We start from the raw sequence: 115,343 nt of genomic DNA on the forward strand, positions 1-115,343 counted from the left end.
ACCTGACTCTAAGTTTTGGACAAGAGTTGGCGAAGATGATCAGGGATTCTCTACCTGACATTAAAGTAGTAATGACAAGAAACGACCGAAATGACGCTGGTGGATTTGCAAGTGCGAAGGAAGCTAATCGTTATCGTGCAAGATTTGCTAATGAAAACCATGGTGATCTTTTTATCAGTATCCACTGTAACTGGGCGCCTGGTAGAAAAAACTCCGAGATTGTTGATTACAAAACCACAACCTATTATACAGGCAAAGGCAGCAAAAGAAAAAAACATACCAAGAAGGTTCCTGTTTATAAAACCTGGACCAGCCCTAGTGCTACCAATGGTGTAGAAACGTTTATTTGGGCTGTGAATAAAAACGATTCTAAAGTACAGTTTGTTCAAAGCAACAATACTGATTCAACAGAATTGCATGGAGAGCAGGGCGATAATGGTTCAGCTGACGATATGTTCGACTCTCCGGAGGCAAAAATTATGGCGTCATTGGTAACCCGCAAATTTTTTGACCAAAGTTTAATGCTTGCCGATATGGTACAAACAGAGTTTGTTAAACAAGGCCGTGTTAATCGTGGTGTAAAACAACGTAACAACGAAGGAATTTGGGTGCTTCAGGCTACCGCAATGCCAAGCATCTTGGTTGAAGCCGGGTTTGTTTCTAATCCGGAAGAAGAAGATTATATGAACAGTGAAAAAGGCCGCCAGGAGATAGCATCTGCTATTTTGAGGGCTATTATAGGGTACCGGAAGAACATTGAGCTTAGTTCATCATACGTTCCTACAAATACAGCCGAGTAAATTCAGATACACAGAGATAATAAAAAGGGGAGGGCTAAATTAGCCCTCCCCTTTTTTATGGCTGAAAGTTGTTTACTTCCATTTATTCTTTAATGCAGCCAACATCGAGTTCATGTCCTGAGGCTCTTCAGCTTTTGGTTTACTTTGCTGCTGTTGCGATGGACGATTTGCTCTATCATTGCGCATTTTTTCTTTCTCGACCTTGGTACGTTGAGCTGGAGCACTCTCATCCTTCATCGTTAATGCAATACGTTTGCGATCGACATCAACTTCGGTAACAGTAACCCAAACCTGTTGTGCAACCTTAACCACTTCATTCGCGTCGGTAATAAACTTGTTCGAAAGCTGGCTCAGGTGAACCAATCCATCCTGGTGAACACCAATATCTACGAAAGCACCAAAGTTAGTGACGTTAGTTACTATACCTGGCAGACGCATACCTATTTTCAAATCAGCAATTTCATTCACATCATCAGCAAACTTGAAAGCCTCAAACTCTTTACGAGGGTCACGACCTGGCTTATCCAACTCCTGCATAATATCATTCAGGGTAGGCAAACCCACAGTTTCCGAAACATATTTCTTCAAGTCAATTTTTTTACGCAGTTCTTTGTTAGCTAATAGGTCTTCCATCTTACAGTTAAGATCTTTGGTCATTTGCTCAACAATATGATAAGATTCTGGGTGAACAGCGCTAGAGTCTAATGGATTAACCCCATTTACAATTCTTAAGAAACCCGCGGCTTGCTCAAAAACTTTTTCACCCATACGAGGAACCGCCATTAAATCTTTACGCGATTTAAATGCACCATTCTCATTACGGTAATTGATAATATTTTGTGCCAAAGCAGGGCCTAATCCCGAAACATAGGTAAGCAACTGCTTGCTTGCGGTATTCACCTCTACTCCAACGGCATTTACACATGACCCAACTACTTCATCCAATTTATTTTTTAAAGCTGTTTGATCAACATCGTGCTGATATTGTCCAACGCCAATAGATTTAGGATCAATTTTTACCAATTCAGCCAAAGGATCGGCCAATCGACGGCCAATAGAAACAGCACCACGAACGGTTACATCATAATCCGGGAACTCTTCACGCGCTACTTCAGATGCTGAATAAACAGAAGCTCCCGCTTCGTTCACCATCACTACTGCGATATCTTTAGGCAGGTCTTTTATTCCACGTACAAAGGTTTCTGTTTCGCGGCTGGCAGTACCATTACCAATTGCAATTGCTTCAATTGGAAAACGCTGACATAAAGCCAAGACAACTGCTTCAGCCTCTATCATTTTACCCTGAGATGATGCTGTTGGATAAATTACCGTATTCTCTAAAAGTTTCCCTTGCGGATTTAAAACAACCACTTTACAACCGGTACGGAAACCTGGGTCAATTGCTAAAATGCATTTTTGTCCCATTGGTGCGGCTAATAACAACTCACGTAAGTTATCGGCAAAAACAACAATAGCTTTCTCGTCAGCACCTTTTTTAGTTAATAAACGCATCTCCGTTTCAATTGACGGAGCCAACAAACGCTTATAACAATCGTCAATAGCTATTTTAATCTGGTCAGCAGCTTCTCCCCTGCTTTTTACAAATACCCCTTCAATAATATCAATGGCATCTTCTTTTACAGGCGCAATATCAAGACTCAGGATCATTTCCTTTTCACCACGGCGCATAGCCAATAAGCGATGCGAAGGAGTATTTTTCAGTAATTCCGACCATTCGAAATAATCACGGTATTTAGCGCCTTCTTCTTCCTTGCCTTTCATTACTGTTGAAGTGATCATCGCCTTATCGGTAAATAGCGTGCGCATTTTATCACGACAAACTGCATCTTCATTGATCATTTCAGCAATAATATCCCGAGCACCTTGTAAGGCTTCACTTTCATTGTTCACTTCTTTTTCTACATCAATGAACTTAGCTGCTTCACCTTCAATATCTTTAACCTCCTGCGAGAATATAGCTAAAGCCAATGGCTCCAAACCACGCTCACGGGCAATTGTCGCCTTAGTACGGCGCTTAGGTTTATAAGGAAGATAAAGGTCTTCCAGGCGGCTCATGGTGGCTGCAGCAAGAATATCTTTCTCCAACTCATCAGTCAGTTTGCCCTGTTCTTTGATTGAATTAAGAATAGTTTCGCGACGTTTATCCAACTCGCGCAAGCGTTCTATTTCATCGCGAATAGCAGCAATGGCTACCTCGTCAAGACTGCCCGTTAACTCTTTACGGTAACGAGAAATAAAAGGAATCGTAGCTCCTTCGTTCAACAACCCTACTGTTGCTTCTACCTGGCGGCTGCCGATGCCCAAATCCTGGGCAATCTTCAGAAAGTACTTTTGTTCTGACATGATTTTTAAATGAGGCTGCAAATATAATCGCGTGTTTTTAGCAAACAGAGAGTTTTTTCAAAAAATGTTTAAGTGGTTTAAAGTGAATAATTTGGAGTTTAATCAATGAATCAATCTCCGTGAAATCCGATCTCAATTATTAAGCTAACGTTAAATTATTACAATCATATCCATCTGATTTTCAGCAAATATCATCTTTGCGAATAGATCAAAAGTTCATAATTTTAAAATACAACTTTTCACTAAGCGCTCTCGATATGAAAAAAATAATCTCACTTGTACTTCTTTTTATCCTTATCCCAACTATTGAGCAAGTTTTAGCTTGTACAAGAGTGGTTTACAAAGGACAAAATAACCTTATTCTTACTGCCCGCTCAATGGATTGGCAAGAAGATACCCAAACCAATCTTTGGATATTTCCCAGAAGTATGGAACGCAATGGTGAAGTTGGAAAGAATTCGCTTAAATGGAAATCCAAATATGGAAGTGTTATCGCTTCGGCCTACGACATTTGCAGTACTGATGGCATGAATGAAAAAGGTCTTGTGGCCAATATCCTTTGGCTGGTTGAATCCCAATATCCTGTTTGGGATCAGAAGACGCCGGGGTTATCAATTGCGGCATGGGTACAATATGTATTAGACAATTTTAGCACGGTGGCTGAAACTGTTCAGGCTCTTCAAAAAGAAGACTTTACTCTTATAACAGCAAATGTTCCTGGTCAAAACCGGTTAACTACCTTGCATTTGTCAATTTCAGATGCTGCCGGCGATAATGCCATTTTTGAATACATTAATGGCAAACTGATCATTCACCATGACCCGCAATATGTGGTGATGACCAACTCCCCTATTTTTGACAAGCAACTTGCCCTCAACGAATATTGGAAAAGTATAGGGGGAACCGTTATGTTACCAGGAACCAATAGGGCATCTGACCGTTTTGTAAGAGCCTCTTTTTATGTTGATGCGATTCCGAAAACCGACAATGTTCGGTTAGCAGTTGCCAGTGTATTCAGTGTTATCAGAAACTGTTCTGTTCCTTTAGGTATTTCTACTCCTGATCAACCTAACATATCTTCAACCCGTTGGAGAACAGTAGCCGACCATAAAAACCTGGTTTATTATTTCGAGACAACATTAACCCCAAATACTTTCTGGGTCGACTTTAAAGATGTGGATTTTTCAGAAAAAGGAGCTGTTAAAAAGCTGAACTTAACTAATGGAGAAACCTATGCGGGAAATGCCGTCAAACAATTTGTAGCCTCCAAAGCATTTCAGTTCCAAGGGCTATAAGTTAGGGAGGAATCAAAGGCACTTTAAAACAAAAATCACTCATTCTTCTGAACAAAAAAGCTATTTATTAAGAAGAATGAGTGAAAAGGGGAAATTAGTTTTTACTGGTTTTAATCATCAACAAATAGTCCCCATAAACATTTTTACGGGTTTCATTGGTTTCACCTATAATTTTCATCACCATCTTATACTTTCCTTTCACTTTGTAATAAGCATAATTAGCATCAGCGTGATCAAGTTGAATTGAAACGATTTCATTATAACTATTATCATCAAACTGATTAATCCCTATTAATCGGGTTGAACTACCACTTGTAATAGGTAATTTCAGATTAAAGTTGAAAAGAACATCAGTACCAATTGGATATCGTTTTATATTTGCAGGGTCAGCCATTTCATCACTTTTACTTGGTACTGTTAGGTAAAAAGTTGAGTTGGTTGACTCTGAAGTGGCGTTTAGACTACCGTAAGCTGCAGCATCCAATACCAAACGCTCACAATCAATATTCGCATGCCAATCGGGGGAATTAAAACTGAAATGAAGCTTATCTGATGATGAATCAGAATCTGACGGTGTTCCATCATCTTCAGGTTTAGCACAACCGGCAAATAACAAAGCTGTAAAAGCCAATGCAATAATGTAGATTTTTCTCATGTTTTTGGTTCTATTAATCAATATTGTCTTGCCTTTATTAGGCAAATGCTAACGCAATTTATCTTCGCTAAAGATATTCTATAATCATTCAGTTCTCATATACCTAAAGTCAGGTATTTTTTTTGGGAGGGGGATTTTCTTCTTGGCTTCTAAATCGCGGTTATTATAAGCTTCTATTTGTAATGTAACAAGATCTGCTGCTGTCATCTATTTCTACTTATTAAAATGGCTTACCCAAGTGGCATTATTAAAAAGTGTTGAGTGATAAATTCGACCTTTAAAATTCGAATTTATGCTCACCAGCGATTCTTTGAGGCTTTTAAATACAACAGGTGGCACTTTATTGCTGATGGTTATTTTGCGCACAACCGACAAATCAATATCAATATCAAAGGTTGGTTGCTGAGGTTTATCTGAAACAGCTATTAACCTGTATTCATTTTCGGGCTTAAACGGATATCGTTTTAAATAAGGCAAATCATTGATGCTTGCATTTAAGGACGGCAAATCCTGAATACGCTTGTATTGCACTTTGCCATGATGAACATCCTCCAAACTATCTAATATTTTGAAAAGCCGCTCGGGACTAAACTCAATACAACAACCCGCAGTACCATTTGCAAAGGCATTCCAATGGTGTATAGTTTCATTTTGATGAGTTAAGCAAAGTGCATATATACTTTGAGCTCTGCTTTTATTTCGATAGACCTCCATCGTTGCCCGATCGTTATAATCTTCCCAAATACTTGGGTTGATCAATGCCAGCTTTTCACGTTTCAATAAATCAATTAAGAAAGGTATAGTAGTAAAGCGATTAAGCTTTCTTAACTCAGGTTTCATGGGTATCATTATTGGGATTTTACAAACTCTGAATCACCTGCATCATATCGTTGATTCCCCAGTGATCAATGTATTTTCCGTTTTTTAAGCGAACCATATCCATTACTTTTATAGTTACCTTTTTACCGGTTGGCTGACGGCCCATAATTTCCCCCAAATGAGTAGCCGTAATTGTTTTGCGGGTAGCAACCATATCGTTCTCTGCTATTTGTTCCTCAATTTGAATGCTTAGATCGGGAAAACCTTTATGTAAAATGCCTACAAACTGAATAAGACCGCTCACATTATTTGGCATATTTGACGGAATAGTATGGTTCACAAAATGTTCATCCACAAGCTCTGTTAATACTTCCGTATTTCCGTTTTGCAGAAATTCTTTATTAAATCGAATGACAATTTCTTTGTTGCTTTCAATACTCATTTTATACTTTTCAATAGCTAATTCGCTGACAAATAGTAAAACCTAGGCCAAATTAAAGAGGCAAAAAATGGGATTTAAAACTGGTTTCATGCATAGATACATAGGAATAATGCCGTGGAAGAAACCAACCGATGGACCTCATAATGCTTTCATAGTGATCTTCTGATTGAAATTTATCTGGAGTTAAATTAAATACCAGTTCCTGCAAATTTCCTTCGGGCCTCGAACGATTCATCAACAGTAATTTTACTTTATGAATTTCTAACGATTGAAGAAAATCACGGATAACCATTCGAGATTCATGTGGCAACAGCATTTCCGAAGGTTGACCGATCAACACATCTTCCTTCTCCTGAATCACCTCATGCTTGGGTAAATTCCATGAAACCTCCTCACTGTAAAATTCGCTGCGAAGATGAAAATTAAGAATATCGCCGTAAGAGAACACCCAATCTGGATTACCCGTACCGGCATTAATAACAACACCAACGCCTTTTTGAAGTATGAAATCAGTTACCATGTGTTTGATCACATAACACTGAAATGGTTGATTTGGCTTTGGTATTTCAAGTTGAAAGTAAGGGAAACCGTCTGGGCCTTCAACTACCTGTGGGTTGCCGCAAGCGAAACTTGCCTCAACAACATTTCCTAAAAATGCATCTTTCCAAAAATCATCCCTTTTTTCATGGGGAGTTTCAATTAGTCCGGCTAAAATTTTCGTCTTGTTCAGATCACCGTAATAAGGCTCACTCTCAGGCTCAGGTAAAGGAGCGATGCTTTTCTGCCCTTTACTTTTAAAAAAATTAAATAATCCCATAGATCAATGTAGGTGTTGTAGATAATAAGACAATATTACGAACTATTGCAACATCTATTTTTTTGATACCACTAAACCTTGTTCGGGTACCCATTTATCATATTCCATATATTCAGCTACTCTTTTTGCAAAGTCGCGTCCTCCAAATTTTTCAACAAGGTATAAGGCCCCATCAATGCCCGCTGAAATGCCTGCAGTGGTAATAACAGTCCCATTATCAACAAAGCGCGTATTAGGCAGCACGGTTGCACTAGGCACAGCTTTTTTCAAATCGTCGATGCTATCATGGAAAGTGGTTACTGTAAGGCTATCCAATAAACCAGCTTTTCCCAAAATAAAGGCGCCAGTACAAATCGAAAAATAATATTGTGTTGTAGGTTGTCTCGCTTTAATCCATGCAATTACTTCCGGATCATCGGCAGCCCTTCCGGCATTTCCACCGAAAACTGCCAAAACATCAAATGGAGGGGCACTCTTAAGATCATAATCAGGAGTTATCTGTAGAACGCCTTGTGCTTTAATAGGTTGTTTTGTTTTAGAAACAGTAAAAATAGTAGCTCCGGCATATGAAAACACTTCCATCGGACCGGCAAAATCCAATACTTCTACCCCATCCTGTAAATAAAAACAAATGGTGTGGTTCTTTTTGATGGTTTCTGATTTTTTGATCAGTTGCATTTTACAATGCGGACAATTACTAGCTTTATTAAAGATTAATTTATCACATTGATTTCCGCAAGGAGGGCAAACATAACTATCTGATTCATAGGTTTGAGCATAACAAGAGATCGTTACCAATAACAAAAAGATTGAAAAAAGTGTTTTCATGGTGATTTATTTTCTATAAAGTTGTAGTATAAAAGTAAAAAAATCACTAGAAACAGGTATTTAAAAAACAGACAAAAGAAAGTTCTTTATAGTTAAATTATTCTCTATACAGCAGTAGCTCTTCATTACTGGTAGGAGAACTTATCTTTTTAATAAAATGCATCCCACTTTTTTCTAACAAGCGTATGGATTTTACGTTATCGGGTAAAGTAATTGCCGATAGGACCGGAAGGTTAAGCTTTTCTTTGGCGTATCTTAAAATAGCAGCTGTAATTTCCATCCCAAAGCCTTTCCCTTCAAATGCAGGCAAAAAGGCAAAACCAATATCCGGATTTTCGAGATGTTCACGTTTTAGAATACCGCTCATACCAATACGAATGCCACTGCTTTTTTCTTCTACCAGCCATAGTCCAAAACCATTTTCGGCATAGCTTTTCATCGGACCGCTTCGTAAATATTCAATGGCCTGATCCTGGATTTTCACGTTTCTATCGCCTATAAACCTGATCCAACCATCGCTGTTAAGCAACTCGATAATAAAATCGGTATCGTTAAGCGTAAATTCTTTTAAAATTAATCGCTCAGTTTCAAGTATATTCTTCATTCCAATAGTTTAATGTGTTGGCAATTTAACACGAAATATCGCAAATAAAATAGAGTGCACACACAACACGATTACAACTATAGGTCTTGGGGTTAGCTTGTCTGTTATTGATACCCTCATTGATCAGAGGAATCTATGGCCAGATTACAAACATTATACGTTTTAGGAATATAAGAAACAGGGATCAATAATTTTCTCCTTACTACAACCAGTGGTAAGGAGAAAACTTTTAACCGGATTAAATTACTTTTAAAAGGAAAGTAATAATACTCTTTAAGCTTACCAGCATAACAATTATACCGACTAAAAACATGATTGTTTTTGCCGGAATTCTGTAAGAAACTTTTGCAGCTATTGGAGCGGCAAGAGCGCTTCCGATCACCAAGCCCCCCACAACATCCCAATGTATTGTTTTTGCCATGGTAAAAAAGGTAAGAGAGCTTAAAATTGCAACAAAGAACCGTGTGGCTTTAACGGTGCCTAATGAAGTTCTTGGGTTGCGACCTCCTGCTATTAAAGAAGATAAAACAATGGAACCCCAGCCGCCTCCGCCTACTGCATCAATAAACCCTCCCCCAAAACCCAATAAAGAGATTTTTTTAATTTTCTCTCCGCGAAACGTTTTGGATCTATTTTTAATGGATTTTCTCAAAATCATAGCACCTAAACAAAGTGTATATATTGAGACGATGGGTTTTGTATAACCACTATAATGCTCTAATGAAGATAAAAGAAAAGCCCCCAATACTGCTCCGCTTATCCCGGGAATAATTAACAACCAAAACAACCTTTTATTAATATTCCTCATCCTTTTATGCACCCAAGCACCTAAACCACAACTCAATATTTCAGAGAAATGAACTGCTGCACTCGATGAGACCGGAGGAATACCCATGGATAAGGAAAACGTGGTTGAAGTAACTCCGTACGACATACCTATAGCTCCATCTATCATCGCAAAAATAAATCCGGCAATGAGGAAATAATAAAATACGGGACTGACACTTTCAACGTACATTCTGAACTTCAGATCGATAGCAAAGGTTGCTATCAAAGCGATCACAAGAAATGCAAAAACTATAATCCAAATAACACCTTTATTACCTTTTTTAGAAATACCAGCAGGTGTGCTACCAGCAGGATTGATTGGAAGCTGAATTGCAGCTGCAGGGAGGGTATTCTCTCTTGAAGTTAAATTAGTTTCACTCATAAATCAGGACACATTTAACAAAGGTGCATTACAAATATATATAATCTACTGATTAAATAGATTATTGTTGTAAAATATTTTATTTGTGAATCAGGAGCCAAACAAATCAATCATTATAACCAATCTATTATCCTTTAAAGAGATTATTTATCTTACACAAAAATCAATCAATTGGAATCATCGCAAACAGGTTCAATAACCAAAAGCTTCATCATTAGCTTTTACATTGTTGTTGTTTTATGGATCATAAAATGGGTAGAGTTTAAGTTTGAATTAAGCTTTGCTCCTTACGGAATCATTCCCCGTAAGGTGGAAGGTTTAATCGGAATTTTTGCGGCACCCTTTATTCATTCAGATATTCCGCATTTAGTTTCAAATACCTTTCCAATACTAATCACAGGCACCATGATGTGGTACTTTTTCAAAGACCTGGCAACCAAGGTAGTTCTTGGCGTTTACCTTTTATCAGGCATAGGTGTTTGGCTCTTTGCAAGACCGGCCATTCACATTGGTGCTTCTGGCGTTGTTTACGGCTTAACGAGCTTTTTATTTTTCAGCGGGCTTTTTCGCCGTGACCCACGATTATTAGGATTGTCCTTTTTGGTAGTTTTTCTCTACGGAAGTTTATTCTGGGGTCTCTTCCCTTTCGTGCCCGAAGTTTCATGGGAATCACATGTAGCCGGAGGTTTAGCGGGTGTCTTGTTCGCCTTTTTGTATAAAAATAAAGGCCCACAACGAAAAATATATGCGGTTGAAATTGAAGATGAAGACGAATTGGAAAATGAAGAAGATCGGTACTGGGAAATAAAGGATAAGCCGGATGAGGAGCAAGCACAATAATGGCTTACACTAAATGTTTTCAATTAAAAAATCTATACGCTTACGATGATCAACTAATAGTTATGAATGAAGATTTAAGGAACAACAAACTGATATTTCAAAAATAAAAAAGTCCGCATTTGTGTTTAATGCGGACTTTTTTATGAAGTGTTATCAATTACATTCGTTTACGGCCGTGGTAGCTTTGCATACCTACTTTTTGCATACCCACCATACCCATTTGCTGTTGCATCATTTTAATTTGTTCAGCCAGCATTTTGTTCTTATCTAATTTCTTAGCTTCTGCCAATAAGTTTTGTGCTTCGCGTTTATTGCCTTTACTCATGGCAATTCCAGCCAAGCTAAGTTTAGCCATAGCCACGTCATGATCCATGCGTAATCCAATAGCCAATGCTTTCTTAAAATATTTTTCTGATTGAAAGATGCTGCCTTTGGCTTCGCAGGTACCTACCAAAAAGTAATAGTAAGCCTGCTGACCTTGTAACAAAACAGCTTCAGGATTCTTAATACGTTTTAAAAAATAATATGCTTTTTCCATGTTATTCTTTCTCATATAGAAAAAAGCGGCAAGCATATTTTCGTTGCGGAAAAAGAAAACCACAAACAAAATAGAGAACAAAATAGCTAACAAACCCAAAGCAATTTGCCCCATAGTAAACAGGTAAATTGCCAACACAAGTGCAACAACACCTAACGCTAAACGTGAATACTTTAACATGTATCTGATCAATTATAAATTAAATGTTTTAAGCGTTATATGCCTTAAAACGAGGTGCAAAATTAGCTATTGATTTTAGAAGTACGAAGTACAATTTCAGATTATTTTAGAAATACGAAGTACGATCTTAGATTTAAATACCTATCTCCAGATCGTACTTCGTAAATCGTAAATCTCTTTATTTAAAACAACTTTGGATAAAGCTGAGGATCTGCCTCATTCATCATCTCATATATTGCTTCTACAACATCTTCAATGTTCGGTTTAGAGAAATAATCGCCATCCGAACCATAAGCCGGACGATGTTCTCTTGCCGTTAATGTACGAGGTTCGGCATCCAGGTACCTGAAGCCTTTTTGCTCCTCAATCACCTTTTGAACCATGAAAGCAGTAGCGCCTCCAGGCATATCCTCATCAAGGAACAATACCCGGTTGGTTTTCTTCAACGACTCAACGATGGTATGATTGATATCAAATGGCAACAAGGTTTGAACATCAATCAATTCAACCGAAATATCCATTTCCGCCAATTGATGCACAGCCTCATCTGCTACCCGAACACATGAACCGTAAGTTACCAAAGTAACGTCAGTACCTCCTCTTAAAACTTCAGGCTGACCTAACTTAACGGTAAACTCGCCCACATTGGCAGGCAATTTTTCCTTCAAGCGATAACCGTTCAAACATTCAATCACCAAAGCAGGTTCATCTGAGCGCAGTAAGGTATTGTACATACCGGCAGCCTGTGTCATATTACGTGGCACACACAAATGCATACCTCTTAAAGCATTAATCAAAACACCAATTGGTGAACCAGCGTGCCAAATTCCCTCCAAACGATGCCCACGAGTACGAATGATCAGTGGCGCTTTTTGTCCCCGTTTAGTACGGTAAGTTAAAGAAGTTAGGTCGTCGGCTAGTGGCTGCAAACCATAATAAATATAGTCGAGATACTGAATTTCAGTGATTGGACGTAGTCCGCGCATAGCCAAACCTATACCCTGCCCTACAATAGTTGCTTCACGAATACCGGTATCAAAAATACGGTGCTCACCAAACTTCTCCTGCAAACCGGCAAAGCCCTGGTTTACATCTCCAATTTTACCTACGTCTTCACCAAAGGCTAACAAACGAGGATCGCGGGAAAAGTTAGCTTCAAAACAAGCCTGTAAAACTTCACGTCCATCAACTGTTTTAGGAGTGTCAGGAAATTCAGGTTTAATTTCCACCACCTTCAATGGAGAATCTGCTGTGTCGCTAAATAAGTACGTATTGTAACGATCAACATTAGCTTCACGAGCTGCTTTAAACCACTTTATTAGTTTTGCTTTGCCTTCAATATTTTCATTACGTACAATGCGAAGAACACGACGTAAAGCCGCCATTACATCCTTACGTGTTGGATCGATACTTGAACGCAGTACATTTTTATAATACTTTATATCATTTGGAAATTGGCTTTGAAGCTCAATTTCTTCGAAAATAGAAACCACCTCGGTGATCTCCTGCTTGATAGGCGCATTGAAATCCGCCCAAGCCTTTTTCTGAATATCGCGCACATAACGTTTCGCTTCTTCGTCGATCTGGTCAAGCTCTTCATTACTTGCCATACCCGACTCGAGTATCCACTCACGCATTTTTTTAATACAATCGTGATCGGCTTCCCATTCCAAGCGTTCTTTCGACTTATACCGTTCGTGTGAACCCGAAGTTGAGTGGCCTTGAGGTTGAGTAACCTCCTGCACGTGTACCATTACCGGAACATGTTGGTTACGACAGATAGAAGCTGCTGTTTCATAAGCTTCCACCAAACCTGCATAATCCCAGCCTTTAACCCTGATTATTTCAAAGCCTTCACCGTTTTCGTCACGTTGAAAACCTTTTAACAGCTCCGATATATTTTGTTTAGTAGTTTGATATTTCTGACTTACTGAAATTCCATAGCCGTCATCCCAAATTGAGATCAGCATTGGAACCTGTAAAACACCTGCCGCATTTAATGCCTCAAAAAAGTGACCTTCTGATGTACTCGCATCTCCAATGGTGCCAAAAGCGATCTCGTTACCATTATTGGAAAAATGAGTCATATAAGAAAGCTCCTTATTTTCGCGATAAAGCTTTGATGCCTGTGCCAAACCCACCAAACGAATCATTTGTCCGGCAGTACAAGAAATATCTGCTGAAGAATTTTTCATTTGTGTAAGGTTATTCCAGTTACCGTTGTCATCAAGACTACGTGTACCAAAGTGACAGGTCATTCCCCTTCCAGCGGTAGAACTTTCGGCATTTACATCGGCGTGAGCATACAACTGAGCGAAAAACTCGCTAATGTTATACATTCCTGAGGCAAAATGAAAGGTCTGATCGCGGTAATAGCCCGACCTGAAATCGCCTTCCTTAAATACCTTAGCCATCGCAATCTGAGCAAGTTCTTTTCCATCACCAAAAATTCCGAACTTGGCCTTTCCAGTTAGCACTTCTTTGCGGCCAACCAAACTCGCCTGTCGGCTTTCTTGTGCTAAACGGTAGTCAGTAATAACTTCCTGTTTAAACTCTTCAAAGCTCAGCTCCTTGTTCTCTAATAAAGATGTAACCATGTGTTCTTTATCGCTAATCATCATAAGGGTTAAATTGGTCGGCAAAAATAACAAAATTAGCTTGCAATAAGCATTTACAAAGAAAGCTTTAATTAGTTGTCGATGAATCGGTTATTTACAATGTAATTTACCAGTTCATAAACAATACGATAGCAGGTGCTGTTTATTTATCAAACGAGGCTCTTTGATCAAAAACTTATATCATCAAACTGTTACAATTATATATAACTGTAATGCAACTAATTAGGCAAGGCGCACGTTTAAACAAGTAAATATATTTGGTATTATATTTGAACATTTTTGTATCATTGAAATATTAAATACAACTAAAGAAACAACTAAAAATCAAACAGTATGAAAAAGTTATTATTGTTAGGGTTCATAATTTTTGCGGGGTTTAACCTTGCAAAGGCACAGTCAGCCGAATTTAAATTTGAAAAAGAAGTGCATGATTTCGGTAAAATCAAAGAAGGTGTTGTAGCTACTTACGATTTCAAATTTACTAACGTTGGAGATGAGCCTTTAATTATTACAAACGTTACAGCTCCTTGTGGCTGTACCATTCCAAAATGGACCAAAGAGCCTGTTAAAAAAGGTGAAACCGGTATCGTAACTGTTTCTTATAACAGTGCTGGCCGTCCAATGCCATTTAACAAAAACGTAACGATCACTTCTAACTCAAAAACACCTAGTAAAGTACTTTACATTAAAGGTGAAGTTGAGCCAGCTGCTAAACCTGCCGGAAAGTAATTTCCAGTTTGGGTTTCGTATAAAAAATAAAAAAGTCCTCTGCTTAGCGGGGGACTTTTTTATTTTTGTACAAATGCCCAAAATATCGACCAAAGGGCTCCAAATGCCCGCTTCGCCCATCCGTAAATTGACTCCTTTTGCCGACAAAGCTAAAAGTGAGGGAAAAACCGTTTACCATTTGAATATCGGCCAGCCTGATATTGAAACGCCTGAAGGCATGATCAATGCCATCAAAAACATTGATTTTAAAGTTTGGGCTTATACCCAGTCTGAAGGTACCGTTCAATACAGGAATAAATTAGCCGAATACTATCAAAACCATGGTTACAATATCACTCCTACTGATATTTTGGTAACTGATGGAGGTTCTGAGGCTTTGACCATTGCCATCAGTGCCTGCATTGATCATGGTGAAGAAGTAATTGTGCCGGAACCATTTTACGCCAATTACAATGCTTTCACCTGTTTATCAGATGTGGTGATCAAGCCAATTCAATCGTATATCGAAACTGGTTTCGCACTCCCTCCTATCAGTGAGTTTGAACGGATGATCACACCCAAGACCAAAGCTATTTTGATATGCTCTCCAAATAATCCAACCGGCTATTTGTATTCAAGGGAGGAGTTAGAAGAACTTAAAGAATTAGTGATCAAGCACGACCTGTTCCTGATTTGTGATGAGGCCTACCGCGAATTCTGTTATGATGGAAAAGAGTTTATTTCACCGGGTCATTTAGATGGCTTGGAAAATCATTACATCATGATTGACACTGTTTCTAAAAGATACAGTGCTTGTGGTGCTCGTTTAGGGGCAATGGTTACCCGTAATAAAGAGGTGTTTGCTGCCTCACTAAAATATGCACAGGCTCGCTTAGCGCCTCCGGCAGTAGCTCAAATTGCCGCTACCGCAGCCATTGACACCCCTCAGTCTTATTTTGATAAGGTTATTAACGAATATGCTGAACGCCGTAATTTGCTGGTAAGCACACTTAATAAAATTGAAGGTGTTTATTGCCCAAATCCGGGTGGTGCTTTTTATGCCATAGTTCGCTTGCCGATTGATGACAGTGACCGGTTTTGTGAATGGATGCTCGACAAGTTCTCTTATGAAAATCAAACGGTGATGATGGCTCCGGCTACAGGTTTTTACTCAACACCTGGGGCAGGACGAAATGAAGTGCGTATGGCTTATGTGATCAACCAGCAAGATTTAAAGAAGGCTTTAATATGCTTGGAGAAGGCATTATTAGAATACCCGGGGCGAATTGTTACCGGGAAAGCCGAATCAGCTAAAGCCTCTTATTAAGAGTATAAGATAATCTTTATCGAAAGCGTCATTATTTAATTAATGGCGCTTTCTTTTTATAGACTTTTGTAAAACCATACCGGATAAATTTCTCCGGCTTTAAACTCGTCCTTCTTTTCATCCAACTCCATAAACGCGTTAGCAGAAGTTAAAATGGCAAAATCGCCTGAACCATTCGTTAAGTGAGGATTTGCATGCAATGAACCCTGACTTGTAACTTGAACATTAACCGGAATAAAATAGGTCAAGGGTTTATCAAACTTTACATCTTTAGTCAATACTGCTTGCATTTGAACTGGCACAGGATTCATCTGAAGTGATTGATAAAGCCATGGCAGCACATACCGATGCAAGCACATAAATCCAGAGACAGGGTTGCCGGGTAAGCCAAAGAATGGAACATTTTTATCGGAAACAGCAAACAACAGGGGTTTCCCCGGGCGTTGCTTTACTTTATGAAACCTGGTGGCAACATTTAGTTCCTTTAAAACTTCTGGAATGTAATCGAACTTACCGGCTGAAACGCCTCCTGAACAAATGATCAGATCATACTGGGCAAAAAGGTTGGAGAACTCTTTATGTAAAGTTTCCTTATCATCTTTGATATGATGAATATAAGCCTCCACTCCTATTTCATTTAACACGGACTGAAAGGCATACACATTTGAAATGCGTAACTGATGGAGCTTGGGCTCTTCATTTATCGCTATCAACTCATCGCCTGTGGCAACCAATGCTATTTTAGGTTGTCGACTTACTCGAATATTTGTTTTTCCGACCGTGGCTAATACGGCTATTTCAGCACCGGTAATCTTTATGCCGGGATAGAGCAAGGCTTCACCTTTTTTAACATCGCTACCTTGCTGATGAATATTTTGTCCCTTTTGAATTCCCTTGATAATGCTAAAAGTGTTCTGATTACGAAAAATATCTTCGTAAGGAACAACCGTATCGGTGTTATCAGGTAAAATTGCACCGGTCATGATTTCTATGCAACCATTGTGCTGAAGTTTCTGCTGCTGAAATCCAGCGGCCTGCAAGCCTTGAATTTCAAAATCAGTTCGACCGTTTTCATAATCTTGAAAGTTCAAAGCTATACCGTCCATCGTAACACGATCAAATGGCGGAAACGGACGATCGGCATAAATCGTTTCTCTTAAGATGCGGCCATGTGCTTGAGTGATTGAAACCTCTTCTATTCCAAAATCGACAGCAGTATTCATTACGCAAGCAAAAGCTTCTTGAACTGTTAGCATATCCAGTGATTAAATTAGGGATGGGCCGCTACCCATACACTTCCATCTTCAAAATATTCCTTCTTCCAAATTGGCACCGTTTCTTTTAAGGTATCAATTACAAATTCACAGGCTGCAAATGCCGCTTTACGATGAAAAGCAGCAACAGCAATAACCACCACCACTTCTCCGGGCTGTTTTTCTCCCACAACATGGTGAATGGCCACTTCTTTAATATCGAACTCTTCCTTTGCCCTTTCGGCAATTTTCTCCATCTCAAGAAGCGCCATTGGTGCGTAGCATTCAAAGAAAAGCTTTTCAACTTTCTTGCCTTTAGTGTGATTTCTTACCGTTCCAACGAAAACATTAATGCCTCCATATTCAGGTTTATTCACCAACGACGCGACATTGGCAACTTCAATGGACTCCACTAGTTGAATTAATGTATTCATAAGCTTATTATCCCCCACTTACAGGTGGAATTAATGCAATTTCATCTGTTGAGCTAAGCATAATATGATCTTCTGCATAATTCATATTTACAGCGATCATTAAGGAGTTTAATTTTTGTAAAAGAGGAAATGACTGATACAAATGTTCACGCAAGTGTCCCACTGTATAAAACTCATCATTTGGACAATAAACCGAAGAACCAATAATGTCCTTGGTCACTCCGAATAACAAAACCGTATAGCTCATTATCTATTAAGCATTAGCGTTCATTAACAATCGTATTCCGGCATAGCACACCAATAAAGCAGTGGCAATGGTCACCCACTTTTCGCTGAACTTTTTGGCACTTAAACGAGTTCCTATCTGTCCTCCGACAATGACACAGATCATCAACGGAACTGTAAACAGCACATCAAAATGAACCTGCTTCCGTGAAAGCTGACCTAATATTCCGGCTATTGAATTTACCAGGATAAAAAAACTGCTCAAGCCTGCAATATTTTTGGCCGTATCGAAATGAGCCAGTTTAAGTAAAGGAGACAGAAAAATGCCACCTCCGATGCCAGTCATTCCGCTTAAACCACCGATAAAGCCACCGGCAGCGCTAAACTTATAAACTGATGGGGTTTCTGTCTGCACTTTTTGTTCATTATAAAGAGGAAGCAAACGGTAAAACATCAACAATGCCGAAATGATCAGCGATGTTCCTAAGATCCAAAAGAAGGTATGCTCTTTCAAAGGAATGTAGCTTCCCAGAAATGCTAAAGGCACGCTAGCAACACTTATCCAAAGCGCTTTCTTCAGGGGCAAAAAGCCTTGTTTATAAAAAGTTATTACGCCACCTGTCACCACTACAATATTGCACAGCAAGGCGGTTGATTTCATCAGGTACATATTAATACCGAACAAAGCCATAATGGCCATGTAGCTCGAACCGCCACCAAATCCGGCGGTTGAATAAACTAATGCTATAATGAAAAAGAGTAGGCAAAGCTGATAATCCATTTTAATAATTATGAATTTTAAATTGCGAATTAAGAATTGTGATAACCCTAATTTTAATAACAAGTTTTCAATTCCTTTAAAATCAATAAAGTTGTAAAGAATTATCTACCTCTCGGGCCCAACGATCAATACCACCTTCCAGATTGTAAACAGTAGTAAAACCTTTGCTAAGCAATTCTTCACAAGCTATTCGGCTTCTGATTCCGTGGTGACAAATTAAAACCACCGGGTTCATGGGATCAAGTTCACCTACTCGCATCCTAATTTCTCTTAAAGGAATATGAACAGCGCTCTCTATTTCACAGTAAACGAGCTCATACTGCTCACGAACATCAATCAATTGCAATGCTTCATTAAGCGCTAATTTTTGAGCTAGCTCTAATGGAGTAATGCTCATTAATGTTGATGAGCAAAGCGTTTTATAATCATCAGACCTTAACTGCGTAATGTTTTGATTTTCTTGTTTAGGTTGAAATTTGAAAACGGATTGTTTGTTGTTGAGTGTATCGATGGTTAACAGCTTGTTCGTTAATACTTCTCCAATACCGGCAATTACTTTCACCACCTCATTGGCCTGATAACAACCGATGATACCAGGCAAAACTCCCAAAACCCCGTTTGCATTACAATCAGCAACAACTCCATTTTCAGGAGCGGCAGGAAACAAACAACGGTAGGTTGCACCACCCTGATAATTAAACACACTTACTTGCCCTTCATATTGATGGATAGCCCCGTAAACAAAGGGTTTATTTAGTATTACGCAAGCATCATTAATTAAATAGCGGGTTTGAAAATTATCGGTACAATCAACAATAACATCAAACAAACTAATGATCAACAGAGCATTATTAACAGTCAATTGTTCATTAAAGCACAAAAATTCAACGTCGGGATTGAGCCGTTTCAATCGCTCAACAGCTACTCTCGCTTTTGAACTTCCAATTTCATCTGTAGCATACAACACCTGGCGATGAAGGTTATTTTCACTGATAGTATCATGATCCATCACCCCGATTTTGCCGACTCCCATCCCTGTAAGATATTGCAAGACCGGAACACCCAAGCCTCCTGCTCCTATTACCAATACTGATGAGTTAAGCAGCTTCAATTGCGCCTGCTCACCGAAATCTTTTAGTAGCACTTGCCTGTTATATCGTTCACGGTTAAAATCCATACCAAACCTTATTTATTCAATTTTTATTAAAATCACCCACATAACGGCCGAACACTATCTAATATTTCACAAATTCCAACAATAAACCCATCATTTGAACAGAAATTATATACAAACTTTCAATTATTTCGTTAAAAATATGATTTTAATCAACAAAAAACATATTTAATAAAGCAAAATGTTAAAATTTAAATGATAAAAATCTAAAATTTTAACATAAATACATTTAATATTTCAAAATAATCTATATTAGCCCTATTACAATTCATTAATAATGAAAATTCGAATTAAAGCCAACACAATCAGATTTCGTTTAGATAAAGATGACATCAATTCGATCAATAATAGTGGTTTTGTAAAAGAAGAAACACAGATCGCCGGAGGAAAGCTTCATTTTTGTATAAAATCAAAACCTATTGAAAATGCTCTTATAAAATTGGACCCATATTCGGTTCATCTTTTAATTCCTGCAGCACAATTAATGGAGTGGGCCGGCAATAATATCAACGGCTTATATATAACCTTGATCAACGATGACGGCTCGGAGCTAAAGATTTCAATTGAAAAAGACTATAAATGCTTAACCGAACGAGAGGAAGATGAATCAGCCGCGTTCGACAATCCTTTATCTGCCCATAACTGCTAAAACATGCTGATTGACAAATTCGGACGTAAGATAAACTACCTGCGATTGGCCATTACCGATCGCTGTAACCTGCGTTGCAGTTATTGTATGCCCAAAGACCAGCATTTTTTAAACCGCGAAGAACTGCTTACCTACGAAGAAATACTGTTTTTGGTAGACTCATTAAGTAAAAATGGAGTTAACAAAGTAAGAATTACAGGCGGAGAACCATTTGTACGTAAAGATGTTCCGGCTTTATTAAAAGAACTCTCTAAACTTGAAACGATTGACCAATTTTCGATCACCACCAACGGTGTTTTAACCAATACTTACCTCGACGAACTTCAGCAATCGAGATTTAGCAGTGTTAATTTAAGTTTAGACACCTTAAATCGAAAAAAATTCTTTGCCATTACTCGTCGCGACGAATTTGAGACTGTAAAACAATCTTTTGAATCATTATTTGCCCATAATTTCAAACTAAAAATAAACATGGTGGTAATTGACGATTTTAACATCAACGAGATATATGATTTTGTTGAACTAACCAGAAACCATCCTATTGACGTTCGGTTTATTGAAGAAATGCCTTTTAATGGCCTTGAAAACTCTTATTCGGGCATTAAATGGAACTATGCCACCATACGTGATCATATTGAAAAACGTTATTGCCTAACCAAATTACCTGATACCCCTAATGCTATTGCCCGTAACTACCAGGTTGAAGATTTCAAAGGAACGATAGGTATTATTCCAGCTTACTCGCGTACACTTTGTGGCAGTTGCAACCGCTTACGAATTACGGCTACCGGTGGACTGAAATTGTGTTTGTACGGTGAAGATGTTCTAAATGTAAGGGATCTTATTCGTGAAGGTATTGGCGAAAAAGAACTTATCAATACAATCCAGGCTGCTATTTTAACTAAACCTCTAAATGGCATTGAAGCCGAACAACAAAACAACCACATCCACCAAAGCATGTCGATGATTGGCGGGTAAAACCTTTAAGAGCTTTCCCAAAATCCAGTTTTCAATTATTTATAATAAGCAATAAGAGCAAGAGTAACCCATAATTTCACTTGCTTGAGAGCAGCTAATGCCCTATATTTGCAACCTTACACAAATGGGCTCGACCGGAATTGACAGGGTGGAAGATTTGTGTGTAAGCATGCCAGGCGTTGTTGGGAGTGCCTGTAAAAGAAAACCTTCAACCTATAAATGGCGAAAATAACTACGCTCTTGCTGCGTAATCTTCACAGGATGTGAATTTACTTTTATCTAGCATAGTGCTAGAGGCAAGATGTTCCCCAAAAGCGCAATCCTTCCGCGTTTGACCCGGGGGCACTAAAAAGAAGGAATAAGGTTAGTAACGCTTCGCAGCTGACCCGACAATTAAAGAAGCTAAGCTGTAATTAGCCTGTAGGCGGGCAGGTTACGGTCGACAATTAAACACCAACTAAGCATGTAGAAAGCGCAACAGGTCCCATGTTTGGACGAGGGTTCGAATCCCTCCGGGTCCACAGACGGAAAAACAAAATCCTCATTCAGCACTGAATGAGGATTTTTGTTTTTATATCATTTACTTAAGCATTCTCCTGCAATGGAGTGGCGAACCATTCTAATCACAGCCTTGTTCCGATCACGGACTTTTGATCGATCAACTTCAATGGTACTTGATATTAAGTAGGCGTTCTGCAACTTTTCGCCTCCGTCCCGATAGCAATCGGGAGCGGACCGAATATTCCCGATCCCGGTTGAACCGGGACGTCCAATTCGCCTTCAAACCTTACCGCACCGGCCTGAATTGGCCAAGGTTCCTTACGGAAATATTGAATGATGTTACATCTGAAGTGCATAATGTACTTTGTAAAATCATTGTATTCGCGCGCTGGGAAGACAAAACGGCGGGCCATGCGTTGGGCTGTGTGAGGTAGCTTCGTTTTGTCTTGATTCTTTGGATACTTTCTCATCAAGGAGAAAGTATCTAGGCGTTCGGCCGGCTATGAGGCCGACCATCAGAAGTTTAATACGCTTATAGTCATTCAACAATGAATTTCATATTGAACTAGGTATTCGCCTGTCCAAGCGATCAATTTCAACAGTATTTTTTATTTCACCTGCCTTCCTGCAATTTTTCGCCTCCGTCCTGCTAGCAATCGGGAGAGGACCGAATATTTCCGATCCCGGTTGAACCGGGACTTCCAATTCGCCTTCAAACCTTACCGCACCGGCCTGAATTGGCCAAGGTTCCTTACGGGAATATTGAATGATTTAGGGCTATTCCTCCCATGTTGTTCGTCTAATATCAATACCAGGACTTCCTCTCAACAGCGAATGAGAAGGGTTAGTCATAGGAACTATCTACCCCTAAGTCGGATCATACTAGACGTATACTCGACGCATACTTGACGTATACTAGACGTATACTAGGCGTATACTCGACGCATATACCATATAATACGACCTTATATAAACCCTTGACATGCTAAATGAACCATTTTGGTGCAATGCGAACGAACTGATTGATAATTGATTATTGGTGAGCCATATTTGAATTAGCTCTGGCGAAGTGCTGAGGGCTGAAAGTAACTAAAACTAAAAAAAATCTACACATGACAAAACAACATGGACTGATTAAACTAGAAGGAACTATCGAGGATATTTCTTTCTATAAGCGCAATGGAACTTATTGCGCGCGCCGTAAGGGTGGGGTTTCTGGTAATCGAATAGCACGTGATCCATCTTATGCACGTACCCGTGAGAATAATAGTGAATTCGGGCGAGCAGGAAAGGCTTCAAAATTGATCCGCCAAAGCTTAGGTTCATTATTGCAACCTTACAATACCAGAAACCTGCATACCCGGTTGGTGACACTGTTGCTGCGCATCATTAAATCCGACAACATTAATGCCCGCGGACAACGTACAATACAAAACGGGGAGTTGGGTTTTCTGCAAGGTTTTGAATTTAACGAAGATTGCCAATTGGGTACCACTATCTATATGGCTTATGGCACTTCGATTGATCGCACGACTGGCATACTAACCGTACAATTCCCTGAATTTAACCCGATCTCGGATCTGGTTTCTCCCGTTGGTGCCACCCATTTCCAACTAGTGATGGCTGGTTTGGCACCGAATTTCGACAACCTGAGTTCTGAAGTACAAAGCACCCGCAGTGCCTTTTTATCCTTGACCAGCTCTATTGCAGCTGCTCAATCCCTTACAGTTACCTTAACAGCTATTAATGATTTTCCTTTGGTGCAAATTCTGGGCATTGAGTTTTTTCAGGAAGTAAATGGGAAATATTACCCGTTGAACAGTTTTTCGTTTAATGCATTGAAATTGATCGGAGTTTCGTCAGAATAGATAGGTTACTTACCACGGAAAAGGTCTCGATTGAAACGCTGTCTTTTGTAAGATGGCGTTTTTTTGTGCTTAGAATTGTCTTGTCCTGAAATAACTATATAGATTAGTGAATAAATCCTGAACTATACATCGGATGTTGTTAATCCTAATAAACTATACAGACTATTTTTCGAAGATTCTTTTATATAGTTTAAAGTAAAATACCCCTAGTCTTCACTTCTTAAATCATCATGATTTGTTATTCAGGACTAGACATAGAATAAATCCTCTAAGAGTCATTTTATCCACCATGTAAATAACAATACCCGCTACAATTAGTAGTTCGATTTCTACAACGATTACCTTTTTTAGTTGTTCCCCAACATTGAGATGAAGGACAACCAGTACTAGAATAAGAAGTAATAGATGTTGGTGATGCTTGGTAAGTTGGAGATGTATTTATTGAGGGAGATGAACCACTCCTCACGAATTTATTTTTAAACTCAACTACATAAGGCAAAGAATTAGGAGTATACAATTCACTTAAATACCCTAGTGTTTTGTTGTATTCGGCAACATAGTACCCATTTGAGAACTTATAGAGTTTAACAAATGAACCATTAGGTATCATCAATTTAACATTCCCATTTACAGGATCAGGGTTATCCCGAAGTTTTCCTTCTTTCTCAATCTCAACAATAATAAACTCCAAATTACTCTTTGAATAGACAGATTGGTTAAGCAGAATATTTAGTTTCTGTTCAATTACTATTAGAGAATCCTCAATTGATTTTTTTTCTTTTAATAATTGAATCTTTCGTTCTTGAAGTCTTTGTACAGACTCGTTGGTTTGTCCTAATAAATTATTTGACAAAACAAAAAAGAACAGAAGCAATACTGGTTTTTTAATATTCATGGCTTTTATGAAACGTGCTTTTTCATCTTAATAAAAGTCATAACAATTCCTTGAGGTATCAAAACGCCGTCTTGAATTATCATGATTTGGCAAATCTGTTTCCATTAAAAAGCTGGCTTCTGTAGTTCCTGCTGTCCTGGAATAGCTTACTCTGGACAAAGTGGCATCATGGCTAATTCCTAAGCGCATTTTGCTTCGCCCCGGAAAGAGGTCAAAAATTGCGGAGACTACTACAGCATCACTGTTTTCAATGCTTTTACCTCTATACCATAAACCAACGTTTACATTTTTTCGTTTGTATTGAAAACCGGCAGTAATTGATTGAAACTTAGTTTGTTTATAAAATACCACAGATGGGATAATTTCAGGACTATCATCGAAATATGGATTCAGTGGCAAAATAAAACTTGCATGAACTATTGAACGGATAGGTAAATTAGAAGAAGAAACACCAGTCAAGGACTCATCAGGCTTATTAAGATGTTGCATATTGGCTCCTATCATAAAATTTTTATATAAAAAATTTGTACCCGCCCCTATATCAAGATAAAATTTATTCTCGTTTACTGGGGTTGTGGCACCCGATGCAACACCTGGCAATATGCCAGTAATTGCATCCAATTGATCAGCAAAAACCAGTTTACTCCAGTTGATTGCCCTATTGGCTACACCGGTTTGGAGCCCAAATGAAACCACTAGATCATCAGAACCTACGCTATACGAAAAGGTTGCAGCTAAATTATTCTTAGTTAATAATCCATAGCCTTCCACCGAACGGGTAGCCATTAGTCCTATTCCTCCGCCAAAGTCAGGCACCTTATAATCGGCAGAAAAAGTAAATGACGACAGGCTTCCCGCTAAGGCACTCCACTGATTCCGGCATGTCAACCCAAACCGCAAATCACCGTCAAACTGTCCGGTTAATGAGGGATTAAGATAAATAGGCGAATTAAAAAACTGTGAATAGTTATGATCCTGAGCTTGTAACCATTGGGGTATGATTAAAAGTACGGCAACTAATATTTTATATCCTAATTTCATACACTATCGAATTAAATGAACTGTACCTGTCCTTTTCTTGGCTCCCTTCTCATACTGCATACCTTCCCACTCGGTTCCATTAATAAACTTGGCCGAAATATCCCATATATAAACATCCTGAGGCAATTGTTTACCATTAAACGATCCATCCCAGCCATCAGCCGGGCACCCATCTTCAATCCTTGTAGTTTCAAAAATAAGTTCACCCCAGGTATTAAATATTCTTAACCTGTATTCTTTTAAACCAACGCCTTTAGGCATAAAAGATCGCAATTCATTTCTGATACTGCCCGGTTGGAAAGCATTAGGCACATACAGTGTTCCAGGTACTCCTTCAATGGTCACATTGCGAACCATAGTATCTAAACACCCCACTGAAGATTTCACAATTAGTCGTACGCTGTACGTTCCTACTTCGGTGTAGGTATGCTTCGGATCTTTCTCTATTGAGGATTTGCCATCACCAAACGACCATTGATAGGTTAGACCTTCCCCTTCACTCTTATCTGCGAAATCAAAAGTATAATCAGGAATCTTAATCACTTCATCAGGCTTCACCTCAAAGTCGGCTTTGGGAGCCGGATAAACATTTATATAGGCAATTTCCGTAAACTCATCCTGACAGCCAAATTCGCCAATAGCTGTTAGTTTTACATTATAGGCCGATTTATTAGAAGTATACGTATGTTTCGGATTTTTCTCACCCGAAAAACTACCATCCCCAAAATCCCAAATAAACTTAGTCGCATTAATCGACTGATTTGCAAAGGTTACCGTAGCCGAAACACATGATGCGCGATTATCGGCAATAAAGGCGGCCTTTGGTTTATCGGCAACTTTTACATATTGCACTGATGTTGCTGTACAAAATCCATTATCGGCTGTTAGCTTAACTTCATAAATTCCGGCTTTTACAAATACGTGAACAGGGTCATTTACCGTCGAAAAGGCACTTCCATCACCAAAATCCCAGCTATATCCTGATGCCCCACTCGATTGGTTACTGAAATTAACCTTTAACATCCCATTACAGCTTACGCTTTCATCCATAATAAAGCCAACCGTAGGCATGGGCCGGGTTTTAAACTTCCTGGTAATTTCAGATGGCTGACAGTCCCACTGATTCTTAGCAATCATTTTTACGGTTATCTCTGACTCAGGATCCTGTACAACAATATTTGTAGGATTCCTGTCGGTACTTACCAATACATCATTTACATACCATTCAAAGCTATCAGCAAATAATGAGGTATTTTCGATAACCGGATTGAACGGAGCGCAGCCCAGTAATGCATTTTCCTTAAAAGAAGCCTGAGGCAATGGATTAAACTGGATATCATGTGTAACCTTACCGGTACAGCCCAATGGAGATGAAGCCTCCAATCTAACCTTGAAGATATAGGGTTTTACACCACCAGATGGGGTATTAAACGTATTAGTTAAATTTTTACCGGTGCTAATTAAAACATCGTTAATGAACCATTTATAAGATACTGAACCGCTACCATTATATTTAGTGGTGTTTGTAAAGGTTAAACGTGCTGATGAACCACAAACAAAGGATGCTTCCGGAGTAAAATCGGCTTCTGGAGTTTCAGACACCGTTACAATTTGAGTAGAAGTTTCTTTACACCCCGCAAACGTATAAGCCGTCAGCATAACCGTATAAACTCCCCGCTTGGTAAAAGTATGTTGCGCCGCAGCTCCATTGGCCACATTATCGGGAGAATCAGGATCGCCAAAATCCCAAGTAAAACTATCGGCATTGGCAGGCGTTGTATTCACCAGCATATTAAAAGGTGCACAATTTAGCGCTTCTCCATTGTGATTAAAGTTAGCTTTAGGTAAAGGGAAAATTTCCAATTCCTGTGTCATCACGCCTTCACAAACATCCCCAGAAGGATGCCCCATATAGGCCGTCAACGTAACCATATACTTACCCGGTTGAGCATATTTATGCTTTGGCGCTGCTTCATTTGAGGTTTTACCATCGCCAAAATCCCATTTGTAAGACGTTGCTCCGATTGAGTTATTCACCATTTCTGCAAAATCGCTTACACAGTAATTGGATTTAACAAAGCCAAACAAGGCCTCTGGTTTTGAATATACCACAATACGTTCAACTGTGGTACGATCAGAACAACCATTGGTGGCATATAGCGTCACATCATATGTACCCGGACGGGTAAATTCATGACTTATCAATTCCGGACTAGATGTAGTCTCTATTTTAGTTCCATCACCAAAATCCCATAAAAACTTATTAGCACCTTTTGAATTGTTAGAGAATTTGACGGTATGCGGAGTACATCCATCCTTCTCTGGCCCGTTTACGACTAATTCAGCCGTAACCGTATTTGGGTAAACGGTGATCTCGTGAGCGGTTTCTTCTTCTCCACATTCGTTAACCGCACGCATTTTCATTGTAAAAACCGTTGTTTTAGTTACATCATAAGTATGTTTAACTGAATTTAAATCAGTAGTCACCTCAGTAGTTCCGTCACCAAAATTCCAATAATAGGTGCTTAAGGTCCCTTTAGAGGTGTTAGTGCTATTAACCTCAAATGGGGCACAACCAACCGTTTTATCAGGAGAGAATACTGAACGCGGTACCGCCCTTACTTTTACATAATCTGTATATTCAATAACCTCACAATCAGTGACTGCTTTTAATTTAATGGTATAAACCGTATCTGCATGTGTTGGATTAGGCTGAAATACAACCGGGATAGGTTGTTCATTGGTGGAAGTTTCACCGTTCCCGAAATCCCATATGTATTTTACGCCCGTCAATGGGTCCGTTTCGTTTACAAATGAAACCGTTAATGGACCACATCCCCCATCAGTTGATTTGCTGAACTTAGCTACCGGTGTTTTTACCGTTTTAAATTCGACTGATTTCTCACTGCTCTTACATCCAAATTTACTTCCAACCACTAATTTTATAACAACCGTTACACCATTAGAATTAATGGTATAACCTGGAAAAACAGGCCCCCTTCCAATACTCATCCCATCGGCAAACCACTCATAAGTGCTGTTCCGATCTGGATATTCAATAACTTTTAAATTATTTGCGTCGATAACAAAAGGAATACAATTCAAGGCTTTTGCAACTGTAAAATCGGCCTTAGCATCAGGATTAACGGCAACAGTAACTTCATTACTCATATTAGACTGAGGTCCGGCACAAAATCCGCTTGAAACAGAGCGCCTGTAACTCGTTGTTTGGGTTAGAGCAGGAGCCTGGTAATCACGACTCTTTGCCCCTATAATATCAACCCAACCTGAACCTTTATTTTCTGACCACTGATAATCAATGCTGCCATCACCACCGGTTGCATCTTGTCCAACAAACTTAGAAGGGACGATATCCGTACAAATTATCTGGCTTCCGGAAATTGAATTATTAGCGATTCCTGACTGTACATTAATTTTTACTTCGTTACTAATAGATGAGCAGGCTCCCGAATTAACAATTCTGCGGAAATAAGTTGTGGCAGTAATTACTTTGGACAAATTAACTCCGGTTTCGGCAGTTATATCAGTCCAGAGCGTTCCATCTAAACTTGCCTGCCATTTATAAACATAGACACTGGTTCCACCCATAGGCAAATCTCCCTGCAATTCAGCCACCTGTCCTTCACAAATTGTGGAAGAAGTCGTATTAATAGTATTGATCAATGGAGCCAGGTTTTCTATCATAACAACATCCTCTTTTGGAGGACACGTTCCATTACTTATTGTCCATTTAAACTGATACGTTACACCGGGCAGCAATCCGGTAACTTTTGAAGAAGGGTTAGCATCATTTTCAAATACTGCGCTTGTTGCTCCTAACTGTGTCCATTTCCCAACCCCAACCGTTGATATATTGGCGGATAAAGTAGTTTCCGTAGCATTACATAATTGCTGATCAGTGCCGGCATTAGGATCAGTAGCAGCCTGATCAACCGTAATTTTAACGGTATTGGTTTCAAGTATTGCACAAGTGCCGCTTTGAACTTGTGCTCTGAAATAGGTTGTTGCAGTTAAATTATTATATGTATAAGTAGCCGAATTCAGGCCCGATACAGTTGCCCATTGATCAGTTCCATTCAGCGATGCTTCCCATTTAATTATATTGCCAGTATGCCCCGTTAACCTTACCTGGCCGGAATTAGTTCCGGAGCAAATGGTTGTTGCTCCAGATGCGGTACCGGCAACCGTAGCCGGATCAACCGTAATTTTTATGCTTTGAGTTTCTACCGTTGAATTACAGCCCTCAATGGTTCCGTCACTTTCAACTTCTACTTTATAATAAGTAGTAGCATTCAGATTTGTATAAGAATAGATATCAGCTGTTTCTCCGGGAATCACGGACCATGTTATATCATTAGGAGATTGCTTCCAGGCTTTAATCCTGCCCACTCTTCCTGACAAAGTAATATTCCCTCCATTTCCACTTATACAAACATTGCTGGCCGAACTGCTTAAGGTACCTGCCACAGGTTGTGCAAACACATGTAATGTAACTTCATCAGATGTAGTGGGACATTTATTTTCCGTGGCATCGTTGCTTATGGTCCATAGGAAAGTATAATTTCCCGGAATCAAACTACTAACGCTTGTGTTATTTTTTAAATCATCAGCAATAACAGCATTAGAACCCGATGGCTGGTCAGAAATGGTCCACTTACCGGTTTCAAAAGATCGAATTGCATTCCCCTGTAAGGTGTATTTATTGTTGGATACCGTTTGATCACATAATTTATCATCATTACCGGCATTAGCTACCGTAATTGCAGGACGATTAGTCAATATCATTTCATCAAACGAAGTAGGGCAAGAAGAACCGCCGGTGATTGTCCAAACAAATGTATAAGCTTCATTCAGTAACAGGCCACTCACTTTTGCATCCGGCATTGTTGCATCATCAAAAGTTACAGACTTTCCATTCTTTTCTGTCCATTTTCCGGAACCGTTTGTTGGCGTATTGCCTTTTAAGATATACTCAGTAGCATTACAAAGGATTACATCTGCCCCCGCATTCGCGACGGTGATTCCAGGTTGGACGGTGATGATTGCTACACTCGACTTTTCCTCAGAACATGTCCCGTTCTGAACAACAGCTCTATAATGAGTAGTTTGCGCCAAATTGGCATAATTTAAACTAGTGCTGGTATTTGAAGGACTTACTATATTCCAAGTAGTTCCATTTGTAGAAAATTCCCAACGAGTCACTACACCAGTATGGCCTGACAGGTTAATCGATCCTGATCCCAGATTAGCACAAACGGTATTACTTCCGGTGAGTGATCCGCCTACAGTTAGTTCATCAACTGTAACGGTAAAAGGCGAGGATGTAACTTCTGTACCACAACCATCCACATCACCCAATGATGCCACCACTGAACGATATTTGGTAGTTTGCGTTAATGCAGAAACAGATAGACTTGTCGTCGTATTATTTATATCCGTTTTTGTACTAAAGTCATCTGTCGAACTTTCCCATCTGATTATTTTCCCAACCACACCCAACAATGTCAAAGTAACATCACTGCCTTTACAAATTCGATTAGTGCCTGAAACTGTTCCTGCTACAGGTTTTCCAAAAACTTTAATTAACACTTCGGCAGTAGTTGACGTACAGCCTGAAACATCATTTTTTATGGTCCATTTGAGTTTATATTGACCGGGAATTAATCCACTAATGGTAGTGTTATATTTTGAAGCATCAATAAATGCAGCATTTGAAGATGCCGGCTGGCTAACAATTGTCCATAAGCCGGTTTCAAATGGTTGGGTTGAATTACCGTTTAGCGTATAGGTATTATTTTGAGTAGCGTTGTTATCACATACCGTAGCGTTAACTCCAGCATTGGCAACAGTAACGCTAGGGCGAACGGTAACCTGCGCCTCATCAAAAGTAGCAGTACAAGATGGGTTTGAAATGGTCCATCTGAAGGTATATGAACCTGGACTTAAATTATTGATTGAGGTATTATAAGTATTAGCTGATGCAATAGTGGCTCCTGTACCTGCAATCATTGTCCATGTCCCTGAACCAACACTTGGATTATTAGCGGACAATGTAGTTGAGGTGACATCACTACACAGTACCTGATCGGGACCTGCATTAGCAATGCTTGGCTTTGGATTTACAGTTATAACAACTGTTTGAAAACTACCTGCACAGTCAGTAGGGCTCACACCCAAAGGCGTTATAACATAGGTCACCGTTCCCGGCAATGTTCCTGTGTTGTTAAGTGTTTGGTTAATGATTGATGTTACTATTCCTGAACTTTGAGCTGAAAACCCGGTAATCGCTGTTGATGATGGCGTAACAGTCCAGGTAGACCTTGTATTGGGCAGATTACTACTCAAATTAATTACAGCATTTTCACCACTGCAAATTGTGACATTTGCGGCAGTTGCAGTTAATTGCGGCTTGGGCATAACAGTTATCCGAACATCAGTAGGAATACCGGTACAGCTAGCAGTTTTAGGAGTGATCGTATATTTAACGACCGCATTAGCCGTTGCACTGGAATTTGTTAACAGATCATTTATCGGACCACTGCCCGATGGTGAAAAACCAGTAACAGTGCCTGATTCCACAACTGCTGTCCAGTCAAAGGAGCTACCCGAAACACTTGCCGTTGGATTATATCCTATGTTTGTTTCTGTACAAATTGTTTTCGACAACACACTTGTAATCGTATTCTGCGGAGAAACCGTTATCGACACCTGATCAAGCGCGATTGCACAAGGACTTGGATTAATATTCTCAGCGCTCAGTGTTAAGATTACTGTTTTACCTATCTCGGATAGATCAGGGGTATAAGTTGGATTGGCTACGCTTCTGCCGGGAGTGAATATGCCTGATCCACCTATCCAGTTAATATTCTTTGTTGGACCTCCTACAAAACCATTTAACTGAACAACTGTGCCTACACAAACTCCCTGGTCGGGGCCGGCATTTACAGTTACCGGTTCATAAATTCTAATTACTTGTGTTGCATCACGTGAACCACAATCGTTTGTATAAGTGACCTTAACCAAATAATTCTTATTCTCAAGGAATTTAATAATCGGATATTGACTTTGATCGTTAGTTGAATTTTCAAAGCTGAAATTCCCTCCGGTAACTACCCATTTATAAGATTGAGTAGCAGAAAACCCCGATTGGTAAATTGGTTTGTGATTAGCATCTGTGCCAAAATCAATTGTTTTAGGTACATTCTCACAATAGCTTTTAGTGGTTGGTAAAGTGACGTTTACAATGTCAAGAACTATAAAAGGAACCTGTTTAATAAAATCTCCGCATGAATTTGTCACCTTTAGTTCTAACTGATATTCACCTGGTATACTAACACTAATTGAAGGCTTTTTGGCTTTAGCGTCATTAATCGTTACTCCAGATGTTATCTGAAATGTACCTGTCTTATCCAAAACTCTCCATGCATAAGTATTCTCTCGACAAGGGCTTGGGTTGGTCTTATTTTCAACATTTAACCCTAAAGGAGCACAACCGGAAGTTTTGATAGTAAAGTCGGGAACGGGAGCTGGTTCAATACAAATGGTTTGTTCCTTCTCTGATGGAGCGCAACTGTTATTTACAGCAATCAACTTTACCTTATAGGTTCCTATTGCGGTAAATGTATAGAGTAAATCCTTAGCAGTTGAAACGAGCTTGCCATCAACATACCATTTAAAATTAGCATCGGCGGTGCAGTTATTCCCGTTTGCGGACAAACCAACTTTTGACGTATTTATAAAACTGATGGGATTATTTATACATCCTGGATTAGTATACGTAAAGTCTGCTTCCGGTCGTTCGAATATTTTAACATAAGCCGTAATCAGCGGTTGATCACAATTCTTTGGATTAGAAGCATCGAATACGAATGGATTTACTAATTGAATATTTGTTTTAAAAGAGGTATAAATAATTGTACCGCCACCCAAATCTATTGGAGATTCATAACAAGATGTTTTGGAATAAAAATGACTTACTAAACCATTAGATTTAATTAATTCAGATTGTGTATAAAGGGTGTCTTTCCCATCGCCCCAAGTGAATTTATATATTGAACCAGGATAATTTGTTTGAACTCCGTCATTTCCAACTGTATTTACACTAAAAGCTAAAGCTGAAGGTAAACATGCTCTCAATTCACCACTAGTTTGAAGACTAATATTGTTGGTTGAGTTTATTATCAAAAATGATTTAGTGCTTATTACTCCATCTTTAGAAGTCTTAAGATTCAAACTGTAATACGATTTATTCACAGGAATCTCAAAAAGAGCATTCTCTTCACCCATTGATGTTACTAGTCCAGAGTACTCGTCTTTAAGGGTAAGATAAGATTGTGATCCAGCAGTTGATTCATTTGTGAAAATTATTGTATTTGGGGCTTGTATGTTTCCACAAAATCCAAATATTAAATCCTTTTTTAAAGTGGTTGACGTCGGTGAGGTAAGATTGACTTGGGGTCCAGTGGTGAGTGATATTTCAAATGAATTACTTTCATTTGAAACAATTCCGGATGGTTTAGTCGATTTAACCCGCAATTTATAATTTATACTGGCTACTTTCCCAGTTAAGTCACCATTAATAAAATTGGTATAAAACCCGTCCCATTCACCAATCTTAGTTTCACCACCAAAATTACCGGATGCATCAGAAAGGTACAATTCAAACTTATTCCCAATAGGAAAAACTCCATCAACCTTTATGGGTACAGAAATACTCGATCCATTCCCGTAGGGTCCTGGATCGACAGTTCCAATCGTAATTGTTTGAGCTAATGAACTGGCGGAAAAGAAAAGAAAAAAGGCAAAAAAAAGGAACCTGGAGATATTGTTCATTAATAATGGTTTTTCAATAGTTGGGAGGTTATTATTCATTGGTAATGGCAAAATCTATTTAAAAAATGAATCCTTTGATCGCTCGAAAGCCGAGTTTCTTAATTGCTGCTATGGAATAAATTGTTCCCATTCTTGTTTACAAATGGTCTGCAATTCTAAGAAAAGCAACTGCTTATAAAATTGATTTAAATCATTTCTTGCATCAATTCCATCATGAGTAGAAAATTGTTTCATATGAGTTGTAATTTATGAATTGTGCCTAACTACCCTTTTTCAAGGATCGAATGTAATAAAGTTAACCAAATGGCAGCAAATTTCAACTGTTATTAATAAAATAAAATCATTAGTAATTAACACAGTCCTATGTCGCAACAACAGTTGTTAAACTAAAATCTTGGCTTAGTCATATAATTGGTCTAGAGTCAATTTTAAAGGCTTTTTTTAAATGAATTAAGCAAAACATCTCCAACCACAAAAAAGCCTCATTCAGCACTGAAAGAGGCTTTTCTATTTTCACATCACTTACTTAAGCATTCCAAATGACTATAGATATTATACATACGCTTTAGATACCTAGTTGCCCATCTTGTGCCCTGTCCTGAAATAACTATGGAGGTGAATAAATTTATCCCTCCAAATGTGTTAACATTCTAATGGCTACAGCAGCTGTTTGATAGCATTCGTGACACGATAGTGTCCTATTTTTATTATTGGCTTGCCTTAGTAATTCCCCTGCTTCCTCGGTTACAAGGGCAGCCTGATGAATTAGGTCATTAGGAAATTGAGGATGCTTTTGTTTTGCCCACTTATAATGATTGAGTACATTATTGAGCACAGTAGCAATTTCTTGGGGTACTTCAATTGTTATGGTATCCATTCTATTTAAGTAGATTAATTAGTTTTGCATTTACTTTTAATACCCCGTTAAGTGTTTGCGCATTTCAACGAGCTGTTCTTAATTACATCTCTTAACAAATTCTTGATTGGTGCTTGCTGTTCTATGCAAATACACAGTAACTGTAGGCTATTCTGTTCGGAACAATCTGTTATGAATGTTAAATCATGCGGCTTTTGCATTTTTCACCCTATTTACTATCACCAAAGCATGAGCGCGCATTTATGCACCAAAGGACGTACCGAATTTTGAATAAACGTTTACAATTAATCTGATTACCAAATAATTAATAACCATTTCCAAACTCAATTGACCCTGTTATTCACCTCAATTATTCAGTTAAGTAATGGCTGATAAAATATCTCGAAATAGTATAGTACTAAAACAAGTAAAAAAGGGCCTAAACAATCTGTTTAGGCCCTTTTTTAATAATTTAAATGCAAAATTAATTAATTTAAGCCGCCCTGACCGCGATATAGCTTTAAAGGCTTATCTAGTTTCAGTTTTACAACCGTCATATATGGATCTCTTAGTTTTACAGGCACATCTATAAATACCAATCCCGGCACCGGACTCTATGATATTTTACCAACCACTTTGTGTTGCAGATGCGCTGATGTTCCAACAACCTGAATATCTTTAATAGAATTATCAAGTCCTTTCAACATAATATTACCGGTAGTTTGCCCCGGTAAAAAAAGATAAACGGTAGTTGAATCTTTTGACAAGGTGCTGGGTCCATAAAAATGCCCCTGCGGTAATCCTGCTATTGTACCAAAAATTGATTCTTCGTGCTTTTTATTCCACTTACCTAACTCTTTCAGTATATGAACTTGTTCATCCGGAATTGTTCCATCTGCTTTCGGACCAATGTCTAACAAAAGATTGCCTCCATTGCTAACGGCATCAACAAAAATTGTGATTATCTCAAATGGTGTTTTATAATTAATATCATCGGGATGATAACCCCAGTTATTATTAGTGGTCATACACAACTCCCACCAATTGAACTTTGGTCGGCTAACCGGAAAATTTTGTTCAGGTGTTTCATAGTCACCATAGCCCTGCAATCGTCCGTTAATAATCGCATTAGGCTGCAAACTCAAAATACTTGACCTTACTTTTTCACTCTGCCATTCATCTGCTTTATGCTCCCAGTCGCCATCAAACCACCATAAATCGGGTTTATAGGCTGTATTTATTTCATTGATCTGTGCTTGAAAGAAATGCTGAAAGCGTTGCCATCTTTGAGGGTCATTCGCCACTTTGTAGCGACTGCTATCTTTTAAAAATCCCGGATAATCCGGATAACTCCAATCAATCAGAGAAAAATAGGCTCCCCGCTTTATTCCGTTTTTATCTAATGCCTCATAAAATGGGTTTAATACATCCTTTTTAGCAGGAGTATTATTTACCACACTATAATGATGCTCTTTAGTAGGCCATAAAGCTACCCCATCATGATGTTTTGTAGTAATAACCGCATATCTAGCTCCGGTTTCCTTAATTAAATCGGCCCATTGTTTCGGATTATAATTACTGGCAGTAAATCCTTCCAGTTGTTTCATATAATCGGCATAACTGATCTTATTATTATAAAAGCTCCAGCTTTCATCCACACCATTTACAGAATAAATACCCCAATGAATAAAAATACCCAGTTTTGCATCTGCAAACCATTGCATTTTATGTTTTATGGTATCGGGGTTTATTTTTTGCTGAGCCATGCCAGGCATATTCACACAGCCTATAAATCCTAATAGTAGAATTATCTTTTTCATTGATTATAATGGTAGTCTATATTAAAACCTAATTGATTGAAACGTTGACCGCATCAGTAATACTAGCAATTTTATTTGAGGATGAAGTAATTGAGATGATAAGTATCCCTTACTTGTTTAAATGTTGTCATAAAAGCTTATTTTCGGATAGATAATTCATCTTACATAGCTGAAAACAACAGCATTCCAATCATAAGCATTATGACAAACCCAAACGAGAGAACTCATTTTGCCCCTGAACTGCACATTCCAAATGGCACGTACAATATTGATTTTTATCTAAATTTCGGTGCAACGGAACACTTTTGTTTACGAAATGACGACGGGAGCATTCACGTTGCAGAACTGGAAATAAATGGTGCCATTTTTCACCTGCATGAAACAATGCGTTGGTTTAATGCGCTTGAGCCAATAACTGCCAAAGGCGTAACCGCTGTTATCGGCTTGTTTGTCCCTAATGTTGACGAAGTAATGCAACAAGCTATTAAAGCGGGAGCAACCGAGATCAGCCCGGCAACAGATCATGAATATGGCTATCGTCAGGGAATGTTCAAAGATCCATTTGGGCATTTTTGGCAAATACAGAAAAAAATCTAGCCAATTCGCGTTTGGTAAAAATCCTTTAATCCGGATAAAGTTCAGCATCAATCGTTTGGTTAACGTAAGTAATGAATTTTCAACGATACAACTTATAACTCCATCAATCAGCGCCACCATCAACGTCGTCAAATGTTTCCCTTTCTTTCGGACGAATATTGTATTTAAATGCCACCAATGGACCATAATAAATATCGAACTGGGTACCATTAATTCGTAGTTGTATTTGACCTATTATTCCGGTTAAAAAATGTAGGTTTTGGGAAATACCGGCACTAAAAGCAGCTTACTTAACTGAATGAGTTATGCGATATGATTTTTAAAGCACTAATTACTAACGATAGTCACACTTCGACCTTCCTCAGCGTGACGAGATGATCTTCAAATCGCACAACAACTTTCAATTATTACTTACTGATGATTAGCTTAATAGAGAAATGGTTAAGAGGCTTAAACTTGCTCAAGCAAAAAAAAGCCGCCTGAGAGAGGCGGCTTATCGCACTTTGAGATAGGGCAAACTCAAAGCTTGATCCAACAACAATTAAAACGACGTTAACGTAGCTGTGACTGTTTGAGTTTGGGTTTCCCCCTCTTCAACTTCGAATGTTTCAGTGTAGCTAACTTTAAATGTGTTGTTATTGAGAGAAATAATATCCCATAAATAGGTTCCATCTTCATCAACTATCTTCATTTTAGTCTTATTTGATTCAAAAGACCAAGTGCCATTTTCAACCGTACCGTCCTCACCATCACATAAGTTTGTACCAGAGAAAGCTTCCGTTTTACCATTATCTTTAAAAACCACATAGTCATCTTTTGCACAAGCAGGAGTAAATTGAAAAACATCGGTTTCTAGATCACCATCCCCATCAATATCAAGTCCTGGGGCAATGGTCATCCCGGTAATTTTCCATTTTTTGCCAACCAACTCTCCTTTAGAGCCGCCTCCTGATGGAGAGCCGTTATCATCTTTGTCTTTGTTACAAGCAGTAAAACCGCTGATTAATAAAACGCCTGTCAATAGCAGGGTAATTGTTTTGTTCGTTTTCATGTTCGTGTTATTTTATTTTTAAATAATTAATTGATTTCGTGTTAACCTCCCAGTACCTGAGAGCAAAGATTTTTTGGATAAGTAACAGCCAGGTAGATTCCTGTCAACCATTAAAATTTAAAAGCTACGCCTAATTGCAAGGGTGAAATACCATAGCCCACTTCAGCATGTGCTCCAATATTGTCGGTAAACATGTAGCGCATACCAGCATGCAGATCAATATCTACTTCCCCATCGGATGAGGAGGCTCCGTTGAACTCATCGTTGCCATTGTATTTCAGGTTGTAGTGTCGGTAGAGCAATCCGGCGCCTCCGTAGATATCGATACTAGGATTCGCAATCTTAAAGAGTTCATTAAAATGATAAGAACCACGGGCGCCTACTACGATGTATGTGTATTTAATATCCAAATCGTATTTGGTTTGTACGTAGCTAAGATTTAAACCTGCACTAATGTTTGGAGAAAAACTGCGCTCAACCGATGCTGTAATTGGAACGCCACCGTTACCTGCAAAACCATAAGTCCCAACCCCAAAGCCTGCATTGATGGCATATTTATTTTGGGCAGTTTGTGCCTGCGTTTTAATGCTTATTAATATTAAAAACGCTGCTGATAGTAGAATTTTAATTGTTTTCATGATATTTACTGTATTATTATTATTTCATTCATTATTGTAAATCAATTACTTATTAAGTTTACATAGGCAAATCTAGCAGCTAACAAAGGGGTATTTTTCTGTGGAAATACTGATTTATCCGTATCGGTAGAACTACTTAGAATAGGGGCATATTGCAGTTTAATGCAATAAATCGTACATTATTTACCTATAAACGCATTATTGAGAGAAAATGCAGTTAAAACATTTACACCATTTTTACATGGCTTGTTTTTTATTGGTTGTGGGCATAACAACCGCTAACGGACAAGCCAGGCAAGACAGCAATGCTGTTAAGAAACTATTGGATTCGGCCTTCGTGCTCGAAAACACCAGCAAGCAAGCCGCTTTAAATTGCTATCAGTCGGCTTTAGCACTAAGTAAAAAGATAAATTATAAGCTGGGCGAAGCTAAATCATTACACAATTCGGGGATTGTATACTATGGTATGGCGGAGTATGAAAAGGCGCGTAGCTTTTTCAAAAATGCCATTGACCAATACAAGATTATAAAGCACGGCAAAGGCATGAGCTCCTGCTTTAGCAATATTGGCAATACTTATCAGCTTCAGGACAAGTTGGACAGTTCGCTTGTCTATTATCAAAAGGCCATTGAAATATCTCAACAATACGGACTTACCGAATCGGCCGGGAGAGGATACAGTAATATGGGAATGGTATTCCGCAAACTCAACCAAACCAATAAGGCCTATGATTACTATACAAAAGCTTTTGAATTTGCTCAAAAAAGCAAAGATTCGTTAACCATGGCTATTGCCTTAATAAACCAGGGAACTATTCTGGACGACTTGGGCAAGAAAGAAGAGTTTTATCAAAAACAAGTACAGGCGCTTAAAATAGGTGAGCTTTCTAACAATGATTATGTAATGAAGCTGGCCTGTCTAAATATTGGTGAATATTTTGCGATCAAAAAAGATTATCCATCAGCAATTGCATACGGACAAAAAAGCTTGGCTTACTCCTTGAAACTAGATATTCCGTATGAAACAGAACGCATTAAGCCCGTTATTGCCCGGTATTATTTTTTAAGCGGAAATTATAAGAAAGCAGAGGCCATTTTACTTGAATCAATACAAGCATCGAAAAAACTGGAAGCTTCTGACATTACGCTCGACACCTACTCTATTCTGCAGGAACTCTACGAAACAAAAGGTGATTTCAAACAAGCTTATAAATACCAAACGCTACATAAGCATTTAAGTGATACGATATTTAACGAAACCCAAGTTAAAACTATTCATGAGCTAGAGGTTAAATATCAAACTTCTCAAAAAGACAAACAGCTGGCGACCAATAAACTTCAAATCACTGAAAAAGATCTCCAGATACAGCGTAAAAACTCATGGATAATTATTACCGTTTCGGTTATCGGTTTATTGCTGACAATTGTTTTAATTACTTACCTGACCTATCAGAACAGGCAAAAACTACATAAACAAAAGCTGATTGCTCTCGAAAAAGAAAAAGAAGTACAATTGCTGGAAGCCATGATCAACGGCGAAGAAAAAGAACGTACCCGTATTGCCAAAGATTTGCATGATGGTGTTGGAGGAATGCTTTCGGCTGCCAAAATGCATTTCAGTGCAATTAAAAGTAACATTCAACATTCCACTAACATCGAAGGCTTTGACCTGGCTTTAAGCCTACTTGATGAATCGGCTAGTGAAGTTCGTAAAACGGCACATAACCTGATGCCTGAACTGCTTACAACCAATGGTTTGAAAGACGCTTTGGCCTTATTCTGCAAACGGATCAGCAATCCTTTAACTTCAGTTCAGTTTATTGCAATTGGTGATATTCCGCGCTTCAAGCAAAGTTTCGAGCTTTCTGTTTACCGTATTGTTCAGGAGCTGATGAATAATGTTATTAAGCACTCACAAGCTAAAGACGCTATTGTACAGATGAGCTGCCACGATGAGTTACTTTTAATAACCGTTGAAGATGACGGAAAAGGTTTCAACCAAAACAGTGAAGGGAAAAACGGCATTGGATTATCAAGCCTTCATTCAAGGGTTGAATCATTTAATGGCAGCATGAAAATAGATTCGGAAGAAAGACGGGGAACTACCATTTATCTCGAATTTGATATAACAAGATTGAAAGTACTGGCCGAAGAAGAGCTAGCATAAGGAGGAACTAATACATGCCAATAAAATTGACCATAGCCGATGATCATGTAATGGTGATAAACGGCTTGAAGATGATGCTGGAGAAACAGGAAAACATTTCCATTATCTCGACTAATATCAATGGAAATGAACTCCTTAAGGCTCTTGAAACCGAGCAACCTGACGTATTACTGTTGGATATTCAAATGCCGGGAATGACAGGATTGGAGTTATCCCCAATTATTACCAAGACCTATCCAGCAATTAAAATTATTACTCTTACCAATTTTGAAGAGTCGCATTATATAAAGCAAATGATCAGAAATGGAGTCTCTGGATATCTTTTAAAGAACACGAACCAGGAAACATTGATCCAGGCTATCGAAACCGTTTATAATGGCGGTCAGTTTATCGACCCACAAATGCAAAAAGTATTACTGGAAGAAAGCCTATTAGGCAAGAAAGTTTCGGCTTATGAAATTCCATTAACCAATCGCGAGAAAGAAATATTGAAATTGATAGCAGAAGAGAAAAGCAATCAGCAAATTGCCGATGAACTTTTCATTAGTTTACGCACTGTTGAAACGCATCGTTTAAACCTTTCACAAAAACTGAATATCAAAAACACAGCTGGCTTAGTAAAAGAAGCCATTAAAAGAGGTTTGATTCAGTAATCTCTTTAAAATAGCTGCTTTTAATTCGCAGGTGAGAATAACTTTTACTACTTCCCCTCTTTAACTTAATCATACATTTTATTTGTAAGCAATCTAAATAAAAGTATTTTTGTGGTCATGAAATTAGTGTGTAAGAACGAGTTAGGCGGAATTTACATTGATGCAGCAAAGGCCGGTTTATTTTTAGAAGTAAATGGTAAGAAGTCATCATTACGTATCTGCGAATTTTTATTACTGCGTCAACGAGTTAACAGCATTGATTGGGAAGGCATTTTGTTAGATACCAATATCGATGACGATTTTCATCAATTTAACTTCTCTATTAGAAGCAAAACTGTTATTTATACATTAACTGAAGCCATCCGTTTACGTGATTTAGTAAACACTGCTCATTTTTACTTCTTATTAAAAGATATTCTTACACGTGCGGAAGTAAGTATGGAGTATAACCTGAATATTCCATCGGAAGAAGAAATCGCTGTACTATAAGTCCACTTTCCTTTATTTATAAAACTTCCAAATTATTGTTTTTTAAGGCATTTTCTTTTTAATGGCGTAAATTGCTATATAAACTTTATTGCCATGAAAACTGCACTTAGACTTAAAACATCCCTCCAAGAAAATATTGAAGAACTATTGAACGAGCAGATTGCAATGGAAAGCCATTCATCTGCGGCCTATTTAGCTATGTCGGCTTGGTGCAATGTTCAGGGCTTGCAAGGTGCTGCCAAATTCTATCGTCATCAATCCAACGAGGAGCGCACGCATATGATGAAGATCTTCGACTTCATTAACGATGCCGGTGGCCATCCTACTTCTCCAGAGGTTAAAAATGTTCCTAAAAACTTTAACAACCTGCACGACCTGTTAATCATGGCTTTGGAAATGGAGATCAAAATCACTGAAAATTTCAATAAAATTGTGGACCAGTGTCATAAATCAAAAGATTTTCAAACTGCGAAATTCTTACATTGGTTTTTGGATGAACAATTGGAAGAGGAACAAACTGCCCGTAGAGCTATTGAGTTATTTGAATTAATCGGCACTGAAGGCACTGGTTTGTTCCGTATCGATCATGAGATCGAAAAATTAATGGAAGGTTAACCCATCTCCTCTGATATTTTGAAGAGGTTTCTTGATAAAAGGAACCTCTTTTTTTTCTAAAAAAATAATCGTTTTTAGGATAAAAGATAGAAGCAAACAAGATAATCCATCTTATTTGAATCTGATGGTCGGCCTCATAGCCGGCCGAGGCCTAGAAACTTTCTTCTTGATAAGAAAGTTTCCAAAGAATCAAGGCTACGCAGCTTTAGCTAAAAGATTCTAAAAAGACTATCTGCAATTCGAGCTCCCGATAGCTATCGGGACTTCGCTTCACTTCTCCGAATTGCTTTGCCTCATTACTCATCCGCCTTACTACCTGTCTTTTTATAACCTTTTTTTACGCTAAAGCTGCTAAGGCCGAACCTTCCTACTTATAGGTAAGAAATAAAAAATGAGATTATAAGTAATTGAACGCATAAAGTTTCAAGAGTTTATATCCTCCTTGATGAATTTCATTCATGTGGGTTTTATCTTAAAATTACCATTGAAACCCCGTAAAGTACCATAAGCTATACCACATCTTCAATAACTTTGAGTAGTAAAAATTTAATCTATGGCTATCTCAAAAACACAGGCGATCATCCAGCAAAAATGCCCTCGCTGCCGCGAAGGACATGTATTCAAATATTCCACCTATAATCTATCAGCTTATCAGCAAATGCATACTAACTGTCCGGTTTGTGGATTACGTTATGAAATTGAACCGGGATTTTTTTGGGGAGGAATGTACTTCAGTTACGCCCTTAATGTAATGCAAAGTGTAATTCTTGGAATTACGACTTATTATCTACTAGACAATCCATCAGCCTGGGTCTATTTAAGCATCATTATCGGAGGGATATTTCTATTTATGCCCCTTAATTTCAGGCTGGGAAGAGTGCTGATGCTCCACTGGTTTTCCTTTGTTCACTATGATCCTGCCTGTTCTAAAAAAGTGTTAGCACCTAGTAATCATTAACCGATTTCTTAAATTCCTCGGGTGTCATACCGGTGTATTTCTTAAAGAATTTGGTAAAGTAGGAATTGTCGGAAAAGCCTAAACTATAAGCAATGGTTGATATAGATTCATCCAGGTTTACCAGTTTGCGTTTGGCTTCCAATAAAATACGCTCTCTTATCACCTCTCCTGCCGATTTGCCCAGAAGTTCGGTACAAACTGCGTTTAAATGATTGGCACTGACATGTAATTGTTCGGCGTAATCTTTTGGCAGTTTCAGCGATTTGAACTTTTCATTTACCAGATCCCTGAATTTATAAAGCAATTGTAAATTAGGCTTCACCGATTCATTAGCTTCAGTAGGATAATTTTCAGAGCGGGCCACCAGAATAAACAATGACAAAAGCAACAATCGCACCTTATCCTTGCTAAAAGGCTTTACTGCGCTAGTTTCTGTAACTAATGCTGAAAGCATCTCCCCTGCTTCCTTTAACTCTGTAGCGGTTAATGTTAAAATATTCTCCCCCGTTATGCCTCGCCAAAAATTAAAACGGCCCAGGTAACGTTCATCACGAAGAAAAGAATGAAACAATTCTTCCGAGAAATTAACTACAAACCCATCCATTTCGCCTTCGAACTGCCAGCCATGCACCTGTCCCGGTACCATAAAATAAATTTGTCCCACCTCAACTTTAAACCGTTCAAAATCTATGGTATGAAACCCGCTGCCCTTAGTGAATAAAACCAGATGGTAAAACGTATGCCCATGAGCACGATGCAAATTGGGGTGTTTTTTCAGGTAGTCAGCAAAGCATTCAGCTACAATTTCGTTGTGTGCATGATCGCTATCACGAAAGGTGCAAATATCATAAACCGGAAGTTCGTCTTTTACTTTAAGCATTGGTACAAATATACCGCACAGTTTATCAAATGAAATTTTGAGCAAGAAAACTGTTTTTTATCTTTAGCCATGGAATCACAAACCTTACCTCTATTAGATGCTGTTGAGCAGCGTGTTTTAGGTGCATTGATTGAAAAAAGCAGAACCACACCTGAATATTATCCATTAACGCTTAACAGCTTGGCTGCTGCCTGCAACCAAAAATCAGCGCGAAAACCGGTTGTTAACTTTGATGATGACACCATTGTTGAAGCGTTAAATACTCTGAAAAAGAAAGGCTTGGTTTCTACCGCTACCGGAGGAAGCAGCCGCACCATTAAATATAAGCACAACCTGGGAATTGTATTTCCTATTGTTCCGGCAGAAGTAAGTATCATCTGTCTTCTTCTTCTTCGTGGGCCACAAACTCCTGGTGAGTTAAATACCAACTCAGGAAGAATGTATGAGTATGAGTCATTAGAAGAGATTCAGGAAATTTTAGAAAAGCTTTCGAATCCGGAGCTTCAATTTGTTGTGCAGCTACCTAAGCGGATCGGACAAAAAGAAGCCCGTTACATGCATTTATTGGGCGGAACGCCGTCTATTGAAGAGGAGGATGAACCCGATATGCCAATTGCCAGCAAACCCGTAGCTGAACTCGAAGCTCGTTTAGAAAAGGTAGAAACGGAACTGGCTGAACTTAAAGAAGCTTTTGATAAACTGATGAAGGAGTTGATGGGATAAGGGTTTGGTTTATAGATTTAAGGTGTATATAAATACCTATTAGGCGTAAATATTATGAACAAACTATATCTGATATTTATTTTAATTGCATTTATTTTAGTTTCCTGTAATCAGACAGCGGAGCGACAGAACTCGAAACCCGTTGATACTGTTTCGGTAAAAGTTGACTCTACTTCAGTAAAAAGGGCAGACAGTTACGCTTATACTCCAACCTACTACGATTATAAAAATACTCGTTTGAGTGATAATTATAGAGACACTGCCTTTACCAAATTTTCAAATGACACTACTGAAGACTGTTTTACCCTTAATATCCCCAAAGGACTTGTCACAGAAACTAAAACGACTATTCGAGTTGTGACAAAACAAGGAGAAGTTATTTATGAGCATACATTTGCCACAAGTGACCTCATCAACGGATATGATACAGAGGAAATTAAAACGGATGTCGAAATGGAGAAATACATTCTATCACTAGCAAAATCTCTTTTAAAAGAAGGGCTTTACGACCCAAGTGAACTCTCAGAGGAATCCTATCTAAATCAAGCCACTAAAGAAGATTTCAATGATTACGAAGTATTTGAAAATATTAAAAAGACAGACAGAATTATGTTTCACTATTGCTTGAACGAGGAATCAAATTATTATTTAGGTTACTCCGACAAGAAGAAAAAAGTTGTAAAAATAATCGACTGTTGCTGAAATAAATTGCAGAATATTATATCACACTAAAAATGTAAGAGCCTTTGGCTAACACACATTTACCTTACGCAGAAAATACGCTGCTACAAACTTTAAAATACGGCAAAGCGTGGAAACCTTATAGACAATTTAAAGACGCCGCTGACCATTTTAAAACAGACACTAGAGATAGTTAGAATATGCCAAGTGAAGAAAAATTAAAACTGCTATTTGTATGCACTATTAATAGAATGAGAAGTGCAACTGCACATAAAATTTACGAGAATGACAATCGTTTTGAAGTAAAGTCAGCTGGAACAGACAAAACTGCAAACACTGTATTAACATCAGAACTATTAAATTGGGCAGACAGTGTTGTGGTAATGGAAAAACACCATCGGAATCATATAAGAGAACATTTTCCTGACATCTATAAAAACAAGAAAATTGTATGCCTATACATTCCCGACGACTATGACTATATGCAGACTGAATTAATTGTACTGTTAAAAGACCGAGTTGAAGATGTTTATAACCGAAAGCTTATTTGACGAAAATATAAAGGTGTTTACATCGCGCTTTCGACAATTTTTAACGTTACCAGCAAGTTCAAACACCAGCCATCGACCATTAGACAATGAAATTTTTAAAATATTTCCATATCCTTCCCCTTTTCTTACTTCTAAGTTGTTCGACAAATTCGGGGAAAGACTCAAATGAAAAGACAATTAGCGCCATAAATCAAACAAACTTTAGACAATTCATAAGGAAGTTTAAAGTGCTATCATTACCTCTGATAATAAATACAGACGAAATCCAGGCAACTTCGTCACTAAAAAGACTAAACGAGAAAGACAATACTTTCATTAATTCTGAATATCCAAACGAGATATGGAGCTATGGACTACTTCCTGATACAAGCAAAACGTATAAAATTATTTGGCTTGCACCAGCTGAAATGTTAGTTCCTGTCCTAACAACATTTTCTAAGAAAGGACAAAGAATAAATGAGCAATATTTAGGAGTAGGTGGTTGTGGCTCCGATTGCTGTTTTTGGTGTAAGGAGAGCATTAAAATAAATCAAGACATGACAATATATTCGGTTGACTCAATAAGGAGTTGCGAATGTGACAGTATCGGTCCAAAGGAAAATACAATGAAAAAGTATATTCGTTTTATGACTGGTAAAGTTTCAGGCAACGGAAAAATTAAAATGACGGAAATAATTGAACAAAGGGTTAATTAAAAACCAATGCAAGAGATAAACCTTGATACCAGACAACCATTGGCCAGCTTTAACACTAACGGCAATTCAACATATATTGAAAAAATCACCTCTCCCGCTAAGGTTTAGCATAGGAATAAAAACTAAACGGAGAGAGAAAAAAGCTCAGTTGACGACACAATTAACTATCAAAAAATAATCGATAATATATACAAGGATAATAAAAACAAGCTTTACCTATTGACCGCCTGTTTCAGACCGATAAGTGAGGATACTTTACTCACCACCCAATACTTTAAAGACATAACGGACTTTGATTTGGAAACATTTCGAACAGTAAAAGATGGATATTTTATAACCAAAGGGAAAGTCTATTTATGGTGGGGTAATTCAGATGGAAATTATCCGGTTGAGGTTATTGGAGCAGATCCTAAAACATTTATTCCTTTTGATAGTATTGCTGGTGGAACAGACAAAAAATCTGTTTTTTATGGTGGACCACCTGAGGATTTTTCTAAAATAGACGGAGCCGATCCTAAGACGATTAAAGTCTTGAATCCAAAACGAGGTTGTTGGAATTGTGGTGATTGCTATTTTACAGATGATAAAAATGTTTATTACGGATTGCAAAAAATTAAAGGTGCTGATCCTAAAACATTCACACTCCTAAACCTAGATACCATTGATGCGAAGGATAAGAATAGAAAATATTTCAATGGAGAACCAATTGAATAAATAAAACACCCTAGTAACCCTCCTGACTCAAATGGTTTCTATTTTGATTGCTCGTATTGCAAGCCCATTATTTACTTATTTGACGAAAAAACAAAAGCCTTTGGTGAACTACGGGCGCGAAAATAACAACTAACAACATCGTATTCTTGAAACCTAGCGCTTTTAAGTGTTCGCCCAACGATCAAAAGAACTGATAAACGAAAGACTACATCTGACCGAAAACTATTACTCCCTAATTGTTGCTTCGGAGTAAATTGCTTACACTAGGCGCAACAACTTCCAAACAATACGTACAGATTTTTTACGTACATTTATTAAAACTTTTGAAGTTATGAGTGCAACCATCAAAGAACAAGCAAGATTTGACGCAAGACTTTCCAAAGAACAAAAACAATTCTTTGAGAAAGCAGCTTATTTAGGCGGTTTTAGAAATCTAACAGACTTTATTATTCTCTCTGCTCAAGAAAAAGCGATGGAAATAATCAAAGAAAAAGAACAAATAATTGCTTCTGAAAGAGATAGTGAACTTTTTTTCGATGCAATTACAAATCCTAAGAAACCTTCAGAAGCTTTGAAAAAGGCTTTGGAAGATTATAACGCTTTCATCTCAAATTCAAAATAGCATAATGATTGAGCTATTAAACAATAAGCACAATCGAGAGGATTTTGACTGCGGTAACGAGCTACTAAATAACTACCTGAAAAATCAAGCAGGACAAGACATAAAACGAAAATTGTCTGTTTGCTTTGTATTGACCGAAAGTCAAACAATGAATATTCAAGGATATTACACGCTTTCAAATAACAGCATTCCACTAAACAGTTTTCCCGAACCTATTCAAAAGAAACTTCCAAAATCTTATTTATCAATTCCAACTACGCTACTTGGAAGATTAGCAATTGATAAAAAATATCAAGGAAAAGGAATTGGAAAAATATTACTGATTGATGCACTTAAAAGAAGTTACGAGGTTTCACAAGAGATCGGCTCATTTGCAGTAGTTGTTGACCCTATAGACAAAGAAGCAGAATCATTTTACGAAAAATATGATTTCATAAAACTTCCGGACAGTGAAAAAATGTTCATCGTTATACAAACGCTAAAAGAGCTATTCGGTTAACACGAGCATTCTTGTTCTAAATTACCGGCCAACTTTTCCTTAAATTCGATCTGATTAAGAAACTAAGATTTTCATCGAATTGCACTCCCAGTAAAAATGACTACCGACATTTTAGAGTTTAACAATTTCATTGTGCTGATTGAGCAATCAAATGCTTCAAAAACATTTGTTCAAAATTAACCACAGAGTTGCACAGTGTTTCTCAGAGTTTAACTTTCGTGTTACTCAGTGGTTAATTATTCTTTTAATAGGTTTGAATTAAAACATCAGTTGGGATATTCAATTTTTCGTGAAGTTGCCTTATCATTTCTAAGGATAATTTTCTTTTCTTATTCAGAATTTCGCTGGCGCGGCTCTTTAACCCAATGATTTTTGCCAAATCCGTCTGGCTGTAATTCAATTGCTCCATTCTGAATTTAATGGCTTCAACCGGATCGGGTAACCCGACAGGAAAATGCTCCCTTTCAAATTGATCAATCAGAATTCCAAGAATTTCCAATTCATCTCCTTCCGGAGAACCTTTTTTTGCATCAAAAAGAAATTCAAGCCTTTTCATTGCATCATTATAATCCTTTTCAGATTTAATTGGTTTAATATTCATTGTCTTCAGATTTCAGTCGCATTTATTTTGTCATATTCGGCGTGAGTTCCAACAAACCGAATCCATACCATCTTATAATCATAGTTGATTTTTACAATCAAACGATAATTATTTCCTTTTATATTAAAAACCACCCGATTGTCTCCGATAATGCTGGCACTCGGATAATCCTTTTTGATTTCATTTGGATTTTGCCACGATGCCCCTTCCGCTTCCAGATACCAAGCTTTCAATTGTTGCTCACTGTCCGCGTGTTTCTCCCAAAAGTCTCTGAGCGATTTCTTAGCAATTACTCTCAATTATTTTCAGTTTTAATTCAAAGATAGAAAAAGTTCCCAAAAAGGGAATGTTTATTTTCTTTTATCCAATACCTTTCTACTCTTTGCAACTATTATAGCTATTCCTTTTTCATTTGCAGATACACGCCATTTGTCCAACCGAAACCATCCTGAGTTGGATATTCTCCGCCTCCGCCGGGAATTTCAGGATATAGCACATTATACTTTTCCAGCAACTTACCAGATTGGTAATATTGACGTTCAACCGTCCGGATCCATCTCACTTTTATAGAATCAGCCAATGCGTTCTGATCGTAATTTTTTAATCCTTTATAACCGATCCATTGCAAAGGAGCCCAGCCATTGGGCGCATCCCATTGCTGAGAGCTAAGCGTGACGGTGGTTACAAGCCCTCCATGAAGCAAAAAGTAGCGCTTTACTTTATTGGCAACTTGAGTCGCCTGTTGAGGGTTAGCTATTTTAAAAAACAGGGGAAACAAGCCGGCGAGTGTAAATGTTGAAGTCGGTCTTTGTTCTATAAAATCATAATCCATGAAGAACCCTAACTTCTCACTCCAACAATATTTCAGAATCGCTTTCCTTCGCTTTTCAGCCTTTTGGGTAAACAACGAGGCTTTCGTAGTTTCTCCTTTTTGTTGATAAGCTTTTGAGATCGTCGTTTCCAACTGAACTAAAAGGCAATTCAGATCAACAGGGACTATTTCGGTGGTATGGATGGAGCCTAAACTTATTCCATCTTTAAACCAACGGCTGCTAAAATCCCAGCCCGATTCACAAGCTGCGCGGATATTCCGATAGAGAACTTCAGGTTTTTTGCTTTCTTTGGCCAACTCTACATCTTCGCGATAAGATTCGGCCCTTGGAGTTGCCACTTCATCCCAATAACGGTTTAAGGTGTTTCCGTCTGGTAATTTCACTACCCTGTTAATTGTTTTTGATTGCTCTGATCCCTTCATCCAAAAGGTATACTCCGCTAATAACTGCGGAAGGTATTTTTCATATATCGAGGCGCCTTTCATTTCTGCTAACAGTTCAACCATCAGTGAAAAATAAGGCTGTTGTGACCGGCTTAAATAATAAGTGCGGTTTCCGTTTGGAATATGGCCGTATTGATCGATCAGAAAAGCAAAATTATCCACCATGTTTTCAATTAGATCTACTCTTCCCGATGCCCTTAAACCCAGCATGGTAAAGTAGCTATCCCAATAGTAAATCTCATTGAACCGCCCACCAGGAACAATGTAGGGTTTAGGCAATCCGATGAGAGTTCCTATAGAGCTCGATTGATGACGTTCAAGTACTTTCCATAATTCCTGTAAATGATCGTCAATAGGTGGAAATGAGCTCTTGGTTTGAAAATCAGTTTTGTTTGGAGGTAGTGTAAAGCATTTTTCAACAAACAATTTAAGATCGAATCCCGGTTGTTGTTTGGCTACTCTATAGGCTTTTAGAATTGAATCGGAGGAGTTAATGGGAGAAGAATCGGCAAAGGTTTTAGAATCGGCAAATACTTTCTGAAGTTGAACATCTCTAAAAAGTTCCTTTAAATCACGGTCGGGAATATACTGTGCAAAGCACTGCCCGATAAGAAGAAACAGCAAGTGAATGAATAGCAGTATACTTCTTTTCCGAAAGTTGACCATGCTGACTATAATTAGAATGCTAAATGCTTGGAAACGCTTCGACTGCGCTCAGCGTGACTATTCATTAATTAAATCACACGATTATATAGAGATCCCATTAAAGTTAGGTTATTCAGCCGATAATCAGATATAATCAGTTTAGACGAATTGAAGCGTCAGCCTGAACGAAGTCGAAGGCTTATAACCCAAAACGCTTCTACTTCCCTTAGCGTGACAATTCTGTAATTAATCGTACTTTTCGAAAAGATTCTATTAAAGATAGCCCATTTCAACCGATTTTACTTTCGGTATTTCTTACGGGTTTCTATTTTTTGAAGCTGACGCTGGATGTAAGCATCAGCTATTACTTCGGCAGGATTATCAGGATTTTCGGCCAATGCTTTTTTGAGTTTGAACTCATCTACATCGGCCCGATACAATAAATTTATTAATGTAGAAAAGTTACTGTCCATTAACACTGTAATTCGTTCAATTATCAGTTTTCGCAACTGTTGAAACTGTTCTTCCGGTGAATTAAAGACAGGCAAATTGGGCTCTGTCACACTTAAATCGCGGGTGCTGAACTGCAGTAATTGATGGTAGTCTTCGCTATCTGGCATACCCTATTACCTGTACTTATATTTCATTTTAGCCTTTTCTTTCGAACTGAAATTGTAATCCTTCGCATTCTTTGCTTTTTTTTCATGGAATGCAGTTCCAATAAATTCTTCTTCCTCTTTTTTCCGTTGTTCCTTCTTCTGAGCCGCCTTTTCTTTATTTGGATTATTCTCAATGATCAAACCGGCAGGCAAGTCTACCAGTTCCATTTTCTTACCAACAGTTTGCTCAATCTTATTGATCAGGGTTAATTCAATATCTGTAGAAAAAGTTAGAGCGATAACTTCCTCATCAGTAGCAGGCTTCACAACTCGATCAATGAATACTTTCTTTTCTTCCGGCAAGTCAAAATGTAAAATGAATGGAATTCCGCTTAAATCCTCTTCCACCTCATCTTCATTTGAAACAATAAACACCCGAAACACCTCAGCGGCCTTAAAATCATTGATATTTTTAAACCCTGGAAGATCAAAAAACATGGGCTTCAGCAAAGCTACTGCCCCTGGAATTCTTTTATCTAAGCTTTTAAACAACTTTTGAGCTGTAAAGCGGGTATTTACAAAAACGATAACCTTGGTAAAATACTCATCATCACTCATCAGCAAATTGAGCAGGTTAAGTTTAGTCTTATAATTAGGAACGTGATATAAGATCTGCTCAATGGTTTCAACAGAAGGTTTTGGAAGCTCGGTAACCTCTATTGTTGCCGGTAATTTCATAAACGGTTCCAGCAGATTATTCAACTTATCGTGCATCACTTCGGTAAACACCAAATGCTGGCATTTTAAAAAGCCTCTGCCTAATTCATAAATAGGTAATTGCATGCCATTTTTAATCATCTGATCGGCATTATCAATCACCATTACCTGAACCTTATTTGCATTAATTCCAGCCTTCATATACAAAGCCTTGGCCCTATCGGGGGTGGTTACCACCACATCGCAACCATCGGCTATGTTATTTATCTGTGACTGAATACCTCCGGTTGGTAAGCATCCATGAATAACCAGCTTGTTTTTATTCAACAGCTGAAATTGCTCAACAACCTCAGTTATTTGTTCGGCGTTTGGAACTAAAACAAGTGCCCGAGGAGGTTCGTCAATAGGATATCTCAGTTTTAGCAAGATACCAATAATGTAGGCGGTGGTTTTACCGCTACCCTCTGGAGCCAATGCAATTATATCCTGTCCGCCAATGATGCGCGAAACAACTTTTTCCTGAATTGGACGGGCAACTGTAAATCCGGCATCAATCATTGCTGACGCCAGTGGTTTACTTAGTTTTAATTTATCTAACGACACGTGATTCTCTATTTAATCTTAAGGCTGTAAAAATACTGAACTTATTAAGGTAAATACGGATTTAATTAATTAATAATGAATGCTGTTGAATTCTAGCTCGAAAATCGCATTTTATATGTTCAGTTTACATAAAACCTGTGGTAATTAGAACAGATACAGCTATTTAACGTGGACTGACTAAACTATTTGAATATTTATATTAAGCAATAGTAAAAGAAATGTTAATTTTCAATTCTCTAATGAGTTTAAAGGTCTATTAGAGCAATTAAAAGAGGTACTCATAAAAATGCAGCGCGACAAACTTCCAACCATTAAAGAAATTGCCAAACGATTGAAGGTTTCCACTTCCACCGTTTCAAGAGCTTTACATAATCATCCGAGCATTGGCTATATTACCACTTACCGTGTTCATAAATTAGCCGATGAGATGGGTTACGAACCCAACCATACAGCCATTTCTTTTAAACAGCGTAAAACCTATACCATTGGCGTATTGTTGCCCAACTTATCAGAGGCTTTCTTTTCGGCGGCAATTAGTGGCATTGAAAACTTTGCAGGCACCAAAAATTACAACGTGTTATTGGGCCAATCACTTGATGACCCTGAACGGGAAAAACGCATCATCGAAACCATGAAGACTCACCGGGTTGACGGAATGATCGTTTCAATTACCAAGAACACTGAAAATTATGATCATTTTGACCAGCTAGCTAAATATAGGATCCCAATTGTTTTTTTTGACCGTATTCCCGAAAAAGAAAACATCAACTATGTAGCATGTAATCTGGAAAGCGGTTTATTACAGGCCTTGAACTTACTAATAGAGCAAGGGCACCGAAAAATAGGATTGATTAATGGACCAGACCAATTAATTGCCAGCAACCAGCGTAAAGAAACCTATCTGAAAGGCTTGGTGGGAAACAATATACAACCGGATGATAAACTAATGGTTTCATCGACACTTTCAAAAGAAAGTAACCAGCAGGCGACCAACTCTCTGCTTGAATTAAAAGACCGTCCTACAGCAATTATTACCTTTAACGATTATGTAGCCTTAGATGCCATTGCAATAGCAAAAAAACAAGGGCTTGTAATAAATAAAGATGTTTGTATTGTAAGCTTCGCCAATTTGCCAATTTGGGAATATATGGATAACCGTCCTTTAGCCTCTATTGAGCAGTTCCCATACAGGCAGGGAGAAAAGGCATCTGAAATTTTATTCTCGTTCATCGAGTCTCAGCCCTCAACAGATGATGAATCAAAAGAACCTTTGAGTAATCAGCAGATAATTTTTGACTCAGAATTGATAAAGCATTTATAAAAAAGAGCCGGCTACTAGCTGGCTCTGACCAATCAAATTCAAACTTATGTAGATTTGGGAACCTACATTTTATTCAATTCAACCTAACTATTTGCAATTATCACTAGTTGTCAGTGGTCGAATACTTTTAACAAAACCTATGGTAAGGCATTAAAATCAATATTGGGTGTTTTGTTCATCGGCTTTCTGGTAAACTTTTGATCTAAAGCAACCGACTCATTGAAAAAACCGCCATTTCGCATATAAAAAGAAGCATTGCTTTTGCTCAATCCTCCCGCAAAATCTCTTCTATATCCATTTCTAGCCGTTGCATCACCTGACAATCGAGCCTCAGTAATTTCATACCACTTTCCATTTACATCTCTCACCCATTGATTACCGTAATTTGCCAATCGATCAACATTACCTTTATTGGGATCGAAATTTTCGAGAAAAGAATGAGGACTCTTTAAGTATGTATGCGTTTGAGGACGTTTAAAACTCGCTAGCAACAACCATTTATTATGTTCTACATCGAAGAAGTAAGAAGTGTACTCTGTATGCGACTGATCCACCGGTTTAACATGTGTAAGAAATTTATACGTTTTACCAGCTTCCCAGTTATAACGCATATAACTTTGACCACCAGAGCCTTCGTTTCCAAATTCCCCACTCCTCACATTCATGCCTTTTTTAAGTAAAACAATTTTCATACTGTCTGGAATGCTCTTTGGATCATCGGTATGAAAAGGGCTCCAAACTGAAAACAACACTCTTCGTTCTGTTGGGGAGTTTACCTGTATTCCAAAATAACCTTCTTTAAATCCATTAGCCATATAATATGAACCAATGGGATCTTTTCCTTTCGGAACAGTAATTTCAGAGTAAAACCATTCGATTTGATCTTTTGCCGTTTCAGGTACATTGTAATTTAAATGAACCGAAGGCCCTCTCCTTCCCCAATGAAAATAATTACCGTCATTGTTCTTGGTAAAAGCCAGTCCGTCATTGGCGGAGGTTCCACTTAAAATAATGTCAGAAACTTCAGCAAATGTTTCACCCGTTTTAGTAATACCCTGAAGTTTAATGGTATAATAGCCGGCCTTTTTAAATCCAATTGTACTTACTTTCCGCAAATCGTATGAATGATTAGTTGCTTCGAGTATCGTAGAGGAGCTGGCAGCCTCCAATTTTATTTTTGAAACTCCGTCTTTAACCCTAATTTTCAACGAGATATCAAATACTCCAGGTTTTTCGACATAAACATAGGATGTAATAATACTTTTTGCTGATTTCCAGTTTACAATACCTTCATCAGTAATCACCGCCTCCTCTCCTTTAATCACATGATTATTTGTAACCCAGGCATTTCCTCCCAATGGAATAGAAACTGTAGGATCATTTGTTGCAGCCTTAATTTTAAGGTTGCTAGTGCACGTTAAAGCGAGCGCTACAAGTGCAGCTAGCCTTATACTTGTTAAAATTTTCATGTTTTTTGATGGAAGAGAAAGGGAAAAAGAGAAAAACATCCGGAAGGTTTCCCCCCTTCCGGATGCCAATTCAATTCAATTCAACTCAATTTAACTATTAAAAACCACTATCATCTAGTGCAAAAACATTCTTTTTAGTCTGCCATTTACCACGAGTAAAGTCAGGGAATTCTTGTGGAGTATTACCTTCATTAATTGATTTTTCAGAAAGTGGCATAATCACACTCATCGTTACAGAATCATACACATCAATTGGGGTTTGTTTCTTCTGTTTTACAGATTCAACAAAGGCGTTGAATACGAACCAATCCATACCTCCGTGACCAGCACCTTCAGCTTCTTTCTCATATTTTTTCCAAAGTGGGTGATCGTATTTAGTAAACCAATCTTTAGCGGCATCCCACTGGTCATAATTTTGAGACTGACCTTCGATATAAACCGATTTGTTCACATCCATCCAAATTCCTTTGGTTCCCTGAACTCTGAAACCTAATGAATAAGGGCGAGGTAAGTGCGTATCATGGCTTAATAATAATGTTTCACCGTTAGCACAATTAAGTACTGTGGTAATAATATCTCCGTTCTTGTAGTTAAGTTTAGCCGCAGGGTTTCCAGGAGCCAATTCCTCAACATATGCACCTAGTCCTCTTGCTTTCGATGCAAACGAAACCAGGTTAGTAAAACGATTACCTCTGTTAATGTCTACCATCTGCATCATCGGACCTGCACCATGCGTTGGATAAATATCTCCCTGACGGTCGATATTAAACTGGGTACGCCATTGTGCTTCACTAATAGCATCAGCGCCGTATTTTACCCCTTTTCCATACCATGATTTACCGTCGTTAAACAATACGTGGCGTAGGTCATGTTGGTAACCACCTTCTAAGTGCACAATCTCACCAAATAATCCCTGGCGAACCATGTTTAAGGCTGCCATCACATCCCTGCGATAACAAACATTTTCCAAGGTCATGTAAGGCATTCCGGTTTTCTCAGAAGTGTCTACAATATCCCAGTGATCTTGCACGGTTAAACCAGCAATTACTTCACATCCTACATATTTCCCAGCCTTCATGGCATCAATTGCCTGATCTTTATGAAATTGCCATGGGGTGGAAATAATAACTGCATCTATATCCTTACGTCCAATAAGTTTTTTATAAGCATCTAAACCGCCTGTATACTCAACCGGTAATTTTTTACCTGCCTTTTTAAACAATTCGCGGGTACCACTCAGCGCCCATTCCTGTAAATCGCAAATAGCTACTATTTCAACATCATTACGTAAAAGGCCTTCCTGAATGTGATTTTGCCCTCTGGCACCTACTCCAATATAGCCTAATCGAACTTTGTCAGTGTCTTTCCCAAAAATCACTCTCGATGGAAGAATACTAATGCCAGCTGCGGCAATTGCGGTATTCCTTATAAAATCTCTACGAAGCATATAATAATCAATTTGTTGGTTGAAGCTTTTCAGAACAGCTCGAAAGCAAACATATAAAATTGAAATCCGAAATATTTTACGCAAACGTTTGTCTAAAAAAATAAAAAATTCCGCAAACGTTTGCCTTGCTCCTCCCCCCTTGTAGATATAATTCAAATATGCATCTTGGCACCACATTCAATTTGTTTTTAAGGCCTTTAGACCTCCTGTTCAAACAAATGAATCTAAAAATGTAAAGATTTAACCGATTACGCAATTTCAAAGGCCCGGGTACCTGTACCCGGATTTGAGTTAAGAATACTTAAATTTATCAAGCTGTGTTTTTCAGAGTACGCTTGCTCATTACAAAACGTGTAGTACATGAACTTAAACCAACAAGCACCGAGGAATATTGAAGCGATCATTGATCGTTTTAATTTAGAAGGAAGGATTATCGGAATTAAACCATATGGGTCAGGCCATATTAATGATACTTATTTCCTGAAAAACGAAGACGATTTATCACCGAATTATCTGTTACAACGGATAAATCATAGCATTTTCACCAATGTTCCTGATTTGATGAAAAACATCCAGTTGGTAATTGATCATCTAAAATCGAAACTTTCAACAGCAGCAGCAGCAACAGAAGTTCTTACAATTGTCCCATTACATGACGGTGAGTTATTCTATAAAGATGAAGACGGCAATTATTGGCGGGTTTTTCATTTTATAAATGACACCAACAGCTACGATCTGGTTGAAAAAGAGGTTCAGGCTAATGAAGGAGGAAAAGCATTTGGACGTTTTCAGGCAATGCTTGCCGATATGGATGCCAGTTTGCTAACTGAAACCATACCAAACTTCCATAACATTGAGATGCGCTTAAATCGATTTTATCAGGCTTTAGAGAATGATAGTGCAGCTAGGAAGCATACTGTTTCAGAAGAAATTGAATATATCAACGCGCGGACAGAGCAGATGAAAACCATCTTAAAGTTAGGAAGACTGGGTAAACTTCCACTGCGTATAACTCATAATGACACCAAGTTCAATAACGTATTGCTCAATAAAAATGACGAAGTCCAATGTGTTATTGATTTAGATACGGTTATGCCTGGATTTGTAGCTTACGATTTTGGCGATGCTATTCGTACAATTATTAATTCGGCTGCCGAAGACGAAAAAGAACTCGATAAAATAAAGCTGAATATTCACTTGTTTGAGGCTTACGCCAAAGGCTATTTAAAAGAAGCTCATCATTTTTTAACAGATATTGAAGTTGAATCATTGATGCATGGCGTATTGCTTATCCCATACATGCAGTCGGTTCGCTTTTTAACAGATTACCTCGAAGGTGATGTTTATTATAAGATCAGCTTCAAAGAACATAATCTGCAACGCACCAAAGCGCAAATTAAACTCCTTAAAGAAATTGAAGCGCATGCAGCAGAGCTTTCAGACATTGTTAATACAGTTTATTCTGAAATTAAATCAGAAATAGCACAAATTTCTTAATATACCTAAACCTAGTAAAAAGCGTCCTGAAAACCAGGACGCTTTTATTTTTATTGATTGTCCTATAGAAATTATCTGGCAATTCTGATCATTATAAAACGGTTTTCATGCATGGTAAACAATGCTTATTCGCATATCAAATCGATAAATTCTAAATTAAATAACTAAAAAAGGCGTCTCGATCTCTCGGGACGCCTTTACTTTTACAGGTCTTTGCCAAAATTATTTAACAGTTCTGATCATTTTTAAACAAACAGGCTTATCAACAGTTAAACTAACCTTTGTATCATCCAGTTTACCGGTTTCCTGGTTAATTTTATAAAGCACAATACTATTGCTGTCTCTATTGGCAACCAATAAAAACTTACCCGATGGATCTATAACAAAGTTGCGAGGGTGAGTTCCGGTTTTGTAGCGGGCAACTTCCGTTAGCTTTCCATCAACCTCTACCTTATAAGCTACAATCTCATTGCTGGTAACACGATTAGTGGTATATAAAAACTTACCATTAGGCGTTAAGTGAATATCAGCACAACCTTTATTGTTCTCTCCGGCAGTTTTATCCGAAGCTACCGATTGCAATTCTTTTAATTCGCCTTGAGCATAGCTATAAGCAACAAGTTTTCCGCTTAGCTCATTCAATAAATAGCAATATTTTCTATTTGGATGAAATGCAAAATGGCGAGGACCAGAACCTGCCGGCAGTGAGTAAAAAGCAGGCGCTCCAGGCGTTAATACTTCTGAAGGGCTTTCAGGATAAAAATTGTATTTGTATAAACGATCGTTACCCAAATCGGCAACAAAAACAAAGCTACCATCAGGCGAAAACTGCGCACTGTGCACATGTGGGCCTTCCTGACGATCAGCAACAGCTCCACTGCCTTCATCTTTTATGGTTTGTACCGCCGGAGTTAATGAACCGTCGCCACTGGATTTGTACATTACAAAATCGCCGCTGCTATAATTGGTGGCTACTACATTTTTTCCTGATGCATCTACATCAACGTAACAAGGGTGGCTGCCATTGGTTGGCTGCTTGCTCACTTGTTTTAAAGCACCGGTTTTATTATTGAAAGTAAATGAACTTATTGTGCCTTTATTGTCACCATTTTCATTTACTGCATAAACAATTTTTTTATTTGGTGAAATAGCCAAATACGAAGGATTTTCAGCTTTGGCAGTACTAACATAGGTAAACTTATTAGTAACGGGATTGAATCGATAAACATAAATCCCTTCGCTTTTCGTATCGGTATAAGTGCCTACCAATAAAAAGTAATCAGCTGCAGGAGCCTGCGCTTTAACCTGAACTAATGAAAAAAGGAATAATAAGAATAGGAAAAGTGATTTTTTAACTGCTAAATTCATACGAACTAAATTGATCCGCTAAATATAATATAAATGATAAATTAAGTTTAACGCATTTATCTTTTTCCTAAAATTCATATAATTAATCTATTACTAAAAAATAAAAGCAGCAGTTAATAGCCACTGCTGCCCTTCTAATTGTTTATAGAGCGAATTCCGTTAATTTCCCGCCAACATTTCTTCCAGCTTATTGCGTTCAGTTTGAAGTTCGCGAGCAAGGCGTTTTTCTTTATCGTTTGACTTGATTCGATAATGTTTAAACTCTTCTGTTAAGTCATCAAACAATTTAATCCGGTATTGCGCTTCTCTTTTGAAGCTTCCGTTCAAAAAACTTAAGTAGGCCAAGGCTGCTGTAAGACCTAAAATCAAACTCCACATCAAGGTGTTGTAACCCGATTTCGAAAAGTTCAACCCTAAAAAACCAATAGAGTTATTTAATGATTTGGAAGTTAGAAGACTTGCTTCCTGCTTGTTTAAACCTTGTGTTAACGAATCTATTGATTTCTGATTTTTGGCAATTGTTTTAAGCGAAGCTGCATTGCGTATGCGTTCTCTAACTAATGAGTCATTAGCATTTTGCCACAAATAGCGTAGCGAAGCAGTTTTAACAACTTTATAATCTTGATAATTATTAGCCTTTTCGATAATTGCATCGAACTGGCTTTGTAAACTGGGACCGTGTTGCGAGCCCACAGCATAGGCGTTTATACTAAGACAGCATAAACACGTAGCGGCAATACGAATTACTACTTTACTCATTTTATTAATTTTTGGATGGTTTAATTCTCTTTTGGGGAAAAAGAGTAATTGCTTTAAAATGAAACAACTTAACTGCCAATAATCATAAAGGGATCAACACATTATTGAAAATCGAGTTCAGGAGTTCGGAAGCTAATTTTTAACGTTTAGGTTGAGAATAAACGATTTAAGAGAAGCAAAAAATTGCGGCAATTAATCCTCAATCGATGTAATTAATTCCCAATTAATAATAAAATATCCTGAAGCAATAATATTAACTTCAGGATATATACATGATTTATAGGTCAATTTTGGTTCCTAATATTTCTAAAAACGCTGCAATCCATTTTGGATGCCCAGGCCATGCAGGAGAGGTAACAAGGTTACCATCTACCACAGCTTCGGTAGCAGGCACATCAACGAAAGTTCCTCCGGCTAATGTCACTTCGGGACCAACAGCTGGATAAGCGGTTAATTTTTTACCTTTTACCACATTAGCAGCGGTTAATATTTGAATACCATGGCAAATAGCCGCAATTGGTTTGTTGTTACTGGCAAAGTGAGTTACCAAATCAATTACTTTGGGATTCAAAACGAAGGTATTCCGGAGCCCTCCCTCCTGCTAAAACTATTGCATCGTATTTAGCGACATCAATATCATCAAACGAATAATTTAACACGAAGCGATGTCCCGGCTTTTCGCTATAGGTTTGAAAACCGTCAAAATCATGAATGGCAGTGGTGATATAATCTCCTTTTTTCTTATCAGGACAAACCGCATGCACTTCGTGCCCAATCATTGTCAGCATTTGAAAAGGAACCATTGTTTCATAATCTTCGGCAAAATCGCCGGTAAGGAATAAGATGTTTTTTTTCATGATTACTACAGAGTTAGATAGTTGCCTCAATAAAACATTTGTGGATGTTCTATATATAAATATCTTGCAAAAAAATCATTTTAAAGAATGGAAAACATTTACCCTAATTCTCAAAACATTAATTTATTAAAATCTCAAAACTTCAAAAAAACTGTATTTACTACCGTCAATGCAATTATTCTCTTTATTTTTTGTTACATCTTCCTAATTCTAACCTCAATATTATTTGCAGTAGCGTGTTGGTATTTAGGATTAGCAATAATTGGACTTGGAATACACCTTATTGTGGCGTTGATCGGAGCAGGGGTCATTGCTTTAGGTATAATGATATTTCTATTTACAATTAAATTTATACTTAAAAATCAAAAAGTGATTAATCATGGAAGAGTTGAAATTTTCGAAAAGGAACATCCGAGGCTTTTTAAACTAATAAATGAGACTGCCTTACAGGTTGGCACTACATTTCCTAAAAAGGTTTTTATTTCTCATGATGTAAATGCTTGCGTATTCTATAATTCTGGGTTTTGGTCATTATTTTTCCCTGTTAAGAAAAACCTTGAAATCGGGTTAGGTTTGGTTAATTGTTTAAATGAAGGGGAGTTAAAAGCAATTTTAGCTCATGAATTTGGCCATTTCTCTCAATCAAGTATGAGGGTAGCAAACTATGTGTATCGAGTAAATCGTATTATATTTTCTATGGTATATGAACAAGATCACTGGGATACTTTATTAGTTAAGTGGTCAAATGTTGGCAGCATATTCAGTTCATTTGCAAGTGTAACTTTCCATATAGCCAATTACATAAGAAGAATCTTAATTAAAGCTTATCAACCAATAAACATACGCTACCTAAGATTATCAAAGGAAATGGAATATCATGCCGATTTAGTGAGTGCAAGTATTACAGGTTCACAAACTTCTATTTCTGCCTTAAGGAGAGTGGAATTTGGAGCCATAATCTATAATGATGTTATCAGTAAATTAAATGAAATTGGGTCAGGTGGAAAAAAAACAGAAAATCTGTATGCTAATTTTAGCGAACAACTGATTATCAGATCCAAGAAAAACAACTTCGACGTAATTAATAATCTTCCAATATTAACCGATGATGTTATAAATAAGCTATTATTCCCTCGAGTAACTTTTCATGACAAATGGGCTACGCACCCGAGTTTAAAAGAAAGAACTTCTAATATTCAACAAACTAATTTTAAGGATAATTCATCAGATCAAAATCCTTGGTTTCTATTCGAAAATGCAGACCAATTGCAAAAGGAAATTACATCTAAGCTGTATACACTTGCTTTCCCTAATAAAGAATTCTCAATAATTACTAAAGAAGACTTTAATGCTGAAATTAATAAAGAACCAGCCAACTATTCGCTTCACAAATTCTTCAATTTATTCTACTTAGACAGGTCTTTAAATAATCTGCAACTAGATGAATTATTAACCGCCCCTGGTGAAAGATTTACATTTGAAGAAATATTTACTGAAGACTTTGAAAATAACTGGAGAATATACTTAAGAAACTCCAATGATTTGGAAACATTAAAAGCAATCCAAGAGGGTTTAATTTCTACGGATTTCTATGAGTTCGACAATGTTCGATATAATCTATCTGATATTGATGCATCAATAAATATTCTTCAAGCTGAAGTGAATCTTCAGAAAGAAGCTTTACAGGCCAAAGATGAGCAGGCATTTTTATTCTGCTACTTCAGATCAGTTGACGAGAGTATTATAAAAGGTGATTTATATAGGGCCTTATATGAAGACTTCCAGCTACTTCAATCAGAAGTTGATGAGTACAAAAAGGTACTAGTAGCTTTTTACAGTTGCATTAACTATTTATCTGCAAATGGCACTTATTATCAAGACGATGTAGATAAAGCTAATGATCTTTTAAATAAGGCACTTATGTCTTTACGAAAACGATTTGAAGAGAGTGAGAAATTATCTCTAAATCAAACGTACTCTGAAAATTTATTGAATGGCTATAGCTGTTTTTTACTTTCTAATAAAATAGAAATCCCTCTTCCTTCCACTGAATTATCAAACGCTGTTTTTGAAAAAGGGTTTGAAATTACAAACGATATTCTAAAAAAGGTATTTGAGTTAAAAAGCTCAGCAGAGATGAATCTTCTTACATTTCAAATGGACTTGATTAAAGAAAATACTCTTACCTAAAATAATTTCACAACAAAGGGCTTTGAATTTTCATTTCAAAGCCCTTTGATATCTTTTATAAAAAATACCTATTCCGCAATCAGCAGATAATAATTCTTCTTACCTTTTTGAGCAACAATAAACTTATTATTGATCAAGCTTGAGTGATTGATGACTTCTTCCACTCCACCAACTTTAGCTTTATTCAAGCTTACACCACCACCTTGGATCATCTTTTTAGCTTCACTTTTTGATGGAAATACTTTTGCCTTGTCACCTAACAAGTCAACCACATTAATCCCGTTTGAAAGCTCTTCTTTTGAAATATTGAATTGCTCAATGCCATCGAAAATACCCAACAGGTTATCATCGCTCATGCCAGTTAAAAAGTCGATAGAACCATTACCGAACAAGAACTCTGAAGATTTAATTGCAGTTTCATAATCAGCCTCCGAATGAACGCGAATGGTTATGTCTTTCGCCAATGCTTTTTGCAATACACGTAAATGAGGTGCAGTTGCATGCTCTGAATCTAAGGCTTCTAATTCTTCTTTAGACTTTAACGTGAAAATGCGAATCCAGTTTTTTGCATCATCATCGCTCGCATTTAACCAAAACTGGTAGAATTTATACGGTGAAGTTCTAGCCGGATCTAACCAAACAGCACCGCTTTCGGTTTTGCCAAATTTAGTTCCATCTGATTTCTTGATCAGCTGTGTGGTTAAAGCAAAGGCCTCTCCATGATCTTTTCGGCGGATAAACTCTGTACCGGTAACAATATTGCCCCATTGATCAGAACCACCCATTTGCAAGAAACAGCCTTTGTGTTTCCACAAATAGTAAAAATCATAGCCCTGTACCAACTGGTAGCTAAACTCAGTGAAAGACATACCGGTGTCTCCTTCCAAACGACGTCGAACTGAATCTTTGGCCATCATGTAGTTAACAGTAATGTGTTTACCTACATCACGAATAAAATCAAGGAAAGTAAACTCTTTGAACCAATCATAGTTATTCACCATTTCGGCACTGTTAGCGCCGCAATCGAAGTCAAGGAATTTTTCGAGCTGCGCTTTAATACAAGCCTGATTATGATTAAGAATATCTGCAGAAAGTAAATTACGTTCTTCCGACTTGCCAGAAGGATCACCAACCATACCGGTAGCTCCACCCACTAATGCATAAGGTTTATGTCCGGCCTTTTGAAAATGAATCAGGGTCATAATTTGGGTTAAGTGACCAACATGCAACGAATCGGCAGTTGGGTCAAAACCAATATAACCGGCAATAACGCCACTATTCAATTTCTCTTCAGTGCCAGGCATAATATCATGCAGCATGCCGCGCCAACGCAATTCTTCTACAAAGTTCATTCTAGTTTAATATGATTACACAGATTAAATAATTCACCGGTAAATTGGTGGTATCACTCTCGCAATTTTTAATTCATCGATGAAAAATGATTTTCAGATTTACGATGAGAGTGCCAAAGATAATTATTTATGCTTAATTTGAGTTAGCTTGAGATAGGACGTGGCAGCAATAAAATCGGTGAAACCTATTCTAAAATCAGTATAATCTAATCAATGAACTTCCTCTCCCACTATTATTTCGACAAAGATTCAATAAATGCTCATTTTGTATTGGGTTTGGTTCTGCCTGACCTGACCAAAAACTTCAACAAAACCTGGAATATTCATCCACAGAAATTCATTGAACAGCTTTCTGCAAATGCTCAACTAATGGAAATTTATGATGGTTGGCAAAAACATTTATTGGTTGATAAGCTCTTTCATTCATCAGCGTTTTTTAAACAAGAAACCGACAAACTCAAGCAGTTTATTACGCCATTATTAAGTGGAACTCTGGTTCGGCCATTTATACTCGCACACATTGCTCTTGAACTAATGCTGGATAGCTTATTAATTGAAAATAAGAAAGTTGACATCCAGCAATTTTACACACACCTAAGAGATATTAATCAACATACATTAGTTGAATACCTGCGAATAAATGCGATCAATCAGCCCGAAAGTTTTCTGAATTTCTACAACAAGTTTATCGAGAATGCCTATTTATATTCGTATACCGATTATAGCAAATTAGTTTATGCCTTAAATCGAATTTGCTACAGCGTTTGGGGCACAAATTTTTCAGAAGAAACTAAAACAGAGCTTGAACAAGTGTTGCTACAATACAAAACCGAACTAATTAGTAAATTCACGGACATTTTTGATGAAATAACAACCAAACTTTAAACCGCAATCCATATTTTCGCCGGCTATGCAACAACAAGAAGCTCAAAAATTAATTGCTGATTTAACAGCTGAACTCAATCAACATAACTATAACTATTACGTTCTTGCTCAACCCACTATATCTGATTACGATTTCGACCAAAAGCTTAAACAGCTTGAGGCATTAGAAAAACAATTCCCTGAACTCCAGGATCCTAATTCTCCTTCATTAAAGGTGGGTGGAGAAATTACCAAGTCATTTAAAACTGTTAAGCATAAATACCCGATGCTTTCATTGGGCAATACGTATTCGGAACAGGATTTAATTGATTTTGATAACCGAATCAGAAAGGCCATTGGAGATGACTTCGAGTATGTTTGTGAGCTTAAGTTCGATGGTCTGTCAATGAGTTTGACTTACCAAAATGGAAAACTTGTACAGGCTGTAACGCGTGGTGATGGATCAAAAGGAGATGAAGTAACAACAAATGTTAAAACCATTAAAACCATTCCTCATCAGTTAAAAGGAAATGGTTTTCCGACAGAATTTGAAATCCGTGGCGAAGTATTCATGCATTTGAAAGCTTTTGAAAAATTAAATGCCGAGCGTGAAGAAAATGGGGAGCAGCCCTTTGCCAATCCACGTAACTTTGCCTCTGGTACCATCAAAATGCAAGACTCTTCAGAGGTTGCCAAACGCCCACTCGATTGCTTCCTCTATTTCTTATACGCCGAAAACCCACCTTATAAAACACATTGGGAAAGTTTACAAGCCGTTAAACAATGGGGATTTAAAGTTTCCGAACATTCGAGGTTATGCAGTAATATTCAAGAAGTGCTTGACTTCATTCATTATTTTGAAACTGAACGATTCAAACTATCCTTTGATATTGACGGAATAGTTATAAAAGTGAACAGTTATGCTCAACAAGATGAACTGGGTTTTACAGCAAAATCACCTCGTTGGGCAATTTCCTATAAGTACAAAGCTCAAGAAGTAGAAACAGAGCTAGTGGCAATTACCTATCAGGTTGGACGTACCGGTGCGGTTACCCCCGTAGCAAACCTGAAACCCGTTCAACTAGCAGGTACAACAGTTAAAAGAGCTACACTACACAATGCAAATGAAATTGAACGTTTAGATGTTCGTGAAGGTGATACAGTGCTAGTGGAAAAAGGAGGTGAAATTATCCCTAAAATCATCAAAGTTAATCTCGATAAACGTCCGGCTAACTCGCAACCTACCAAATTTACGAAGACCTGCCCAGAATGTAATGCTGAACTAGTGAGAACCGAAGGCGAGGCCGCTTGGTATTGCCCCAATGATACAGGTTGTCCACCCCAAATCATTGGTAGAATGCAGCATTTTACAGGCCGCAAGGCTATGAATATTGATAGCCTGGGTGACGAAACCATTGTTCAGCTATTTAATGCCGAATTGCTCCATAATATTTCTGATATCTATGCTTTAAAAGATAAAAAAGCTGAACTGCTGAGTTTAGAACGAATGGGCGAAAGATCAGCTAACAATCTTATTGATGGTATTGAAGCTTCTAAACAAATGCCTTTTGAAAAGGTGTTATTCGGATTAGGAATTCGATACGTAGGAGAAACTGTTGCTAAAAAACTCGCTCAACATTTTAAAAACATTGACAAATTGATAGCCGCTACTGCTGATGAATTAATTGCTGTTAATGAAATAGGGATCCGTATTGCAGAAAGTGTGTTAGAATACTTTGCCATTCCTGAGCACCGTTTACTTATTGAACAACTAAAAGCAGATGGATTACAGTTCGAAATTGAAGAAAAAGAAGTGGTAATGGCCAGCAATAAACTGGAAGGGAAAACATTTCTCATATCCGGAGTATTCGAAAACTATAGTCGCGAAGAACTGAAAGACCTGATTGAAGCAAATGGAGGAAAAATGCTAAGCAGTATTTCTGCAAAACTTAATTTTTTGGTAGCTGGTGATAATATGGGACCTGCCAAACTTCAAAAAGCAACTGATTTAAATGTCCCTATCATTTCTGATAGTGAATTACTGGCAATGCTTAACTAAACCAAACAGATGAAATCACAATTAACCAACTATATTTTAAAACGAGAAGCGGGTAAGGTCAGAAATCAGGGTGAATTTAATAGACTAGACGAGATAAATTCCTTCCTGTTTATTTTTTGTGCCGAAAATATTGAAGAGCTAAAGACAGTGAAAGACATTGCTTTATCGTCTGATTTACAACGGAAAAAACTCACCTTTTGGGGACTAATTAACGAGAAGGACCTTCCTGAATTCAGAACTGAAGCACGTGATTTTAACTTTATTACCAATAAAGATCTTAACTATCTGAAGATTCCTAAAGAAGAAAAGGTTAAAGAGCTGCAGAAAGTTCAATTCGATGTCTTAATTAATCTTTCACAAGAAACAAATCCTACAATATCTTATTTGGCATTGAAAGCTAATTCCGCATTTAAAATTTCAAAATACGAACAGAATGAAAGTTTTATTTACGATTTGATGATAGATTGTAAAAAAGACACAAGTATTATTAATTTTACGGCCCAAGTATTACATTATCTTTCGTTAATAAAAAAATGAGTACACAATTGAGAGGAACGGGTGTTGCATTGGTTACCCCTTTTAACCCTGATGGCAGTGTTGACTTCCCGGGGCTAAAAAATCTTATAGAGCATTTGATCGCCGGAGGCGTTGAGTATTTAGTACCTATGGGTACAACCGGTGAAACCGCAACACTTTCCAAGGAAGAGAAGAAGAAGATTTTTGATTTTGTACTTGAAACTAATAATAATCGTGTTCCATTAGTAGCAGGCATTGGCGGTAACAATACCAGCGCTGTAGTGGATCAGGTAAAAAATTTTAAATCTGAGGGATTTTCAGCTATTCTTTCTGTTAGTCCTTATTACAATAAACCGGCACAGGAAGGTATTTTTCAGCATTATAAACAAGTTGCAGAAAACTCTCCGCTTCCTATTATTTTGTATAACGTACCTGGCCGCACAGGATCAAATATGACAGCCCAAACCACTTTGCGTTTGGCAGAATTGGAAAATATAATTGGAATTAAAGAGGCTTCGGGCAACTTTGAACAATTCATGGAGGTTTTAAAATATAAACCAAAAGACTTCAAATTCATTTCAGGGGATGATGCATTGGCTCTACCGATGATTGCATTAGGAGCCGAAGGGGTAATCTCTGTTGTAGGAAACGCTTTCCCTAAAGACTATTCATCTATGATCAGAAAATGTTTGGAAGGGAAATTCGACGAAGCTCGTACATTGCATTATAAGCTAACTGATATTATTAACATGCTATTTGCAGAAGGAAGCCCTGCAGGTGTTAAGGCATTCTTAAAAGAGTTAGCGATTTGCGGATCGCCTGTTCGCTTGCCATTAGTGGATGTTAGCGAGAATCTGAAAGCTAAAATTTTAAATGCTGTTAAAAACTATTAATCAGCATTGTTTCATAAGAAATAAAAAAGTCCTGCTCAAATAAATTGGGCAGGACTTTCTTTTTCTTCAGTTCGTGGTTGAAATACTAAGCCTCGGCTTTGTTTTTAGTATCTTGAATTTCCATACGAATCTCTTGTGCAAGGTTTTTCAAGTCTTGCATACCTTTACGAACACGAGTACCGGCAGCATTGTTACCTTTGTTGTAAAACTTATCTGCGTCGCCTTCTAAAGATGCCAACAAAGCTTTGAATTCATTAAATTTTTTCATTTTTAGATACTCCTTAAATGTTTGGTAAATACTGATTAGGTTATTTACTAGCTAATGTAATAGCTTTTAATCCATAAACCAAACTTTTTAAATAGAAAAAAGTGCCTTTAAGCGTGTTTTTATCCACATTTCAACGTTTTATCCTTTTAAAAATCGAGGCAGATTTATACACAATTTGGGCAATACATTAAAATTATGCCTGCATAAAAATTATATAATAAACTGATTTTCAGAAAATTAGCAACCTGCATTGATAGTAAAATTTTGTACTCTTTTTTACTCAAAAATAACCTATAGTTAAAACAACGGTGGAATCATTTTTTTCCCTTTGAAATTATTCAATTCCCTTAAATCTGACATTAATCAGCTAATGTAACCTCATTCTTTATAATTTTGTAGTTAACTAAAACAGCGATAATTAATACTGCTTAAAGATGGGGAAATCAGATATTACGAACATTAAAGACATAGAATTGTTAGTTAACAGTTTTTATAATATCATCCGTCAGGATCAGCTGTTGGGTCCAATTTTTAATGCTGTAATTAAGGATGGATGGGATACTCACCTGGAAAAGATGTATACCTTCTGGAATACTGTTCTATTCTCTGAGCCAGGTTATACAGGTAGCCCCTTTCCTCCACATGCAAAATTGCCTGTTGAAAAATATCATTTCGAACACTGGGTAGCTTTATTTATACAAACAGTAAACGATAATTTCGAAGGAGAAAAAGCTGATGAAGCTATTTGGAGAGCCGAGCGTATGGCCGAAATGTTCAATTTAAAAATAGAACACATCCGTAAAAATGGCAACCTATCAATTATTTAAATGAAGAAAATCAAACATTCATTCCCCATTGCTATTACGTTTATCTGGCTCGGATTTGTTTGCGCCATAAGTTTTATGGAAGCACCTATAAAGTTCATGGCTCCGCATTTAACACTTGAGGTAGGCGTTGAAGTAGGTCGATTGGTTTTTAAAGCATTAAATCGAGTAGAAGTAGTTCTATGCCTTATATCCATTGGTTTTACCTTTCTAAATTCCTTCCATCGCACAACCGTTATTTTACTAGTAGTCTTAAGCACCATCATTGGTATTCAAACTTTTTGGCTTTTACCTGCATTGCATGAACGGGTTCAAATGATCATTCAGGGCCAAATACCGCCAGCATCACACTTGCATCAAGTATATATTCTTTTAGATAGCCTGAAGGTGACTGGCTTAATATTACTTGGTATAACTCAATTCGGTTATTTTAGAGAGAAATGCCTTGAACGCTTCTTTATATATAAAAACCCGAATGAATAAGTTTGACAAAAGAAATTATGAAGTTAAGTATATATCATTTTTCAATTGTTCAAACGCCTAAATTTTATAAAAAGCTGACATTTCAGAAGAAATGTACATTAATAATGGTTTTATTTAATAATAAAACTTCAAGATAGACTAGAAACTTATTATTTCCATTCAAAAAGTCGCCAACATGGAAATTAATCTCTTATTTTTTTAATTTTAATTTTCCATTGATCTTCAATTTAAAATGATATCACTTCAAAATACAGATAAAACCAAAAGATAAAATTAGAATTCAACGGATTCATAAAGAAAAGCCGGAATTATAATCTACAAAGCGCTTATAGATTAATATTCCGACTTTTTGATTTCAGAGGTAGAGTGTTATTGTTTTTGCTTTCCGATTCAAAAGTAAGAAGCCTGATTGTATTTACCTAACGTATATATACGTAACGCATTAAAAATGACAAATTTGTCAGCGAATAAAAAGAGCCTCCTGATTTTGGGGGCTCTAAAATGAAAAAATTAAGCGTAAATATATATAGAAGGCCAATGAGATCGAGAGTAGATTTGAACTACTGTTGAGCGTCTTGCGGACACTTGCCTAACCACTCGGCCACCCGATCTGTTTTAAGAAGTAGAAATTTGAGATCGAGAGTAGATTTGAACTACTGTTGAGCGTCTTGCGGACACTTGCCTAACCACTCGGCCACCCGATCTGTTTTAAGAAGTAGAATTTTGAGATCGAGAGTAGATTTGAACTACTGTAAAGCGTCTTGCGGACACCTGCCTAACCGCTCGGCCACCCGATCTGTTTTAATAAATAGAAACCTGGAGATCGAGAGTAGATTTGAACTACTGTTGAGCGTCTTGCGGACACTTGCCTAACCACTCGGCCACCCGATCTGTTTTAATAAGTAGAAACCTGGAGATCGAGAGTAGATTTGAACTACTGTTGAGCGTCTTGCGGACACTTGCCTAACCACTCGGCCACCCGATCTTGTATGTTTCTGTATTCAAGTTCCAAACCAAAAACTATTTCTTGCCTACGAAAACGCTTAATAACTAAAAAATCAACTAGATATTTACTTAAAAAACAACATGTTAACTATAGGTTATTGAAATACTTCTTAAAGTTCTAGTTAATAAATTATATATAATTTCGATAGACTTTATAGAATGTCGGGCATTTAATACAATTGTAACAATATTTTGATACAGTCGATTTAAAACGAAAAAATCCCGCAAGCTAAGCTTGTGGGATCTATTTAAAATAAGATTATAACTATACTAGCGTGGTGCAGCAAACTCTTCAGCTTCCTTATAAACACCATCCTGAAGTTTTACTTTAACTTCGCTAAAAGCACCTAGTGTACGTTGAACATCCTCCAAACTGTGAGCAGCAGTAGGAATTAAACGTAACATCAATAATCCTTTAGGAATTACCGGATAAGTAACAATTGAGCAGAAAATGCTGTAGTTCTCTCTAAGGTCTACAATTAGGTTGGTAGCTTCTGTTAAAGAGCCATGCATGAAAACTGGGGTTACAGGGCTATTGGTTTTACCAATATCAAAACCTAATTCTTTTAAGCCGCCTTGTAACGCGTTTACAATTTCCCAGAGTTTAGCTTTTAACTGAGGATTTGTTTTCAATAACTCTAAACGTTTGCGCAAACCAACGATCATTGGCATTGGAATAGACTTGGCAAACGTTTGAGAACGCATATTATAACGCAAGAATTCAACAACCTGCTCATTGCTGGCTACAAAACCACCAATACCAGCCATTGATTTTGCAAAAGTTCCGAAGTAAACATCAATGCCATCAATGCAATGTTGCTCTTCGTGAGTTCCAGCTCCTGTTTTGCCCATTGTTCCAAAACCATGAGCATCGTCAACTAATAAGCGGAAATTATATTTTTTCTTTAATTCAACAATACCTTTTAAATCACCCTGAACCCCTGACATCCCAAACACACCTTCAGTAATAACCAAAATAGCACCTGGTGTACCTTCAACTAATTTTTCAGCGCGTTGTAATTGCTTTTCAAGGCTTTCCATATCGTTATGCGTATACACATAACGTTTTCCCTGATGCAGACGAACACCATCAATGATACATGCATGCGACTCGGCGTCGTATACAATTACATCATGACGATCAACCAAAGTATCAATGATAGAAACCATTCCCTGATAACCATAGTTTAACAGGAAAGCATCTTCAAAACCAACAAAATCAGCTAGTTCTTTCTCCAGAGCTTCGTGATTGTTAGAGTTACCCGACATCATACGTGCACCCATTGGAAGAGCTAGACCATATTGCGCAGCACCTTCAGCATCGGCTTTACGAACTTCGGGATGATTTGCTAAACCTAAGTAGTTATTCAAACTCCATACAAGATGTTCCTTACCACGAAACATCATATGAGGACCTATTTCTCCTTCCAATTTAGGAAACGCGAAATATCCATGAGCCCATTTCGAATGCTGCCCAATTGGACCTCTTTTCTCCTTAATCTTCTCAAAAATATCCAATGCTTTAAATTTTAGTGTTAAACCTCGTAAAGCCTGCAAAATTATAAGATAATTGCAGATTTATCAATCTGGTTATATATTAATGGTTTGATTATAATTTATTTACTTGTAGTAAATTTGAGCGCGTAAGTTATAAAAAATCCCGGTAAAACCGGGATTCCTATTATTAGAATACGTTGATTAATCTACGTTATCGTGCAAAAATGAGTTATTTGGTCGAATCTCTGTCCCATCATTATCATTTGATAGAGTGAATCTAGAGATATGCTGCTCTGAAGAATGTGGAGTTTCCTTCAATTTCATATTCTTGCGAACATATGCCGGAACGTTTTCCAATTCATTCAGCCCATTATTGCTATTCAGCTTAATACTAAAGTTTTTCAGCTTCATAATCCGGTCACGCGACTGCTGCAAACTTTTCTTCATGAGCTCTTCTTCCGAAAGATCTTCATTAAAGTTTATTGGCTCAATTACCTCCGGTTCCGGTTGCTCAATGACTTCAACTTTAGGCTCTTCTTTAATTTTATTGCTAACAGTAAACTCGAATGTATGGTTTGAAGCCTGTGTATCATTTGATTCAACTCCAAACAAATCAAACATTGAAACTTGACGTAATGAAGGAGCAGGCTGAGTTTGAACATTTATCTTCGGAGTCTGCGGCTCGGGATCACTTACCTTAATCGAAGGCTCTAATGATTTGTTTTTTAGCGTATTAACAAAACTTTCCGCTTCTCTGACAGGATCGTCATTTAAATTGATAACAATACGCTCCGGTTCTTGTGGAACAACAGGCTGTTCTACAATTACTTTCTCCGCACTAGTTTCATCTCGCTGTGATCGAGTGTTAAAACCTGTTGCAATTAGCGTTACTGAAATTGCTTCACCTAAAGATTCATCGTTACAATTCCCCCAAATAATATCGGCCGTTGCTCCTGCTTTTGATTGGATGTAATCAGTAATCTCTGATACTTCATCCATTAATACTTCTTTAACACCAGAAGTAATATTTAACAGAATATAACGTGCGCCTTCAATTTCGTTATCATTTAACAATGGCGAAGCCATGGCTCCTTCTACTGCTTTACGGGCACGATTTTCACCTTCGGCAGCACATGAACCCATAATAGCCACACCACTGTCTTTCATAACAGTTTTAACGTCTTCAAAGTCGACATTAATATAGCCGGCAACAGTTATAATTTCGGCGATACCTTTAGAAGCCGTAGTTAACACATTATCAGCCTGAGCAAATGCATTTTTCAACTCAAGATTACCACACATTTGACGAACCTTCTCATTTGAGATGACCAAAAGAGTGTCGACATTTTTCTTAAGTTCTTCCAAACCCTGATCAGCCTGTACTTTACGGCGAGGGCCTTCAAATTTAAAAGGCGTAGTAACAATACCAACGGTAAGAATACCCATATCCTTTGCAGCTTTTGCAATAATTGGGCTGGCTCCTGTACCTGTTCCACCGCCCATTCCGGCGGTAATAAACACCATTTTGGTATTGCTTCCCAGCATTTCGCGCAGTTGTTCTACGTTTTCAATGGCTGAGTTACGACCCACTTCAGGTATTGAGCCTGCGCCACGGCCTTCTGTTAAACTTGCTCCTAACTGTACTTTATTAGGAATGGGGCTTAACTCCAGCGCCTGGGCGTCGGTATTACAGATAATGAAGTCAACTCCTTTTATACCCTGGCGGTACATGTGATTGACTGCGTTTCCACCTCCACCTCCAACACCGATCACTTTGATAATCGATGATTTTTCTTTGTACATTTCGAATTCCATTATCCTGATGTTTAAGCGACGTAAATTGTTGAATTCTTATTTAACATGTAATAATAGCGATTTTAATGCCTTTTTTGGCCTTCAGAACCTCCCAATGTGGAAAACCCCGGCCATTGTTGATAATTATTGACATTTTATTCACCTATTTCTATCGTATAAGTATGTTCTTAATTCGAATGCTACTTATTTCAGATAATCTTTATCATCAATATCCTCACGAATAAATTCTTTTATAGGATCGATGAATTTCTTCAGCCATTGTTTTCTGTCGGCCTGAGGATGATGCACCTGAGGGTCAGCCGCAGGCATTTGATCATTTCTTGCTCTATCCTCTTCAAGAGCCTGTAAGCCTTTTATTACCAATCCAATACCTGTTGCGTACATTGGACTAGCCACTTCCGCATGATTTGATTTGGCTATATGTTCATTCGGATAACCAATACGTGAATCCAAACCGGTAATATATTCTACCAGTTGAGGCAAATGCTTCAGCTGTGAACCACCTCCGGTTAATACAATTCCTGCAATTAGTTTCTTTTCATACCCTGAACACTGAATCTCATAGTATACATGCTCGATAATTTCTTCCATACGAGCCTGAATAATATAAGCCAAGTTACGTACCGACACTTCTTTGGGTTGACGGCCTTTAACTGGGCTAGGAATAGAGATAATCTCGTTTTCAGCATTTTCATCGGCTAATGCCGAACCGAAACGCGTTTTCAACACCTCTGCCTGTGCTTTTAAAATAGATAAGCCTTCTACAACGTCTTCAGTAACAATATTTCCTCCTAAAGGAATCACCGCCGTATGACGAATAATGCCACGATAGAAAATAGCTACATCGGTTGTTCCACCACCGATATCCACCAAAACAACTCCGGCTTCTTTTTCTTCAGGACTCAACACTGCCTCAGCAGATGCTAATGGCTCAAGAATAATATCATCATAGCCTAAAGCAGCTTTATCAGCACACTTTATAATATTTTGTACTGATGTTACCTGCCCGGTAATAATGTGAAAATTAGCTTCCATTCGAACTCCTGACATGCCCACCGGATCAACAATCCCTGGTTCGTTATCAATCACGTATTCTTGTGGAAGCACATGAATAATTTTTTCACCGGGATTCATCGCCAATTTGTGCATATCTGAAATCAGTTTATCCACATCGGCGTGACTGATCTCTTCATTTGTATTACTACGAGTAAGCATACCACGGTGCTGATGGCTTTTAATATGCTGCCCTGCAATACCAATATTTACCACGCGAATTTCTACATTCGATTTCAACTCAGCCATTTCCACAGCCTCCCGAATACCTCGAACAGTTTTTTCGATATTGGTTACCGTTCCGCGACTCACGCCCGGAGAATCGGCTTTACCCATACCTAACACTTCTATCTTTCCATGCTCGGTTCTGCGTCCAACAATAACGCAGATTTTTGTAGTACCTATGTCTAATCCAACAATTATATCTGAGTGCTCCATAACTAATTAATTCTTGTGCTGTCTGTTTTCGTTGTATCGGTTGATGTTATATGTTCTTTAATCAGGGTATCGCGTATACCAATAACCTGATTGTTGTATTTTATATTGATGACTTTATAATGCTCCCAGCCAACACGAGGAAGCGCTTTTTTATAAAACACCATTAGATTATTCATTCTTCTTTCAAGATCTTCAGTATCTCCCACTAAAATTTTTTGCTCGCCTACGCGTGGAACAAGTACCAACTCTGCATTTTCATTGATATACGCCTGAATGATCTGTGCTTTCCAAAATTCATTTTTATCATTATCAATGAACTTTGCGATATCATAAATGGCTTTCGCTGACGCAGTTTTCAACGTATCATTATTCCCCGGTACTTCATCTATATTACCGTTGGCGACCAACACTCTCGGCGAGAAATTCAACGAAAGCGGCATTTTACGGCCGTTCTTGTCGATATAAAAGCTCTGATAATTTTTATTGATAATGCGAACTAACGGTTCTCTTTGGGTAACATTTACCCTCACCATCCCATCTAAATCAATAAATATATCAGCACGCTCAACGTATGGATTCATTTTAACGGCACGTTCAATTTGCTCAACCGGAATTTGATCTAAAGGGCGAGAAACAAACTGAGGCAACACCCTGTTCATCAACGTCAGGATATCCCCTTTTTCCACTAAAAAGTTCTTGCCTTCAATATTAATCTTTACGCCTTTGCAAACGGTTGTATCCTGACGCTTGGAAACAAAACTTAATAGTACAACCAATCCTGCCAGACTCAATGTCCAGGCAGTTAAGGCAAATACTCGTTTCCAATTGATTCTTTTCATACTTACTGTCAATAGACCATAGTCGATGGACCATGGTTTCTTATATATTTTTATACCCCATGGACTTATTGACCATGGACTATTAACTTCTAACTCAATTTCTTCCTTAATGGCTCAACCAGTGTATCTATATCGCCAGCACCCACAGTTACTAAAACTTCGATATTATCGCTATTAATTAAATCAACCAAATTGGCTTTTGAACACAATTGCTTGTTGCTAATGGTTACCATATCAAGTACCATTTGAGAATTTACCCCTTCAATTGGAAGTTCACGTGCCGGATAGATATCCAGTAAGTAAAGCTCATCGGCCTTACTCAGACTTGCGGCAAACTCTGGAGCAAAATCGCGGGTGCGAGTAAACAAATGAGGCTGGAAAACAACTGTCATTTTCTTACCCGGGTACAATTGACGAACTGAATTTAAACAGGCATTTAGCTCTTCAGGGTGATGCGCATAGTCATCAATATAAACCAGGTTTTCTGATTTAATAATATATTCGAATCTGCGTTTTACTCCTCTGAACGAAGCAAGCGCCTTACGAATTTTATCTTCTTCAATCTTTAATTCAAGCGCCACACGGACTGCAGCAACTGAGTTTTCAACGTTATGTAAACCAGGCAAACCCAGGTTCAAATCTTTGATGGTTTTATCAGCAGAAACGTAGTCGTAGTAATAGTTTCCGTTTTCAATACGTATATTCTCTGCACGTATATCGGCATTTACATTTTCAACAGCATATGAAACACCTGCATGGTTAAGCGGAAGGTCTTTTTTATGAATCAACACCCCGTCTTCACTTAATTGTGATGCAAAAAGATTAAACGATTCATGCAGATGAGAAGCATCACCATAAATATCCAAATGATCCGCATCCATTGATGTTACAACTGCAATATCAGGATGAAGCGTTAAGAATGAGCGATCGAACTCATCAGCTTCCACCACCATTACATTATTTTCACCTAATAAAAGGTTAGTATTGTAATTAGAGCTGATTCCACCTAAAAAAGCCGAACAATCATAGCCCGAATGTTTTAAAACATGCGCAATGATTGTTGAAGTAGTAGTTTTACCATGAGTACCAGCTACTGCGATGCAGAAGCTACCCTGGCTGATAATTCCTAACACCTGCGAGCGCTTTTTAAGCTCATAACCCGCACTCTTAAAGTAATTCAGAATTGGGCTGTCTTTAGGAATTGCCGGGGTATAGATGATCAGTATATCTTCAGAAACAGCGTTTTCGTTAAATGGGGCCGTAATATTATTAACCTCATCGATATAAGTAACCGGAATACCCTCACTCACTAATTCTTTAGTCAATGGGGTTTCTGTACGGTCATAGCCAGCAACTGTGCAACCACGGTGCTTAAACCAACGTGCAAGTCCACTCATGCCAATTCCGCCAATTCCAACCAAATAAACTTTACTAATCGACTCCAGTTTCATTCTTATTTGAGATTTGAGATTTGAGAGGTCAGACTTGAGAATTAATATCTCTTGATCCAACGAAAACTCATTTCTTTATTTTTCTAACCTGAGATTTAGATCCGGAATTTTGCATAATTCTCTTATCTAATCTCTCCTACCTTGTATCTACTTAACTAATTTTAATATCTCTTTTGCTATTACATCAGCTGAGTTTTTCAAGCCTAATGCCGCTATATTTTGCGATAGTTTTGCTTTCTTCTCCTCATTGCCAATTAAACGCAATGCAACAGGAACCAATTCAGTTTTTGCAACATCATCTTTAACCAGTATAGCTGCTTGTTTATTAACCAAAGCCATCGCATTTTTTGTTTGATGATCTTCCGCCACATTTGGAGAAGGCACCAATACTGCCGGCTTTTTTACCAGACATAGCTCTGAAATGGTACTTGCCCCGGCTCTTGCAACAATAACATCTGCCAAAGCATAAGCAAGGTCAACTCTAGAAACAAATTCCATCAGTTTTACATTTGGAAATTCAGCCTCATTAAATTGCTGCTTCAGCGTATTGTAATAAAACTTGCCACATTGCCAGATCAATTGAATTTCCTGATCTCTGAATGACTCCAGGTGATTCAGAATACTTTCATTCAACGTGCGGGCACCTAAGCTTCCACCCGTTAAAAAAATTGTTTTCTTATTAGCTGAAAGTCCGAAGAAAGCAGTTGCCTCTTCTTTCTTACCATCAATTTCCAATATATCCTGACGAACAGGATTCCCGGTCAACATTAATTTTTCAGCCGGAAAGAACTGCTCCATCCCATCATAGGCCACGCAAATCTTAGAGGCGTTTTTAGCCAATAACTTATTGGTAATCCCTGGGTACGAATTCTGTTCTTGCAGAACTGTCGGAACCCCCTTTTTACTTGCGGCATATAACAATGGACCTGATGCGTATCCGCCAACCCCAACTGCTACATCCGGCTTAAACTCTTTAACAATTCCGAATGACTTTGTTAATGACTTAATCAATCGAACAGGAAACATCAGATTATCCACAGTAAGCTTACGCTGCAATCCGCGGATATCAAGTCCAATAATTTTGTAACCTGCAGCCGGCACCCTATCCATTTCAATCTTGCCCAAAGCACCCACAAATAGTATCTCAATCGTAGGATCGATTCGCTTCAAGGCATCAGCAATAGCTAACGCCGGAAACAAATGACCACCGGTTCCCCCACCACTTATTACTATTTTATATTGTTTATTACTCATTCTATAATGTTTAGCTTTCAGCTGTTAAACTTTTAGCCTATGTATTTCACAAATAATCAATTCAAATCAGACAGTCGCGGCTGTTGTTGACTCTTTCTTTTCTGCTTCCTCCAAATCGCGACTGATACTCAAAATAATTCCAAAAGCGGCACTTGTGAACAAAATAGATGTTCCACCCATACTTACCAGCGGAAGTGCAACCCCAGTAACCGGGAATAAATTAGTGGCTACAGCCATATTAGCAAAGGCCTGAATAACAAGACTAAAACTTAAAGCGGCCGCCAGCAAAGCCCCAAATGCCTTGGGACTTCGAGAAACTATCTTAACACATCGGTACAAAAAGACAAGGTACAAGGCCAAAATTATCAACCCTCCCATCATACCGTATTCTTCAATAATTATTGCATAAACAAAATCGGCATAGGGAGAAGGAAGAAAGTTTCGCTGTGTACTATTACCTGGCCCCTTGCCCAATAATCCACCTGTTGCAATGGCAATTTTGGCTTGATCACTCTGATAATTCTTATCAGAATGCACCATTTCGGGATGCAGGAAAGCCTCAACACGAGCTTTATAAACTCCACGACGAGGACCAAAGAAAACCACAAAAGCCACCAAGATAGCTCCCGCTATACCAACCATTGCCATTTGAGTAAAACTCACCCGACCAATTAATAGTAACAGCATGCTGGTGCCGAAAATCATTAAAGCCGTAGAAAGATTGGCTGGAGCGATTAAACCACACACACCAATAACTGCAATAAAAATTGGAAGGAACCCTTCTTTAAAATCTTTGATCTTTTCTTGTCGTTTGGTAATTGAACGAGCCAAATACATGAACAAGGCCAGTTTGGCCAAATCGGAAGACTGAAATGTTTGGTTAATAATTGGCAAAGTCACCCAACGGCTAGCATTATTAATACTGCTACCAAAAAACAAGGTATAAAGTAGCAAAGGAATAGATAGCCAAAGAAGTAATTGAGCAATACGAGAATAGTAACGATGATCAAGCAAATGAGCGAAATACATGATGGCCAAACCGGCAACAATCATGGTTCCGTGCTTAATCAAAAAATGAAAGGGATTAACATCACTCTTGTAAGCCAATGTGCCAGTTGAACTGTACACGGCCAAGACCGATATCATCGATAAAGCAAACACCACCAGCCAAATCCACTTGTCGCCCCGCGTTTGTTGTAAAATCCAGTTCATGTAACCCTGTTCTCGTTAATTATTTTTTAAAACAGGCTCGGTTTAATGTTGAGCCTTAAAATCTTAAATTATATCGTTGTTTATGAATAAAATCTATCAACATTTCCACATTGAGAGCGGAGGTTTTAGAGTTCTTTCACCGCAGCTTTAAACTGATCACCACGATCTTCGTAGCTTTTGAACAAATCGAAACTTGCACAAGCTGGAGAAAGTAAAACTGTTTCGCCTTTAGCAGCCAAGTGATATGCTACATTTACCGCTTCTTTAGCAGAAGCTGTATTCACAATAATTTCTACTTTATCATCAAAAGCTTCGTGAATCTTTTTGTTGTCCTTTCCAAGGCATACTATAGCTTTCACTTTATCTTTTACAAGATCGAAAAGCATAGAATAATCGTTTCCTTTATCAACACCACCAGCAATCCATACTACTTTTGTGTTCATGCTTTCGAGCGCAAACCAAACCGAATTAACATTAGTGGCCTTTGAATCATTGATGAATTCAATGCTTTGGATTTTAGCAACGTGCTCTAAACGGTGCGGAACATTTTGAAAATCACCCAAACTCTCGCGCAGGCTTTCGCTTCGGATTTCGAGTAATTTCGCAGCAATTCCTGCCGCCATAGAGTTGCTCACATTGTGCCTACCCTGCAATGCTAATTCTGAGATGTTCATGCTAAATTGTTTTTTATCGGTTTGAATATTAATAGTGTCTTTTGTTGTATATGCGCCTTCATCCACTTGTTGGTTGAGTGAGAATGGAAATAATCGGGCTGTAAATGTGCGTTCAGCCATTACTTTCATTGTTTCCTCATCATCCAGACAGTAGATTAGAGCATCAGTAGTTGTTTGATTTTGAGTGATGCGGAATTTTGAATCAACATAATTCTGCATTTTATAATCGTATCGATCTAAATGGTCAGGAGTTATATTCAGAAGAATCGCTATATCTGCCCTGAACTCATACATGTTATCAAGCTGAAAACTGCTTAGTTCCAAGACATAATGATCAAAGTTTTCTTCGGCAACCTGGCGTGCAAAACTTTGTCCCACGTTACCTGCTAAACCCACATTTAAACCAGCTTTTTTCAAAATATGATACATAAGCATGGTTGTGGTTGTTTTACCATTACTTCCGGTAATACATACAGTTTTAGCATTGGTATATCTCCCTGCAAATTCAATCTCCGAGATGATCTTAATCCCCTTTTCTAGAATCTTTTTGATAATCGGAGCTTTGTCAGGTATACCCGGACTTTTAATTATTTCATCGGCCGAAAGTATTTCCTCCTCTGTATGCTGTAATTCTTCAAATCGAACACCACGAGCTGTAAGCTGATCTTTGTATTTATCAGCAATAGCGCCAAAGTCGGATACAAAGACATCAAAACCCTGTTTCAGCGCTAATACAGCACTGCCTACTCCGCTTTCGCCGGCACCAAGAATAACTATTTTCTTTTGCGAGGCCATGACTAACGGAGTTTTAGGGTTACAATAGAAATAATAGCCAGGATGATTCCGATGATCCAGAACCGGGTTACGATCTTCGATTCATGATAACCTTTTTTCTGAAAATGGTGATGTAATGGCGACATTAAAAATATACGTCGTCCTTCGCCAAATTTCTTCTTTGTGTATTTGAAATAAGAAACCTGCATGATCACAGAAAGGTTCTCAACGAGGAAAATACCGCATAAAACAGGGATCAATAACTCTTTGCGAATGATAATGGCAAATGTGGCAATGATACCTCCCAATGCAAGACTTCCAGTATCGCCCATAAATACCTGAGCTGGAAAAGCATTGTACCACAAAAATCCAATACATGAACCAATAAATGCACCAGCAAATACCATCAACTCTCCTGAATCAGGGATGTACATAATATTCAGGTAATCGGCAAAAATTAAGTTACCCGACAAATAAGCGAGAATTCCTAATGCGACTCCAATAATCGCAGAAGTTCCTGTGGCCAACCCGTCAATACCATCGGTAATATTAGCACCATTTGAAACCGCAGTAATAATGATAATAACTGCCAGAATGAAAATTATCGGCGTGTACTTTTCATAGTTTGGCAGAAACTTAAGCACCTTACCATAGTCGAATTCATTATTTTTATAAAAAGGAACATTGGTTTTAGTCGACTTCATATCAGGGCCAAAGTGACTCGAACTGATGGCCTTTGCATCATAACTTTTTACCTGTGTTGCCTGAATCTGATGAGCTGGCAATTTTTCACGAATAACCACATCCTTGTGATAATACATCACTATTCCAACAATCAACCCGATAATTACCTGCCCTAAAATTTTGAAACGACCGGCTAAGCCTTCTTTATCTTTTTTAAATACTTTGATATAGTCATCCAGAAAACCTATTCCTCCCATCCAAACAGTAGTAATGATCATCAGGATCACGTAAACATTATTCAGTTTGGCGAATAATAAAGTTGGAATAAGTATACCACCTAAGATGATCAGACCTCCCATTGTTGGGGTGCCTTGTTTTTCTTTTTGTCCGGCTAAACCCAAGTCACGAACTGTTTCACCAACCTGCAATCTTAACAACAGATTGATCAGTCGACGTCCATAAACTGTGGTAAAAATTAAAGAAACAATTACCGACATAGCCGTACGGAACGAAATGTATTGAAACACTCCTGCTCCCGGGAAATCATATTGTTTATCAAGCCAAGTGAACAAATAATATAGCATAGTTCAGTTAGTTTATCGCTTAGTTTAATTGTATTAGTTTGTCAGATTCCTAAATTGAATCAGTATTTCTTCTTTATCATCAAAATGATGTTTTACACCATTAATTTCCTGGTATTTTTCGTGACCCTTGCCGGCCAATAAAATAATATCGCCAGGTTGAGCAAGCATGCAAGCCGTTTTAATGGCTTCTCTTCTATCTGAAATTGAAACTGTAGATCCTTTTTTCGTAATTGGAACTCCTGCTTCCATTTCTTTAATGATTACCTGAGGATCTTCAGTGCGAGGATTATCAGAAGTGAGGATAACCTTATCGCTTAAGTCGCAAGCTACTTTTGCCATTTCCGGGCGCTTGGTTTTATCGCGATCTCCCCCACACCCAATTACCGTAATGATCTTTTCTGAAGGGCGACGAATTTCGCGAATGGTTTCCAGCACATTTTCAACCGCATCAGGAGTGTGTGCATAGTCAACAATGCCAACTACTTTATTCGGTGCTACTATATAATCAAAACGACCTTCCGCTCCGGTCAGATTGCTCAATACACTTAATACCTCTTGCTTGTCCTGTCCTAATAAAATAGCTGAAGCATACACTGCCAATAAATTATAGGCATTGAACTTACCCACCATTTTAAACCAGGCCTCTACCCCGTCAATGTGTAAAAGCATACCAGTAAAATGATCCTCTAATAGTTTGGCTCTGAAATCGGCCATACTTTGTAAACTGTACGTTTTTTTTGTAGCCTTTGTATTTTGAAGCATGACCATTCCACGTTTATCATCCACATTACTTAGTGCAAAAGCACCTGAAGGCAAATGATCGAAGAATGTTTTTTTAACCTTTAAGTATTCGTCAAAAGTTTTATGAAAATCGAGATGATCGTGAGTGATATTGGTGAACATTCCACCAGCAAACGCCAAACCTTCAATACGTTTTTGAGCAATAGCGTGGGAGCTAACTTCCATAAACACATACTCACAACCATAGTCAACCATCTGAGCCAATAGTCCGTTTAAAGCAATGGCATCAGGAGTCGTATGTGTTGAAGGGATTATCTTGTCTTCAATTTGGTTTTGAACCGTTGAAAGCAATCCGCATTTATAACCCAGGCCTCTGAAAAGGTTAAATAATAAGGTAGCACAAGTGGTTTTGCCATTAGTACCGGTTACTCCTACCAATTTCAACCTTGAAGATGGCTGATTATAGAATGATGTTCCTAACCAACCCAGTGCTGCATGGCTGTCATTAACTTTAATGTAGGTTACATTAGGCAGAATAACCTCCGGAAACTCTTCGCATAAAATCGAAGTTGCTCCCTTTTCTATCGACTGCTGAATAAATTTATGTCCATCAACTGCGGTACCTTTAACAGCAACAAACAAATAATCTTTACCTACAGCTCTTGAATCAAAAGTTATGGAAGCCACTGGTATTTCCAATGCTCCTTTAACGTCAAGTACTGTAATGTTTCCTAAAATATTGCTTAACTGTTTCATAAGTTACCTTAGTTCTAACCCTATTGTTCTACCCTTAACTATTGGTGAGCCTGCGGTCATCGATTGCCCTACAACCTTACCACATCCTCTTGCAACCGTCCTTAATCCTGCATTTTCTAAAATGTAAATCGCATCCTTAAGACCCATACCTACAACATTCGGAACGGCTTTATCAGCCACATTTCGTTCATTCATTTCTACCGAATTATCATGCTGGGCAGTTTGAACCCAATTCCCTTTCGTGTTCTCACTATAAGACACTTTAAGTTTATTGTAGATATATTCTGTTTCTGTTCTGTAACCGACTTTTGCCAAAGGCACTTCCTTATCATTTAAAACATATTGTTTTTCAACTCCAGGATGAATCTCTAATTGAGTAGCATAAACTTTATCGGCTACCTCCTTAAACACTGGAGCAGCAACAGCGCCTCCGTAGTACAACTGATTGGTTGGCTCGTTTATCACCACTATCATTGAGTACTTAGGATTATTCGCCGGAAAATATCCGCAGAAGGAAGCCTGATAACGCTTCACTTTATACCCTTTAGTTCCGTCAGCGATTTGAGCGGTTCCGGTTTTGCCTGCAATCGGGAACACCGAAGTATTTAATGCCTTACCTGAACCATTTTGCACAACCGCTTCCAATAATTCATGGGCCTTTTGGATAGTTGATTCTGAAGCTATTCTTTCAACCAAAACCTTGGTATCAAATTTTTCAATGGTTTTACCCAGATATTTAATTTCTTTAACAAACTTAGGTGCCACCATGGTACCATTGTTTGCAACCGCATTGTATAATGTAAGCGTTTGAAGTGGTGTAATGGTTTGTTCATAACCAATTGAAAGCCATGGAAGCGTTGTTCCAGACCAACCTTTATCGCCAGGATGTTTAAACATCGGACGGGCTTCTCCAGGTATCTGAATGCCCATTTTTCGACCTAAACCCAATCGCTCCAACCCTTCAACAAACTTCTCCGGATGATTTTTATAAGCCCTGGTAATGGCCAAAGAGGTGCCAACGTTTGATGATTGCTCAAAAACATTCTTCATGGTAACTCGCTTATCCTTAATCAAGTGCGAATCTTTCATGATCCTGTTACGGTATACACAATAGCCTTTGCTTACATCAATAGTATCATCCAAACTAAATTTGTTGTCTTCAAGCGCTACAAGGAATGATGCCAATTTGAATGTAGAACCTGGTTCAGTTGCTGATCCAACAGCCACATTATATTTTTCTTCATACTGCTCAGGAGCAACTCGCTGTAAGTTGGCAATTGCTCTAATTTCTCCTGTTGCCACCTCCATTAAAATCACCGTACCGCTTGAGGCGTTTTGTGCAATCAACTGCTTTTGAAGTGCATTTTGGGCAACGTCCTGAATGTTGACGTTTAAAGTTGAGATAATATCGCTACCATCAACCGGAGCAATTTCAACATCATCGTTCACTGGCATCCAAACTCCACCCGCAATGCGTTGCATTAATCGTTTACCTGTTTTACCGGCTATGTATTCATTATAGGCACCTTCCAATCCTACCGGTTTTTGTTTATCAACATAATAACCGATGGTTCTTGAGGCTAATAATTTGAAAGGAAGTATCCGTTTATTTTTTTGAAGAACAATTAAACCACCCTTATATCGTCCCATGTTAAAAATTGGGAACGTTTTTAACGCTTTTAATTGATTGTAATCTACCTTACGCTGTACTAAAAAATACCGTTGACCTTCTGAACGGGCCATTTTTAATGCTCTGATGTACTCATCTTTAGATTTATCCAGAAATAAATTGGAAAGGCGGGAACTTAATGAATCTATTTTCTCTTTAAATATCTCATCCGTAATCGGATCGGCGTTAACATCCATACGAACCTCGTATTCCGGCATTGAAGTAGCAATCAGGCTACCGTCTTCTGAATAAATACTACCGCGTACAGCCTCAACATTTACAAATTTAGTACTCAGGCTATCGGCCATTTTCGACCATTTTTCGCCTTGCACAAATTGTAGTTGCCAAATCCTGAAAATAATAGCAAAAGCGAAAATAAACAGGACAGCATACGCGATGTAAACACGGAGTAATATGTCAGTTTTAATTTTCATTCTCTTGAATCACTATTTTTTTAGGTGGTTCTATCGACTCTTTTAATCCAATTTTTTCGGCTCGTGCCGCAACTTCCGTCTGCTTGCTCAAAAACATTAATTCGGCTTTGGTAGTCATGTATTCCCACCTTAGCTCTTTAAGGTCTTTATTGGCTTTATCAATTTCACGGATATTCCGCTCAGCAAAATGACGATTAGTGATGTAAGCCATCGCTATTCCTCCCAAAAACACAAAATACGGCAGCCAAGAAATGGCTGTTTTCTCAGTGATGAAATCACCTTTCAGCAATAACGTAAAGAAATTGCGTGGCAAAGCTTTTGGCTCTTTCGGCACTTCCTTAAGCTTTGGCTCAAGATCGTCTCTCAGTGTATTTTGCATTCTTTCACTCATCTTACAACTTCACTCCTATTCTGAGTTTTGCACTGCGTGCTCTATTGTTCTCTTTTATTTCTTCATCCGTTGGCACAATTGCTTTACGGGTAAAAGCTTCCAATGGTTTTATTTCATTTCCATAGAAATCTTTTTCTACCTCACCCCTAAACTTGCCCTTATTAATGAAGTTCTTTACCAATCGGTCTTCTAACGAGTGATAAGACATTACCACCAAACGACCTCCTGGCTTTAATATTTCAGCAGCCTGCTCAAGCATCTCTACCAAAGCCTCCAATTCATGGTTTACTTCAATTCTGATTGCCTGAAACAACTGAGCATAATACTGATTCTCTTTCCCTCTCTTCACCAGGGGCTTAACTACTTCCTTAAGCTGAGCAATTGTTTCAATTGGCTCTCTTAATCGAGCTATTACAATTGTTTTAGCCAATGTTTTCGAATTTTGGATCTCACCATACATCCCGAAAATCCGATGCAGTTCAGCTTCTTCATACTCGTTGATTACCTTTTTTGCAGTTAGATCAGATGCCTGATCCATACGCATATCTAAATCGGCATCAAAACGAATTGAAAACCCTCTTTCAGCACTATCAAACTGATGAGAAGAAACTCCAAGATCGGCTAGGATTCCATCAACCTGCGTAAAGCCGTTCATTTTACAGAACTTCTTTAGGTACCTGAAATTTTGTGCTACAAAGATGAATCGATCGTCTTGTGGTGCATTGGCCTCAGCATCAGGGTCTTGATCAAACGAAATAAGCGTTCCGTTGTTCAATTGAGCTAAAATAGCTTTAGAGTGTCCCCCTCCTCCAAATGTCACATCAACATATACTCCATCAGGATTGATATTCAACCCTTCAAGACATTCCTTTAACATTACTGGATTATGGTAGCTCATCAAAACTCCTTTCTCCGGCTTTTCCGCCCATCACTTCCTCAGCTAACAAAGCAAAATCCTCCGGTTCTTCATTTAATAAATTATCATAAGCCTCTTTCGACCAGATTTCAATCCGATCTGAATAAGGGAACAATACTAACTCTCCATCGATACCTGCGTATTCAAGCAATGACTTGGGCAATAACAAACGGTTATTAGTATCAAGAGTCAGTTCAGTTGCTCCGCGAAAAAAATAGCGGGCAAAATTCCTATTCTTCTGATTATAAAGATTTAGCTTATTTACTTCGGCACTGATATTTTGCCAAACATTGAAAGGATAAAGTACTAAACACTTCTCAAACCCTCTGTTAATCACAAACTTGTCCGACGCTTCTTCAGGAAGCTGCTTTTTGAGCCCGGCAGGAAGCATAATCCTTCCTTTGGGATCAACTTTGCAGTCATATTCTCCGATGAATTGTGTCATGTAAGTGGTCTTTTTCCAAAATATCTATGTAAAGGTAGATATTATTTCCACTTACTCCCACATTTTACCACAAAAGTTTTCCACAGAAACGGGCTTTCATACTGATAGTCAAAAACATAGATTTTCCACATTTTTAAGCCAAAAACGCAGATTATAAAAAAGAAGAAATAGTTAGGCAGAAATAAATTCTCCAGGCGAAAGAACTATATAATTACAAAATTGCTTTCGCGTGGAGAAAAGTGGGGAGAATAGCGAGCCGTATTTTATCTCGCTACAATATGAAGAATTTTTAATAGCCAATAGAATCCGGCGGCGAACAAGCCCGAAACAGGAATAGTTAATAACCACGCCCATAAAAGACTGATTGTAACCCCCCAGCGCACAGCAGATATACGCTTGGTAAGTCCAACACCAATAATTGAACCTGTAATGGTATGTGTAGTACTTACGGGAATACCTAATTCAGCGGTGGTAAAAAGTGTAGCTGCACCAGCCATTTCAGCCGCAACTCCTTCGAAAGGAGTCATTTTGGTTATTTTGGTTCCCATTGTTTTAACGATTTTCCAACCGCCAAACAGCGTACCAAAACCAATAGCAGAATAACAACCTATAACAACCCAGGCAGGAATATGCTTAATTTTACCGGCTTCGCGCACAACTACCATCCATTGCGGAATACTATCGGGATGCTGATTGGCATATACTACTAAAGCAGCCGCTATAATACCCATTACTTTTTGGGCATCGTTACCACCATGTCCTAAGCTAAACAATGCCGATGAAAGCAACTGAAGACCTTTGAAGGTGTTATTAAGCTTATAAGGATTCCCTCGTCTGCTTAGCCATAGCATAATGACTGAGATTGTATAGGAAACCAACATACCAATAATTGGAGCTGCAACGATAAACAACAAGATGGGAAGAACCACATCCATTTTTACCACGTCAAAGCCTGCATGTGAGATAGCAGCACCGGCAAAACCACCGATAAGTGTATGTGAGGAGCTGGATGGTATCCCCGCCCACCAGGTAATTAAGTTCCAGATGATGGCAGCGGACAGACCCGCGAAAATTACTTCGAGAGTAATGGCGTCAGTTTTAACAGTTTTGGCAATGGTATCTGCAACATGAAGTTCGAATATCCAAAACGCCATTACGTTAAAGAAAGCTGCCCATATAACAGCCTGAAAAGGCGTTAATACTTTGGTGGAAACAATTGTAGCAATAGAATTTGCTGCATCGTGAAAGCCATTGATAAAATCAAACACGAAGGCTAAAACGATGATGGTGATCAACAGGGTCATTCGGAAAGCTTTTCTCTGTTAAACTATGAGTTCTTTAATACAATTGAAGAGATAACGTTAGCTGCATCTTCGCATTTATCGGTCGCTAATTCAAGCATTGAAAGAACCTCTTTCATTTTAATCAGCTCTTTTACATCGTCTTCATGCTTGAATAAATCAGCTAAAGCTTGATCCAGTACATTGTCGGCTTTATTTTCAACACTGTGGATTTTAACAATAGCTTCTCTGATTAGGGTAATGTTTTTAAGACTGTTCAATTCCCTTACAGCAATCTTCAACTCCTGTGCACCTTCGTGAATAAGATTTACCAGGTCTTTAACAGCCTGAGAATAATCCATTATATCGTAAAGCAGAAAATCCTTGGCCGAACCATTTAAATAATCAGCCACGTCATCAATTACTGATGCAAGGTCATGAATATCTTCACGATCAAACGGAGTGATAAAATTACGGCTCAGTTCAGTTAGAATATTATGAGTGATGTTATCACCCACATGCTCTAAATCATCGATCTTACGGATCAAAGCATTACGCTCATCAACCGTTTTTGTATTTACCAATTCGATCATTACGGCCGACATGGTAGTAAGATTTTCTGTTGCTTGCTCGAACAGAGGAAAGAATTTCTTGTCCTTTGGAACAAAAAATTGAAAAATTGAGTTTAACGACATAACACAGCTTGTTGATTAACAGGCAGCAAAAGGATATTGATAATTAATTTAATACAAAATTTATATACAAAAAAATGAGGAGATGGGTTAATACCTACCTCCTCATTCATAATGTTATTCTAAAACAGCTTTAATACCTGGTAATTCTTTACCTTCAAGTGATTCAAGCATTGCTCCACCACCTGTTGAAACATAGCTTACCTTATCCTGGTAACCGAATTGCTTAACTGCTGCCACTGAATCCCCACCGCCAACAAGGGAGAATGCACCGTTAGCAGTTGCAGCTCCAATAGCATCACCTAATGCTTTTGTACCGGCAGAAAAATTCTCGAACTCAAAAACTCCTAAAGGACCATTCCACAAAATGGTTTTAGAGTTTTTAATTACTTCTGCAAAACTGGCCAATGTTTTCGGTCCTGCATCAAGTCCCTGCCATCCATCAGGAATTTCATTTACATTAACCACCTTGGTATTTGCATTATTATCAAATGCATCAGCAGCAAGCACATCAACAGGAATAAATATTTTAACTCCTTTAGCTTCGGCTTGCTTTAAAATGTCCAGTGCAAGATCCATTTTATCGTCTTCACAGATCGAATCTCCCACTTTACCACCCTGAGCCTTTACAAAGGTGTAGGTCATACCGCCACCAATAATGATGTTATTAACGGTATCAAGCATTTTATTGATAATGGTAATTTTTGAAGAAACTTTTGATCCTCCTAAAACTGCAGTAACTGGCTTTTCACCATTCTTCAGTACTTTATCAATCGCTACAATTTCTTTAGCCATTAAGTAACCAAAGCATTTAGCTTGTGGGAAGAATTTAGCAATGATAGCTGTGGAAGCATGAGCACGGTGTGCGGTACCAAAAGCATCATTCACATAAATATCACCCAGTTTAGCCAATTGCTGCGCAAAGGCTTCATCACCTGCTTCTTCTTCTTTATGAAAACGAAGGTTCTCAAGTAATAAAATTTGCCCTGGCTTTAATGAAGCTGCTGCTGTTTCGGCAGGTTCGCCAATACAATCAGAAGCAAAAACAACCTCGGCGCCCATCACCTTGGCAACATGATCTTTTACATGTTTTAATGAATATTTGTCTTCTGCACCTTTTGGGCGACCAAGGTGCGACATAATGATTGGCATTCCGCCATCAGCTAAAATCTTTTTAATAGTAGGTGCCGATTCCTGGATACGGGTATCGTCGGTAATTTCAAAGTTCTCGTTAAGTGGCACATTGAAGTCTACGCGAATCAAAGCCTTCTTTCCTGAAAAATTAAAATTGTCTATGGTTTTCATATTTTATATTAACTATGAGTAACTAATACGTATTGAGTAAACTATTAATTGTTTTACTTCCAACGAATCCTCCCCGATAGATTCTAAGCGCTGCGAAAATACGATAATCCTTTAGTTTTTGTTAAAACAATAATAAAATAGAGTAAACAGTTTTGTCAATGAATATCCATTCATTAACTAGTTATAAAAGAGAACTTTACTGTAACCATTTTACCACCAATTCTGTCAATCTGCTGGAGTAACCGAACTCATTATCATACCAACCCACTACTTTCACCATCTCTCCCACCACCGAAGTAAGCTGAGAATCAAAAATACATGAGTACGGATTATCCAGAATATCAACCGAAACAATGGGATCGACTGTATACTGAACAATTCCTTTTAGTTCATTTTCTGATGCTTTTAAGAAAGCCTCATTTATTTCATTAACTGTTGGTACCGACTTTAAAATACATGTAAAGTCTGTAAGGGAACCGTTAGGAACGGGCACACGAACTCCGGCTCCCCCCAATTTCCCATCAAGATGAGGAAAAACAGAAGTTATTGCTTTTGCAGCACCAGTAGTAGTAGGAATTATCGACTGTGCCGCGGCACGCGCCCGTCTTAAATCTTTATGAGGTGCGTCGTGTAACGATTGATCACCCGTATATGAGTGTATAGTAGTAATATAACCGCTCTCTATACCCCATAATTCATCCAATACTTTTATCATCGGTGCCAAATTATTAGTGGTACAAGAAGCATTGGAGATTATTTTCTTATCTGTTTTTAATAATTCCTCATTAACACCCAACACAATGGTAGGAACTTCTTTATCAGGTGAAGGAGCAGAAATTATTACACGTTTAGCACCCGCTTTTAAATGTAAATCCGCTTTTTCCTTTTGTGTAAACTTTCCTGTCGATTCAATAACAACATCAATATCAAGCTGAGCCCACGGCAATTGCTTTGGATCTGCCTGACGATATATGTTAATTCGATGGCCATTTATAATTAAATGATCTTCGCAGAAGCTAACATCACCTTGAAAAGTGCGATGAATAGAATCATACTTAAACAAGTGAGCCATTGTTGCTGCATCTGTTAAATCATTAATGGCAACGATTTCAATAGATGTATTCAATAAGGCGCGACGAAGAAACACACGCCCAATACGGCCGAACCCGTTAATGGCTACTTTTATTTTTGACATAATTGCTTGATATATTGGCCCCCAAAAATATCAGTTTCAAGGTCCAATACCGCGAAAAAATGATTTTTAAAAAAAAATTTCAATCGTATCATTTTTCTCTTATTTTTGCAGTCCGTTAAAAAAATAAAGGCCCGTTCGTCTAGGGGTTAGGACGCCAGATTTTCATTCTGGAAACACGGGTTCGATTCCCGTACGGGCTACTAAAAATAGCTTTTTAGCAGCAAAGCTTAAGATGTAAGCTTTTTCTATTTTAACAAAACTTTGAATGATTGGCCCGTTCGTCTAGGGGTTAGGACGCCAGATTTTCATTCTGGAAACACGGGTTCGATTCCCGTACGGGCTACTAAAATTTATTTTTAGTAGCAAAGCTTAAGATGTAAGCTTTTTCTATTTTACAAAACTTTGAATGATTGGCCCGTTCGTCTAGGGGTTAGGACGCCAGATTTTCATTCTGGAAACACGGGTTCGATTCCCGTACGGGCTACTAAAATTTACTTTTAGTAGTAAAGCTTAAGATGTAAGCTTTTTCTATTTGATTAAAATTTTGAATGATTGGCCCGTTCGTCTAGGGGTTAGGACGCCAGATTTTCATTCTGGAAACACGGGTTCGATTCCCGTACGGGCTACACTTTTCATATAAAAGCCTGCAAATTTTATTTGCAGGCTTTTTGTTTTTATATGAATTTCTCCTTTCTATTTCAGAATGGAACAACTTCAGGCACATAAAAAATAAAAAGAGCACTGAGATTCAGTGCTCCTTAAAAATTCTTATCACTATATTCTATTTTGAAACTGCCATTTGTGGTATGGCAGCCACTCTTACCGTATCAGCTTTCTGTTCAATTAGGCGAATCATATCTCCATCCACCCTAAATTTACCGGTTCCGATGATTTCCCATCGATCAGATTTATTCATATCACAATCAAAATAAGAGAAGTTAACAATAATTGAGTCGCCTTCGTATTTCATATTAATTGAATCGAACTGGCGGAACCAACTCGAGCCGTAAGAAACAAAATATCCGTTATTGATCTGTTTTAGCAGTTTGGGTTCTTTTTTAAACCAACCCGTCAAAAAACGGATTTGCTTTTCAGAACCTTGAAATTCAAAATCCAGTGCATCGATCAACAGATTTTTAAAACCCGAATAGTTTGTATTAGGGTCGCCGTCGGAAGCGGAATAATCTGCTCCTGCCATTGTACTATAATATCCTAAAACAGCTCTCACTGGCTTTGGGCAGGTATAAACATATTCGGTATTTACGGTAATGGCTACCAATGAATCATTCATGTGCGGATCGAAACGATTTTGCAGCCATAAGATTTGTTTAAAGCCATTATCATTTAATCCCGGATCTTTCACCCATTGAATATCTTTATCCGGAGTACCAATAAAGGTTTCTTTTAAACTTACTGAATCAGTTCTTTCATTTTTAGGATCAATAATTCCACCGGATAACTGACCATTTTGAATATCCGCTTTTACAATCTGTTTAAATCCTGTTTCGAAAAGAGCTTTGGCTTCTAAGTGGCCTTGCTCATCAATTTCACCTTCTATCGGAATACGTTTACCACTTTTTTTAATTACGGCGAAACCTTTCACTTTTCCTTCTTTTGCCGATAAATTCACAACTACATCCTCACGTTTGTTGATTTTTCCAGTAAATGTTTTCTTGAAATTCAGTTTTTCAGAACCTAAAACAGCGGGAGCTGATTTTTTGGGCCGTTCCTCCTTTTCATGGATAACGGCATTCGATCTTTCGTTTTTTATACATGAGGAAAGCAAAAAAACAAAAATCACCAGGTTAATTAGATAGTAAACGTTCTTCATAATACGTTTGTTAAGAGCCAAGTAATGGACGAATATAACTAAATTCCAAATTTATCCGCAACGCCTTCATTTAAAATACTTTACAAAAAGGCAAAAAAGTTTTTTTTACGATAGGATAAACGCTGAAAATCATATTAATAGTATGAAAAAATGACTAAAAGTTTAATTTCCGTTTTTCAATCTAGACATTCATATTAATTTTTCCAAAACAAAAATCCCGACAATACCTTGTCGGGATGCATTTATATTAGTTATGAAAAGAAGTTACTGAGATTCTACCTTATCTCTCTTTATAAGTAACACTAACAATTTTACCGAATCCAGAATAAGATTGTTCCTGTACTAAATCACCCGAGAAAAGGTCTGGAACCTGGTAAGTTTCAAGCGTACCATTGCTTTCTGATGACTTTGCTGGATCATAACTTGCAACTAGCAACTTGCCAAAAAACTGTCTGAATACAGTAGTTCCATTTGATGTTGTTGATTCATTTTCAAAATTATTGAATTTGATCATACTGATTTTGGAAGTCCCTTTATCCAGCACCAACTTAGACTGAGAGCTAGCTAAATCAAACATATAAAGCTTGGAGCCTACGCTATAAAACAATCTTCCTGTTGCAGGGTGAACAGCAAATTTTTCGGCTTGTGCAATATTAGCATCAACAGAAAACTCTTTATTATACGCTTGGGTAATTAGCGGAGTGCCTGTATTACTCAACTCAAAACGGATAAGTGAATATTTACCATTTGCAGGATCTTTCATTACAGCGGTACAATATCTCTTGTCGATACCTACAGAAGTGGCGGTCATATAAACCAAATCTTTGCCTACATTTTGAGGATCAAATTCAACACCGGCTCCGGCATCAACACTTGGCAACCCGGTTGGAGCTGGCATAGTCACACACTGAGAAGCTAAATTAACATGCCTTAAAAACTGACGGGCTTCCGTATCATAAACAATTGCATAAGGGCCTGAAGAAACGTTGAAATTAGCAACATATGGTGAAACGTTAAATTTCACAAGCTTTCCTGTTCCATCTGCATAATAATTAACATGGGTACCATATGCCCGAAGATTAGAACCCAATAACACATTGTATTGAAGTTCTTTGTCAGTAACCAAATAACTCGTCGTATTTGATTCAGGATAAAGATAATCGCCAATACCATTGTTTACCATTTCAGAAGATATCTGATACGATAAATCATAAATCGTTTGCCAGCGAAGTGTTTGATTAAACAAGCGGGTTGATTGTTCGCTTGTAAAAATATAAATGGCATTTGTTGCATTAGATTGATAGGAGAAAAAGTAAACTCCTCTTGGCTTTCCTTTTAGCTTAAGTTCTGAACCTGTTTTTTTCAAAACATCTATGTGAACTGTAGGCTGCATATTAACAAAGTTCACCATGTCTAAGCGTGAAGCTTGATCAACATCACTTAAAACCAACCAGCCGGATGAAATATCATTCTCAACCCTCAAGTTAAACTTTTGTATAAATGCAATTCCCGTATTACGATCTGTAATTGTATAAACCACCGGGTAATTACCAGGTAAAAGATTTACCGTATAATCAAGGTTCTTACTCTTTCCAATGATATTCTTGGTGTTGCTCAGATAACAAGCCCATTCATACGAATATGAGGAAGTATCGGCTGGTTCAGCACTAATTGGATTAAGTGTTGCCAAAAGTGTTGGTTGGACCACAAACTGAGATGCCACTTTTGCGGTATACTCCTTTTCCACTCCTTCTATAGTTACTTTATTAACATCGGTGTAATTGTAATTTCCTAGATCTTTTGAACAGGCTCCAAGTAAAAAGAGGGCCAGTAGCGAAAAGAAAGTTGTATATCTTGGTTTCATAATAATATTACTAATGTGTAAAAACTGCTACAAGATGATTTCTAAAGACCTGCTCCGGAAGTCATTAAGGTAACTCCGTCTTCAATATAAACAGGTGTACCGGCATCACTTTGATTTTTTAAATATCTGCTTAATGCTACTCCCATTGAGGCACACTCTGCTACCGAATAAGATGAACTTGTATTACTATACAAACGATCAGGATCGACCTCTAACTGGTTTACAAGGATAGTATACTTATTTATACCAAATGGGCCCAAATAGCTTGCTAACCAACGAGGTGGAGCCACCAGAAAATCATTAATTACAAACTTGGTAGTTAATATTTTTTTAACCGTTTTATCTCTCATCACCTTTTTATTTGAAATTTCGGTGACAAAGTTTTCATTAGAAACCAATGAAATATAAATTTTCTGGTTTTGAGTTTTCATTTCAGGCGTTCTCTTCACCGTCAATTTTACCGTTCCTGTAGATTTACCTGCTTTGATAATTAAGGAGTCGGTAAGGATACTGAAATCGATATTCTCCTTAAGGGTGGATGAATCATCGACCTTTACAGCAAAAAATCTATCCTTATCAGCTAAACTTCCGGTAATTTTAACAGGATACGTAAGTGTTACTGAAGAAATGGATGCAGGTGTTCTACCAAATGAATACATTAGTGTATCCAACGGAGTAGAATTTATACTAAAGCCAACTGCATTTGAAAAGTAAATGCTGCTAGGACCAGAATATGTTTCAAGCTCATCGCTCTCGCATGAAGCAAGAAATAGCACTGAAAAAGAAACTATACAGAAATTAATTAACAATCTCATCTTATTATTTTTTAAGTACTTAACGATATTGGGTTTCAGACAATGGTAAAGGAAGCACATACTGCGCTTTTGTCATATTGATGACGCCGGTTGCTTGTACCCCATTTTCAATTGTTGGAAGGTTCAATCTTTTGAACATAAAGAATAACTGTCCTTCGCCAAAAAACTCTTTTTTATATTCCTTTTGAACCTCAGTCATAACAGCTGATTCGGTAATTGAATTACTTAAAGGATCCAATCCGCGTTTTGAACGAACGATATTTAAATAATCAACGGCCATTGCAGGGGAAGTTGCTGCCAAACATTCTGCAGCGATGTAATACATTTCACTCATTCTTAAGAGCGAAATCATATATCGGCTTTCTCTAAGGTTATCAGCTATGTCAGCATATTTTACAAATGTTTTGAACTCCCTGGTTTGTTTCCACTGATTGCTGAATCGAATATCATTGGTATTATTCTCAAAAACTCCTGATTGCAATCTGGTATTTTCAGGTGCTAATAGGGTTTGATCAAATACTTCAGCATTAAAAAAGCTTTTGTGTAAATCAGGAAGTTTATTGTTAGAGGTTCCAAACAATACTTCGGTGGTAAAAATCCTATTGGGATTGATAGACGCTGCAGCCTCAGCAGCAATAACCCATGGGAAATAGCTTTGCTTATCAATTACCGCCTTTGCATCAACCAATGCAGCCGCCTTATTTCCCCTGTATAAATTTGCACGAGCTTTCAGCCCCTTAACAGCGTAATAATTTAAGCGGTATTGTCTGTTATAATTGTAATTATCAGGTGTTGTACCTGCTTTAATTCCCTGACCAGTTACTATCGGATCAGCCGTTGAAAGTAAACCTTCAGCAGTTGATAGGTCGGCTAAAACATGACTCATCACTTGGTTGGCAGGCAAAAGTGGAGAAACTGAATTACCTACTTTATCAATATAAGGAATAGCTGCCGAGGTAGAGTCAACCGAATAAATTGGACCAAACAAGCGCAAAGCATCTAAATGTAACATTGCTCTTAATGCATGTGCTTCTCCTCTAAATAAAGAGTCAGTTTTTCCGTTTAAAACACCTTTATTGATAGCTATTTTATCTAAAAAATTATTAATTGATAAAATATTCGCATAAAGGTTCGTCCAAATTACGTCTACATCCTTTGATACATTATCTGGATCGGTATAGTTATATTGTACGTATTGGTATTTATTATGAACGGAAGAAATCTTATAGCGCTGCGCCAAAATTTCAACAAAGGTTGAAGTCAGGTTCGCTCCATACAATTTGTTATCACCCAATTTAATGTAAATAGAATTCAGCGCACTCGCTGTACCATTTACAGAGCTAAAAACCTGATTTTCGGTAAACTTAGTTTCAGGTTGCACTTCTAACCAATTGTTGCAGGAAGAGGTAATAAATATCCCCATTGATAGAAGAGTAAGTTTTAATATTTTTTTCATACTATACAAAATCACTAAGGTTAAAATGAGGCATTAAGAGAAAATGAAACGGTCCTTGCAAAAGGATATTCGGTTCCCCGTTCGGCCTTAATAGTGGATAATCTGAAAATATCATTAGCTGTAGCATTTAGTCTAAGATTGCTAATGCCCATTGGCTTAAGCCATTTCGAATTAGGGAACGAATAACCAAAATTGATCGACTCACCAGTTAACGTATTTTCACGCTGAACAAAACGCGAAGACATAGGTGTTGCCGCATTTCCAGTAGTATTAACTATATATATTCCGGCATATGAACTCATGTCACCAACGTTCTGCCAACGGTCATACAAGGCACGTCGGTCTTGATTTCTCTCAATTGCATCCCAAGTGATATTTTCAACCTTATTATATAAGGCAGTGTTAAAATAGTCACCTCCAACTCGGTATCTCAAATACACCCCCATCGAAAAAGCTTTATAAGCGAACGTGGTACTTATTACCCCTTCTAACTTAGGACGAGTATTTCCAACTTTCACTACATCATTAGGATCATAATCAAATGTGGTAGAACCATCTTTCTTTATAAACACTTCATGACCAGTAATAGGATCGATACCTGCTGAACGAACAGCCCAAATATCATTCGGACTATAACCATCTATATAGCGTTCTAAAGCTCTTGAAATCGACTGGCTATTCGCTTCCGCCTTATCATTTAATGCCGCAAGTTTGTTTGAGAATCCTCCGTATTTAGAGTCTACTACCGAACCATTAAGGGCAATGGTCCACACAATGCGTTTTTGCAAATCATAAATTGGTGAAAAACGTACGGTAGCTTCAATGCCACGAGTATCCAGGTGACCAACATTCATTGGATAGCTTACAATACCGGTTGAAGAAGGTAAATCAGTTACTATAATTAATGGATCGGTATATTTTTGATAAACGCTACCTAACAGGGTTAAACGTTGGTTAAAAAATGATATATCGGTATTGATACTTTTTTCTTTGGTGTTCTGCCATTCCAATTCAGAATTCCCCAAAGCCTCCAATTCATAACCACTACCAAACACGTTTGGAGTTGTAAGAACATTATAGGTTGAAACAGAAGCAAATGAACCAAAACTCTGATTACCAGTTAAACCCAGTACAGCCGTAACCCTAAATCGATCCAACCAGGTTAATGATTGCATGAACGATTCATTTTTCAAGTTCCAACCAATACCGGTTGACCAAAACGGAGAATACAAATTATCTGAACCAAAGGCTGTTGAACCGTCTAAACGATATGAAGCATCAACAAAATATCTGTTATTAAATGAATAGTTACCTGAAACCAGAATATTATTTCTGCGGTAATCACTTAAATAAGTATTATAGGTAGAATTTGGTGTAAAAGAATAGGCAAAAGCCGGATTTCCATTACTTCCATAAGGGAAACCTACCGCCGTAGATGTTAATGCGTCTCTTTCATTTTGTTCAATTTCAGTTGCCGCATCAAAATAAACCACGTGTTTATTATTGAATGTTTTGTTATATGACAATCGAAGGTTGGCAGTGGCTGAGAAAGTTTGCAGTTGAGTATTAGTATATGCACCTTTCTCAAATACACTTAATTTATCAAACCTTGAGTTATCAGCAGGTACAAAAAGAATAGCTTCCTGATTTGCTTTCACTAATTGCATCCCGGCTTTTACATCAAAACCTTGTGCCAAGGTCCAAACAAGCTGAAGCTTATTATTTAAGTCGAGGTTATCTTTTGTATCAATATTATTCTGCAATGCATTATACAAAGGGTTTACTACAGGTTTGTCTTTATTATCTGAAACAAACGATAAGTATTTCTGAATCGATCCATCGGCATTATACTTTGGATAATACGGGTTAGCATTGGCAAATGCACTAAAGCTTCCATAGGTTGACTCACTTGCATTGAAACCTGTTACAGATAGCTGATTGGAAATAAGAAACTTATTCTTTTTATAATTAAGGTTAATATTTGCACCCCAAGTATCCCTTCCTGATCCTATCATCACACCATTTTCTTTTTTATAGCTTACGCCCACCCCATACTGAAGTTCATTAGTTCCTCCTTCGGCATATAAATAGTTACGCAAACTATAACCTTGTTGTAAAGGCTCGCTCAACCAGTATGAATTTACCCCCCGCTGAACATTTATTAAGCGGGCATTGTACAAACTATCTAACCTTAACTGATTAACGTAGCTTGGATCATTTGGTAAGTTCTTGTATCGACCAGACAGGCGTTCGAACTCCAGTTTTTCACTTGCATTCATCAAGTTGTAATCAGATAAATCCGCTGTCTTGATTTCGCTGTTTACAGCATAGCTCACTCGTAACTGGCCTTCTTTTGGTTTAACTGTTTCAACAACAACAACACCATTTGACGCCTTGGCACCATATATAGCTGTTGAGGCAGCATCTTTCAATATAGTAACAGACGCAATTCGGTTCATATCCAAATCTTGAACAATGGTTAATGTAACCGGGAAGCCATCTAAAATGAATAATGGCAAGTTTGGATCCGTATTATATTCGTCTACCAGAGAAGCATTAGGAGTACTTGTTTTGCCCCTAATTTCGATTTGAGCTTGTGAGTTAGGGTTAGATCCTGAAAGATTATTGTCAATTACCTTAAATGCAGGATCCAATGTTTTTAAACTTTGGACTAAATTCTGAGAGCCCAAACTTCTCAATTCCACACCTTTAAAAGTGGCCGTTGCTCCGGTAAAGCTGTCTTTATTACGAACAATATTACCGGTAACCACAACCTCTTTCAACGCTTGTGCATCTTCAGTCATCAATACAACTAGCTTATCCATATTTGAAGCCGAAACAGTTATCTCTCGCTCCTTAAAGCCAATCATTCTGAAAACCAACACCGTAACATCATCGGTTAATTGTAATTGAAATTTCCCTTCAGCATCGGTAGAAGTTCCAATACTGCTACCCTTAATACTTACTGAAACTCCCGGCAAAGGCTGTCCCGAATTGGCTTCCAGAACTTTTCCTTTTGCTACGCGAGCTGCTGAGTTTGCATCGATATTGCTTACCGTTCCGATCTGTAGGAGCGAAACTTCATGCTTTACGACAGTAGGTTCTCTTTCTGCAGTATTTTCCATCCGCTTAAAAATCGAATAATTCTGCGAGTCGATTTTTACAAAACCTAAATTGAATGGAAATAACAAATTGTTTAATACCGTTTCCGGCTTTTTTTCCTTCAGCATTTTCGGGCTGAAATCAACAAACTTTTGCGTAGTAATTCCACCTTCATAAATAAGGTTGATATTATAATTGCTTTTAATAATCCGGAAAGCATCTTCAAGAGCTATTCTCGACTTTCCAATGGTTACTACTTCCGTATCATGATCACTCTCCGTACGGTTTATATCAGTATATGCCTGAGCATAGACCTCCGTATGTAAGAGGCCAGCCGAAAGCAGACCAATCAATACTGTTTGTAAATGTTTCTTCATTAGTTGGATTAGGATTAAATTCTTATTGATTGCTGATGATGATTTCTTTATCGTCGGCACTTTTCTCAATCTTAATTTGAAGAGAGGCTGAAATTGCATTTAGCAAAACATCTTCTGAACTGCATGAAACTGTTCCAGTTAATGTTCTTCGTTTAAGCTCCTCCTCTTTAAATACTACTTTAGCTCCATAGGTTTCCTCAATAATGGTAGCCACCTCCAACATTGTTGTATTTTCAAACAACAACTGCTTTGAAGTCCATAGTGATAGTTTTTGGGTATTGGTTTGACTATGCTTATAAACTTGGTTCCTTTTCGAGAATTCAACTACATCTCCAGGCTTCATAATTACCGATTTCTTAGCCACAGCTTTCAAATCGACCTTAATTTTACCCGTATTAAGACTCACTTTGGTTTCACCTCTGCGTGTATTAACATTGAATGTGGTTCCTAAAACTTCAATATTCATATCGCCGGTATGAACAATGAAGCGCTCTTCATTTTTAATCTGTTTTTCGTTTTTGTTTAAATGGACAACATTAAAAAACACCTCTCCCTCAACCCATACTTCCCGTTCGGGATGTTTGCTCCAATTGCGCTCATAAGAAATTTTTGAATTAGCATTTAGGGTTACCAGCGATCCGTCAGGTAGGGTTACCTGCTTAACCATTCCCATGGCACTTTGAATAAGTACCCTAGAGTTGAGGTAATAATAGTAGGCACCGCCTGCGATAGAAATACCGGTAAGAATTGCAGCTGCTGCCCATCGAATCCATAAGCGTCTTACTTTAGTTTCTAAATTCGACGCTGAACGAATTGTTGACCAAAGCTGCTCTACTTCATTTTCGGGTAGTGCAACCTCATTAATTTTAACAGCATCCACCAACCGGCGAGCGGTATTAATGATTTCTCTTTTTTCGGGATGATCAAGTTGAAATTGTTGCCAAAAGGTTTCTTCCTCTGCAGAAGGATGCTGAACCCAATTGACAAATGACTCGTTGTTAATGAAATCGTGTAGTTCGTAATTACTGAATGATCCGGACATTATAAAAACTGTTGTTATTCATAGTAGCACAACAGTTTTCATTTTACCCCATGAAAATCAATAATCTTTACAAAAACTTTCTAAAAGTTTAAAGGCGGGTTTGGTGAGTAATAAATGTAGAAACATTTTAACCTGTGGAGGAAGAGCTGTCTTTAATTCAGCTAAAGCCCGGGCCATTAATTTATAGGTTCCTTTTACCGTAATATCCATGATAGCGGCGATCTCTTCATAGCTTAAACCTTCGTAAAATTTTAAGAAAATGGCCTCGCGCTGGCGATCAGTAAGTGCTGCCATCGCTTTTTCCAATTCTCTTGTCAAATGCTGCTTATTCTCTGATTTGATCAAATCATGGTCTATCCCATAATCAACATGGAACGGATACTCTTCAGATTCCTCTAATGAAACGTTCTTTGAATTATTATTTAACCTTTTGTAGATAGTGGTTCGGAATGATTTATAAAGATAATTTTTTAGTGAAGCGGGATCACCCAGAAATTCTTTACGAGTCCAAAGAGTTACATACAGCTCTTGAATGCATTCTTTAATTAAATCTTTATCAGAAGTGAATTTAGAACCGTAATTATAGAGTGGGTTTACAAATTTTCGAAAAAGTAGCTCAAAAGAATTTTCGTCGCCATTTTTGAATGAGGTCCAAATATGCTGATCATCAAATTCTTTATTTTTCATCAAAACACTACTACTTTCAAAAAAAAATTAATTTGGATTAGGTGGCCAAAAATAAATAATCATATTAAAAATCAAAGCGATAGATTAACAAATCGATAGTATTCAACTAAAAATGATACAATTATAGTGGGCAATTTCACTCACATTACTTTTTATATCCAACAAGAAAAAAGGATTTACTCCTTCCTGTTTTTTTAATTGACCACTTCATTCACCACACTCCTTTCCGATCAAATAATTCATGTGATAAATGTTCGAGTAGGTTTTGGCCTGAAACAATATCAGAATAACCAACTGACAATCAAACCTACAATGCATTACAAGGTACATTGTTGTAACATATACATTGCATAGCATTTTTGTTACAGTAAACTTGCATTTCAACTGCAACCTCTCTTCTACTTTTGACGTCAGAAACATCAAACAACTAGCTGCTCCGGAACAGTTAGCTGAAAAACAACAACTAAAATTGAAAAGCAACAACTAAAACTACTAACACAACAAACAATGAAAACACTCTTTACATTTGCGCTCACAATATTGACTTTATTCACCTGTACTGTCAATGCGCAATCTATCCCATCTAATACCGGAATAACAAAAGTTTATGGCGCAGTAAAATCTCCGGATCAAAAACCAGCCGAATTTGTAACTATAGCTCTTTTACGGGCCAAAGATTCGGTTTCGGTAAAAGGATTGACTACTGACGAAACCGGAACCTTTGAATTTGTAAAAGTTAAGGAAGGAAAATACCTGCTCTCTATTTCTTCTTTTGATTATCAACCCTACTATTCGAGCGTATTTGAAATAAAAACCGATGCGACTGAAAAACATATCGAAGACATAACCTTGGCTAAAGCTGTTAAAAGCCTGAAAGAGGTTACTGTTATTGGATCGCGTCCGTTAATTGAGCAAAAGCTTGATAAAACGGTTTTAAATGTTGAAAGCAGCATTACCAGTAATGGAAGTACGGCTATTGAAGTACTGCAAAAAGCGCCTGGTATTACCGTTGACAATGAAGGAAATATCAGCCTGAAGGGAAAAAGCGGTGTAGTGGTATTGATTGATGGTAAACAAACTTATTTGTCGAATAGCGAAGTGGCCGATATGTTAAAAAACATGTCATCGAGCAGCATTAGCCAGGTTGAAATTATGACCAACCCGCCGGCAAAATACGATGCGGCAGGCAATGCCGGAGTGATCAACATTAAGTTGAAAAAAGGAACTAATACAGGTTTTAATGGCAGTGTAAATGGTTCATTTGGACAGGGTAATTATGGTAAAGGAAACGCGGGCATCAATATGAATTACCGCCAAACCTATTATAACCTATTTGGAAACTATAATTTCAGCAAACGCACCAATATGCAGGATCTTAACCTTGCTCGTGGTTTTTATGATGAAGGTAGCTTAAGTCATATTATGCTACAAAACGCTCAAATGGAAATGCCTTCACAAAACAATCGTTTTAAAACCGGTATTGATATCTTCTTAACTCCTAAACAAATATTAGGCTTTTTGGTAAACGGAAGTATTGGAGTTTGGGAAAGCCAAAATCCTACTTACTCGAAAAAAGTAAATCCAGGTATGGAAACAGAAGGCAGCTCTTTCTCAAAAAACCATATTAATGAAGACTGGAATAACTTTACTTACAACACCAATTACAAATACAGTATTGATTCAAACGGTCGTGAGTTAAGTGCCGACATTGATTTTGCTCATAATAAGTATGGTTCAAATCAGTTATACAATACTACTTTTTACAATCAACAAGGGGTGGAAGATCCTGGTACGCCTCAATTGATTCAAAAAGGGTTGATTCCTTCAAGTGCCAATATTATAGCCGCGAAAGTTGATTATACACACCCAATAAGTAAATCGGCAAAATTTGATGCCGGATTGAAAAGCAGTTTTGTATCAACTAAAAATGCAATTGATTACTATGACCAATTAAGTAACGGCGATTGGCAATTGAACGCACAAACATCAAATCATTTTGATTATGATGAGAACATCAATGCAGCCTACCTAAATTTTAGTAAAGAAATTAAAAAATTCAGTTTCCAATTAGGATTACGTGGCGAACAAACCCGCACAAAAGGAAACCAGCGTACAACTAACGATATTACCGAGCGAAACTATTTTCAATTGTTTCCAACGGCCTACATTAAGTACGAAGTGAATAAAAACAATGCCTTACAAGTTTCATATAGCCGCAGGGTTAACCGTCCGGATTATGAAAGCTTAAACCCATTTCGTAATGAACTCGACCCCTACACCTACCAACAAGGGAACCCTGATTTAAAACCACAAATTAGTAATGGGGTTGAATTTAGTCACATACTAAAAGGCAAATACACCACCACTATAAATTACAGCAAAACAACCGATGTGATGACTGACTTAACTGCTCCTGGTGCAAAGCCTAACTCAGTTTATATCACCAAGGCCAACTTAAGTACCTTGGATAACTACGGAATAAGCTTTAGTGCACCTATTAACTTTACCAAATGGTGGAGTGCTAACGCCTATGCTAATGTTTACCATAGTGGTTATAAAGGCCACTACTTAAATGACATTGTAGATCGTCAGCAAACCACCTTTAGTTTTAACGCTCAAAACACATTTACTTTTGCTGAAGGGTTTACCGGTGAAGTAAGCGGTTTTTATAACTCAAAAATGATTGAGGGCATTATTGATATCTACCCAATGTGGCAGATTTCAGCCGGAGTACAAAAATCTATATTAGATAAAAAAGGGTCAATTAAGTTAAACGTAAACGATATTTTCAATGTCCAACAGTTTAAAGGAAAAATCAAATATTCAACTATGGATATTGATGTAAAAAACCGTTGGGATAGCAGGGTTGCCACCCTTTCATTTACTTATCGCTTCGGAAATTCTAACTTAAAAACATCTCAACATAATAGCACAAGCAGTAACGAAGAGGCAAACAGAGCAAAACAAGGTAAAGATTAATAGTTTTTATTAATCATTTAGTTAGAGGTTGCCAATCGGTGACCTCTTTTTTGTTTTCAAAGTAATTATTTACTTATTATTATTTTTATTTACCAGAAACTTCATAGCAAAACCACTGATACACTTGACTTTACAAATACATAGTCTTAACTTATAGTAAGTTAACCCCACAAATAAACTTATTATGAAGAAAGCACTACTTATCCTTATTACACTCACATTAAGCCATTTCGCATTAGCCCAATTTACCCTCAAAGGCAGAGTAACCGATAAATCAGGAAATCCCATAGCCGGGGCAAGTGTAACTGAAAAGGGAACGACAAATGGAAACAGCACAAATGCCAATGGATATTACTCCTTCAAATGTTCTTCTCAAACTGCAACTATTGTTTTTTCTAATGTTGGCTATTTTGATCATGAAGAAAAATTAAACGGACAAACCACCTTAAACGCAACACTCGATGAAAACACCAGTTCACTTGCAGAAGTAGAAGTTGTGGGAACACGGAATCTAAAACGGTCGGTAACAGACTCGCCTGTTCCGGTAGATCTGATTCCTGTTAGCAAAATTGCTAATGCAACCGGTATGGTGGATATTAACACTATCCTGCAATATGCGGCACCCTCTTTTAACGCTAACAAGCAAAGTGGGTCTGATGGAGCCGATCATATTGAACCAGCTACCTTACGTGGCATGGGCCCCGACCAAACCTTGGTACTCATTAACGGTAAACGACGTCATCAATCTTCACTGGTTAACCTTTATGGCACCCGAGGACGAGGTAATACAGGTACGGATATGAATGCCATTCCTTCGGCATCAATTGAAAGAATAGAGATTTTACGTGACGGAGCCAGTGCTCAATATGGCTCAGATGCCATTGCGGGGGTTATTAACATTGTACTAAAACAATCGACAGACAAATTAGATCTGAACTTTACTGCCGGAGGTAATTCAACCGGTTATGGAGGTTCATTGGAATCAGGATCAGATATGATACTAAAAAGCATTTGGGACGGAAAACAATATAGTGGAAATGTAAATTATGGGCTAAAAGTTGGCAGTAAAGGCGGTTTTTTTAATATCACAGGTGATATAGATCATAAAGACAAAACCTATCGCCCTAACTACACTACCTTATATCCTGATAATTACCGCGCAGAATTTGGCGATGCCTCTTATACCAACTACTCTTTTATGCTCAACAGCCGTATTCCCTTGAAAAAAGACGCCGAAGTTTATTTTTTCGGAGGGCTTAACAAGCGCGATGGCGATGCCTTTGCCTGGACACGTGACCCGGAAAGTGAGAGAAATGTGATAGAAATTTATCCGAATGGATTCAACCCACATATTGGATCAAATATTACCGATTACTCAGGTTCTGGCGGAGTACGCACCAAAATTTGGGGATGGAACTCGGACTTCAATGCAACCTACGGCCGAAACCGTTTTGAATATGATGTTACTCACACCTTAAATGCATCACTAGAAGCAGCTTCTCCAACGAGTTTTAAAGCTGGAGGGTTTTATTTAGGGCAGTTTGATGTAAGCGCCAACTTTAGTAAAACATTACAAAAGGCCTTAAACGGTAACGGTATAAGTTTGGCCTGGGGACTTGAATTCAGAAATGAACAATATAAAATTTTTGCCGGGAATGAGGACTCATGGAAACAATACGGACCCGTTATCTTTAGCATCGATAATACAACTACTCCCCCAGATACAACATTCAGACCTGGAGGAGCCCAAGGATTCCCAGGCTTTCAACCCAAAGATGTGATATCACAATCTCGTAATAACATTGGTGGATACCTGGATACCGAATTCGATTTAACTAAAGAATGGATGGTAGCGGCTGCCATAAGATTTGAAAACTATAGCGATTTTGGCTCTACTACAAACTTTAAGATTGCAACGCGTTACAAAGCATCACCAAATGTAAATATCCGTGGATCATTTAGTTCGGGCTTTAGGGCTCCTTCATTACCGCAAATTGCTTTTAGTTCAACGTTTACCAATGTTGCTGCCGGTAAAATTGTTGACCAGGTAATTGCTCCGAACCATAGCGACCTGGCATTTAAAGCGGGTATTCCGAGGTTAAAAGAAGAGAAATCGTTAAATGCGAGTTTAGGATTCACTGCAAAACCAATTAATAATTTATCGTTAACTTTTGATGGATACTGGGTACAAGTAAAAGACCGCATTGTACTTACTGGTTTATTTACCAGTGACGATGATGTCATTGGCTCTACTTTAGAAGAAATGAACGTTGGCGCGGCTCAATTCTTTACAAACGCTGTTGACACCCGTACTTATGGTCTTGACATCATAACTTCCTATGCAATCCCTCTAGGGGCCAATACCTTAAACACCACCTTTGCTGCCAACTTTAATAAAATGGAATTAGATGCCATTCATACAACTCCGGCATTAGAGGGCAAAGAAGATATTTATTTTGGACCGCGTGAAAAAAGTTTCTTGCTTGCTTCAGCACCACATTTTAAAATCAATTTAAGCTTTGATTACAGAATGAAAAAATCAGAGATTTTCTTACGATTCAATCAATTCTCTGGAGTAGACTTAACGAACTGGAATGATAAAGTAGATGAATATGCTGCAAAAGTCACTACTGATCTTTCTTATAGTTACACCTTTAATAAACATGTTAATTTTACTGTGGGAGGCAATAACATATTCGACGTTTATCCTAGCCACCACGACCCTGCAGCAACCGAAAGTGGAGGCATGTGGGATGCGGTTCAAATGGGCTTTAGCGGGGCCTATTTCTTTGGACGATTTGGCTTTAATTTTTAAAAACCATCTATTTTAAACATGAAAAAGGAGCTTATCGATAAGCTCCTTTTTCGTTCCTAAACAAAACAACTTATTTGTTAGGCTGCGGTGTATAGCGCAAATAAGGTTTTACAATTCGATGGCCTTTAGGGAAACGCGCGGGAACATCTTCGGTTGGGATTGAATTAACAATAATACATTCGTCACCGTCTTTCCAATCAACTGGGGTAGCCACACTGTGATTAGCTGTTAATTGTAATGAATCGATCACGCGCAAAATTTCCTGAAAATTTCTTCCGGTTGAGGCCGGATAAGTTAATGTTAATTTGATCTTTTTGTCTGGACCAATGACAAAAACCGAACGCACTGTTAGGGTATCAGAAGCATTGGGGTGAATCATACCGTAAAGATTAGCCACCTCCTTGGTAGGATCGGCAATAATCGGGAAGTTCACTTCCGTATTTTGAGTTTCATTAATGTCTTTGATCCAACCTAAATGTGATTCCAGGGGATCTACACTAATGGCAATTACTTTTACATTTCGTTTATCGAATTCAGCCTTTAATTGTGCAGTTCGTCCAAGTTCAGTAGTACAAACCGGAGTATAATCGGCTGGATGAGAATAAAAAACACCCCAGCTATTGCCTAAATAATCATGAAAGTCGATTTCTCCAATAGTTGTTTGCGCTTTAAAATTAGGGGCGATATCGCCAAGTTTCAGTTCCATAGTATGTTGCTTTTATCGGGTTTGAATTTTTAATATAATCAAATTTAATAACAATTATTCAATAAAATAGTTTTCCTATTGGTTAAATAGATTTAAAATAAAAAACAAGTAAAGCCTTATAATCAGCTCTGCCTCTAATCATTAAAATCCTTATTTTAGCTTAATAAATAAGGATTTAAGGTTCCTTTGTAAGGAACTGACATTTAAATATTTATTTTAATAACGACCATCATTTTGAAAACATTTATTCCCAGCGAATACCAGCTTAACTATCCTGAATTACGAATTCTGTTAGCTTTTCTTTTAGGAGCATTAATTGGTACAGAACGTCAGTTGCGCCATAAAATGGCTGGAATGCGAACTAATGCATTAGTATCGGTAGGTTCAGCACTTTTTGTGGTTGTAAGTGTAAGGATATTAGGTGATCAATCCAGTGCCGCGCGGGTGGTAGCACAAATCGCATCAGGCATTGGCTTTTTGGGAGCCGGTGTAATTATGAAAGACAGTTTTAATATTACTGGGTTAAATACAGCTGCTACCATTTGGTGCTCAGGTGCCATTGGAGCATTATGCGGAATGGGCTTTTGGTACGAAGCTGTTGTGGGGAGTATTTTTGTACTACTTTCTCATCTTTTGCTTCGTCCATTAGGCAAAAAAGTAGTGAACAAATATTCTACCTACGAAACTGGTGAACACCGATATACGTTAAAAGTCAATTGTGCCATAACCGCTGAAGACAGGATAAGGGATCAGCTGCTTGCTTATATCGACAAGTTTAAGATGCGCATTATTAATCTTACCCTTGAATACGACAAAGTAAAAAAGGAATCATTGATCTCCATCGAGGTATTGAGCTATCAGGCCAACAATTCCGATATCATAAAGATTATGCAACAGATAAATGATGATAATGATGTATCACTAGCCTTTTGGGAAGTTGAAGTGGATAATCGCTAATTATTCATTAATTGCTTTCCACAATAAATCTTTCAATTCAGTGATCCCTTTCTGAGCAACTGATGAAATAAACTGAGCAGGAATACCCTTCGGCAACTCCTTTTTCATTTCAGCAATCAATTCATCATCGAGCATATCACTCTTGGTAATAGCTAATACTCTTGGTTTATCTAAAAGCTCGGGGTTGAACTGACGAATTTCACTTAATAAAATTTCATACTCTTGCTTAATATCCTTGCTATCAGCAGGAACCATAAACAATAGCACCGAATTTCGTTCTATATGGCGTAAGAATCGTAATCCTAAGCCTCTACCTTCAGCAGCACCTTCAATAATTCCCGGAATATCAGCCATTACAAACGACTTATTATTACGGTAAGCTACTACACCCAGATTTGGCACCATAGTGGTAAATGGATAATCAGCAATTTCAGGCTTGGCAGCAGAAACCACCGATAACAAAGTTGATTTACCAGCATTTGGAAAACCTACCAAACCTACGTCGGCTAATAATTTCAGTTCAAGCACTCTCCATTCTTCCTTACCAGATTCTCCAGGTTGAGCAAAACGCGGTGTTTGATTTGTTGGTGATTTAAAATGCCAGTTTCCTAAGCCTCCTCTTCCTCCAGGTGTTATAACCTTTGTTTCTCCATCCTGTGTGATCTCCATTATAATCTCATCAGTTTCAGCATCTTTAACTACTGTCCCCAATGGCACTTCCAGTACTTCATCATTACCTTGTGCCCCTGTTTGCAAAGCAGCTCTACCACCTTCGCCGTTTTCAGCAATAACATGCTTACGGTATTTAAGGTGAAGTAGTGTCCAAAGTTGACTGTTACCTCTTACAATAACATGGCCTCCACGACCGCCATCACCACCATCCGGACCACCTTTAGCAGTCTTTTTATCACGGTGTAAATGGGAAGACCCGGCACCACCTGCACCTGAACGGCAACAGATACGTACATAATCAACAAAATTGGAACCCTGACTCATAAGTCGAATATTAAGATTTGAACTCTTTAAGTTAAAAATTTAATTACTACGATTAAAAGAAAGAAGTACGAAACCAGAGAAGGAAACAGCTTCCTACT

General features: G+C 37.9%; 96 protein-coding genes, 6 tRNA genes and 1 other RNA gene (1 of these 103 running past the window's edge). 38 read left to right on the forward strand and 65 right to left on the reverse strand.

Annotated elements, in window-relative coordinates:
* Positions 1–800, forward strand: partial view of an N-acetylmuramoyl-L-alanine amidase family protein gene (locus tag NF867_RS05720; RefSeq protein ID WP_252586707.1) — the 3' portion only. 190 nt of this gene lie to the left of the window's left edge; 800 of the gene's 990 nt are visible here — the last part of the coding sequence; its start codon lies beyond the left edge, outside the window; its stop codon occupies positions 798–800.
* Positions 801–872: 72 nt separating this feature from the next.
* On the opposite strand, the gene NF867_RS05725 is transcribed toward NF867_RS05720, so the two are convergent.
* Positions 873–3,164, reverse strand: a complete 2,292-nt coding sequence (locus NF867_RS05725; RefSeq protein ID WP_252586709.1) for a Tex family protein — start codon at positions 3,162–3,164, stop codon at positions 873–875.
* A 257-nt stretch (positions 3,165–3,421) separates the two neighbouring features.
* Here NF867_RS05725 and NF867_RS05730 point away from each other — a divergent pair, with 257 nt between their 5' ends.
* A complete protein-coding gene (locus tag NF867_RS05730) occupies positions 3,422–4,459 on the forward strand; it encodes a linear amide C-N hydrolase (RefSeq protein WP_252586711.1) in 1,038 nt (345 codons plus the stop codon).
* A 94-nt stretch (positions 4,460–4,553) separates the two neighbouring features.
* Here NF867_RS05730 and NF867_RS05735 read toward each other — a convergent pair whose 3' ends face one another.
* The 7 genes from NF867_RS05735 to NF867_RS05765 all read right to left on the reverse strand — a co-directional run bounded on the left by NF867_RS05735 (position 4,554) and on the right by NF867_RS05765 (position 9,834).
* Positions 4,554–5,114: a hypothetical protein gene (locus NF867_RS05735; RefSeq protein ID WP_252586712.1), complete on the reverse strand. Its 561-nt coding sequence runs from the start codon at positions 5,112–5,114 to the stop codon at positions 4,554–4,556.
* A gap of 213 nt (positions 5,115–5,327) precedes the next feature.
* Positions 5,328–5,954, reverse strand: a complete 627-nt coding sequence (locus tag NF867_RS05740; RefSeq protein ID WP_252586713.1) for a hypothetical protein — start codon at positions 5,952–5,954, stop codon at positions 5,328–5,330.
* A gap of 19 nt (positions 5,955–5,973) precedes the next feature.
* Complete coding sequence (locus NF867_RS05745) at positions 5,974–6,375, reverse strand: ester cyclase (protein ID WP_252586714.1); 402 nt, start codon at positions 6,373–6,375, stop codon at positions 5,974–5,976.
* Positions 6,376–6,427: 52 nt separating this feature from the next.
* Positions 6,428–7,192: a hypothetical protein gene (locus NF867_RS05750; RefSeq protein ID WP_252586716.1), complete on the reverse strand. Its 765-nt coding sequence runs from the start codon at positions 7,190–7,192 to the stop codon at positions 6,428–6,430.
* A gap of 54 nt (positions 7,193–7,246) precedes the next feature.
* The gene (locus NF867_RS05755; protein ID WP_252586718.1) at positions 7,247–8,020 is read right to left on the reverse strand and encodes a DJ-1/PfpI family protein; all 774 of its coding nucleotides are present in this window, start codon (positions 8,018–8,020) and stop codon (positions 7,247–7,249) included.
* A gap of 97 nt (positions 8,021–8,117) precedes the next feature.
* Positions 8,118–8,624, reverse strand: a complete 507-nt coding sequence (locus NF867_RS05760; RefSeq protein ID WP_252586720.1) for a GNAT family N-acetyltransferase — start codon at positions 8,622–8,624, stop codon at positions 8,118–8,120.
* A 238-nt stretch (positions 8,625–8,862) separates the two neighbouring features.
* Entirely contained in the window at positions 8,863–9,834 is a 972-nt protein-coding gene (locus NF867_RS05765; RefSeq protein WP_252586722.1) for a sulfite exporter TauE/SafE family protein, read from the reverse strand.
* 171 nt (positions 9,835–10,005) lie between these two features.
* Here NF867_RS05765 and NF867_RS05770 point away from each other — a divergent pair, with 171 nt between their 5' ends.
* Positions 10,006–10,674, forward strand: a complete 669-nt coding sequence (locus tag NF867_RS05770) for a rhomboid family intramembrane serine protease (RefSeq protein ID WP_252586725.1) — start codon at positions 10,006–10,008, stop codon at positions 10,672–10,674.
* A 157-nt stretch (positions 10,675–10,831) separates the two neighbouring features.
* On the opposite strand, the gene NF867_RS05775 is transcribed toward NF867_RS05770, so the two are convergent.
* Together NF867_RS05775 and NF867_RS05780 are read right to left on the reverse strand one after the other, a co-directional pair.
* Positions 10,832–11,392 carry a tetratricopeptide repeat protein gene (locus NF867_RS05775; protein ID WP_252586727.1) on the reverse strand — a complete coding sequence of 187 codons (561 nt, stop codon included), beginning with the start codon at positions 11,390–11,392 and terminating at the stop codon, positions 10,832–10,834.
* Positions 11,393–11,574: 182 nt separating this feature from the next.
* The gene (locus NF867_RS05780) at positions 11,575–14,013 is read right to left on the reverse strand and encodes an alpha-ketoacid dehydrogenase subunit alpha/beta (protein WP_252586729.1); all 2,439 of its coding nucleotides are present in this window, start codon (positions 14,011–14,013) and stop codon (positions 11,575–11,577) included.
* Positions 14,014–14,343: 330 nt separating this feature from the next.
* Between NF867_RS05780 and NF867_RS05785 the strand changes: the two genes are divergently transcribed.
* Both NF867_RS05785 and NF867_RS05790 read left to right on the forward strand, forming a co-directional pair.
* A complete protein-coding gene (locus tag NF867_RS05785) occupies positions 14,344–14,739 on the forward strand; it encodes a DUF1573 domain-containing protein (protein ID WP_252586731.1) in 396 nt (131 codons plus the stop codon).
* Between the two features lie 73 nt (positions 14,740–14,812).
* Entirely contained in the window at positions 14,813–16,045 is a 1,233-nt protein-coding gene (locus NF867_RS05790; RefSeq protein ID WP_252586733.1) for a pyridoxal phosphate-dependent aminotransferase, read from the forward strand.
* Positions 16,046–16,101: 56 nt separating this feature from the next.
* Here NF867_RS05790 and NF867_RS05795 read toward each other — a convergent pair whose 3' ends face one another.
* From NF867_RS05795 to NF867_RS05815, 5 genes are all read right to left on the reverse strand, one after another.
* Positions 16,102–17,301 carry a molybdopterin molybdotransferase MoeA gene (locus NF867_RS05795; RefSeq protein WP_252586735.1) on the reverse strand — a complete coding sequence of 400 codons (1,200 nt, stop codon included), beginning with the start codon at positions 17,299–17,301 and terminating at the stop codon, positions 16,102–16,104.
* Positions 17,302–17,315: 14 nt separating this feature from the next.
* Positions 17,316–17,732 carry a molybdenum cofactor biosynthesis protein MoaE gene (locus NF867_RS05800; protein ID WP_252586737.1) on the reverse strand — a complete coding sequence of 139 codons (417 nt, stop codon included), beginning with the start codon at positions 17,730–17,732 and terminating at the stop codon, positions 17,316–17,318.
* A gap of 7 nt (positions 17,733–17,739) precedes the next feature.
* Entirely contained in the window at positions 17,740–17,979 is a 240-nt protein-coding gene (locus NF867_RS05805; RefSeq protein WP_252586739.1) for a MoaD/ThiS family protein, read from the reverse strand.
* 6 nt (positions 17,980–17,985) lie between these two features.
* Complete coding sequence (locus NF867_RS05810) at positions 17,986–18,738, reverse strand: sulfite exporter TauE/SafE family protein (protein ID WP_252586740.1); 753 nt, start codon at positions 18,736–18,738, stop codon at positions 17,986–17,988.
* 82 nt (positions 18,739–18,820) lie between these two features.
* On the reverse strand, positions 18,821–19,915 hold the full coding sequence (locus tag NF867_RS05815; protein ID WP_252586741.1) for a HesA/MoeB/ThiF family protein: 1,095 nt from the start codon (positions 19,913–19,915) through the stop codon (positions 18,821–18,823).
* 274 nt (positions 19,916–20,189) lie between these two features.
* Here NF867_RS05815 and NF867_RS05820 point away from each other — a divergent pair, with 274 nt between their 5' ends.
* From NF867_RS05820 to NF867_RS05835, 4 genes are all read left to right on the forward strand, one after another.
* Positions 20,190–20,561 (forward strand): DUF7009 family protein, encoded by a 372-nt coding sequence (locus tag NF867_RS05820; RefSeq protein WP_252586743.1) that lies wholly within the window; start codon positions 20,190–20,192, stop codon positions 20,559–20,561.
* Between the two features lie 3 nt (positions 20,562–20,564).
* Positions 20,565–21,539 (forward strand): GTP 3',8-cyclase MoaA, encoded by a 975-nt coding sequence (moaA, locus tag NF867_RS05825; protein WP_252586745.1) that lies wholly within the window; start codon positions 20,565–20,567, stop codon positions 21,537–21,539.
* A gap of 126 nt (positions 21,540–21,665) precedes the next feature.
* Positions 21,666–22,063: a transfer-messenger RNA gene (gene ssrA / locus NF867_RS05830) on the forward strand.
* Positions 22,064–23,152: 1,089 nt separating this feature from the next.
* Positions 23,153–23,908, forward strand: a complete 756-nt coding sequence (locus tag NF867_RS05835) for a hypothetical protein (RefSeq protein WP_252586747.1) — start codon at positions 23,153–23,155, stop codon at positions 23,906–23,908.
* Positions 23,909–24,188: 280 nt separating this feature from the next.
* Here NF867_RS05835 and NF867_RS05840 read toward each other — a convergent pair whose 3' ends face one another.
* The 5 genes from NF867_RS05840 to NF867_RS05870 all read right to left on the reverse strand — a co-directional run bounded on the left by NF867_RS05840 (position 24,189) and on the right by NF867_RS05870 (position 37,373).
* On the reverse strand, positions 24,189–24,803 hold the full coding sequence (locus tag NF867_RS05840) for a hypothetical protein (protein ID WP_252586749.1): 615 nt from the start codon (positions 24,801–24,803) through the stop codon (positions 24,189–24,191).
* Between the two features lie 27 nt (positions 24,804–24,830).
* Positions 24,831–25,844 carry a PorP/SprF family type IX secretion system membrane protein gene (locus tag NF867_RS05845; RefSeq protein ID WP_252586751.1) on the reverse strand — a complete coding sequence of 338 codons (1,014 nt, stop codon included), beginning with the start codon at positions 25,842–25,844 and terminating at the stop codon, positions 24,831–24,833.
* A 3-nt stretch (positions 25,845–25,847) separates the two neighbouring features.
* On the reverse strand, positions 25,848–34,736 hold the full coding sequence (locus tag NF867_RS05860) for a PKD domain-containing protein (RefSeq protein WP_279639609.1): 8,889 nt from the start codon (positions 34,734–34,736) through the stop codon (positions 25,848–25,850).
* Between the two features lie 586 nt (positions 34,737–35,322).
* Complete coding sequence (locus NF867_RS05865; RefSeq protein ID WP_252586753.1) at positions 35,323–35,574, reverse strand: hypothetical protein; 252 nt, start codon at positions 35,572–35,574, stop codon at positions 35,323–35,325.
* A 593-nt stretch (positions 35,575–36,167) separates the two neighbouring features.
* The gene (locus NF867_RS05870) at positions 36,168–37,373 is read right to left on the reverse strand and encodes an alpha-L-fucosidase (protein WP_252586755.1); all 1,206 of its coding nucleotides are present in this window, start codon (positions 37,371–37,373) and stop codon (positions 36,168–36,170) included.
* 201 nt (positions 37,374–37,574) lie between these two features.
* Here NF867_RS05870 and NF867_RS05875 point away from each other — a divergent pair, with 201 nt between their 5' ends.
* Positions 37,575–37,970, forward strand: coding sequence for a VOC family protein (locus NF867_RS05875; protein WP_252586756.1), 396 nt, complete (start codon positions 37,575–37,577; stop codon positions 37,968–37,970).
* 541 nt (positions 37,971–38,511) lie between these two features.
* Here the strand turns inward: NF867_RS05875 and NF867_RS05880 are convergent.
* On the reverse strand, positions 38,512–39,021 hold the full coding sequence (locus tag NF867_RS05880) for a lipocalin family protein (protein ID WP_252586758.1): 510 nt from the start codon (positions 39,019–39,021) through the stop codon (positions 38,512–38,514).
* 110 nt (positions 39,022–39,131) lie between these two features.
* Positions 39,132–39,659 carry an outer membrane beta-barrel protein gene (locus NF867_RS05885; protein ID WP_252586760.1) on the reverse strand — a complete coding sequence of 176 codons (528 nt, stop codon included), beginning with the start codon at positions 39,657–39,659 and terminating at the stop codon, positions 39,132–39,134.
* A 241-nt stretch (positions 39,660–39,900) separates the two neighbouring features.
* Here NF867_RS05885 and NF867_RS05890 point away from each other — a divergent pair, with 241 nt between their 5' ends.
* The 5 genes from NF867_RS05890 to NF867_RS05910 all read left to right on the forward strand — a co-directional run bounded on the left by NF867_RS05890 (position 39,901) and on the right by NF867_RS05910 (position 44,541).
* Positions 39,901–41,826 carry a tetratricopeptide repeat protein gene (locus tag NF867_RS05890; RefSeq protein ID WP_252586762.1) on the forward strand — a complete coding sequence of 642 codons (1,926 nt, stop codon included), beginning with the start codon at positions 39,901–39,903 and terminating at the stop codon, positions 41,824–41,826.
* Positions 41,827–41,840: 14 nt separating this feature from the next.
* Positions 41,841–42,479, forward strand: coding sequence for a response regulator (locus NF867_RS05895; protein WP_252586764.1), 639 nt, complete (start codon positions 41,841–41,843; stop codon positions 42,477–42,479).
* A gap of 117 nt (positions 42,480–42,596) precedes the next feature.
* Complete coding sequence (locus tag NF867_RS05900) at positions 42,597–42,968, forward strand: hypothetical protein (RefSeq protein WP_252586766.1); 372 nt, start codon at positions 42,597–42,599, stop codon at positions 42,966–42,968.
* Between the two features lie 93 nt (positions 42,969–43,061).
* Entirely contained in the window at positions 43,062–43,583 is a 522-nt protein-coding gene (locus NF867_RS05905) for a ferritin (RefSeq protein WP_252586768.1), read from the forward strand.
* A gap of 553 nt (positions 43,584–44,136) precedes the next feature.
* Positions 44,137–44,541 (forward strand): DUF983 domain-containing protein, encoded by a 405-nt coding sequence (locus tag NF867_RS05910; RefSeq protein ID WP_252586770.1) that lies wholly within the window; start codon positions 44,137–44,139, stop codon positions 44,539–44,541.
* On the opposite strand, the gene NF867_RS05915 is transcribed toward NF867_RS05910, so the two are convergent.
* Positions 44,528–45,421, reverse strand: a complete 894-nt coding sequence (locus tag NF867_RS05915) for an AraC family transcriptional regulator (RefSeq protein WP_252586772.1) — start codon at positions 45,419–45,421, stop codon at positions 44,528–44,530. The genes NF867_RS05910 and NF867_RS05915 overlap by 14 nt on opposite strands.
* A 69-nt stretch (positions 45,422–45,490) precedes the next feature.
* Between NF867_RS05915 and NF867_RS05920 the strand changes: the two genes are divergently transcribed.
* From NF867_RS05920 to NF867_RS05950, 7 genes are all read left to right on the forward strand, one after another.
* Positions 45,491–46,144 (forward strand): YceH family protein, encoded by a 654-nt coding sequence (locus tag NF867_RS05920; protein WP_252586773.1) that lies wholly within the window; start codon positions 45,491–45,493, stop codon positions 46,142–46,144.
* 54 nt (positions 46,145–46,198) lie between these two features.
* Positions 46,199–46,846, forward strand: coding sequence for a hypothetical protein (locus NF867_RS05925; RefSeq protein WP_252586774.1), 648 nt, complete (start codon positions 46,199–46,201; stop codon positions 46,844–46,846).
* A 230-nt stretch (positions 46,847–47,076) separates the two neighbouring features.
* Positions 47,077–47,376: a protein tyrosine phosphatase gene (locus NF867_RS05930; protein WP_207765276.1), complete on the forward strand. Its 300-nt coding sequence runs from the start codon at positions 47,077–47,079 to the stop codon at positions 47,374–47,376.
* Positions 47,377–47,462: 86 nt separating this feature from the next.
* Complete coding sequence (locus NF867_RS05935; RefSeq protein ID WP_252586775.1) at positions 47,463–48,071, forward strand: hypothetical protein; 609 nt, start codon at positions 47,463–47,465, stop codon at positions 48,069–48,071.
* A 297-nt stretch (positions 48,072–48,368) separates the two neighbouring features.
* Positions 48,369–48,785, forward strand: coding sequence for a DKNYY domain-containing protein (locus tag NF867_RS18405; protein ID WP_380724584.1), 417 nt, complete (start codon positions 48,369–48,371; stop codon positions 48,783–48,785).
* 331 nt (positions 48,786–49,116) lie between these two features.
* Positions 49,117–49,407, forward strand: coding sequence for a type II toxin-antitoxin system TacA family antitoxin (locus NF867_RS05945; RefSeq protein WP_252586778.1), 291 nt, complete (start codon positions 49,117–49,119; stop codon positions 49,405–49,407).
* Between the two features lie 4 nt (positions 49,408–49,411).
* Positions 49,412–49,906 (forward strand): GNAT family N-acetyltransferase, encoded by a 495-nt coding sequence (locus NF867_RS05950; RefSeq protein ID WP_252586781.1) that lies wholly within the window; start codon positions 49,412–49,414, stop codon positions 49,904–49,906.
* Positions 49,907–50,150: 244 nt separating this feature from the next.
* Here NF867_RS05950 and NF867_RS05955 read toward each other — a convergent pair whose 3' ends face one another.
* The 5 genes from NF867_RS05955 to NF867_RS05975 all read right to left on the reverse strand — a co-directional run bounded on the left by NF867_RS05955 (position 50,151) and on the right by NF867_RS05975 (position 54,347).
* Entirely contained in the window at positions 50,151–50,507 is a 357-nt protein-coding gene (locus NF867_RS05955) for a helix-turn-helix domain-containing protein (RefSeq protein ID WP_252586783.1), read from the reverse strand.
* Positions 50,508–50,512: 5 nt separating this feature from the next.
* Positions 50,513–50,806: a type II toxin-antitoxin system HigB family toxin gene (locus tag NF867_RS05960; RefSeq protein ID WP_252586785.1), complete on the reverse strand. Its 294-nt coding sequence runs from the start codon at positions 50,804–50,806 to the stop codon at positions 50,513–50,515.
* A 98-nt stretch (positions 50,807–50,904) separates the two neighbouring features.
* Entirely contained in the window at positions 50,905–52,449 is a 1,545-nt protein-coding gene (gene treF, locus NF867_RS05965) for an alpha,alpha-trehalase TreF (protein WP_252586787.1), read from the reverse strand.
* 278 nt (positions 52,450–52,727) lie between these two features.
* The gene (locus NF867_RS05970) at positions 52,728–53,048 is read right to left on the reverse strand and encodes a hypothetical protein (protein ID WP_252586789.1); all 321 of its coding nucleotides are present in this window, start codon (positions 53,046–53,048) and stop codon (positions 52,728–52,730) included.
* Positions 53,049–53,054: 6 nt separating this feature from the next.
* The gene (locus NF867_RS05975; protein WP_252586791.1) at positions 53,055–54,347 is read right to left on the reverse strand and encodes a DEAD/DEAH box helicase; all 1,293 of its coding nucleotides are present in this window, start codon (positions 54,345–54,347) and stop codon (positions 53,055–53,057) included.
* 286 nt (positions 54,348–54,633) lie between these two features.
* On the opposite strand from NF867_RS05975, the gene NF867_RS05980 reads away from it, so the two are divergent.
* On the forward strand, positions 54,634–55,668 hold the full coding sequence (locus NF867_RS05980) for a LacI family DNA-binding transcriptional regulator (RefSeq protein WP_252586792.1): 1,035 nt from the start codon (positions 54,634–54,636) through the stop codon (positions 55,666–55,668).
* 137 nt (positions 55,669–55,805) lie between these two features.
* Here NF867_RS05980 and NF867_RS05985 read toward each other — a convergent pair whose 3' ends face one another.
* Together NF867_RS05985 and NF867_RS05990 are read right to left on the reverse strand one after the other, a co-directional pair.
* Positions 55,806–57,137: a DUF3472 domain-containing protein gene (locus NF867_RS05985; RefSeq protein ID WP_252586793.1), complete on the reverse strand. Its 1,332-nt coding sequence runs from the start codon at positions 57,135–57,137 to the stop codon at positions 55,806–55,808.
* Between the two features lie 97 nt (positions 57,138–57,234).
* Positions 57,235–58,584 (reverse strand): Gfo/Idh/MocA family protein, encoded by a 1,350-nt coding sequence (locus NF867_RS05990; protein ID WP_252586795.1) that lies wholly within the window; start codon positions 58,582–58,584, stop codon positions 57,235–57,237.
* A gap of 360 nt (positions 58,585–58,944) precedes the next feature.
* Between NF867_RS05990 and NF867_RS05995 the strand changes: the two genes are divergently transcribed.
* Positions 58,945–60,081, forward strand: coding sequence for a phosphotransferase enzyme family protein (locus tag NF867_RS05995; RefSeq protein ID WP_252586797.1), 1,137 nt, complete (start codon positions 58,945–58,947; stop codon positions 60,079–60,081).
* A 222-nt stretch (positions 60,082–60,303) separates the two neighbouring features.
* On the opposite strand, the gene NF867_RS06000 is transcribed toward NF867_RS05995, so the two are convergent.
* The 4 genes from NF867_RS06000 to NF867_RS18385 all read right to left on the reverse strand — a co-directional run bounded on the left by NF867_RS06000 (position 60,304) and on the right by NF867_RS18385 (position 63,065).
* Positions 60,304–61,449 (reverse strand): lactonase family protein, encoded by a 1,146-nt coding sequence (locus tag NF867_RS06000; RefSeq protein WP_252586799.1) that lies wholly within the window; start codon positions 61,447–61,449, stop codon positions 60,304–60,306.
* Positions 61,450–61,608: 159 nt separating this feature from the next.
* A complete protein-coding gene (locus tag NF867_RS06005) occupies positions 61,609–62,208 on the reverse strand; it encodes a hypothetical protein (RefSeq protein ID WP_252586801.1) in 600 nt (199 codons plus the stop codon).
* A gap of 277 nt (positions 62,209–62,485) precedes the next feature.
* Positions 62,486–62,779, reverse strand: coding sequence for a DJ-1/PfpI family protein (locus NF867_RS18380; protein WP_279639627.1), 294 nt, complete (start codon positions 62,777–62,779; stop codon positions 62,486–62,488).
* The gene (locus NF867_RS18385; protein WP_279639629.1) at positions 62,760–63,065 is read right to left on the reverse strand and encodes a DJ-1/PfpI family protein; all 306 of its coding nucleotides are present in this window, start codon (positions 63,063–63,065) and stop codon (positions 62,760–62,762) included. The genes NF867_RS18380 and NF867_RS18385 overlap by 20 nt, the downstream gene beginning before the upstream one ends.
* Before the next feature lie 87 nt (positions 63,066–63,152).
* Between NF867_RS18385 and NF867_RS06015 the strand changes: the two genes are divergently transcribed.
* Entirely contained in the window at positions 63,153–65,255 is a 2,103-nt protein-coding gene (locus NF867_RS06015) for a M48 family metallopeptidase (protein ID WP_252586803.1), read from the forward strand.
* A gap of 68 nt (positions 65,256–65,323) precedes the next feature.
* Here NF867_RS06015 and tyrS read toward each other — a convergent pair whose 3' ends face one another.
* Positions 65,324–66,607, reverse strand: a complete 1,284-nt coding sequence (tyrS, locus tag NF867_RS06020) for a tyrosine--tRNA ligase (RefSeq protein WP_252586805.1) — start codon at positions 66,605–66,607, stop codon at positions 65,324–65,326.
* Between the two features lie 213 nt (positions 66,608–66,820).
* On the opposite strand from tyrS, the gene NF867_RS06025 reads away from it, so the two are divergent.
* The 4 genes from NF867_RS06025 to dapA are packed head-to-tail and all read left to right on the forward strand — an operon-like array spanning position 66,821 to position 70,939.
* Positions 66,821–67,492 carry a hypothetical protein gene (locus NF867_RS06025; RefSeq protein WP_252586806.1) on the forward strand — a complete coding sequence of 224 codons (672 nt, stop codon included), beginning with the start codon at positions 66,821–66,823 and terminating at the stop codon, positions 67,490–67,492.
* 25 nt (positions 67,493–67,517) lie between these two features.
* Entirely contained in the window at positions 67,518–69,530 is a 2,013-nt protein-coding gene (ligA, locus tag NF867_RS06030) for an NAD-dependent DNA ligase LigA (protein WP_252586808.1), read from the forward strand.
* 9 nt (positions 69,531–69,539) lie between these two features.
* Positions 69,540–70,067, forward strand: a complete 528-nt coding sequence (locus NF867_RS06035) for a DUF6913 domain-containing protein (RefSeq protein ID WP_252586810.1) — start codon at positions 69,540–69,542, stop codon at positions 70,065–70,067.
* Positions 70,064–70,939: a 4-hydroxy-tetrahydrodipicolinate synthase gene (gene dapA / locus NF867_RS06040; protein WP_252586812.1), complete on the forward strand. Its 876-nt coding sequence runs from the start codon at positions 70,064–70,066 to the stop codon at positions 70,937–70,939. The genes NF867_RS06035 and dapA overlap by 4 nt, the downstream gene beginning before the upstream one ends.
* Positions 70,940–71,024: 85 nt before the next feature.
* On the opposite strand, the gene NF867_RS06045 is transcribed toward dapA, so the two are convergent.
* Positions 71,025–71,207, reverse strand: coding sequence for a histone H1 (locus NF867_RS06045; RefSeq protein WP_252586813.1), 183 nt, complete (start codon positions 71,205–71,207; stop codon positions 71,025–71,027).
* A 434-nt stretch (positions 71,208–71,641) separates the two neighbouring features.
* On the opposite strand from NF867_RS06045, the gene NF867_RS06050 reads away from it, so the two are divergent.
* Together NF867_RS06050 and NF867_RS06055 are read left to right on the forward strand one after the other, a co-directional pair.
* Positions 71,642–72,034 carry a group III truncated hemoglobin gene (locus NF867_RS06050; RefSeq protein WP_252586815.1) on the forward strand — a complete coding sequence of 131 codons (393 nt, stop codon included), beginning with the start codon at positions 71,642–71,644 and terminating at the stop codon, positions 72,032–72,034.
* On the forward strand, positions 72,035–72,514 hold the full coding sequence (locus NF867_RS06055) for a hypothetical protein (protein ID WP_252586816.1): 480 nt from the start codon (positions 72,035–72,037) through the stop codon (positions 72,512–72,514).
* Positions 72,515–73,331: 817 nt separating this feature from the next.
* Here NF867_RS06055 and NF867_RS06060 read toward each other — a convergent pair.
* From NF867_RS06060 to gap, 20 genes are all read right to left on the reverse strand, one after another.
* Positions 73,332–73,405 (reverse strand) — tRNA-Cys (locus NF867_RS06060).
* Positions 73,406–73,425: 20 nt separating this feature from the next.
* Positions 73,426–73,499: transfer RNA gene (locus tag NF867_RS06065), tRNA-Cys, on the reverse strand.
* A 290-nt stretch (positions 73,500–73,789) separates the two neighbouring features.
* The gene (locus NF867_RS06070; RefSeq protein ID WP_252587121.1) at positions 73,790–75,037 is read right to left on the reverse strand and encodes an aminotransferase class I/II-fold pyridoxal phosphate-dependent enzyme; all 1,248 of its coding nucleotides are present in this window, start codon (positions 75,035–75,037) and stop codon (positions 73,790–73,792) included.
* A 180-nt stretch (positions 75,038–75,217) separates the two neighbouring features.
* Positions 75,218–76,831, reverse strand: a complete 1,614-nt coding sequence (gene ftsZ, locus NF867_RS06075; protein WP_252586818.1) for a cell division protein FtsZ — start codon at positions 76,829–76,831, stop codon at positions 75,218–75,220.
* A gap of 183 nt (positions 76,832–77,014) precedes the next feature.
* A complete protein-coding gene (ftsA, locus tag NF867_RS06080) occupies positions 77,015–78,322 on the reverse strand; it encodes a cell division protein FtsA (protein WP_252586820.1) in 1,308 nt (435 codons plus the stop codon).
* A gap of 2 nt (positions 78,323–78,324) precedes the next feature.
* Positions 78,325–79,161 carry a cell division protein FtsQ/DivIB gene (locus tag NF867_RS06085; protein WP_252586822.1) on the reverse strand — a complete coding sequence of 279 codons (837 nt, stop codon included), beginning with the start codon at positions 79,159–79,161 and terminating at the stop codon, positions 78,325–78,327.
* 89 nt (positions 79,162–79,250) lie between these two features.
* Positions 79,251–80,612 carry a UDP-N-acetylmuramate--L-alanine ligase gene (gene murC, locus NF867_RS06090; RefSeq protein ID WP_252586824.1) on the reverse strand — a complete coding sequence of 454 codons (1,362 nt, stop codon included), beginning with the start codon at positions 80,610–80,612 and terminating at the stop codon, positions 79,251–79,253.
* Between the two features lie 147 nt (positions 80,613–80,759).
* Positions 80,760–81,866: an undecaprenyldiphospho-muramoylpentapeptide beta-N-acetylglucosaminyltransferase gene (murG, locus tag NF867_RS06095; RefSeq protein ID WP_252586825.1), complete on the reverse strand. Its 1,107-nt coding sequence runs from the start codon at positions 81,864–81,866 to the stop codon at positions 80,760–80,762.
* 66 nt (positions 81,867–81,932) lie between these two features.
* Entirely contained in the window at positions 81,933–83,078 is a 1,146-nt protein-coding gene (locus tag NF867_RS06100; RefSeq protein WP_252586826.1) for an FtsW/RodA/SpoVE family cell cycle protein, read from the reverse strand.
* A 125-nt stretch (positions 83,079–83,203) separates the two neighbouring features.
* Positions 83,204–84,547, reverse strand: a complete 1,344-nt coding sequence (gene murD, locus NF867_RS06105; protein WP_252586828.1) for a UDP-N-acetylmuramoyl-L-alanine--D-glutamate ligase — start codon at positions 84,545–84,547, stop codon at positions 83,204–83,206.
* Positions 84,548–84,549: 2 nt separating this feature from the next.
* Positions 84,550–85,794: a phospho-N-acetylmuramoyl-pentapeptide-transferase gene (gene mraY / locus NF867_RS06110; RefSeq protein WP_252586830.1), complete on the reverse strand. Its 1,245-nt coding sequence runs from the start codon at positions 85,792–85,794 to the stop codon at positions 84,550–84,552.
* Positions 85,795–85,827: 33 nt separating this feature from the next.
* Positions 85,828–87,291, reverse strand: coding sequence for a UDP-N-acetylmuramoyl-L-alanyl-D-glutamate--2,6-diaminopimelate ligase (locus tag NF867_RS06115; RefSeq protein ID WP_252586832.1), 1,464 nt, complete (start codon positions 87,289–87,291; stop codon positions 85,828–85,830).
* Positions 87,292–87,294: 3 nt separating this feature from the next.
* Entirely contained in the window at positions 87,295–89,394 is a 2,100-nt protein-coding gene (locus NF867_RS06120) for a penicillin-binding protein (protein ID WP_252586834.1), read from the reverse strand.
* Entirely contained in the window at positions 89,384–89,773 is a 390-nt protein-coding gene (locus NF867_RS06125) for an FtsL-like putative cell division protein (RefSeq protein WP_252586836.1), read from the reverse strand. The genes NF867_RS06120 and NF867_RS06125 overlap by 11 nt, the downstream gene beginning before the upstream one ends.
* Positions 89,774–89,786: 13 nt before the next feature.
* Positions 89,787–90,683: a 16S rRNA (cytosine(1402)-N(4))-methyltransferase RsmH gene (gene rsmH / locus NF867_RS06130; protein ID WP_252586839.1), complete on the reverse strand. Its 897-nt coding sequence runs from the start codon at positions 90,681–90,683 to the stop codon at positions 89,787–89,789.
* Positions 90,670–91,146 (reverse strand): division/cell wall cluster transcriptional repressor MraZ, encoded by a 477-nt coding sequence (mraZ, locus tag NF867_RS06135; RefSeq protein WP_252586841.1) that lies wholly within the window; start codon positions 91,144–91,146, stop codon positions 90,670–90,672. The genes rsmH and mraZ overlap by 14 nt, the downstream gene beginning before the upstream one ends.
* A gap of 263 nt (positions 91,147–91,409) precedes the next feature.
* A complete protein-coding gene (locus NF867_RS06140; protein ID WP_252586843.1) occupies positions 91,410–92,450 on the reverse strand; it encodes an inorganic phosphate transporter in 1,041 nt (346 codons plus the stop codon).
* Between the two features lie 23 nt (positions 92,451–92,473).
* On the reverse strand, positions 92,474–93,121 hold the full coding sequence (locus tag NF867_RS06145; RefSeq protein WP_252586844.1) for a DUF47 domain-containing protein: 648 nt from the start codon (positions 93,119–93,121) through the stop codon (positions 92,474–92,476).
* Positions 93,122–93,235: 114 nt separating this feature from the next.
* Positions 93,236–94,423 carry a phosphoglycerate kinase gene (locus tag NF867_RS06150; protein ID WP_252586845.1) on the reverse strand — a complete coding sequence of 396 codons (1,188 nt, stop codon included), beginning with the start codon at positions 94,421–94,423 and terminating at the stop codon, positions 93,236–93,238.
* Positions 94,424–94,619: 196 nt separating this feature from the next.
* Positions 94,620–95,609, reverse strand: a complete 990-nt coding sequence (gene gap, locus NF867_RS06155; protein WP_252587122.1) for a type I glyceraldehyde-3-phosphate dehydrogenase — start codon at positions 95,607–95,609, stop codon at positions 94,620–94,622.
* A gap of 137 nt (positions 95,610–95,746) precedes the next feature.
* Between gap and NF867_RS06160 the strand changes: the two genes are divergently transcribed.
* The 4 genes from NF867_RS06160 to NF867_RS06175 all read left to right on the forward strand — a co-directional run bounded on the left by NF867_RS06160 (position 95,747) and on the right by NF867_RS06175 (position 96,244).
* Positions 95,747–95,818, forward strand: a tRNA-Glu gene (locus NF867_RS06160).
* Positions 95,819–95,889: 71 nt separating this feature from the next.
* A tRNA-Glu gene (locus NF867_RS06165) sits at positions 95,890–95,961 on the forward strand.
* 69 nt (positions 95,962–96,030) lie between these two features.
* Positions 96,031–96,102, forward strand: a tRNA-Glu gene (locus tag NF867_RS06170).
* Positions 96,103–96,172: 70 nt separating this feature from the next.
* Positions 96,173–96,244, forward strand: a tRNA-Glu gene (locus NF867_RS06175).
* Positions 96,245–96,399: 155 nt separating this feature from the next.
* On the opposite strand, the gene NF867_RS06180 is transcribed toward NF867_RS06175, so the two are convergent.
* The 7 genes from NF867_RS06180 to NF867_RS06210 all read right to left on the reverse strand — a co-directional run bounded on the left by NF867_RS06180 (position 96,400) and on the right by NF867_RS06210 (position 106,792).
* Positions 96,400–97,449 carry a hypothetical protein gene (locus NF867_RS06180; RefSeq protein ID WP_252586846.1) on the reverse strand — a complete coding sequence of 350 codons (1,050 nt, stop codon included), beginning with the start codon at positions 97,447–97,449 and terminating at the stop codon, positions 96,400–96,402.
* 280 nt (positions 97,450–97,729) lie between these two features.
* Positions 97,730–99,313 carry a PKD-like family lipoprotein gene (locus tag NF867_RS06185; protein ID WP_252586848.1) on the reverse strand — a complete coding sequence of 528 codons (1,584 nt, stop codon included), beginning with the start codon at positions 99,311–99,313 and terminating at the stop codon, positions 97,730–97,732.
* Positions 99,314–99,354: 41 nt separating this feature from the next.
* Entirely contained in the window at positions 99,355–100,128 is a 774-nt protein-coding gene (locus NF867_RS06190) for a DUF4843 domain-containing protein (protein WP_252586850.1), read from the reverse strand.
* Positions 100,129–100,147: 19 nt separating this feature from the next.
* The gene (locus NF867_RS06195) at positions 100,148–101,584 is read right to left on the reverse strand and encodes a RagB/SusD family nutrient uptake outer membrane protein (protein WP_252586851.1); all 1,437 of its coding nucleotides are present in this window, start codon (positions 101,582–101,584) and stop codon (positions 100,148–100,150) included.
* A 20-nt stretch (positions 101,585–101,604) separates the two neighbouring features.
* Positions 101,605–105,063, reverse strand: coding sequence for a SusC/RagA family TonB-linked outer membrane protein (locus NF867_RS06200; RefSeq protein ID WP_252586853.1), 3,459 nt, complete (start codon positions 105,061–105,063; stop codon positions 101,605–101,607).
* Positions 105,064–105,085: 22 nt separating this feature from the next.
* Positions 105,086–106,105 (reverse strand): FecR family protein, encoded by a 1,020-nt coding sequence (locus NF867_RS06205; RefSeq protein WP_252586855.1) that lies wholly within the window; start codon positions 106,103–106,105, stop codon positions 105,086–105,088.
* A gap of 57 nt (positions 106,106–106,162) precedes the next feature.
* Positions 106,163–106,792 (reverse strand): RNA polymerase sigma factor, encoded by a 630-nt coding sequence (locus NF867_RS06210; RefSeq protein WP_252586857.1) that lies wholly within the window; start codon positions 106,790–106,792, stop codon positions 106,163–106,165.
* A 507-nt stretch (positions 106,793–107,299) separates the two neighbouring features.
* Here NF867_RS06210 and NF867_RS06215 point away from each other — a divergent pair.
* Together NF867_RS06215 and NF867_RS06220 are read left to right on the forward strand one after the other, a co-directional pair.
* Positions 107,300–109,771, forward strand: coding sequence for a TonB-dependent receptor domain-containing protein (locus NF867_RS06215; RefSeq protein WP_252586859.1), 2,472 nt, complete (start codon positions 107,300–107,302; stop codon positions 109,769–109,771).
* A 184-nt stretch (positions 109,772–109,955) separates the two neighbouring features.
* Positions 109,956–112,586: a TonB-dependent receptor gene (locus NF867_RS06220; protein ID WP_252586861.1), complete on the forward strand. Its 2,631-nt coding sequence runs from the start codon at positions 109,956–109,958 to the stop codon at positions 112,584–112,586.
* Between the two features lie 70 nt (positions 112,587–112,656).
* Here NF867_RS06220 and NF867_RS06225 read toward each other — a convergent pair whose 3' ends face one another.
* On the reverse strand, positions 112,657–113,292 hold the full coding sequence (locus NF867_RS06225; RefSeq protein ID WP_252586863.1) for a peroxiredoxin: 636 nt from the start codon (positions 113,290–113,292) through the stop codon (positions 112,657–112,659).
* A gap of 234 nt (positions 113,293–113,526) precedes the next feature.
* Here NF867_RS06225 and NF867_RS06230 point away from each other — a divergent pair, with 234 nt between their 5' ends.
* Positions 113,527–114,249 (forward strand): MgtC/SapB family protein, encoded by a 723-nt coding sequence (locus NF867_RS06230; protein WP_252586865.1) that lies wholly within the window; start codon positions 113,527–113,529, stop codon positions 114,247–114,249.
* Here the strand turns inward: NF867_RS06230 and obgE are convergent, their stop codons facing one another.
* Positions 114,250–115,245 (reverse strand): GTPase ObgE, encoded by a 996-nt coding sequence (obgE, locus tag NF867_RS06235; RefSeq protein WP_252586867.1) that lies wholly within the window; start codon positions 115,243–115,245, stop codon positions 114,250–114,252.
* Positions 115,246–115,343: the final 98 nt, after the last annotated feature.

It is taken from the genome of Solitalea agri (assembly GCF_023914155.1).
In the GTDB taxonomy this organism is placed as follows: Bacteria; Bacteroidota; Bacteroidia; order Sphingobacteriales; family Sphingobacteriaceae; genus Solitalea; species Solitalea agri.

Excerpts from the sequence above, each read along its gene's own strand:
- NF867_RS05945 (WP_252586778.1), top strand. The coding sequence starts at position 49,117 with ATGAGTGCAACCATCAAAGAACAAGCAAGATTTGACGCAAGACTTTCC.
- NF867_RS05865 (WP_252586753.1), bottom strand. The coding sequence starts at position 35,574 with ATGGATACCATAACAATTGAAGTACCCCAAGAAATTGCTACTGTGCTC.
- NF867_RS06185 (WP_252586848.1), bottom strand. The coding sequence starts at position 99,313 with ATGAAACCAAGATATACAACTTTCTTTTCGCTACTGGCCCTCTTTTTA.
- NF867_RS05785 (WP_252586731.1), top strand. The coding sequence starts at position 14,344 with ATGAAAAAGTTATTATTGTTAGGGTTCATAATTTTTGCGGGGTTTAAC.
- NF867_RS06035 (WP_252586810.1), top strand. The coding sequence starts at position 69,540 with ATGAAATCACAATTAACCAACTATATTTTAAAACGAGAAGCGGGTAAG.
- NF867_RS05795 (WP_252586735.1), bottom strand. The coding sequence starts at position 17,301 with ATGCTAACAGTTCAAGAAGCTTTTGCTTGCGTAATGAATACTGCTGTC.
- moaA (WP_252586745.1), top strand. The coding sequence starts at position 20,565 with ATGCTGATTGACAAATTCGGACGTAAGATAAACTACCTGCGATTGGCC.
- NF867_RS05925 (WP_252586774.1), top strand. The coding sequence starts at position 46,199 with ATGAACAAACTATATCTGATATTTATTTTAATTGCATTTATTTTAGTT.
- NF867_RS06005 (WP_252586801.1), bottom strand. The coding sequence starts at position 62,208 with ATGAGTAAAGTAGTAATTCGTATTGCCGCTACGTGTTTATGCTGTCTT.
- NF867_RS05775 (WP_252586727.1), bottom strand. The coding sequence starts at position 11,392 with ATGTTAAAGTATTCACGTTTAGCGTTAGGTGTTGTTGCACTTGTGTTG.
- murD (WP_252586828.1), bottom strand. The coding sequence starts at position 84,547 with ATGGCCTCGCAAAAGAAAATAGTTATTCTTGGTGCCGGCGAAAGCGGA.
- NF867_RS05735 (WP_252586712.1), bottom strand. The coding sequence starts at position 5,114 with ATGAGAAAAATCTACATTATTGCATTGGCTTTTACAGCTTTGTTATTT.
- NF867_RS05765 (WP_252586722.1), bottom strand. The coding sequence starts at position 9,834 with ATGAGTGAAACTAATTTAACTTCAAGAGAGAATACCCTCCCTGCAGCT.
- NF867_RS18385 (WP_279639629.1), bottom strand. The coding sequence starts at position 63,065 with ATGAAAAAAAACATCTTATTCCTTACCGGCGATTTTGCCGAAGATTAT.
- NF867_RS05760 (WP_252586720.1), bottom strand. The coding sequence starts at position 8,624 with ATGAAGAATATACTTGAAACTGAGCGATTAATTTTAAAAGAATTTACG.
- NF867_RS06145 (WP_252586844.1), bottom strand. The coding sequence starts at position 93,121 with ATGTCGTTAAACTCAATTTTTCAATTTTTTGTTCCAAAGGACAAGAAA.
- mraZ (WP_252586841.1), bottom strand. The coding sequence starts at position 91,146 with ATGACACAATTCATCGGAGAATATGACTGCAAAGTTGATCCCAAAGGA.
- NF867_RS06100 (WP_252586826.1), bottom strand. The coding sequence starts at position 83,078 with ATGAACTGGATTTTACAACAAACGCGGGGCGACAAGTGGATTTGGCTG.
- NF867_RS05840 (WP_252586749.1), bottom strand. The coding sequence starts at position 24,803 with ATGAATATTAAAAAACCAGTATTGCTTCTGTTCTTTTTTGTTTTGTCA.
- NF867_RS05905 (WP_252586768.1), top strand. The coding sequence starts at position 43,062 with ATGAAAACTGCACTTAGACTTAAAACATCCCTCCAAGAAAATATTGAA.
- NF867_RS05820 (WP_252586743.1), top strand. The coding sequence starts at position 20,190 with ATGAAAATTCGAATTAAAGCCAACACAATCAGATTTCGTTTAGATAAA.
- NF867_RS06215 (WP_252586859.1), top strand. The coding sequence starts at position 107,300 with ATGAAAACACTCTTTACATTTGCGCTCACAATATTGACTTTATTCACC.
- NF867_RS05890 (WP_252586762.1), top strand. The coding sequence starts at position 39,901 with ATGGCTTGTTTTTTATTGGTTGTGGGCATAACAACCGCTAACGGACAA.
- NF867_RS06125 (WP_252586836.1), bottom strand. The coding sequence starts at position 89,773 with ATGCAAAATACACTGAGAGACGATCTTGAGCCAAAGCTTAAGGAAGTG.
- NF867_RS06140 (WP_252586843.1), bottom strand. The coding sequence starts at position 92,450 with ATGACCCTGTTGATCACCATCATCGTTTTAGCCTTCGTGTTTGATTTT.
- mraY (WP_252586830.1), bottom strand. The coding sequence starts at position 85,794 with ATGCTATATTATTTGTTCACTTGGCTTGATAAACAATATGATTTCCCG.
- ligA (WP_252586808.1), top strand. The coding sequence starts at position 67,518 with ATGCAACAACAAGAAGCTCAAAAATTAATTGCTGATTTAACAGCTGAA.
- treF (WP_252586787.1), bottom strand. The coding sequence starts at position 52,449 with ATGGTCAACTTTCGGAAAAGAAGTATACTGCTATTCATTCACTTGCTG.
- rsmH (WP_252586839.1), bottom strand. The coding sequence starts at position 90,683 with ATGAGCTACCATAATCCAGTAATGTTAAAGGAATGTCTTGAAGGGTTG.
- NF867_RS05990 (WP_252586795.1), bottom strand. The coding sequence starts at position 58,584 with ATGCTTCGTAGAGATTTTATAAGGAATACCGCAATTGCCGCAGCTGGC.
- NF867_RS05815 (WP_252586741.1), bottom strand. The coding sequence starts at position 19,915 with ATGGATTTTAACCGTGAACGATATAACAGGCAAGTGCTACTAAAAGAT.
- NF867_RS05980 (WP_252586792.1), top strand. The coding sequence starts at position 54,634 with ATGCAGCGCGACAAACTTCCAACCATTAAAGAAATTGCCAAACGATTG.
- NF867_RS05780 (WP_252586729.1), bottom strand. The coding sequence starts at position 14,013 with ATGATGATTAGCGATAAAGAACACATGGTTACATCTTTATTAGAGAAC.
- NF867_RS05885 (WP_252586760.1), bottom strand. The coding sequence starts at position 39,659 with ATGAAAACAATTAAAATTCTACTATCAGCAGCGTTTTTAATATTAATA.
- dapA (WP_252586812.1), top strand. The coding sequence starts at position 70,064 with ATGAGTACACAATTGAGAGGAACGGGTGTTGCATTGGTTACCCCTTTT.
- NF867_RS05750 (WP_252586716.1), bottom strand. The coding sequence starts at position 7,192 with ATGGGATTATTTAATTTTTTTAAAAGTAAAGGGCAGAAAAGCATCGCT.
- NF867_RS05805 (WP_252586739.1), bottom strand. The coding sequence starts at position 17,979 with ATGAGCTATACGGTTTTGTTATTCGGAGTGACCAAGGACATTATTGGT.
- tyrS (WP_252586805.1), bottom strand. The coding sequence starts at position 66,607 with ATGAACTTTGTAGAAGAATTGCGTTGGCGCGGCATGCTGCATGATATT.
- NF867_RS05955 (WP_252586783.1), bottom strand. The coding sequence starts at position 50,507 with ATGAATATTAAACCAATTAAATCTGAAAAGGATTATAATGATGCAATG.
- NF867_RS05790 (WP_252586733.1), top strand. The coding sequence starts at position 14,813 with ATGCCCAAAATATCGACCAAAGGGCTCCAAATGCCCGCTTCGCCCATC.
- murC (WP_252586824.1), bottom strand. The coding sequence starts at position 80,612 with ATGAAACTGGAGTCGATTAGTAAAGTTTATTTGGTTGGAATTGGCGGA.
- NF867_RS06025 (WP_252586806.1), top strand. The coding sequence starts at position 66,821 with ATGAACTTCCTCTCCCACTATTATTTCGACAAAGATTCAATAAATGCT.
- NF867_RS06200 (WP_252586853.1), bottom strand. The coding sequence starts at position 105,063 with ATGAAGAAACATTTACAAACAGTATTGATTGGTCTGCTTTCGGCTGGC.
- NF867_RS05740 (WP_252586713.1), bottom strand. The coding sequence starts at position 5,954 with ATGAAACCTGAGTTAAGAAAGCTTAATCGCTTTACTACTATACCTTTC.
- NF867_RS05845 (WP_252586751.1), bottom strand. The coding sequence starts at position 25,844 with ATGAAATTAGGATATAAAATATTAGTTGCCGTACTTTTAATCATACCC.
- NF867_RS05810 (WP_252586740.1), bottom strand. The coding sequence starts at position 18,738 with ATGGATTATCAGCTTTGCCTACTCTTTTTCATTATAGCATTAGTTTAT.
- NF867_RS05995 (WP_252586797.1), top strand. The coding sequence starts at position 58,945 with ATGAACTTAAACCAACAAGCACCGAGGAATATTGAAGCGATCATTGAT.
- NF867_RS06195 (WP_252586851.1), bottom strand. The coding sequence starts at position 101,584 with ATGAAAAAAATATTAAAACTTACTCTTCTATCAATGGGGATATTTATT.
- NF867_RS06205 (WP_252586855.1), bottom strand. The coding sequence starts at position 106,105 with ATGTCCGGATCATTCAGTAATTACGAACTACACGATTTCATTAACAAC.
- obgE (WP_252586867.1), bottom strand. The coding sequence starts at position 115,245 with ATGAGTCAGGGTTCCAATTTTGTTGATTATGTACGTATCTGTTGCCGT.
- NF867_RS06180 (WP_252586846.1), bottom strand. The coding sequence starts at position 97,449 with ATGAAGAACGTTTACTATCTAATTAACCTGGTGATTTTTGTTTTTTTG.
- NF867_RS05880 (WP_252586758.1), bottom strand. The coding sequence starts at position 39,021 with ATGAAAACGAACAAAACAATTACCCTGCTATTGACAGGCGTTTTATTA.
- NF867_RS05860 (WP_279639609.1), bottom strand. The coding sequence starts at position 34,736 with ATGAATAATAACCTCCCAACTATTGAAAAACCATTATTAATGAACAAT.
- NF867_RS05875 (WP_252586756.1), top strand. The coding sequence starts at position 37,575 with ATGACAAACCCAAACGAGAGAACTCATTTTGCCCCTGAACTGCACATT.
- NF867_RS05950 (WP_252586781.1), top strand. The coding sequence starts at position 49,412 with ATGATTGAGCTATTAAACAATAAGCACAATCGAGAGGATTTTGACTGC.
- NF867_RS06190 (WP_252586850.1), bottom strand. The coding sequence starts at position 100,128 with ATGAGATTGTTAATTAATTTCTGTATAGTTTCTTTTTCAGTGCTATTT.
- NF867_RS06220 (WP_252586861.1), top strand. The coding sequence starts at position 109,956 with ATGAAGAAAGCACTACTTATCCTTATTACACTCACATTAAGCCATTTC.
- NF867_RS06045 (WP_252586813.1), bottom strand. The coding sequence starts at position 71,207 with ATGAAAAAATTTAATGAATTCAAAGCTTTGTTGGCATCTTTAGAAGGC.
- NF867_RS06210 (WP_252586857.1), bottom strand. The coding sequence starts at position 106,792 with ATGAAAAATAAAGAATTTGATGATCAGCATATTTGGACCTCATTCAAA.
- NF867_RS06085 (WP_252586822.1), bottom strand. The coding sequence starts at position 79,161 with ATGAAAAGAATCAATTGGAAACGAGTATTTGCCTTAACTGCCTGGACA.
- NF867_RS05895 (WP_252586764.1), top strand. The coding sequence starts at position 41,841 with ATGCCAATAAAATTGACCATAGCCGATGATCATGTAATGGTGATAAAC.
- NF867_RS06055 (WP_252586816.1), top strand. The coding sequence starts at position 72,035 with ATGAAGAAAATCAAACATTCATTCCCCATTGCTATTACGTTTATCTGG.
- NF867_RS05970 (WP_252586789.1), bottom strand. The coding sequence starts at position 53,048 with ATGCCAGATAGCGAAGACTACCATCAATTACTGCAGTTCAGCACCCGC.
- NF867_RS05930 (WP_207765276.1), top strand. The coding sequence starts at position 47,077 with ATGAGAAGTGCAACTGCACATAAAATTTACGAGAATGACAATCGTTTT.
- ftsA (WP_252586820.1), bottom strand. The coding sequence starts at position 78,322 with ATGGAGCACTCAGATATAATTGTTGGATTAGACATAGGTACTACAAAA.
- NF867_RS06115 (WP_252586832.1), bottom strand. The coding sequence starts at position 87,291 with ATGAAACAGTTAAGCAATATTTTAGGAAACATTACAGTACTTGACGTT.
- NF867_RS06225 (WP_252586863.1), bottom strand. The coding sequence starts at position 113,292 with ATGGAACTGAAACTTGGCGATATCGCCCCTAATTTTAAAGCGCAAACA.
- NF867_RS05920 (WP_252586773.1), top strand. The coding sequence starts at position 45,491 with ATGGAATCACAAACCTTACCTCTATTAGATGCTGTTGAGCAGCGTGTT.
- NF867_RS05800 (WP_252586737.1), bottom strand. The coding sequence starts at position 17,732 with ATGAATACATTAATTCAACTAGTGGAGTCCATTGAAGTTGCCAATGTC.
- murG (WP_252586825.1), bottom strand. The coding sequence starts at position 81,866 with ATGAGTAATAAACAATATAAAATAGTAATAAGTGGTGGGGGAACCGGT.
- NF867_RS06050 (WP_252586815.1), top strand. The coding sequence starts at position 71,642 with ATGGGGAAATCAGATATTACGAACATTAAAGACATAGAATTGTTAGTT.
- NF867_RS05755 (WP_252586718.1), bottom strand. The coding sequence starts at position 8,020 with ATGAAAACACTTTTTTCAATCTTTTTGTTATTGGTAACGATCTCTTGT.
- NF867_RS05870 (WP_252586755.1), bottom strand. The coding sequence starts at position 37,373 with ATGAAAAAGATAATTCTACTATTAGGATTTATAGGCTGTGTGAATATG.
- NF867_RS05910 (WP_252586770.1), top strand. The coding sequence starts at position 44,137 with ATGGCTATCTCAAAAACACAGGCGATCATCCAGCAAAAATGCCCTCGC.
- NF867_RS05730 (WP_252586711.1), top strand. The coding sequence starts at position 3,422 with ATGAAAAAAATAATCTCACTTGTACTTCTTTTTATCCTTATCCCAACT.
- ftsZ (WP_252586818.1), bottom strand. The coding sequence starts at position 76,831 with ATGGAATTCGAAATGTACAAAGAAAAATCATCGATTATCAAAGTGATC.
- NF867_RS05745 (WP_252586714.1), bottom strand. The coding sequence starts at position 6,375 with ATGAGTATTGAAAGCAACAAAGAAATTGTCATTCGATTTAATAAAGAA.
- NF867_RS06015 (WP_252586803.1), top strand. The coding sequence starts at position 63,153 with ATGGAAAACATTTACCCTAATTCTCAAAACATTAATTTATTAAAATCT.
- NF867_RS06000 (WP_252586799.1), bottom strand. The coding sequence starts at position 61,449 with ATGAATTTAGCAGTTAAAAAATCACTTTTCCTATTCTTATTATTCCTT.
- NF867_RS05835 (WP_252586747.1), top strand. The coding sequence starts at position 23,153 with ATGACAAAACAACATGGACTGATTAAACTAGAAGGAACTATCGAGGAT.
- NF867_RS06150 (WP_252586845.1), bottom strand. The coding sequence starts at position 94,423 with ATGAAAACCATAGACAATTTTAATTTTTCAGGAAAGAAGGCTTTGATT.
- NF867_RS05725 (WP_252586709.1), bottom strand. The coding sequence starts at position 3,164 with ATGTCAGAACAAAAGTACTTTCTGAAGATTGCCCAGGATTTGGGCATC.
- NF867_RS05915 (WP_252586772.1), bottom strand. The coding sequence starts at position 45,421 with ATGCTTAAAGTAAAAGACGAACTTCCGGTTTATGATATTTGCACCTTT.
- NF867_RS05985 (WP_252586793.1), bottom strand. The coding sequence starts at position 57,137 with ATGAAAATTTTAACAAGTATAAGGCTAGCTGCACTTGTAGCGCTCGCT.
- NF867_RS05935 (WP_252586775.1), top strand. The coding sequence starts at position 47,463 with ATGAAATTTTTAAAATATTTCCATATCCTTCCCCTTTTCTTACTTCTA.
- NF867_RS06120 (WP_252586834.1), bottom strand. The coding sequence starts at position 89,394 with ATGAAAATTAAAACTGACATATTACTCCGTGTTTACATCGCGTATGCT.
- NF867_RS05900 (WP_252586766.1), top strand. The coding sequence starts at position 42,597 with ATGAAATTAGTGTGTAAGAACGAGTTAGGCGGAATTTACATTGATGCA.